108 protein-coding genes, 1 pseudogene and 1 riboswitch (2 of these 110 only partly in view) are annotated in these 110,679 nt (G+C 69.4%); of the genes and pseudogenes, 49 read left to right on the top strand and 60 right to left on the bottom strand.

The genetic code is table 11. The features are described from left to right. The 3 genes from pheS to rpmI form a co-directional block, all read right to left on the bottom strand. Positions 1-853 carry the 5' portion of a phenylalanine--tRNA ligase subunit alpha gene (pheS, locus tag F6X51_RS00795; protein WP_150961018.1) on the bottom strand. 230 nt of this gene lie to the left of the window's left edge, so the window shows 853 of its 1,083 coding nt (coding positions 1-853); it begins with the start codon at positions 851-853; the stop codon falls past the left edge of the window. 205 nt (positions 854-1,058) lie between these two features. Next, positions 1,059-1,430, bottom strand: coding sequence for a 50S ribosomal protein L20 (gene rplT, locus F6X51_RS00790; RefSeq protein WP_150961017.1), 372 nt, complete (start codon positions 1,428-1,430; stop codon positions 1,059-1,061). Between the two features lie 47 nt (positions 1,431-1,477). Further along, the gene (rpmI, locus tag F6X51_RS00785; protein WP_150961015.1) at positions 1,478-1,681 is read right to left on the bottom strand and encodes a 50S ribosomal protein L35; all 204 of its coding nucleotides are present in this window, start codon (positions 1,679-1,681) and stop codon (positions 1,478-1,480) included. Between the two features lie 433 nt (positions 1,682-2,114). On the opposite strand from rpmI, the gene F6X51_RS00780 reads away from it, so the two are divergent. Both F6X51_RS00780 and F6X51_RS00775 read left to right on the top strand, forming a co-directional pair. After that, the gene (locus F6X51_RS00780; protein ID WP_150961013.1) at positions 2,115-3,248 is read left to right on the top strand and encodes a glycosyltransferase family 4 protein; all 1,134 of its coding nucleotides are present in this window, start codon (positions 2,115-2,117) and stop codon (positions 3,246-3,248) included. A gap of 187 nt (positions 3,249-3,435) precedes the next feature. After that, complete coding sequence (locus tag F6X51_RS00775; RefSeq protein WP_150961011.1) at positions 3,436-5,769, top strand: amylo-alpha-1,6-glucosidase; 2,334 nt, start codon at positions 3,436-3,438, stop codon at positions 5,767-5,769. Positions 5,770-5,828: 59 nt separating this feature from the next. On the opposite strand, the gene F6X51_RS00770 is transcribed toward F6X51_RS00775, so the two are convergent. From F6X51_RS00770 to F6X51_RS00760, 3 genes are all read right to left on the bottom strand, one after another. After that, complete coding sequence (locus F6X51_RS00770) at positions 5,829-6,674, bottom strand: FkbM family methyltransferase (protein ID WP_191969970.1); 846 nt, start codon at positions 6,672-6,674, stop codon at positions 5,829-5,831. An 88-nt stretch (positions 6,675-6,762) separates the two neighbouring features. Next, positions 6,763-7,284 carry a translation initiation factor IF-3 gene (gene infC / locus F6X51_RS00765; RefSeq protein ID WP_246696561.1) on the bottom strand — a complete coding sequence of 174 codons (522 nt, stop codon included), beginning with the start codon at positions 7,282-7,284 and terminating at the stop codon, positions 6,763-6,765. Positions 7,285-7,529: 245 nt separating this feature from the next. After that, positions 7,530-8,747, bottom strand: a complete 1,218-nt coding sequence (locus F6X51_RS00760) for a glycosyltransferase family 4 protein (protein WP_150961008.1) — start codon at positions 8,745-8,747, stop codon at positions 7,530-7,532. 182 nt (positions 8,748-8,929) lie between these two features. On the opposite strand from F6X51_RS00760, the gene F6X51_RS00755 reads away from it, so the two are divergent. Then, on the top strand, positions 8,930-9,721 hold the full coding sequence (locus tag F6X51_RS00755; RefSeq protein WP_150961006.1) for an alpha/beta fold hydrolase: 792 nt from the start codon (positions 8,930-8,932) through the stop codon (positions 9,719-9,721). A 55-nt stretch (positions 9,722-9,776) separates the two neighbouring features. Here the strand turns inward: F6X51_RS00755 and F6X51_RS00750 are convergent, their stop codons facing one another. After that, on the bottom strand, positions 9,777-10,061 hold the full coding sequence (locus F6X51_RS00750; RefSeq protein WP_150961004.1) for a BQ00720 family protein: 285 nt from the start codon (positions 10,059-10,061) through the stop codon (positions 9,777-9,779). Positions 10,062-10,156: 95 nt separating this feature from the next. Then, positions 10,157-10,585 (bottom strand): Hsp20 family protein, encoded by a 429-nt coding sequence (locus F6X51_RS00745; protein WP_150961003.1) that lies wholly within the window; start codon positions 10,583-10,585, stop codon positions 10,157-10,159. A 444-nt stretch (positions 10,586-11,029) separates the two neighbouring features. Here F6X51_RS00745 and F6X51_RS00740 point away from each other — a divergent pair, with 444 nt between their 5' ends. From F6X51_RS00740 to F6X51_RS00685, 11 genes and pseudogenes are all read left to right on the top strand, one after another. Next, positions 11,030-11,521, top strand: coding sequence for a hypothetical protein (locus F6X51_RS00740; protein WP_150961001.1), 492 nt, complete (start codon positions 11,030-11,032; stop codon positions 11,519-11,521). 86 nt (positions 11,522-11,607) lie between these two features. Continuing rightward, a complete protein-coding gene (locus F6X51_RS00735) occupies positions 11,608-12,102 on the top strand; it encodes a Tat pathway signal protein (RefSeq protein WP_407658404.1) in 495 nt (164 codons plus the stop codon). 128 nt (positions 12,103-12,230) lie between these two features. Next, the gene (locus F6X51_RS00730; protein WP_150960999.1) at positions 12,231-12,923 is read left to right on the top strand and encodes a MotA/TolQ/ExbB proton channel family protein; all 693 of its coding nucleotides are present in this window, start codon (positions 12,231-12,233) and stop codon (positions 12,921-12,923) included. 161 nt (positions 12,924-13,084) lie between these two features. Continuing rightward, entirely contained in the window at positions 13,085-13,570 is a 486-nt protein-coding gene (gene tolR, locus F6X51_RS00725; protein ID WP_150960997.1) for a protein TolR, read from the top strand. Between the two features lie 4 nt (positions 13,571-13,574). Then, positions 13,575-14,624: a cell envelope integrity protein TolA gene (gene tolA / locus F6X51_RS00720; RefSeq protein WP_150960995.1), complete on the top strand. Its 1,050-nt coding sequence runs from the start codon at positions 13,575-13,577 to the stop codon at positions 14,622-14,624. A 170-nt stretch (positions 14,625-14,794) separates the two neighbouring features. Further along, positions 14,795-16,111: an MFS transporter gene (locus F6X51_RS00715; protein WP_150960993.1), complete on the top strand. Its 1,317-nt coding sequence runs from the start codon at positions 14,795-14,797 to the stop codon at positions 16,109-16,111. Positions 16,112-16,163: 52 nt separating this feature from the next. Beyond that, positions 16,164-17,423, top strand: a complete 1,260-nt coding sequence (locus F6X51_RS00710; protein WP_150960991.1) for a metallophosphoesterase family protein — start codon at positions 16,164-16,166, stop codon at positions 17,421-17,423. Positions 17,424-17,452: 29 nt separating this feature from the next. Then, positions 17,453-18,721, top strand: a complete 1,269-nt coding sequence (locus F6X51_RS00705) for an arsenic transporter (protein ID WP_150960989.1) — start codon at positions 17,453-17,455, stop codon at positions 18,719-18,721. Positions 18,722-18,777: 56 nt separating this feature from the next. Then, positions 18,778-19,718 (top strand): annotated as a pseudogene (locus F6X51_RS29000) (DMT family transporter). Between the two features lie 252 nt (positions 19,719-19,970). Next, entirely contained in the window at positions 19,971-20,198 is a 228-nt protein-coding gene (locus F6X51_RS00690; RefSeq protein WP_150960983.1) for a hypothetical protein, read from the top strand. 9 nt (positions 20,199-20,207) lie between these two features. Continuing rightward, positions 20,208-20,456 (top strand): BrnA antitoxin family protein, encoded by a 249-nt coding sequence (locus F6X51_RS00685; RefSeq protein ID WP_150960981.1) that lies wholly within the window; start codon positions 20,208-20,210, stop codon positions 20,454-20,456. Position 20,457: 1 nt separating this feature from the next. Here the strand turns inward: F6X51_RS00685 and F6X51_RS00680 are convergent, their stop codons facing one another. Genes F6X51_RS00680 through F6X51_RS00670 form a run of 3 tightly spaced genes read right to left on the bottom strand, consistent with a single transcriptional unit; the run spans position 20,458 to position 22,241 of the window. Next, entirely contained in the window at positions 20,458-20,916 is a 459-nt protein-coding gene (locus tag F6X51_RS00680) for a YaiI/YqxD family protein (RefSeq protein WP_150960979.1), read from the bottom strand. Beyond that, positions 20,917-21,156 carry a hypothetical protein gene (locus F6X51_RS00675; protein WP_150960977.1) on the bottom strand — a complete coding sequence of 80 codons (240 nt, stop codon included), beginning with the start codon at positions 21,154-21,156 and terminating at the stop codon, positions 20,917-20,919. After that, a complete protein-coding gene (locus F6X51_RS00670) occupies positions 21,156-22,241 on the bottom strand; it encodes an adenylate/guanylate cyclase domain-containing protein (RefSeq protein WP_150960975.1) in 1,086 nt (361 codons plus the stop codon). The genes F6X51_RS00675 and F6X51_RS00670 overlap by 1 nt, the downstream gene beginning before the upstream one ends. 259 nt (positions 22,242-22,500) lie before the next feature. Between F6X51_RS00670 and F6X51_RS00665 the strand changes: the two genes are divergently transcribed. Next, positions 22,501-23,340 (top strand): aldo/keto reductase, encoded by an 840-nt coding sequence (locus tag F6X51_RS00665; protein WP_150960973.1) that lies wholly within the window; start codon positions 22,501-22,503, stop codon positions 23,338-23,340. Positions 23,341-23,349: 9 nt separating this feature from the next. Here the strand turns inward: F6X51_RS00665 and F6X51_RS00660 are convergent, their stop codons facing one another. Together F6X51_RS00660 and F6X51_RS00655 are read right to left on the bottom strand one after the other, a co-directional pair. Next, positions 23,350-24,888: a GGDEF domain-containing protein gene (locus F6X51_RS00660; protein WP_150961440.1), complete on the bottom strand. Its 1,539-nt coding sequence runs from the start codon at positions 24,886-24,888 to the stop codon at positions 23,350-23,352. Between the two features lie 183 nt (positions 24,889-25,071). Beyond that, the gene (locus F6X51_RS00655; protein ID WP_150960971.1) at positions 25,072-27,291 is read right to left on the bottom strand and encodes a transglycosylase domain-containing protein; all 2,220 of its coding nucleotides are present in this window, start codon (positions 27,289-27,291) and stop codon (positions 25,072-25,074) included. A 1,299-nt stretch (positions 27,292-28,590) separates the two neighbouring features. On the opposite strand from F6X51_RS00655, the gene F6X51_RS00650 reads away from it, so the two are divergent. Continuing rightward, positions 28,591-29,442, top strand: a complete 852-nt coding sequence (locus F6X51_RS00650; protein WP_150960969.1) for a type 1 glutamine amidotransferase — start codon at positions 28,591-28,593, stop codon at positions 29,440-29,442. 2 nt (positions 29,443-29,444) lie between these two features. On the opposite strand, the gene F6X51_RS00645 is transcribed toward F6X51_RS00650, so the two are convergent. From F6X51_RS00645 to F6X51_RS00635, 3 genes are all read right to left on the bottom strand, one after another. Next, complete coding sequence (locus F6X51_RS00645; RefSeq protein ID WP_150960967.1) at positions 29,445-30,542, bottom strand: acyltransferase family protein; 1,098 nt, start codon at positions 30,540-30,542, stop codon at positions 29,445-29,447. A gap of 125 nt (positions 30,543-30,667) precedes the next feature. Beyond that, positions 30,668-31,027, bottom strand: coding sequence for an HNH endonuclease family protein (locus F6X51_RS00640; RefSeq protein WP_150960965.1), 360 nt, complete (start codon positions 31,025-31,027; stop codon positions 30,668-30,670). Positions 31,028-31,102: 75 nt separating this feature from the next. Beyond that, positions 31,103-31,948, bottom strand: a complete 846-nt coding sequence (locus tag F6X51_RS00635; RefSeq protein WP_150960963.1) for an alpha/beta hydrolase — start codon at positions 31,946-31,948, stop codon at positions 31,103-31,105. Between the two features lie 499 nt (positions 31,949-32,447). On the opposite strand from F6X51_RS00635, the gene F6X51_RS00630 reads away from it, so the two are divergent. The 3 genes from F6X51_RS00630 to F6X51_RS00620 all read left to right on the top strand — a co-directional run bounded on the left by F6X51_RS00630 (position 32,448) and on the right by F6X51_RS00620 (position 35,524). Further along, positions 32,448-32,750 carry a hypothetical protein gene (locus F6X51_RS00630; protein ID WP_150960961.1) on the top strand — a complete coding sequence of 101 codons (303 nt, stop codon included), beginning with the start codon at positions 32,448-32,450 and terminating at the stop codon, positions 32,748-32,750. Positions 32,751-32,866: 116 nt separating this feature from the next. Further along, positions 32,867-32,975: riboswitch (TPP riboswitch) on the top strand. Positions 32,976-33,045: 70 nt separating this feature from the next. Beyond that, entirely contained in the window at positions 33,046-34,938 is a 1,893-nt protein-coding gene (gene thiC, locus F6X51_RS00625) for a phosphomethylpyrimidine synthase ThiC (RefSeq protein ID WP_150960959.1), read from the top strand. Positions 34,939-35,131: 193 nt separating this feature from the next. After that, positions 35,132-35,524 carry a hypothetical protein gene (locus F6X51_RS00620; RefSeq protein WP_150960957.1) on the top strand — a complete coding sequence of 131 codons (393 nt, stop codon included), beginning with the start codon at positions 35,132-35,134 and terminating at the stop codon, positions 35,522-35,524. Positions 35,525-35,743: 219 nt separating this feature from the next. Here F6X51_RS00620 and F6X51_RS00615 read toward each other — a convergent pair whose 3' ends face one another. Both F6X51_RS00615 and F6X51_RS00610 read right to left on the bottom strand, forming a co-directional pair. Further along, positions 35,744-36,946, bottom strand: a complete 1,203-nt coding sequence (locus tag F6X51_RS00615) for a flagellin N-terminal helical domain-containing protein (RefSeq protein ID WP_150960955.1) — start codon at positions 36,944-36,946, stop codon at positions 35,744-35,746. 175 nt (positions 36,947-37,121) lie between these two features. Next, positions 37,122-38,315 (bottom strand): flagellin N-terminal helical domain-containing protein, encoded by a 1,194-nt coding sequence (locus F6X51_RS00610; RefSeq protein ID WP_150960953.1) that lies wholly within the window; start codon positions 38,313-38,315, stop codon positions 37,122-37,124. 209 nt (positions 38,316-38,524) lie between these two features. Here F6X51_RS00610 and F6X51_RS00605 point away from each other — a divergent pair, with 209 nt between their 5' ends. From F6X51_RS00605 to F6X51_RS00570, 8 genes are all read left to right on the top strand, one after another. Continuing rightward, positions 38,525-38,911 (top strand): flagellar biosynthesis repressor FlbT, encoded by a 387-nt coding sequence (locus F6X51_RS00605; protein ID WP_150960951.1) that lies wholly within the window; start codon positions 38,525-38,527, stop codon positions 38,909-38,911. Between the two features lie 326 nt (positions 38,912-39,237). Beyond that, positions 39,238-41,391: a tetratricopeptide repeat protein gene (locus tag F6X51_RS00600; RefSeq protein ID WP_150960949.1), complete on the top strand. Its 2,154-nt coding sequence runs from the start codon at positions 39,238-39,240 to the stop codon at positions 41,389-41,391. Beyond that, a complete protein-coding gene (locus F6X51_RS00595; protein WP_150960947.1) occupies positions 41,372-42,646 on the top strand; it encodes a DegT/DnrJ/EryC1/StrS family aminotransferase in 1,275 nt (424 codons plus the stop codon). Before F6X51_RS00600 ends, F6X51_RS00595 begins: the two co-directional genes overlap by 20 nt. Then, positions 42,643-43,422, top strand: coding sequence for a WbqC family protein (locus tag F6X51_RS00590; RefSeq protein ID WP_150960946.1), 780 nt, complete (start codon positions 42,643-42,645; stop codon positions 43,420-43,422). The genes F6X51_RS00595 and F6X51_RS00590 overlap by 4 nt, the downstream gene beginning before the upstream one ends. Beyond that, positions 43,356-44,318, top strand: a complete 963-nt coding sequence (locus F6X51_RS00585) for a glycoside hydrolase family protein (RefSeq protein WP_150960944.1) — start codon at positions 43,356-43,358, stop codon at positions 44,316-44,318. The genes F6X51_RS00590 and F6X51_RS00585 overlap by 67 nt, the downstream gene beginning before the upstream one ends. Before the next feature lie 5 nt (positions 44,319-44,323). Further along, complete coding sequence (locus F6X51_RS00580) at positions 44,324-45,280, top strand: glycoside hydrolase family protein (protein ID WP_150960942.1); 957 nt, start codon at positions 44,324-44,326, stop codon at positions 45,278-45,280. Further along, positions 45,280-45,735 carry a GNAT family N-acetyltransferase gene (locus tag F6X51_RS00575; protein WP_191969969.1) on the top strand — a complete coding sequence of 152 codons (456 nt, stop codon included), beginning with the start codon at positions 45,280-45,282 and terminating at the stop codon, positions 45,733-45,735. The genes F6X51_RS00580 and F6X51_RS00575 overlap by 1 nt, the downstream gene beginning before the upstream one ends. Further along, positions 45,732-46,487 (top strand): class I SAM-dependent methyltransferase, encoded by a 756-nt coding sequence (locus F6X51_RS00570; protein WP_150960938.1) that lies wholly within the window; start codon positions 45,732-45,734, stop codon positions 46,485-46,487. The genes F6X51_RS00575 and F6X51_RS00570 overlap by 4 nt, the downstream gene beginning before the upstream one ends. 91 nt (positions 46,488-46,578) lie before the next feature. Here F6X51_RS00570 and flaF read toward each other — a convergent pair whose 3' ends face one another. Next, positions 46,579-46,941, bottom strand: a complete 363-nt coding sequence (flaF, locus tag F6X51_RS00565) for a flagellar biosynthesis regulator FlaF (RefSeq protein WP_150960936.1) — start codon at positions 46,939-46,941, stop codon at positions 46,579-46,581. Between the two features lie 182 nt (positions 46,942-47,123). Between flaF and F6X51_RS00560 the strand changes: the two genes are divergently transcribed. Next, a complete protein-coding gene (locus F6X51_RS00560) occupies positions 47,124-47,369 on the top strand; it encodes a hypothetical protein (RefSeq protein WP_150960934.1) in 246 nt (81 codons plus the stop codon). 19 nt (positions 47,370-47,388) lie between these two features. Here F6X51_RS00560 and F6X51_RS28835 read toward each other — a convergent pair whose 3' ends face one another. From F6X51_RS28835 to F6X51_RS27640, 6 genes are all read right to left on the bottom strand, one after another. After that, the gene (locus F6X51_RS28835) at positions 47,389-47,517 is read right to left on the bottom strand and encodes a hypothetical protein (protein ID WP_281407611.1); all 129 of its coding nucleotides are present in this window, start codon (positions 47,515-47,517) and stop codon (positions 47,389-47,391) included. 89 nt (positions 47,518-47,606) lie between these two features. Next, positions 47,607-47,918 carry a hypothetical protein gene (locus tag F6X51_RS00555; RefSeq protein WP_150960932.1) on the bottom strand — a complete coding sequence of 104 codons (312 nt, stop codon included), beginning with the start codon at positions 47,916-47,918 and terminating at the stop codon, positions 47,607-47,609. A gap of 116 nt (positions 47,919-48,034) precedes the next feature. Continuing rightward, a complete protein-coding gene (locus tag F6X51_RS00550; protein WP_150960930.1) occupies positions 48,035-48,553 on the bottom strand; it encodes a metallophosphoesterase in 519 nt (172 codons plus the stop codon). A 54-nt stretch (positions 48,554-48,607) separates the two neighbouring features. Continuing rightward, positions 48,608-49,621 (bottom strand): M23 family metallopeptidase, encoded by a 1,014-nt coding sequence (locus F6X51_RS00545; protein ID WP_150960928.1) that lies wholly within the window; start codon positions 49,619-49,621, stop codon positions 48,608-48,610. A gap of 57 nt (positions 49,622-49,678) precedes the next feature. Then, positions 49,679-49,894 (bottom strand): hypothetical protein, encoded by a 216-nt coding sequence (locus F6X51_RS00540; protein WP_150960926.1) that lies wholly within the window; start codon positions 49,892-49,894, stop codon positions 49,679-49,681. Between the two features lie 24 nt (positions 49,895-49,918). Next, complete coding sequence (locus tag F6X51_RS27640) at positions 49,919-50,068, bottom strand: hypothetical protein (RefSeq protein ID WP_191969968.1); 150 nt, start codon at positions 50,066-50,068, stop codon at positions 49,919-49,921. A gap of 137 nt (positions 50,069-50,205) precedes the next feature. Here F6X51_RS27640 and F6X51_RS00535 point away from each other — a divergent pair, with 137 nt between their 5' ends. Beyond that, the gene (locus F6X51_RS00535) at positions 50,206-51,555 is read left to right on the top strand and encodes an HlyD family type I secretion periplasmic adaptor subunit (protein ID WP_150960924.1); all 1,350 of its coding nucleotides are present in this window, start codon (positions 50,206-50,208) and stop codon (positions 51,553-51,555) included. Positions 51,556-51,775: 220 nt separating this feature from the next. Here F6X51_RS00535 and F6X51_RS00530 read toward each other — a convergent pair whose 3' ends face one another. From F6X51_RS00530 to F6X51_RS00510, 5 genes are all read right to left on the bottom strand, one after another. Next, positions 51,776-52,567, bottom strand: a complete 792-nt coding sequence (locus F6X51_RS00530) for a hypothetical protein (RefSeq protein ID WP_150960922.1) — start codon at positions 52,565-52,567, stop codon at positions 51,776-51,778. 234 nt (positions 52,568-52,801) lie between these two features. Further along, on the bottom strand, positions 52,802-53,818 hold the full coding sequence (locus F6X51_RS00525; RefSeq protein ID WP_407658395.1) for an alpha/beta fold hydrolase: 1,017 nt from the start codon (positions 53,816-53,818) through the stop codon (positions 52,802-52,804). Positions 53,819-53,847: 29 nt separating this feature from the next. Then, positions 53,848-55,017 carry an adenylate/guanylate cyclase domain-containing protein gene (locus F6X51_RS00520; protein ID WP_246696547.1) on the bottom strand — a complete coding sequence of 390 codons (1,170 nt, stop codon included), beginning with the start codon at positions 55,015-55,017 and terminating at the stop codon, positions 53,848-53,850. Beyond that, the gene (locus tag F6X51_RS00515) at positions 55,010-55,381 is read right to left on the bottom strand and encodes a response regulator (protein WP_150960921.1); all 372 of its coding nucleotides are present in this window, start codon (positions 55,379-55,381) and stop codon (positions 55,010-55,012) included. Before F6X51_RS00515 ends, F6X51_RS00520 begins: the two co-directional genes overlap by 8 nt. After that, positions 55,378-57,720 (bottom strand): ATP-binding protein, encoded by a 2,343-nt coding sequence (locus F6X51_RS00510; protein WP_150960919.1) that lies wholly within the window; start codon positions 57,718-57,720, stop codon positions 55,378-55,380. Before F6X51_RS00510 ends, F6X51_RS00515 begins: the two co-directional genes overlap by 4 nt. A gap of 224 nt (positions 57,721-57,944) precedes the next feature. On the opposite strand from F6X51_RS00510, the gene F6X51_RS00505 reads away from it, so the two are divergent. Beyond that, positions 57,945-58,637: a Crp/Fnr family transcriptional regulator gene (locus F6X51_RS00505; RefSeq protein WP_150960916.1), complete on the top strand. Its 693-nt coding sequence runs from the start codon at positions 57,945-57,947 to the stop codon at positions 58,635-58,637. Between the two features lie 10 nt (positions 58,638-58,647). Here F6X51_RS00505 and F6X51_RS00500 read toward each other — a convergent pair whose 3' ends face one another. Continuing rightward, positions 58,648-60,504, bottom strand: coding sequence for an SUMF1/EgtB/PvdO family nonheme iron enzyme (locus F6X51_RS00500; RefSeq protein WP_150960914.1), 1,857 nt, complete (start codon positions 60,502-60,504; stop codon positions 58,648-58,650). 172 nt (positions 60,505-60,676) lie between these two features. Here F6X51_RS00500 and F6X51_RS00495 point away from each other — a divergent pair, with 172 nt between their 5' ends. Next, complete coding sequence (locus F6X51_RS00495) at positions 60,677-61,564, top strand: DUF4399 domain-containing protein (RefSeq protein ID WP_191969967.1); 888 nt, start codon at positions 60,677-60,679, stop codon at positions 61,562-61,564. A 32-nt stretch (positions 61,565-61,596) separates the two neighbouring features. Here F6X51_RS00495 and F6X51_RS27635 read toward each other — a convergent pair whose 3' ends face one another. Further along, a complete protein-coding gene (locus F6X51_RS27635; RefSeq protein WP_191969966.1) occupies positions 61,597-61,752 on the bottom strand; it encodes a hypothetical protein in 156 nt (51 codons plus the stop codon). A 410-nt stretch (positions 61,753-62,162) separates the two neighbouring features. Between F6X51_RS27635 and lexA the strand changes: the two genes are divergently transcribed. Beyond that, positions 62,163-62,888 carry a transcriptional repressor LexA gene (lexA, locus tag F6X51_RS00490; RefSeq protein ID WP_150960912.1) on the top strand — a complete coding sequence of 242 codons (726 nt, stop codon included), beginning with the start codon at positions 62,163-62,165 and terminating at the stop codon, positions 62,886-62,888. Here the strand turns inward: lexA and F6X51_RS00485 are convergent. Further along, entirely contained in the window at positions 62,882-65,155 is a 2,274-nt protein-coding gene (locus F6X51_RS00485; protein WP_150960910.1) for a ComEC/Rec2 family competence protein, read from the bottom strand. The genes lexA and F6X51_RS00485 overlap by 7 nt on opposite strands. Before the next feature lie 161 nt (positions 65,156-65,316). On the opposite strand from F6X51_RS00485, the gene gltX reads away from it, so the two are divergent. Next, positions 65,317-66,744 carry a glutamate--tRNA ligase gene (gltX, locus tag F6X51_RS00480; RefSeq protein WP_150960908.1) on the top strand — a complete coding sequence of 476 codons (1,428 nt, stop codon included), beginning with the start codon at positions 65,317-65,319 and terminating at the stop codon, positions 66,742-66,744. Between the two features lie 222 nt (positions 66,745-66,966). Next, positions 66,967-68,256, top strand: a complete 1,290-nt coding sequence (gene gltA, locus F6X51_RS00475) for a citrate synthase (protein WP_150960906.1) — start codon at positions 66,967-66,969, stop codon at positions 68,254-68,256. Positions 68,257-68,325: 69 nt separating this feature from the next. On the opposite strand, the gene lpxB is transcribed toward gltA, so the two are convergent. From lpxB to F6X51_RS00430, 9 genes are all read right to left on the bottom strand, one after another. Beyond that, positions 68,326-69,474: a lipid-A-disaccharide synthase gene (lpxB, locus tag F6X51_RS00470; protein WP_246696546.1), complete on the bottom strand. Its 1,149-nt coding sequence runs from the start codon at positions 69,472-69,474 to the stop codon at positions 68,326-68,328. Next, complete coding sequence (locus F6X51_RS00465) at positions 69,471-70,331, bottom strand: LpxI family protein (protein WP_150961431.1); 861 nt, start codon at positions 70,329-70,331, stop codon at positions 69,471-69,473. Before F6X51_RS00465 ends, lpxB begins: the two co-directional genes overlap by 4 nt. Before the next feature lie 26 nt (positions 70,332-70,357). Beyond that, positions 70,358-71,170 carry an acyl-ACP--UDP-N-acetylglucosamine O-acyltransferase gene (lpxA, locus tag F6X51_RS00460; RefSeq protein ID WP_191969965.1) on the bottom strand — a complete coding sequence of 271 codons (813 nt, stop codon included), beginning with the start codon at positions 71,168-71,170 and terminating at the stop codon, positions 70,358-70,360. Continuing rightward, complete coding sequence (fabZ, locus tag F6X51_RS00455; protein WP_150961429.1) at positions 71,167-71,631, bottom strand: 3-hydroxyacyl-ACP dehydratase FabZ; 465 nt, start codon at positions 71,629-71,631, stop codon at positions 71,167-71,169. The genes lpxA and fabZ overlap by 4 nt, the downstream gene beginning before the upstream one ends. 278 nt (positions 71,632-71,909) lie before the next feature. After that, the gene (gene lpxD, locus F6X51_RS00450; RefSeq protein ID WP_150960902.1) at positions 71,910-72,971 is read right to left on the bottom strand and encodes a UDP-3-O-(3-hydroxymyristoyl)glucosamine N-acyltransferase; all 1,062 of its coding nucleotides are present in this window, start codon (positions 72,969-72,971) and stop codon (positions 71,910-71,912) included. 51 nt (positions 72,972-73,022) lie between these two features. Further along, positions 73,023-75,569 (bottom strand): outer membrane protein assembly factor BamA, encoded by a 2,547-nt coding sequence (gene bamA, locus F6X51_RS00445; protein ID WP_150961427.1) that lies wholly within the window; start codon positions 75,567-75,569, stop codon positions 73,023-73,025. A 436-nt stretch (positions 75,570-76,005) separates the two neighbouring features. Then, positions 76,006-77,163 (bottom strand): RIP metalloprotease RseP, encoded by a 1,158-nt coding sequence (rseP, locus tag F6X51_RS00440; protein ID WP_150960900.1) that lies wholly within the window; start codon positions 77,161-77,163, stop codon positions 76,006-76,008. A gap of 169 nt (positions 77,164-77,332) precedes the next feature. After that, complete coding sequence (locus tag F6X51_RS00435) at positions 77,333-78,913, bottom strand: DHA2 family efflux MFS transporter permease subunit (protein ID WP_150960898.1); 1,581 nt, start codon at positions 78,911-78,913, stop codon at positions 77,333-77,335. A 10-nt stretch (positions 78,914-78,923) separates the two neighbouring features. Continuing rightward, entirely contained in the window at positions 78,924-80,144 is a 1,221-nt protein-coding gene (locus F6X51_RS00430) for an HlyD family secretion protein (RefSeq protein WP_150960897.1), read from the bottom strand. Positions 80,145-80,266: 122 nt separating this feature from the next. Between F6X51_RS00430 and F6X51_RS00425 the strand changes: the two genes are divergently transcribed. Further along, positions 80,267-80,914: a TetR/AcrR family transcriptional regulator gene (locus tag F6X51_RS00425; RefSeq protein ID WP_150960895.1), complete on the top strand. Its 648-nt coding sequence runs from the start codon at positions 80,267-80,269 to the stop codon at positions 80,912-80,914. Between the two features lie 10 nt (positions 80,915-80,924). Here the strand turns inward: F6X51_RS00425 and dxr are convergent, their stop codons facing one another. The 14 genes from dxr to F6X51_RS00355 form a co-directional block, all read right to left on the bottom strand. Next, on the bottom strand, positions 80,925-82,103 hold the full coding sequence (dxr, locus tag F6X51_RS00420; RefSeq protein WP_150960893.1) for a 1-deoxy-D-xylulose-5-phosphate reductoisomerase: 1,179 nt from the start codon (positions 82,101-82,103) through the stop codon (positions 80,925-80,927). A gap of 13 nt (positions 82,104-82,116) precedes the next feature. Beyond that, the gene (locus F6X51_RS00415; protein WP_246696545.1) at positions 82,117-82,956 is read right to left on the bottom strand and encodes a phosphatidate cytidylyltransferase; all 840 of its coding nucleotides are present in this window, start codon (positions 82,954-82,956) and stop codon (positions 82,117-82,119) included. 32 nt (positions 82,957-82,988) lie between these two features. After that, on the bottom strand, positions 82,989-83,774 hold the full coding sequence (locus F6X51_RS00410) for an isoprenyl transferase (protein WP_150960889.1): 786 nt from the start codon (positions 83,772-83,774) through the stop codon (positions 82,989-82,991). A 167-nt stretch (positions 83,775-83,941) separates the two neighbouring features. Next, positions 83,942-84,505, bottom strand: a complete 564-nt coding sequence (gene frr, locus F6X51_RS00405) for a ribosome recycling factor (protein WP_150960887.1) — start codon at positions 84,503-84,505, stop codon at positions 83,942-83,944. A gap of 144 nt (positions 84,506-84,649) precedes the next feature. Further along, a complete protein-coding gene (gene pyrH, locus F6X51_RS00400) occupies positions 84,650-85,372 on the bottom strand; it encodes a UMP kinase (RefSeq protein ID WP_150960885.1) in 723 nt (240 codons plus the stop codon). A gap of 272 nt (positions 85,373-85,644) precedes the next feature. Beyond that, complete coding sequence (gene tsf / locus F6X51_RS00395) at positions 85,645-86,571, bottom strand: translation elongation factor Ts (RefSeq protein WP_150960883.1); 927 nt, start codon at positions 86,569-86,571, stop codon at positions 85,645-85,647. A 140-nt stretch (positions 86,572-86,711) separates the two neighbouring features. Continuing rightward, the gene (locus F6X51_RS00390) at positions 86,712-87,779 is read right to left on the bottom strand and encodes a 30S ribosomal protein S2 (protein ID WP_150960881.1); all 1,068 of its coding nucleotides are present in this window, start codon (positions 87,777-87,779) and stop codon (positions 86,712-86,714) included. A 166-nt stretch (positions 87,780-87,945) separates the two neighbouring features. After that, positions 87,946-88,698, bottom strand: coding sequence for a pseudouridine synthase (locus F6X51_RS00385; protein WP_150960879.1), 753 nt, complete (start codon positions 88,696-88,698; stop codon positions 87,946-87,948). After that, complete coding sequence (locus F6X51_RS00380; RefSeq protein ID WP_150961426.1) at positions 88,695-89,600, bottom strand: class I SAM-dependent methyltransferase; 906 nt, start codon at positions 89,598-89,600, stop codon at positions 88,695-88,697. Before F6X51_RS00380 ends, F6X51_RS00385 begins: the two co-directional genes overlap by 4 nt. Before the next feature lie 124 nt (positions 89,601-89,724). Then, entirely contained in the window at positions 89,725-90,627 is a 903-nt protein-coding gene (gene era, locus F6X51_RS00375; RefSeq protein WP_150961424.1) for a GTPase Era, read from the bottom strand. A 205-nt stretch (positions 90,628-90,832) separates the two neighbouring features. Further along, positions 90,833-91,594, bottom strand: a complete 762-nt coding sequence (gene rnc, locus F6X51_RS00370; RefSeq protein WP_150960876.1) for a ribonuclease III — start codon at positions 91,592-91,594, stop codon at positions 90,833-90,835. Between the two features lie 10 nt (positions 91,595-91,604). After that, the gene (gene lepB / locus F6X51_RS00365; protein WP_150960874.1) at positions 91,605-92,414 is read right to left on the bottom strand and encodes a signal peptidase I; all 810 of its coding nucleotides are present in this window, start codon (positions 92,412-92,414) and stop codon (positions 91,605-91,607) included. Between the two features lie 139 nt (positions 92,415-92,553). After that, positions 92,554-92,967: a holo-ACP synthase gene (acpS, locus tag F6X51_RS00360; RefSeq protein ID WP_150960872.1), complete on the bottom strand. Its 414-nt coding sequence runs from the start codon at positions 92,965-92,967 to the stop codon at positions 92,554-92,556. Next, the gene (locus F6X51_RS00355; protein WP_150960871.1) at positions 92,964-93,725 is read right to left on the bottom strand and encodes a pyridoxine 5'-phosphate synthase; all 762 of its coding nucleotides are present in this window, start codon (positions 93,723-93,725) and stop codon (positions 92,964-92,966) included. The genes acpS and F6X51_RS00355 overlap by 4 nt, the downstream gene beginning before the upstream one ends. Positions 93,726-93,884: 159 nt before the next feature. Between F6X51_RS00355 and F6X51_RS00350 the strand changes: the two genes are divergently transcribed. Then, a complete protein-coding gene (locus tag F6X51_RS00350; RefSeq protein WP_150960869.1) occupies positions 93,885-94,259 on the top strand; it encodes a PH domain-containing protein in 375 nt (124 codons plus the stop codon). A gap of 24 nt (positions 94,260-94,283) precedes the next feature. Here the strand turns inward: F6X51_RS00350 and F6X51_RS00345 are convergent, their stop codons facing one another. Then, positions 94,284-94,544: a DUF6894 family protein gene (locus F6X51_RS00345; RefSeq protein ID WP_150960867.1), complete on the bottom strand. Its 261-nt coding sequence runs from the start codon at positions 94,542-94,544 to the stop codon at positions 94,284-94,286. Positions 94,545-95,051: 507 nt separating this feature from the next. Here F6X51_RS00345 and rpsF point away from each other — a divergent pair. The 12 genes from rpsF to F6X51_RS00285 all read left to right on the top strand — a co-directional run bounded on the left by rpsF (position 95,052) and on the right by F6X51_RS00285 (position 107,193). Further along, on the top strand, positions 95,052-95,516 hold the full coding sequence (rpsF, locus tag F6X51_RS00340) for a 30S ribosomal protein S6 (RefSeq protein ID WP_150960865.1): 465 nt from the start codon (positions 95,052-95,054) through the stop codon (positions 95,514-95,516). Positions 95,517-95,519: 3 nt separating this feature from the next. Further along, positions 95,520-95,774 carry a 30S ribosomal protein S18 gene (gene rpsR / locus F6X51_RS00335; protein WP_091948993.1) on the top strand — a complete coding sequence of 85 codons (255 nt, stop codon included), beginning with the start codon at positions 95,520-95,522 and terminating at the stop codon, positions 95,772-95,774. Positions 95,775-95,908: 134 nt separating this feature from the next. Continuing rightward, complete coding sequence (locus tag F6X51_RS00330) at positions 95,909-96,913, top strand: DUF2232 domain-containing protein (RefSeq protein ID WP_150960863.1); 1,005 nt, start codon at positions 95,909-95,911, stop codon at positions 96,911-96,913. 44 nt (positions 96,914-96,957) lie between these two features. Continuing rightward, entirely contained in the window at positions 96,958-97,524 is a 567-nt protein-coding gene (gene rplI / locus F6X51_RS00325) for a 50S ribosomal protein L9 (protein WP_150960861.1), read from the top strand. Between the two features lie 255 nt (positions 97,525-97,779). Continuing rightward, on the top strand, positions 97,780-99,267 hold the full coding sequence (locus tag F6X51_RS00320) for a replicative DNA helicase (protein ID WP_150960859.1): 1,488 nt from the start codon (positions 97,780-97,782) through the stop codon (positions 99,265-99,267). A gap of 253 nt (positions 99,268-99,520) precedes the next feature. Then, positions 99,521-100,672 carry an alanine racemase gene (gene alr / locus F6X51_RS00315; RefSeq protein ID WP_150960857.1) on the top strand — a complete coding sequence of 384 codons (1,152 nt, stop codon included), beginning with the start codon at positions 99,521-99,523 and terminating at the stop codon, positions 100,670-100,672. A gap of 155 nt (positions 100,673-100,827) precedes the next feature. Beyond that, the gene (radA, locus tag F6X51_RS00310; protein ID WP_150960856.1) at positions 100,828-102,261 is read left to right on the top strand and encodes a DNA repair protein RadA; all 1,434 of its coding nucleotides are present in this window, start codon (positions 100,828-100,830) and stop codon (positions 102,259-102,261) included. A 208-nt stretch (positions 102,262-102,469) separates the two neighbouring features. Next, complete coding sequence (locus F6X51_RS00305; protein WP_150960853.1) at positions 102,470-103,093, top strand: CvpA family protein; 624 nt, start codon at positions 102,470-102,472, stop codon at positions 103,091-103,093. 159 nt (positions 103,094-103,252) lie between these two features. After that, entirely contained in the window at positions 103,253-104,743 is a 1,491-nt protein-coding gene (purF, locus tag F6X51_RS00300; protein ID WP_150960851.1) for an amidophosphoribosyltransferase, read from the top strand. A 4-nt stretch (positions 104,744-104,747) separates the two neighbouring features. Then, complete coding sequence (locus F6X51_RS00295) at positions 104,748-105,500, top strand: SDR family NAD(P)-dependent oxidoreductase (protein ID WP_150960849.1); 753 nt, start codon at positions 104,748-104,750, stop codon at positions 105,498-105,500. A gap of 91 nt (positions 105,501-105,591) precedes the next feature. Then, positions 105,592-105,999: a dihydrofolate reductase gene (locus F6X51_RS00290; RefSeq protein ID WP_150960847.1), complete on the top strand. Its 408-nt coding sequence runs from the start codon at positions 105,592-105,594 to the stop codon at positions 105,997-105,999. Between the two features lie 54 nt (positions 106,000-106,053). After that, a complete protein-coding gene (locus F6X51_RS00285; protein WP_150960846.1) occupies positions 106,054-107,193 on the top strand; it encodes a carboxylate-amine ligase in 1,140 nt (379 codons plus the stop codon). Positions 107,194-107,215: 22 nt separating this feature from the next. On the opposite strand, the gene der is transcribed toward F6X51_RS00285, so the two are convergent. The 3 genes from der to F6X51_RS00270 form a co-directional block, all read right to left on the bottom strand. Further along, on the bottom strand, positions 107,216-108,559 hold the full coding sequence (gene der / locus F6X51_RS00280) for a ribosome biogenesis GTPase Der (RefSeq protein WP_150960844.1): 1,344 nt from the start codon (positions 108,557-108,559) through the stop codon (positions 107,216-107,218). A 117-nt stretch (positions 108,560-108,676) separates the two neighbouring features. Beyond that, entirely contained in the window at positions 108,677-109,387 is a 711-nt protein-coding gene (locus F6X51_RS00275) for a tetratricopeptide repeat protein (RefSeq protein WP_150960841.1), read from the bottom strand. A 168-nt stretch (positions 109,388-109,555) separates the two neighbouring features. After that, a complete protein-coding gene (locus F6X51_RS00270) occupies positions 109,556-110,164 on the bottom strand; it encodes an NnrU family protein (RefSeq protein ID WP_150960839.1) in 609 nt (202 codons plus the stop codon). A gap of 172 nt (positions 110,165-110,336) precedes the next feature. Here F6X51_RS00270 and F6X51_RS00265 point away from each other — a divergent pair, with 172 nt between their 5' ends. Then, positions 110,337-110,679: the 5' end (the start) of a hypothetical protein gene (locus tag F6X51_RS00265; RefSeq protein WP_150960837.1), read on the top strand. Its footprint extends 833 nt past the window's final position; 343 of the gene's 1,176 nt are visible here — the first part of the coding sequence; its start codon is at positions 110,337-110,339; its stop codon lies off the right edge, out of view.

Genomic DNA, 110,679 nt, shown 5'->3' with positions numbered 1-110,679 from the left:
GCCAGTCCTCGCCCTCGCCGAAGCGGATCTCGCCGCCCTTGCGCGAGCACTGGATGTCGACCTCGGCCGAGGGTTCGGTGAAGGGGAAGAACGAGGGCCGGAAGCGCATCTTCACGTTCTCCACCTCGAAGAACGCCTTGCAGAACTCCTCCAGCACCCATTTGAGGTTCGCGATGTTGGCCGAGCGGTCGATCACGAGACCCTCGACCTGGTGGAACATCGGCGTGTGGGTCTGGTCCGAATCGTGCCGGTAGGTCCGGCCCGGGATGATCACCCGGATCGGCGGCGCCTCGGCCCGCATGGTGCGGATCTGGACCGGCGAGGTGTGGGTGCGCAGGACCTTGCGCTGGCCGTTCCGGTCGGGGGCGAGGAAGAAAGTGTCGTGCATCTCGCGGGCCGGGTGGCCGGGCGGGAAGTTCAGCGCCGTGAAGTTCAGCTCGTCCGTCTCGATGTCCGGCCCCTCCGCCACCGAGAAGCCCATATCGGCGAAGATCGCCGTGATCTCGTCGATGACCTGGCTGATCGGGTGGATGCGCCCGCCGAGCTCCGGCGCCTCGCGCACGGGGAGCGTGACGTCGACCCGCTCGGCGGCGAGCCGCGCCTCGAGGCCCGCCTCGGCCAGGGCCTCGCGCCGGGCCCCGAGGGCGCCCTGGACGCGGTCGCGCAGGCCGTTGATGAGGGGGCCGCGCGCCTTGCGCTCCTCGGGCGTCATCGACCCGAGTGTCTTCAGCAGGTCCGAGACGCTGCCCTTCTTGCCGAGGGCTGCGACGCGCACGGCCTCGAGGGCCGGCTCGTCGGCCGCCGCCTCCACCTGGGCGATCAGGTCGCGTTCGAGAGTGTCGAGATCGGTCATCGCTATCCTCGGCGCCATCCTCGGCCGGATGCGGCGTCAGGTTGATCCGCGGGTGGTTCTTCCGGGTCGCGCCGCCGGTTGCAAGCGCGCCGCGGCCCGTGGACCGCGGAAATACCCCCGGAAATGACGAAGGCGCGGCGCTGTTCCGCGCCGCGCCTCTCGCCTGGACATCCGTGTGCTGCGGGCTGCGCGCAGGCAGTCTTCGTCAGGCGGCCTTGGCGGCCGGCAGGGCGGCCTTGGCCTGCTCCACGACGGCCGCGAAGCTCGCGGGGTGATGGATGGCGAGCTCGGACAGGGCCTTGCGGTCGACCTCGATACCGGCGATCGCCAGGCCGTTGATGAAGCGCGAATAGGTCAGGCCCTGCTCGCGGACCGCGGCGTTGAGGCGCTGGATCCAGAGGGAGCGGAACGTACGCTTCTTGTTCTTCCGGTCGCGATAGGCATACTGCATGCCCTTCTCGACCGCCTGCTTGGCGATGCGGATCGTATTCTTGCGCCGGCCATAATAGCCCTTGGCGGCCTTGAGGACTTTCTTGTGCTTCGCGTGACTGGTCACGCCGCGCTTGACGCGGGCCATGGGATCTCTCCTGGATTATCGAAAAAGCAGTGTCGGCGGGTGAAGATTTACCGGCTGTTGGGCAGGAAATACTTCTTCACGTTGGCAGCATCGCCCTCGAACAGGGTCGTCGTGCCGCGCAGGTTGCGGATCTGCTTCGTCGTCCGCTTGATCATCCCGTGGCGCTTGCCGGCCTGGGCGTACATGACCTTGCCGGTTCCGGTGATCTTGAAGCGCTTCTTCGCGCTCGACTTCGTCTTCAGCTTGGGCATTTCGCTCTCCTTCGCGCAAAACACGTCCGGCCGGTGAGGACCGGAGCTTTGCGCACATTGGATGCTTCTGATGGAGCAACACGAACCGCCACGGCAGCCCTATCCAGCCGGGCGGTTCGACGCGGGCGGGCTTATGACAGAAAAGAGACGCGGTTTCAATCGCCTTGGTGGCCGGCGCCCGTCCCTGCCCGCGGGGCGCGGGCGGCCGAAGGCTGCGCCGGGGTCCCGATCCTGGCCCTTTTCCTGCTTCGTGCTTCAGCACGATTGCGGCGGACAAGGAGGATACTGGGGACATCTCGGGTCAGGCCGGCCTCACTTGTATCGCGCGCGACCCGACCGGAACCATAACCTTGGCTGTCAGTTTCGTTCATGTCCCACTCAGGCCGGATCGGGTTAGCTCTCCGAAACGTTCGCCTTCACAGGAGACTTTTTCGTGCGCATTGCCCAGATCGCCCCGCTGTCGGAGGCCGTTCCTCCGAAGTTCTACGGCGGCACCGAGCGCGTCGTGTCCTGGATCACCGAGGAGCTCGTCCGTCAGGGACACGACGTCACCCTCTTCGCGAGCGGCGACTCGGAGACCTCGGCGAAGCTCGCGGCCTGCACGCCCGAGGGCCTGCGCCTGCTCGGCTACCGGGACCACACCGCGAGCCACCTCGCCATGCTGCATCAGATCCGCCGCCGGGCGCACGAGTTCGATATCCTCCACTTCCATATCGACCTGCTGCAGTACCCGCTGTTCGAGGACCTGAACCACAAGTGCCTCACGACGATGCACGGGCGCCTCGACGTGCCGGACTTCATGCCGGTCTACAAGACCTTCACGGGCATGCCGCTGGTCTCGATCTCCGACAACCAGCGCGAGCCGATGCCCCCGACCGTGAATTGGCTCTCGACGATCCATCACGGCCTCCCGGCCGAGAACTGCCCGTATTACCCCGAAGCCAAGGGCGGCTACCTCGCCTTCCTCGGCCGGATCTCGCCGGAGAAGCGCCCGGACCGCGCCATCGAGATGGCGATCCGCTCGGGCGTGCCGCTGAAGATCGCCGCCAAGGTCGACAAGGCGGACCAGGATTACTGGGATGAGGTCATCGAGCCGATGATCCATCACCCGCTCGTCGAGTTCATTGGCGAGATCAACGAGGAGCAGAAGAAGGACTTCCTTGGCAACGCCCTGGCGCTCGCCTTCCCGATCGACTGGCCGGAGCCCTTCGGCCTCGTCATGATCGAGGCGATGTCGGCGGGCACGCCCGTGATCGCCTTCCGCAACGGCTCCGTGCCCGAGGTGATCGCCGACGGCGTCAGCGGCGTCCTCTGCGAGAGCATGGACGACGCGGTCGCGGCGGTCGACAAGGTGAAGACCATGAGCCGTGCCGGCGTGCGCCGCCACTTCGAGGGGCAGTTCACCGCCGAGTGCATGGTCAAGAAGTACGTCGCCGCCTACCAGCAGCTCATCGCCGGCCAGCACGAGGTGATCAAGCTCCCGACCGCGGCGGCCTTCGCCCCGCATTACGGCGAGCTGAACGGCTCGGCCCGCCCCTCCCTCTCGGTCGCCGCCATGCCGGCCTGACGCGGGGACCGGTCCGGACCCCGGCAGGGCTCCGGACCGCACGGCACCGGGCTTGCAAGGGTTACCAAGTCCTGTCCGGCGTCGTAAGATCGCCTAACTGAGACGGTCCGAAGGGCCGCCGCTTCGCCCGTGAGCGATTCGGCGGCCCTTTCGATTCGCGTCCCTCGACATTCGGAGATGCCCAAGCATGGCGGCAGAAGACATGACGGCGAAGGCGCATCCCGCCGCGAGCCAGACGCCGCAGCGCGTCCACGGGTTTCAGGACGCCGACGAGGTTCTTCCGCAGTACCATATCGAGGCGCAGACCTCCCTGGTCGAGCGCCCGCTGCGCTCGCTCAAGTTCGGCGAGGCCTTCGCGGTGCTCGACAGCTACGGCGATGTCGGCGTCCTGCCGGGCCCCGAGGGCCTCTACTTCCAGGACACGCGCTATCTCTCGCGCCTGCACCTCACCGTCGAGGACCAGCGCCCGCTCCTGCTCTCCTCGGTGATGCAGGACGATAACGGGGCGCTCAGCGTCGACATGACGACCCCGGACATCCGCATCGACGCCCACGACGAATCGACGATCCCCCGCGAGGTGATCGCGATCGAGCGCACCAAGTTCCTGTTCCGCGGCGCCTGCTACGACCGCATCGGCCTGCGCTCCTTCGATACGCGCCACCGCAACTTCCGCATCGGCATCACCTTCGACGCCGATTTCCGCGACCTGTTCGAGGTGCGCGGCACCAACCGGACCCATCACGGCAAGCGCTCGGTGCTGGTGGCGAGCGACCACGAGGTCCAGTTCCGCTACGTCGGCCTCGACGACGTGGTGCGCACGACGAGCCTTCACTTCGGCCCGAAGCCCCGCCTCATCGAGCCCGGACGGGCCGAGTTCGAGGTCTCCCTCGCGCCGGGCGAGCGCGCCTCGATCTTCGTGCGGGTCGTCTGCGAATCGCACCGCGCCTTCACCAGCGCCCCCGCGGCCCAGAAGGTCGGCGAGGACGCGGCCGCGGGCCTCGCCTTCGCGGCGGGCAGCACGGCGGAACGTCCCCCGAAGGGCCTGTCGGAGGGCGTCATCTTCGCCCGCGCCTATCGCGACGCGCGCCGCGACCTGCGCCAGCTGACCGCGGGCATCACCACGATCATCTCCTCGAACGACCAGTTCAACGAGGCCGCCTGCCGGGCCACCGCCGACCTCTACATGCTGGCGAGCCGCACGCCGGAGGGGATCTACCCGTTCGCGGGCATCCCCTGGTACTCCACGGTGTTCGGGCGCGACGGCATCATTACGGCCATGATGGCGCTCTGGATCGACCCGAACTTCGCCAGGGGCGTGCTGCGCTACCTCGCCTCGACGCAGGCCAAGGCAGTCGATCCCGCCGCCGACGCGCAGCCCGGCAAGGTTCTGCACGAGACCCGGCGCGGCGAGATGGCGATGCTCGGCGAGGTGCCGTTCCGCCACTATTACGGGACGATCGACGGCACGCCGCTCTTCGTTATGCTGGCCTGGGAGTACTACGCCGTCACGGGCGACCGGGACACCATCGCCACGATCTGGCCGGCCCTCGAACTCGCCCTGACCTGGATGAACGAGTACGGCGACCGGGACGGCGACGGCTTCGTCGAGTACGCCCGCGACACCGACAAGGGCCTGGAGAACCAGGGCTGGAAGGACAGCCACGATTCGATCTTCCACGCCGACGGACAGCTCGCCAAGGGGCCGATCGCGCTCTGCGAGGTGCAGGGCTACGTCTACGCCGCCAAGAACGGCATGGCGAAGCTTTCCGCGATGCTCGGCCACGACGCCATGGCGGAGGCCCTGACGCACCAGGCCCGTGCCCTGCGGGAGGCCTTCGACAAGGCGTTCTGGAACGATGCGATCGGCACCTACGTGCTGGCGCTCGACGGCGAGAAGCGGCAATGCGCGGTGCGCTCCTCGAATGCGGGGCACGCCCTCTATACCGGGATCGCCCTGCCGGAACGCGCGGCGAGTGTCGCGACCCAGCTCTTGTCGAAGGACGGGTTCAACGGCTGGGGCGTGCGCACGATCGCCCGCGGCGAGGCGCGCTACAACCCGATGTCGTACCACAACGGCTCGATCTGGCCGCACGACAACGCCATCATCGCGCTGGGCCTCGCCCGCTACGACCTCAAGCCCGAGGCCAGCCGGATCTTCCAGGGCATGTTCGAGACGGCGCTGTATCAGGACCAGAAGCGCCTGCCGGAACTGTTCTGCGGCTTCATGCGCCGGCGCCAGCGCGGGCCGGTCTCCTACCCGGTCGCCTGCTCGCCGCAGGCCTGGGCGGCGGCGGCCCCCTTCGCCTTCCTGGCGGCGTGCCTCGGTCTCGAGATCGACCACAACCGCAACCGCGTCCGCTTCCGCAACCCGACGCTGCCGGCCTTCCTCGACGGGGTTTCGATCTTCAACCTGAAGCTCGGGAACTCGCGCATCGACATCCGCCTCGAGCGCCACCACGACGACGTCACCGTCAACGTGCTGCGCCGGACCGGCGATGCGCAGGTGGCGTTGCTGAAATAGTCTGACGGCGCGAGCGGGTGGGAGGCGCGACGCCGTCTACCCGCCGCGGGCGGCGCGGCTCAGAGACCGAGGCGCCGCCGAAGGCCCGCGAGGCCGCGCGCGGCTTGCATCGCCTTGAGACGGTCGAGACGCTCACCGGCGCGGCATCCGATCAGGTCGGTGTTGCAGTGGTGCTCGATCAGATGGGTGTGCAGGAACTGGTAGACGCCCATCCGGCGCACGTCGGTGAGGCGCCCGTATCGCCAGACATGCAATTCCGAAAAGGTGTCGAGCAGGCGCTCCAGGAAGCGGCGCGGGCTGCGGTCGTAGGACGCGATCTGGCACCACGAGTTGAACTCGAGCATCACGAGCGGGTCGAAGCGCGCGAGCGTCGCGGTGGCGCCGGCCAGTGCCTCCTCCTCGAACCCCTCGATGTCCATCTTGATGAAGTCGAGGCGCTCGAGGCCGCGCTCGGAGACGAGGTTGTCGAGGGTGCGCAGCGGGACCGGCGTGCCGCGGGAGGCCGCCATGTCGGCCTCGGCGACGACGTAGCCGAAGGTCGAGTTGTCGAAGAACGGGACGCTGCCCTCCTGAGCGCCGACGGCGCAGTGGATCGGGCGGATGATCGAGGCCCCGTGCTCGAAGACGTTCCGGGTCAGGGCCGCGAAGTTCCGCGGCGCGGCCTCGATGGCGTGGATGCGCCCGCGGGTGGTGATGTCGGCGGCGATGAGCGCGGTGAGGCCGATATTCGCCCCGACGTCGAAGGTCACGGAATCCGGCCGCAGAACGGCTTCGCAGAGGTGCCGGAAATGCCGGAAGCCGCGCCCGTTGGTGTAGCGGGAGAAGGCGTAATCGCCGGCCGGCGCGTGGATCCGCCGGATACGGCCGGCGAGCGGCACCCGCCGCGAGAGGAAAGCGTCGCTCAACAGGGGATCACGCGAAAACGAGGCGCCGCCCCGGGGAGAGGCGGCGCGAACAACGATCGGGATTCATCGATCCGGGCCGTGTCACGCCTCAGCGCGGCGCGAGGATCATGATCATCTGGCGGCCTTCGAGCATCGGCTCGCTCTCGACCTTGGCGATCTCGGCGGTCTCGGACTTCACGCGCTCGAGCAGGCGCAACCCGATATCCTGGTGCGCCATCTCGCGACCGCGGAACCGAAGCGTGACCTTGACCTTGTCGCCCTCCTCGAAGAAGCGATGCACGGCCTTCATCTTCACGTCGTAATCGTGCTTGTCGATGCCGGGTCGGAGCTTGATCTCCTTCACCTCGACCGTCTTCTGCCGCTTGCGGGCCTCATTCTGCTTCTTCTGTTCGTTGAAGCGGAAGCGCCCGTAATCGAGGAACTTGCAGACGGGTGGCGTGGAGTTCGGCGCGATCTCGACGAGATCGAGGCCCGCTTCTTCGGCCATCTGAAGGGCGTCAAAGAAGGGAACGACACCGCGATTCTGTCCGGTATCGTCGATGAGCTGGACTTCACGAACGCCGCGGATGTCCCGGTTGGCGCGCGGCCCGTCCTTCTGCGGGGCCGGCATGGCTCTCATAGGTCTACGAATGGCTGTAATCTCCTCAATCAACAACGAAACGGCCGCCTGCGGCATCACCCACCGGGCTGCCCTGACCGCCGATCGCTCCGGCCTTTCCCGGATGCGACACCTTGGCCGAACCGCGCGACAAGTCAACATCGGTCGATTGCTTTGGTTCATGTGTCGCGGCGCGATGTCACTCGCAAACCACGAAGTTTTACCAAAATGTCCGGGCCCGGACTGAGCCGCCGAACTCAGCCGTGCAGGAGCTTCGTGTAGACCGCGAGGGTGTCGCCGACCATGCGCTCCAGCGAGAAGTGGCTCTCCACATGCGCCCGGCCGCGGCGCACCAGGGCGTCGCGGGCGCTGGCGCCGAGGGACAGGGCCTCGGCCAATGCCCCCGCCAGCGCGTTCGGGTCGCCCGCCGGCACCCGCCATCCGGTCCGCTGCGCGGGCGGCACGTCGGGCGGGCTGAGCACGGTCTCCGGAACGGCCCCGAGATCCGAGACCACGACCGGGGTGCCGAGCGCCTGCGCCTCGACGGCCGAGCGGCCGAAGGCCTCCGGCTCGGTCGACGGCACCGCCACGACCGACGCGGCCCGGAAGGCCGCCGGCATGTCCGCGCAATGCCCGACGCGGCGCACGATGCCCTGCAGGCCTCGGGCGGCCACGAGGGCGTCGAGGTCGCGCTCGTAGGCGACCCGGCCCTGGGGATCGCCCGCGAGCACGATGGCGAGATCCCCGATGCCCCGGTCGCGCATCAGCGCCGCGGCCTCGATCAGGACGCGCTGGCCCTTCCAGGCGGTGAGTCGCGCCGCGAGGAGCACGACCCGCTCGTGCGGCGCCACACCCCAGGCCCGGCGCAGCGCCTCGACCCGGCCGGGCCCGATCGCCACGGGGTTGAAGGTCGCGAGGTCGGTGCCGCGATGGATCACCCGCACCCGGTCGCCCGCCTGATCGGCATGCAGGCTTCGGATCAGGTCCGCCGTGTAGTGGGAATTGGCGATGACGACGTCGCCGCGCGCCATCACGGAATTGTACAGCACCTTAACGCCGGTCCGGCCCGAATAGCTGCCGTGATAGGTCGTCACGAACGGGATCTTGAGACGCCGCGCCGCGCCGAGGGCGACCCAGGCCGGGGCGCGGGAGCGGGCGTGGATGATCTGCACGTTCTCGCGCCGGCACAGGCGCATCAGGCGGCCGACATTCAGCGCCATCGCGACCGGATTCTTCGCCGCTGCCGGAAACGGCAGCCAGACGCCGCCCTTGGCCTGGAGCTCGCCGACGAGCCGGCCGCCCTCTGTCGCCACGAGGGCCTTCGCGCCGGCCGCCGCGAGCGCGGCGGCGACATCGACGGTGGTGCGCTCGGCGCCCCCGGCATCGAGCTCGGGGATGATCTGGAGGATGCGGGCCCCGGCGAGGGGCGCGACCTCGGACGGGAAGCCGATCGTGGGACGGACGTGACCGTTCATAGCGGGAACGCTCCGCGCGGATCGCCTGCCGTCCGTGCCGTGACCCGGCCATCCGCTCTGGTTCCGCTCATGGTCGCAGGATCGTCGCGGCGCTTTACGGTTGGGTAAACGGAAGCCTTGCGCGGCGCGTTCAAGTTGAACGATTCGCAGGGTGCACCCTTCGAGCGGGATGAGGGATCGGTATGACGGATGACGGACACGAGAGTACGCAAGGGGACCTAACGTTCATCGAGGTCGGGACCGGCGGCGCGCGGCGGCGGATCGCCGTGAAGGTGCGGGAGGGCGCCGGCCCGCCCGTGGTCTGGCTCGGAGGATTCCGCTCCGACATGGGCGCCACCAAGGCGATGGCGGTGGATGGCTGGGCGGAGAGTGCCGGGCGCAGGTTCGTGCGCTTCGATTATTCCGGGCACGGTGCGTCCGGCGGCGACTTCGCGTCATGCACGATATCCACATGGCTCGCCGACGCGGAGGCCGTGCTCGCGGCCTTCGCGCCGGAGCGCCCGGTGCTGATCGGCTCGTCGATGGGGGGCTGGGTCGCCTGCCTGGCGGCCCGCGACCGCCTACGGCGGGGCGAGGCCGCGGCGGCGGGCCTGGTGCTGATCGCGCCGGCCCTCGACTTCACCGAGGACCTGATGTGGGCGCAGTTTCCGCCGGAGGTGCGCGCGACACTGGAGCGCGACGGGGTCTGGCTGCGGCAGAGCGCCTACGCGCCCGAGCCCGACCCGATCACCATGGCGCTGATCGAGGACGGCCGGGCGAACAGCCTCCTGGGCGGCCCGCTCGATCTCGGATGTCCGGTCCACATCCTCCAGGGAATGGAGGATCCGGACGTGCCGCACCCGCACGCCTTCAAGATCCTGGACAGATTGCCGAGGGCCGGAGCGGTCCTGACCCTGATCGCGGACGGCGACCACCGCCTGTCGCGGCCGCAGGACATCGCGCGGCTGATCGGGGCGGTGGCCGAGGTCCCCTGAGCGGAGATCGCCTGGGCGGAGGGCGCCCGCGCTCGCGCGGGCGCCGCGCCTGCCGCTAGTGCAGGCTCACGGTGTGGAGGTCGTGGGCCATGGCGTTCGCCACCACCACGTCGCGCGAATCGGCGACCAGGATCGGGGCACCGCTGGCGGAGAGGAGCGCGAACAGCTCGAGGCCGGGCGTCAGGTCCGGGGCCTGGGGAAAGAAGCGCTTCACCTCGTCCGAACGGATCGGGCGCACGTAGGCGATGTGCCCTTCGCCGAGCGCGGCGAGATCGGCGGGCTGGAAGTCGGCGGGATCGAGGTCCGCGGCCGTGATGGGATTCTGGCTCAGTTCGGTCATGTCATGCCCTCCTTTCGAGGCAGAGCGTTCGGCCGGTTGGCGTCCCGTAGCGACGACCCGGCCTGGCATGGAGATGGTGGCTCCCGGTCCCGGGTTCAATCGCGCGAGGCGATGGCGATCTTGCGCACGACCCGCTCGGGGTCGGGACGGACGAGGTCGATGGAGAGCAGACCGTTCGAGAGGTCGGCCCCCAACACCTTCATGCCGTCGGCGAGCAGGAAGGCCCGCTGGAACTGGCGCGCCGCGATGCCGCGATGGAGGAACTGGCGCTCGCGCTCCTCGATCTGACGGCCCCGGACGACGAGCTGGTTCTCCTCCAGCATCACGTCGAGCTGGTCGAGGGTGAACCCGGCCACCGCCAGGGTGATGCGGAGCCGCTCGGGCTCCTGCTCGGTGCGCGGCAGGCGCTCGATATTGTAGGGTGGATACCCGTCATTGGCGGCCTTCGACACGCGGTCGAGCGCTTGCTCGATCTCGTCGAAGCCGAGAAGGAACGGGTGTCCGAACGGAGAAACGCGCGTCATCGGCAGAAATCGGTCCCTTGCGAAGCCCTCAATGTCGGCAGACAGGCACTTCGTGGTTGGAGCCCGCGGCCGCAGCGCTCCGGCCGGCGCGCCGGCGCCGGTCCCGGAAAATATGGAGGGCCCGACCGAGGCCATCAAGGTTGCCATCCACAGGTTGAAGGCCGCCTCGAACGACCTTCGGGCGCTCCCGGTCGGACGCGACGCGCGCCGCGAGCCCCAAATCGGGAGCAAGTGGCAGGTTTGCACGGGATAATTCGGCAGCCTCCGGATGATACGTCTCAAAGGCCCAGAGTAACAGTTTGGAATTACTCTCAAATTCAGCGCAGACCTTGATCCCGGGGCCGCACCTCGGATACTTCCGGCCGCGAGCGTCATGCGGGTTCGGTGAGCGGGACCGTCCCGGCGGGTTCTGCCTGGCCGGTCTTGCGCTTGCTCGGAGGCCGAATGAGCGCGTCGTCGATCCCGTCCGTCCACGATCGGATGCTGAAGGTTGCCGAGGTGTGCGGCGACGACGCGGATGTCCTCGCCCTGTCGGTCGCCCGGTTCGTGGCCTCCGGCTACATGACGAGCGACGTGGCCTGCTGGGATGCGGCCTTCGACGGCGCCGAGCGGCTCCTCGGCCCCCGCGACGGCGGCCGCCTCGTCTCGGGGGTGGTCGGCATCATGCGGGCGCTGCGGGCCGAGCGGGAGGGAGACTGGCAGTTCATGCCGGCGACCTGCTGCCGGGTGACCGGCAACGAATGCGCCCTGGTCGCGCTGATCGGCCGCGGACGGCGGCGGCTCTGGGACGAGGTCGGTCGGGAGGCCGCCGCGATCACGGGCCGCCCCGAGGCGCCGAGGCTCGCCGCGGCGGTGCGCGACGCGGCCGAGGCGATCAACGCCGCGGCACGCCAGCTCGGCGGCGAGGCGCCTCCGAGCGGGGCGGTCCTGCACTGATGCGGGTGCCGTCCGGGCGGCGATCACGAATCGGGGGGCCGACGGAGCCGCCGAGACGAGGAACGGTTGGGAGTACGGGACTGGTGATGGAGAACGTGCAGGTGCTCATGCAGGCAACGCCCTGGAACCTCGGTCCGCTGGCCCGCGCGGCCGCGGCCTGCCTCGCGATGGCGCTGATCCCGTCCGCCGGGGCCCTGGCTCAGGAGACCGCACCGTCCGCTGCCCCGAAGGCCGCCCCGATCAAGCTGCAGCTCAACCGCCTGGAGCCGGCCGGCGAGTCCTGCCGCACCTATCTGCTCGTCGACAACAGCCAGGGCACCGCCCTGAAGTCCCTCAAGGTCGACCTCTTCGCGTTCGACCAGGAGGGTGTGGCGCAGAAGCGCATCGCCGTCGAGCTCGGCCCGCTGCCCGACAAGAAGACCAGCGTGAAGATCTTCGACTTCACCGGCATCTCCTGCCCCAAGATCGGCCGCGTCCTCCTCAACGACGTCCTCGCCTGCGAGGGCGGCGAGGCGAGCCGCGAGACATGCCTCGAGCGCACCGAGACCGAGACGAAGACCAGCGTTCCCCTCGATCGCTGAGGCCCGAGCATGCCCCGATCCGACCGGTGCCGCGAGGAGACTGGTCGGCCCGCGGTCTTCGGGCCGCACATGAGATTTGAGCCCGCGGCCGAGAGGCCGCTCCAGACTTGAGCATTGAGGAGTCCGTCATGGATCCGACAGCCGCGCCGGCAGACGTCGTTCACGATTTTTCGTTCCTCGGACTGTTCCTGCAGGCCGACCCGATCGTGAAGGGTGTGATGCTCCTGCTGGTCGTAGCCTCGGTCGCCTGCTGGACCGTCGTGTTCGAGAAGCTGGTGCGCCTCGCCGCCGCCAAGCGCCAGGCCAAGGCCTTCGAGGCGCTGGTGCGCTCCGGCGGTGCCCTCGAGACCGACCGCAAGGGCATTTCGGCCCACGTCGTCAACGCCGCCCTCGAGGCGTGGCGCGACCAGGATCCGACCGAGACCCGCGCCGAGCGCCGCGACCGGATCGAGCGCGCCATGCGGGCCGCCCTCGGCCTCGAGGTCAAGCGTCTCCAGGGCGGGCTGCCGCTCCTCGCGACGGCGGGCTCGACCGCCCCCTTCGTCGGCCTGTTCGGCACGGTCTGGGGCATCATGAACTCCTTCTCGTCCATCGCGAAGAGCCAGGACACCTCGCTCGCCGTGGTGGCGCCCGGCATCGCCGAGGCGCTGTTCGCCACGGCGATCGGCCTCGTCGTCGCGATCCCGGCCGTCATGGCCTACAACAAGCTGACGAACGACGTCGGGCGCATCCAGGGCGCCTTCGTCGCTTGCATCGGCGTGCTCGGCAACCGGCTGGCGCGGGACCGCACTGTCCACGGCCGCGCCGCGGCGGCGGAGTAGGCGCGCCGTCCGCGCGGGCGGCTCCGGGCGGGCCTCGCCGCGCGACCTGAACCTCGATGGACCAGTCCGCCGGCGGCCTCACCGAGGCCGCCCGGCGGCGTAGACAGCTTGCGGCGGACTGCTTGCCAGCGCCCGCCGCCCGGAGCCCCGGAGGGCGAACGATGGCTATGGGATCGATCCGCGCGAGCGGTGACGACGATGACGGCCTCGACACGACGCCGATGTCGGAGATCAACGTCACCCCGATGGTGGACGTGATGCTGGTGCTGCTGATCATCTTCATGGTGGCGGCGCCCCTGATGACGACCGGCGTGCCGGTGCAGCTGCCGAAGACCTCGGCCGCCAAGGTGGCGCAGGCCAAGAAGCCCCTGGAGGTCACGATCGACAAGGATGGGCATCCCTCGATCGCCAAGGAGATCTTCACCCTCGAGACCCTGATGCCGCGCCTGCGGGCGATGGCCGCCGAGGATCCGTCCCAGGTGATGCTGGTGCGCGGCGACCGGGATGTTCCCTACGGCAAGATCATGGAGGTGATGGGCCTCGTCGGTCAGGCGGGCTTCACCAAGGTCTCGCTGATCGCGCAGTCCCCGGGCGGCGCCCCCCCGAGCGCGCCCGCCGCAGCCCCCGGCAACGGAGCGGCGCAGTAATCCCATGAGTGCTCTCGTCTCGACCGGTGATTCCGGGCGCGGGCCGTCCGGCCTGTTCGCCGCTTTCCTGGTGGCCCTCGCACTGCACGTCGCGGCGCTGGTGGGCATCGCGTTCTACCGCCTGTCGCCGCCGAGCCCGCCCGGCGAGAACACGATCTCGATCGATCTCGCGCCGCAGATGACCGAGGCCGACACGCAGACGCCGAGCGAGCAGATGGAGAGCCAGGTCGCGCCGCCCGAGACCTCGACAGAGCCGCCGAACGAGGTGGCGGCGGTGAAGCCGCCCGAGGCGCCGCCGATCGTGCCCGAGGAGACGCTGACGGAGAAGCCGCCGGAGGCGACGCAGCCGCCGCCGGTGCAGGCCGTCACCGAGCCGCCGCCGGACGCGGTCCCGGTCGAGCCCGAGAGCCAGGTCATCACCTCGACGGCGCCCGAGGCCGAGCCCCTCGCGCCCCCGCCCCCCGTGGCGGCGCAGACGCCCGAGGCGAAGCCGATCGAGGACACCAAGCCCAAGCCGGATCTCGCCAAGATCGCGGCCGAGCGGGAGGCGCGCCTGAAGGCGATCCGCGAGGCCAAGCGCAAGGCCCAGGCCGAGGAGCGCCGCCAGGAACTTCTCGAGGAACGGCGCGAGGCCGCCCGCGAGGCGAAGGAGAAGGCGGCGCGCGAGGCGAAGGCCAAGGCCGCGGTCGCGAGCGCCGGCCGGGCCTCGCAGAACTCCGCCTCCGCCTCGCGCCAGAGCAGCGCGGGCGCGGCATCCGCCGGGAACGACCCGAACGCCCTGCGCCAATGGCAGGGGGCGCTCAGCTCCGCCATCCACGGGCGCATGAACCGCAACGCCGCGGCCGGAACCGCGGGCGGCGTCGCGACGGTGCGCTTCACCGTCTCGCGCTCGGGGCAGGTCCTCAGCGCCGGGCTCGCCGGCAGCAGCGGCGTCGGGCCGATCGACAGCGCGGCCCTGGCGGCCGTGCGCGGGACCCTGCCGGCGGCGCCGCCCGGCGTGACGGTCTCCAGCCTCTCGGTGACGGTGCCGATGCGGTTCAGCCCCGGGCGATAAGCTCCAATTGCAGCTTCTACTTGTACTCCCGCTTCGGGTTGCACTCTCGTCTTCACGCAACTGTCAATCCTCGGCAGGGAACCACGATCCGGCGCCGCAATTGCGCAAATGGGCAAAGGCTTGACCGTTCGGTCGAGCCCGATCCCGTATCGCCGGATTGGGAAAACGTCATGACCGGGGTGAATCTGACCGGGGCCACCGCGTCGTCGCGCGCGCCGTCCGACCGGACGCTGCGTGGCCTCGACGCCCTCAACTTCTTCCTGGCCGATGTCCGTGACGGGCTCGGCCCCTACCTGGCGATCTACCTGCTCGCGGTGCGCGGACCGGAGCAGGGCTGGAACGAGGCGACGATCGGCCTCGTGATCACGCTCTCGGGCATCGCCGGGCTAATCGCCCAGACCCCTGCGGGCGCCCTGATCGACCGGAGCAGCCACAAGCGCCTCGTCGTCATCGCGGCGGCGCTCGCCGTCACGGCGAGCTGCCTGATCCTGCCCTTCATCTCGAACTTCTACCTCGTGGCCGCGACCCAGTCGGTGGCCGGCATCGCGGGGGCGATCTTCCCGCCGGCGCTCGCCGCCATCACCCTCGGCGTCGTCGGGCCCAAGATGTTCTCGAAGCGGATCGGCCGGAACGAGGGCTTCAACCACGCCGGCAACGCGGTCTCGGCGGCGCTCGCCGGGTCCACTGCCTACTTCTTCGGGCCGATCGTGGTGTTCTGGCTGATGGCGATCCTGGCCGCCCTGTCGATCGGCGCCATGCTGATGATCCCCGCCGCGGCGATCGACGACGACCTCGCCCGCGGCCTCGATCACGGCGAGGCGGACGCGGGCGGCGAGCAGCCCTCCGGCTTCGCAGCGCTCCTGCAGAACCGCACCCTGATGGTCTTCGCGGTGCTCTGCGCCCTCTTCCACCTCGCCAACGCGGCGATGCTCCCCTCCGTCGGGCAGCTCCTGACGAAGCTCTCGGGCAAGGACCACGCGACCTCACTCATCGCAATCTGCATCGTGGCGGCGCAATGCGTGATGGTGCCGGTCGCGGTCTTCGTCGGCGCCAGGGCGGACGCCATCGGCCGCAAGCCGATCTTCCTCGTGGCCTTCGGCATCCTGGCCCTGCGCGGCGTGCTCTACACGTTCTCGGACAACTCGTTCTGGCTCGTGGGCGTGCAGCTCCTCGACGGCATCGGCGCGGGGGTCTACGGCGCGCTCTTCCCCGTGGTGGTCGCGGACCTGACCCGAGGCAGCGGCCGCTTCAACGTCGCGCAGGGGGCGGTCGCGACCGCGCAGGGGATCGGTGCCTCCTTCAGCGCCACCCTCGCGGGCGTCATCATCGTGGGGGCCGGCTTCACCGCGGCGTTCCTGGCCCTGGCGGCGATCGCGGCCGTCGGCTTCACCGGCTATCTGCTGCTGATGCCCGAGACCCGCGGCGGCGTCGCCCCCGACATGCAGGCCGGCGGACCCGGGCCGATGCCGCAGCCCGCAGCCGCCTGAGCCGAGCCCTTCGCCCCCACCCGTCCCGAGACGACGCCCGAGACCCCGTGCGATGTCCTACCTCGATCCGGAAACCCCGGCGGAAACGGCGCGGCCGTTCGCCTTCGTGCATGTCGGCGACCCGCATCTCGACGGATGCGGGGGCGCGAACCGGCGCGACCTGCGGGCGATCCTCGCGGATCTCGCGGGCCTGCGCCCCGCGCCCGCCGCCCTCCTGGACTTCATCTACCTGCCTGGCGATCTCGCGGAGGATGGGCGCGCGGCCCAGTACGATCTCCTGCGCGAGGTGCTGCCGGGGGCGCCGCTCCCCGTACGGATCATCGCGGGCGATCACGATCGGCAGCACGGCTGCATGGCGGATTTCGCGGACCTGTTCCGGGAGGTGATGGGCCCGGATCTGGTCGTCGGGCCGCGCACGGACCCGGCCCGGCGCCCGCTCCCCGAGCAGTACTACTACGCCGAGGACATCGCGGGGGTGCGCTGCCTCTTCCTCGACCTCTGCAGCGCCGGCTACGGCCAGAGGGGCCGGGGCCTCGATTTCCGCCTCGGCTGGGCGCAGGCGGAATGGCTGACGCGCGAAATCCTCGCCACCCTCGGCGCGGAGGGTGAGCCGAAGCGCCCCTGCGCGGTCTTCATGCACACCTATCCGGACGATCTCGCGCGCTTCGAGGAGCGCGCCGAGACGGCGGGCCTGTTCCGGGCCGCGCGGGTGCGCCTCGTCGAGATGGGCCACACCCATTACAACGAGCTCGCGCATGACGGGGTCACCCTCTACGCCGCGGCCCGCTCGGTCGGCCAGAACGAGGACGGCTCCGTCGGCTCCGCGATCGTGGCGATCGACGGGGACGTCACGAGCTGGCGCTTCAAGCCCCTCGACCAGCGCTGGCCCTTCGTCCTGATCACGAGCCCGGCCGACCGGCGCCTCGCCACCGCGGCCCGGACGTTGGACTCGCACCTGCCCGTGCGCGCCCTCGTCCTGTCCGACATGGACCCGGCGCGGGTGCGCTGCCGGGTCGATGACGGCCCCTGGACGGCCCTGGACCCGCCCGAAGGCGGCGACCGCTGCTGGACCGGAACGGTTCCCTGGCCCCCGGGCAGCCGGACCCTGAGCGTCCAGGCCGCCCTCTCGACCTGGGACGGCGAGCACCCGCCCGGCATGGATCTCGACGTGATCGAGCCCGTCGGCAGCGACTGGGTGCCGCCTCAACGGCTCGGCAGGCCCGGGAGCGACGCGTTCAGCCTGGGCTGCTGGCTCCAGAAGGGCCTGAGGGGCGATCAGCTCGGACCCAATCGCAACGGACGGCACTGGTAGGCGCCCTCAACACGGAAGACGGTCGCCCCATGGGCACATTCACCCTGACACCGAACCTCGCCACCTGGGGGATCGCCGGCCTCGCCACCCTCGGGGTGATCGTACGGCCCTTCTCATGGCCCGAGGCGATCTGGGCCGTGATCGGCGCCGCCTGCCTCGTCCTGTTCGGCCTGCTGCCGATGGGCGCCGCCCTCGACGGCGTGGCCAAGGGCACCGACGTCTACTTGTTCCTGATCGGCATGATGCTCCTCGCCGAGATCGCCCGGAAGGAGGGTCTGTTCGACTGGCTGGCGCAGGCCGCGGTGAGGCATGCCCAGGGATCGGCCACGCGGCTGTTCACCCTGATCTACCTCGTCGGCACCGTGGTGACGATCTTCCTCTCGAACGACGCCTGCGCGGTCGTGCTGACGCCCGCCGTCTACGCCGCCGCCAAGGCCGCGAAGGCCGAGCCCCTGCCCTACCTGTTCATCTGCGCCTTCATCGCGAACGCCGCGAGCTTCGTGCTGCCGATCTCGAACCCCGCGAACCTCGTGGTCTTCGCCGAGCACATGCCGCCGCTGTCGCGCTGGCTCGCCCATTTCGCCCTGCCCTCGCTCCTGGCGATCGTGGCGACCTACGCGGTCCTGCGCTGGACCCAGGCCGGGGCCCTGGCGGGCCAGGAGATCGCGACGGATGCAAAGGCCAGGGCGCTGTCCGGCACCGGCAGGATCGCCGGTCTCGGCATCGTGGCGACCGCCGGGGTGCTGATCGGCGCCTCGGCATTCGGGCTCGACCTCGGCCTGCCGACCTTCATCGCCGGCCTCGCCACGACCCTCGTGGTGCTGGCGATCAAGCGCGGCGGCCTCGTCGAGATCGTCCGCGACATCTCCTGGGGCGTCCTGCCCCTGGTGGCGGGCCTCTTCGTCCTCGTGGAATCCCTCGAGAAGACCGGCATCCTCACCATGCTGGCCGACGCCCTCAGGCGGGCGGCGCAGGGCGATCCCGGCACCACCGCCTGGGCCTCCGGCATCCTCGTCGCGGTGGCAACGAACCTCGTCAACAACCTGCCGGCCGGCCTCCTCGCGGGGGCGGCGGTGCAGGCGGCCGACGTCTCCGAGAAGGTCGCGGGGGCGATCCTGATCGGCGTCGACCTCGGCCCGAACCTGTCCGTGACGGGCTCGCTCGCCACCATCCTGTGGCTCACCGCCATCCGGCGGGAGGGCGAGGACGTGAGCGCCTGGCGCTTCCTGAAGCTCGGGCTCCTGGTGACGCCGCCGGCGCTGATCCTGGCGCTCGCCGGCCTTCTGCTTCTGCCCTGAGGGGCATTGCCCCTCGAACCCCGATCCACCTTGCACCCCTCCAGAGGCGCCCCGCCGTGAACCCGCTCCTGCTCTATCCCTTCATCCTCGTGGCCGGGGCGCTCCAGGCCGCCGGCAACTCGATGAACGCGCGCCTGCGCAACGCCCTGGTGAATCCCTGGCTCGCCGCGACCGTCTCGTTCTCCCTGATCGTCTTCGTCTTCACGACGCTGTTCCTCGTCATGCCGACCCCGCTGCCGAGCCTGGACAGCCTCGCCCGGATGCCCTGGTGGGCGCCCCTCGGCGGCCTCGCCGGAGCCGTCGCGGTGTTCGGCGGCCTCGCCCTCGTGGACAAGGTCGGAGCGGGCCCGTTCAACGGCCTTCTCATCACGGCCAACATCCTGACCTCGCTCGCCATCGACGCCTTCGGGCTGTTCGGCATGCAGTCCGGCGGCTTCAAGCCCCTGCCCTGGCTCGGGGGCGCCCTCATGGTCGGCGGCATCGTTCTGATCGCCCGTTCCAAGAACCCTGACGGCGACCGCTCGGCCGACGGCGCAGCGGAGACCGCGCGATGAACGGCCGCCTGCTCTATCCCTTCGTGCTCGGGGCCGGCGCGCTCCAGGCCATCGGCGTCGTCATGAACGCGCAGCTCCGCGGGGCGCTGGTCAATCCCTGGCTCGCCGCGACGGTCTCGTTCCTGCCGATCGTCTTCGTCTTCCTCACCATGCTGGCGATCCGCCCGACGCCGCTGCCGAGGACGGAGGATCTCGGCGGGATGCCCTGGTGGGCGCCCCTCGGCGGCCTCGCGGGCGCGGTCGCGGTGTTCGGCGGCCTCCTCTTCGTCGACAAGGTCGGGGCGGGCCCCTTCAACGGGCTCCTGATCACCGCCAACCTCCTGACCTCGCTGGCCCTCGATCATTTCGGCTGGCTCGGCATGCCGATGCACCGGGCGGGGCGGGAACGCCTCGCCGGAGCGGGGCTGATGGTGGCCGGAATCGTGCTGATCGCGGTGTTCTGACGCTGAGCCCGCACGTTCGGCTGAGGATGACGGGCGGGTCGCGTTGGCGTTGCGGTGCAGAGCCGTGCTACACCCGGAGCGATCCAGCCCGGAGCGATGCGCGTGACGGGTCATGGGACCCAAGCCGCCGGCCGCTCACCTTCCTCCCCCGAGCCGGCCGGGCCTGCCTCCGCCCCTCGCCTGGCCGCGACCGCCGCGTCGCGCCGTGCCGGCCGAGTTCGCCGCGGCGGGGCAGCGCGAGAAAGGACAGCGATGAGCCAGGACAGCGATACCCGGACCCGAGCCGAGGAACGCGCGGAGCGCGCCGAGCGGATGGCCAAGGAGGGCGCTGAGGCCATGGCCGAGCATCACGCGCAGGCCAAGGCGGTGGACGAGCGCACCGCGCGCCTGCGCGCCCTTCGCCTGGCAAAGGAGGCGGCCGAGGCCGAGGCGAAGGCTGCGGCCCCAGCGCCGGCACCGAAGAAGCGCAAGCGTTCCTGAGAGGGTCCGATGGCCTACGATCGAAGCCGCCGCACCAGCGATCCCCGCCAAGCCGCCGAGGCCGCCTTCAAGGCGGCGACCACGAAGTCGGCGGCGCCCGCGCCAGCCCCCCGCGAGCCCGCCCCGGCGGCGGTCCCGGGTTCCCGCGAATCCGTGACGCTGCGCCTCGACAGCGCCGTGCTGGAGCATTTCCAGAAGGACGGTCCGGGCTGGCAGGACCGCATCAACGCCGCGCTGAAGAAGCTCGCGGGCCTCTGAATCAGGCGCGACTCCGCCGGAGCCGGTTCACGGCCCGGTCGAGGGCGCCGAGGAAGGCGGAGCGGTCCCGGGCCGAGAACGGCTTCGGGCCGCCCGTGATCGTGCCCGCCTCGCGCAGGTCCTGCATCAGGTTCCGGGTCGCCAGCGCCATGCCGACCGAGGCGTCCGTGAAGGCTTTGCCGGTCGGCGCGAGGACGGCGGCGCCCGCCTTCACGCACCGGCTCGCCAGCGGCACGTCCGCGGTGATCACGATGGCATCCGCGCCGGCCCGCTCGGCGATCCAGTCGTCGGCCGCATCGAGGCCGTCCCCCACCACGACCCGCTCGATCCAGGATTCCCGCGGGACGTTGAGGAAGCTGTTGGCCACCACGTAGACATGCAGCCCGTAGCGGGCCGCGACCCGGTAGGTCTCGTCCTTCACCGGGCAGGCGTCGGCGTCGATGTAGATCGCGGGTCCCACTCAGCGCCCCGGCACGAGGCGCGAGGCGAAGCCGAGGACGATGAGGCCGAGCCCGAAGGCGAAGCGGGCACGGCTGATCTCGCCGCCGATCGAGGCCACGATGGCGCTCCCGATCACGACGATTCCGAGGATCGGCGGGCCGAAGCGCAGCACGAGGCGGAGCGGCGTGCGCCACGTGGTGGGCGCTGCGGGCGCCGCGCGGGCGGCGGCCGGGACCGGCTTGCCGGACCGCTCCGCCATCAGCGGACCCCGGCCGCGACGCGCGGGGCGCCGTCGGCGGCCGGAAGGTCCGGCTGCGCCCGCTCGGGGGCGGCCCGCTCAAGCGTCGCCACCGAGAGCGGCTGGCCGCGTCCCCGCACCGCATGGGCGCCGAGGGAGCGCGCCGCGATGCCGGGCGGCAGGGCGTCGAGCCGGGCCAGGAGATCCTCGGAGATCAGGATCTCGGTCTTGAGCGGGCGGCACAGGGCCTCGATCCGCGAGGTCACGTTCACGGCGTCGCCGAAATACGCGATCTTGTGGCGGTCGACGCCGACTTCCGCCGTCACCACCGAGCCGCCGTGGAGCGCCGCGCGCAGGCGCGGCACCGTGCCGAAGCGGGCGCGCCAGGCCTCGGCCTCGGCCTCGATCCGGTCGAGCACGTCGAACACGCAGGCGACGCAGCGCGCGTCCTTGAGACCGCGCGCCATCGGCCACGTGATCATCGCCATGTCGCCGATGTAGTCGTCCGTCGAGCCGGCGTTGCGGCGCACGGGCTCGGCGAGGGTGGCGAAGACGGCGCTGAGATAGGCCTGCGCGCGCAGGTCGCCGTGGGTCTCCGCGAACGCGGTCGAGCCGACCACGTCGAGGAACAGGAAGATGCGCTCCTCGCGCACGGGCTGATGGTAGCGCCCGACGAGGAAGTTCACGAAGACCTCCCCGCCGATGAGGTCGCGCATGCGCACCACGAAGACGAGGAGGGCCGAGACCGCCAGGGAATAGGCGAGCACCCGCGGGGTGATCTTCACCGCCGTCCGCAGGTCGTCGTTCGTGAGGCCGAGGGTCCAGACCACGAGCCCCCCGAAGGCGATGCCCAGCGCGATCATCAGCACGTAGGCGAGTTCGGCGGCCGGGACGTACAGCATGGCGGGCAGGCGCCGCATCCGCGTCTGCAGCCCGGCCAGGATCAGGCCGCGGTCGAAGGCGAGGCCCGCCGCGCCCACCGCGAGCCCGTAGACCAGCCCCGCGAGGGGCGTCGCGCCGCCGGCGAAGAGCACGTTGTAGAGGAGCCCCGCGCCGCCGCAGGCGACGATCATCAGGATCCAGAACCAGCGGTGCTGCGGCAGCATCAGCGCACCCCGCGGCGCGTGCGGCCGTCCGGCCGGTCCGCGCGTGGTAGGATCGGGGCGGCGGTGAACACGGCGCGTCCTTGGTCTCACGTTCGGGGGCGCCACGGGCGCCGCACCCATTGCTCATTCCCCCATGATGGCGCGAATAAGGCGTCGGGAGACACCGCGCCGTGATCGCGGGATCGACGCCGCCCATGCCGGGGCCGCATTCGGGCCGAGCCCCCGACGAACCCGGCCCAACCAGAAGCGGGAGAATGCCATGCGGGTGCGCAGCTTCGGTTCGATCGGCCATCGCGTGCCGGTGATCGGGCAGGGAACCTGGCGCATCGACGACGGCGCGCGCGCCGAGGCCATCGCCACCCTGCGCGCCGGGATCGATGCCGGCATGACCCATATCGACACCGCCGAGATGTACGGGGATGGCGAGGCCATCGTCGGCGAGGCCATGCAGGGCCTGCGCGAGGAGGTCTTCCTCGTCTCCAAGGTGGTGCCGAGCAACGCCAGCCGGCGGGGCGTCGCCCGGGCCTGCGAGGCCTCGCTGCGGCGACTGCGCACCGACCGGCTCGACTGCTACCTGCTGCACTGGCCGGGCCATCATCCCCTGGACGAGACCATCGCGGGGTTCGAGGACCTGCGGCGGGACGGCAAGATCCTGTCCTGGGGCCTGAGCAATTTCGACGTCGACGACCTTGATCAGGCCCTGCGGATCGCCGGCCCCTACCGGATCGCCTGCAACCAGGTCCTCTATCACCTCGGCGAGCGGGCGATCGAGCACGCGGTCATGCCCTGGTGCGCCCATCACGGGGTCGCCCTGGTCGGCTACTCGCCCTTCGGCAGCGGGGATTTCCCGCATCCGGCGAGCCCGGGCGGGGTGCTGCTGGCGCGCATCGCCGAGCGGCACGGCGTCACGCCCCACGCGGTCGCCCTCGCCTTCCTGACCCGGTTCCAGAACACCTTCACGGTCCCGAAGACGAGCCGGCCCGAGCGGGCGGCGCGGAATGCGCAGGCCGGCGACCTGGTGCTGGCCGAGGAGGAGGTCGCGGCGATCGAGGTCGAGTTCCCGCGCGGGCCGCGGCCCCGGACGCTGCCGATGCTGTAGCGGGATCGCTCAGGCGCGGCGTGCCGCCGGCTCGTCCGCGTTCGGCTGATCGAGCATGCGCACCCGGTTCCGTCCGCTGCGCTTGGCCTCGTAGAGGGCGGCGTCGGCCTCCGCGAACAGCGCCTCGGGGGTGTCCTGCGCGCCCGGGACCACGTGGGCGATCCCGATGCTGACGGTGACGACGCCCCCGACCTCCGGGGCGTGCGGGATCTGCAGCCCGACCACGGCGCGCCGGACCCGCTCGGCCACCGCGCGGGCCTCGGCGGCGGAGGCGCCGGGCAGGACGATGCCGAATTCCTCGCCGCCGATGCGGCACGCGATGGCGTCGAGGGGATTGAGGGTCTCGCCGAGGCAGCGCGCCACCGCCTTCAGCACCACGTCGCCGCTCTGATGGCCGAAGCGGTCGTTGTAGTGCTTGAAATGGTCCGTATCGAGCACGAGCAGGGAGAGCGGCGTCCAGGTCCGGCTGGCGCGTCGCCATTCGCGGGCGATCACCTCGTCGTAGCGCCGCCGGTTCGGCAGGCCGGTGAGGCTGTCGGTCAGCGCGAGCGCGGCGAGCTCGGCATTGGCCGCCCGCGAGTTGGCCTCGGCGGCTGCGCGCCGCACCACCTCGCGCTGCAGGAGCACCGTCAGCCCGAGGGTCGCGAGACAGAGCCCGAGGATCAGGGCGCCGACCGTCACGGCCTTGGGCAGCCACGCCGCCAGGATGCTCTCGGTGCCGAGGGCCACGTCGACGATGAGCGGAAGCCCCCCCACATGGGCGTAGGCGTAGAGGCGCTCGGCCCCGTCGATGGCGGAATTCTCCACGAAGGTGCCGCGCGGGCTCTCGTTGAAGCGCCGGAAGGTGGCGCCCCCCGCGATGCTGCGGCCGACATTGGCGGCCACGAAGGGCTGGCGCACCAGCAGGGTGCCGTCGGCCTGGAACAGGTTGACGGACCCGCCCTGGCCGATATGCAGCTTCGCGAACAGGTCCTGGAAGTAGGCGAGCTCGATCGTGCCCGTCACCATGCCGCCGAAGCCGCCGTCCGGCTTGGTGATCCGGTGGCTCAGCGTCATCACGGGCCGGCCCGTGACCCGGCACTGCACGGGACCCCCGATCACGAGGCCGGGCCCGGGATTGCTCCGCAGGATCGCGAGCGCGGGCAGGTCCTGCAGGGTGAGGTCGCGGGCGACCTCGGGCTCCGATGCGGTTAGCAGGCGCCCCCGCTCGTCGACCACCAGGATGGCGCCGAGGCCGGAGGCGTTCGCGGCGTTGTCGAACAGGGCGAGGTCGCGGATCTCGGGCAGGAGCGCCGCGATGTCGGGACGCGGCGCCCGCTCCGCGGTGGCCCGCAGCGAGAGATCGTACATCTCGACGTTGCGCGCGACGCTCTGCTCGATCAGGGTCAGCAGGTTCTGCGAGCTGCGCTCGGCCTGCCGCCAGGCGGCGTCGCGCATGTCGGTGACGAGGTAGACGCCGAGGGTGCAGAGCCCGACCGTGACGCCGAGCCCGAGGCAGGCGATCAGGCGCGAGGCGCGATCCTGCAAGTGCCTGGCGACAACACGCATCCACACCGAGCCCACGATCCCGCCCCCCGCCGAAGCCGACCGGGAACAGTTATTGCCCGACGGACTGTGCCGATACCTACCGGACAGGCCTAACGGGGGATTACCGCCCGTTATGCTCAACGGAAGGCAAAGAGGTCCGCGACATTCGCGCGGGAACCCGCGGACCCGACCGCGTCCCCTCGCTCACTCGCCGATGCCGAACAGCTTCTCGAGGAAGTTGCGGTCGTCCTGGCTCGGGCCGTTCCGGCGCTGGCCGACCTGCGGGCGCGGCTGCACCGGGACCTGCGCGGCGGGCTGCGGCGCCTCCCCGAGCAGCGTTCCGAGGATGCCGCCGGGGCTCGCGCTCGCCACCGAGGCCGTGGTCTCGGGGGCCTTGCGCCAGCGGTTCATCCCGGGCAGCGGCACCGGCGTCTGGCCCTTCAGGGCGACGCTCATGTAGGTCTTCCAGATCTCCACCGGCAGGTTGCCGCCCGAGGCCTTCTTGGTCGGCTCGCCGTCGTCGTTGCCGAGCCACACCCCGGTCACGAGGGTGCCCGAGTAGCCGATGAACCAGGCATCGCGGAAATCCTGGCTGGTGCCGGTCTTGCCGGCGAGGTCCCAGCCCGGGATGTCGCCCTTCTTGGCCGTGCCGATCACGAAGGTCTCGTGCATCATGGCGTTCATCATGCCGACCGCGTTGGCGTCGATGACGCGCCCGAGGCCGCCCTCGCCGCGCCTGTAGAGGAGCTTACCGTCCGCGGCCTTCACGGTGGTGACCACGTAGGGGATCACCCCGGTACCGCCGTTGGCGAAGGCCCCGTAGGCCCCGACCATCTCGAGGGGCGTCACCTCGGAGGTGCCGAGCGCGATCGAGCCGTTGGCCTGCAGCGGCGAGGTGATGCCGAGGCGCTGGGCCGTCTGCACCACGGCCTTGGGGCCGACCTCCTGCCCGAGGCGCACCGCCACGGTGTTGAGCGACAGGGCGAGTGCGGTGCGGAGCGTGACCGCCCCCTCGTACTGGTGCGAGTAGTTCTCGGGCTGCCAGTTGCCGATCCGGATCGGCGCGTCCTCCCGCACGGTGTCGGGGGTCGCGCCCTTCTCCACCGCCGCGAGGTAGACGAAGGGCTTGAACGAGGAGCCCGGCTGGCGCTTGGCGGTCGTCGCCCGGTTGAACTGGCTCTGCGCGTAATCGCGGCCGCCGATGAGGGCGCGGATCGCCCCGTCCGGCCGCATCGAGACGAGCGCCCCCTGGCCGACATTGTAGCGGCCGCCCTTGGCGTTCAGCTCGTCCACCAGGGCCTTCTCGGCACTGGCCTGGAGGGCGGTATCGACGGTGGTCTGCACCACGATGTCGCTGTCGAATTTCGGCACGAAGTCGTCGAGGACGTCCATGACGAGGTCGGCGACGTAATTCGCAGAGCCGCCGCCGCGGCTGCTCGCGGGCCGGGCCGGCTGGGCCAGCGCCACCTTGACGTCCTGCGGCTTGGCAAAGCCGAGCTCCTGCATGGCGGCGAGCACCTGGGCGGCGCGGGCCTGCGCGGCGGGCAGGTTGCGGTTCGGCGCGAGGCGCGAGGGCGCCTGGACGAGGCCGCCGAGCATCGCGGCCTCCGCGAGGCTGACGTTCTTGGCCGGCTTGCCGAAGTAGCGCTGGGCCGCCGCCTCGACGCCGTAGGCGCCAGCGCCGAAATAGACCCGGTTGAGGTAGAGTTCGAGAATCTCGTCCTTGGTGTACTTGTGCTCCAGCCAGAGCGCGAGGATCGCCTCCTGGATCTTGCGCGAGGCCGAGCGCTCGGGCGTCAGGAACAGGTTCTTGGCGAGCTGCTGCGTCAGGGTCGAGCCGCCCTGCGCCACCCCGCGCCGGGTCAGGTTCTGCCCGATGGCGCGGGCGATGCCGACCGGGTCGACGCCGAGATGGCCGTAGAAGCGCCGGTCCTCGATCGCCACGAAGGCGCGCGGCAGGTAGGGCGGCAGTTCCCTGATACTGACGACGCGCCCGCCCGTCTCGCCGCGGTTGGCGAGGAGCGAGCCGTCGCTCGCCAGGATCGCGATGTTCGGCGGCCGCTTCGGCACGCTCAGCTGGTCGATCGGCGGCAGTTGCGAGGCGTGGTAGGCGATCAGGCCCGCGAGGCCGATCACGCCCCAGAGGCCGAGCACCACGCATCCATACATCAGGCGCCCGAGGAACGAGCCCCGGCGCTTGCCCTTCCGGGGCGCCGGGGAATTCCGCCGCCCGTTGCCCCGGGGGGCCGGCGCGCTCGCGCGGCCGCGCTGGTCCTGTCCATTCGTCGCGCGCTTCGCCACACCGCCTCCCGGGCGATCGTCGCGCGACAGGCGCAGGTCGAGCGCGCCCGGAACCGCGGCGCGCCCTTCCGGCACGTCGAAGTTCGGCTCGCCTCGGCCGGCCCGTCCGCGTCCGTTCGCCATCAGCCCCGATCGTCCCCCTCGGCCCGCCGGGGCCTGCGCTGCCGCACCGCACCCGAGAGGGCCCGGTTCCGCACCGTAAATGCGGCGGGTTTAAGGGTTCTTAACCCGCACTTTTCAGGAAGCGTTAAGGCTCAGGCACTTAGCAGATGCGGCCCCAGGTCGTTCCCGGAGAGGGTCCCGAGGCGCTCAGGTGCCTGGAACGGAAACCCCGCGCCGGCTCGGCCGAGCGGTCGCGATCCGGCGATGGAAGCGGCCGGCATCCGCCGCGGCAACGCGTGCGAGCGCCACGAGCGTGTCCTCGATTGCCGAGAATTCGCACTCCAGCGCGTGAGACGGTGCTGACCTCTCGCAGATCGGACGGATTCCCGTGATGCCCTGGCCTGGAACCCGGCCGCCGAGGCACGCAGCCTTACGCGGTGACGACGCTCCGGTCACGGCCTCCGAGGGACGATCCGCATGCACTCAGCCCAGACCGGCCCGTCCGCCGCAGCGGATTTCTGAATGCCGGTCACGCCGACGTGACGCCTGACCACCGCGAATCTGTGTAAGTTGCAATGCGAGCGGACAGACAACCCCCCGTTCGCTCTTCGAGACAGCCCCACTCGCCCCGCAGCCTGCAGGCTCGCGGGGCTTTCTGTTGGCGCTAAGCCATTTGCTCCCTGGGACCACATCCTTTGGACCGGGAGGGCGGCTTGCGCAGGGACGCTGCCCCGGCGACGATGCGGCAACGGGGTCAATATTCTGGCTCCGGAGGCGGTGAGCAGCCTCGCGCCGGCTTCGTGCCCTGGCTTGCGGGGTCGCTCAGTCGCCAACCTTCGCCCCGCGGGCTCACGGCTCGCGGGGCGTTTCGTTTCAGCCCCCCGGCCCTTAGCGCGCGGGCTTCGTCACGTCTTGCGTTCACTCCGCGCTCCTGTCGCCTGAACCGTATCCTCCACTGAACCGTGTCCTCCGCTGAGCCAGCATCGCGCTCGCGCGAGACGACGGGGCTTGCGGACTTCATCACCACGCCGTCCAGGCCCGGGCTGACATCCCCGAAGGTCGGGGACAGGGATGCCCGCGTCGATATTGGCACGCCGATCGAGATCGCGATCTGGGGCCGGTCGGCGATCCGGTTTGACCGGACCGGCCGCTCGGTCCCGCAGGCACGGACGCCTGAAGGGCTCCTCGCCACCCGGGCCCGGCGGCCTGCGGCGTCCCGTCCGCGGGGAGCCTGGAACATCACCGGAACGGCGCCGTTGCGTCAGGCCTCCGGCCGCATCGAAACATCGCCTGCGGCGATCCCCCCACGGAACCCTCGCAATGCTGCAGATCCTCGTCGCGGACGGGAACGCCCGTGACGGACGCGCCCGGCATCTCGCCGCCACCGGCCGGACCTCGGCGGAGGCCTACGGCGACATCCTGCGGGCGCTGGCACCGGATGTCGGGGTGACGATCCTGAATCCCGCCGACGCCGATGCGGAACTGCCCCGGGGGACGGGGCTCGCCGGCTTCGACGGAATCATCGTGACGGGTTCGGTCCTGCACGTGACCGACGCGACGCCGGCGGTGCAGCGGCAGGTCGCGCTGATGCGCGACTGCCTCGCGGCGGCCCGGCCGGTCTTCGGCTCGTGCTGGGGCGTCCAGGTGGCCGCCGTGGTGGCGGGGGGCCGGGCCGGGAGGAACCCGCGCGGTCCCGAATACGGCTTCGCGCGCCGCATCGTGCCGACCCGGACCGGGCAGGCGCACCCGCTCCTCGCCGGGCGCCCCGCCGCCTTCGACGCGCCGGCGATGCATCTCGACGCGGTGATCGAGCCCCCGCCCGGGTGCCGGGTCCTCGCCGAGAACGGGCTGCTCGCCGTGCAGGCGATCGAGATCGTGCGGGGCGCGGGCGTGTTCTGGGGCACCCAGTACCATCCGGAGCTCGACCTCGACGCGCTCGCGGCGATGCTGCGCCTGAGCAGCGCCGCCGTGCTGGAGGCGGGCCTGTGCCGCACGCGCGAGGCGGTCGAGGCCTACGCGGCGGATCTCGACGCCCTGCACGCCGACCCGGATGGGCGCATCGACCTCGTCTGGCGCCACGGGCTCGGGCCCGCGGTGATCGAGCCGCGCCAGCGCCGGCGCGAGATCGCGAACTTCCTCGAATACCTCGTGCGGCCGCGCGCGCGGCGCTGACCTCAGGCCGGGCTGAGCGCGGAGCGGGCGGGCGGCGCGGCCGCGACGCCCGCGATGTGGAAGGCGCGTGGGCGCCGGAACAGGAAGGACAGGGCCGTGCCGCGGATCGCCCGCTCGACGGCGAGCGGCACCAGCACGGCGACCGCCATGACGATGAGGCTCGCCACGCCGATATCCGGGACCGCGCCGGTCTTGACGAGCAGGGTGCGGGTCGCGGCCATCGGCAGGAAGAAGGCGAGGTAGATCACGATCGAGCGAGTGCCGCAGAGCCGCAGGGCCGCGGTGACCGGGCCGCCGACCCGGGTCAGCAGGGCGGCCACCCCCACGATGGCGAGCGCCCCGGCGCCCCCGAGGACGAGGCTGATGCCGGGCAGGCTCGCGAGCGTCGGGAAGCCCGACAGACCGGAGGGCGTGAAGGCGAGCCAGCCCTCGACCAGTGCCCAGGCCGCGAGCCCCGCCAGCGCGGCCGCGGGCCGGCGCCGCACCACCCCGGCGAGGGCGAAGATCCGGGGGGCGAGCAGGTAGCCTCCCACGAAGTAGACGTAGCGCGCGCAGAATTCCTCGAGCAGGTAGGAGGAGGTCTCGACCGGCACGATCTGCAGCAGGGCCGCGCCAGCGAGCAGCACCGAGGCCGGCAGCCGCCGCAGCAGCTTCGTGACCACCGAGAACACGGCGAGCAGGTAGATGAACCACAGGGTCGAGTAGGGCTCGACCAGCGCGTGCGCGAGATGGGCGAGGAAGGCCGAGGGGCCGGCGCCGTCGACGATTTGCCCATACTTGGCAAGGGACTGGAGCACGACCCAGAGGCCGTAGAAATAGGCGAAGTGCACCACCCGCCGGTCGGCGAAGAGGCGCCAGTCCCGGTCGATCACCCGGCCGACGAAGAGGCCGGAGAGAAGGAAGAAGTCGGGGATGCGGAAGGGCTTGGCGAAGGCGACGACCCCGTGCAGGAACCCCTCCCCGCCCATCGCCTCGCCGGTGCCGAGGGTCGCGTGCATCATCACCACGAGGAGGATGCAGATGCCCTTGGCGACATCGACCCAGGCGAGGCGCATCGCCTCGTCCGGTCCGCGCACCGTGCTGCCCGCCCCTGCCGTCATGATGTCCGAGACCCGCGTGAGACCGGGCCGCAGGGTCGGCCGCACCCGTGAAGGCCCGGCTAACGCGCCCCCACGATCGCCCATCATGCCGAAGGACCGGTAAACGCGAGCCCAGCGATCGGCCGCTACTTCTGGCGCCGGTCGCGGGTCATGCGGGTCGCGGCGTGGAAGTCGTCCGGCTTCGTCCGCACCCAGGTGACGAAGCGACCGATCTCCGGGTCGGCCCGGAGGGCCTCGACATCGGCGAGGCGCCGGGCGATCTCGGCCTCGCTGTAGCGGGCGTGGATGGCCGAGTGGCAGATCTGGTGCAGGCGCACCGTACCCCGGTGCGTGCCGCCCTTCAGCTTCGGCGTGAGGTGGTGGAGGCTGGAGCGGGCCCGGGACGGGATCGTCCGCTCGCACAGGGGGCAGGTGACGGGCGCATCCGCCTCGGGGCCATGCGTCGTCGGATCATCGTCGCGCCAGCGGCGTGTGCGTCGTCCCAAGCTGCCGTCCTCTCCATCCGCGGCCGGTCGGATCCGGGATATGTGGCCGCGGCGGCCGCCCGGCGAGGCGGCGCGTCACCGTGCCAGGGCCGCGGCGCGGGCCTCGCAGCCCTCGCCGATCCGGGCGCGGAAGAACGGTTCGGCCGCGGCGTCGCGGGCGCCGAGGATCGAGACGTGGTCGCCCGCCAGCACCTCGAGCCGGGCGGACGGGCCCGCGGCGGCGGCAAGCCGGTGGGCGAGCTTGACCGGCACGATGGTGTCGGCGAGGCCGTGGACGATGAGGACGGGCTCGGCGGTCCGGGCGATGCGCAGGTCCGACCGGTAGGTGTCCCGCAAGAGGAGGCCGGGGGCCAGGGGGACGCGCAGGCGCACCAGCGCCGCCATCGAGTCGAAGGGCGCCTCGAGATAGAGCCCGAGATGGGGCGCCCGCTCCGCCACCGCGACCGCCACCGCCGCCCCGAGGGAGTGACCGTGCAGCAGGATCGGCGCGCCCGGCGCCCGGCGCCCCGCCTCGAGATAGGCCGCGATGCCGTCCGCGATCAGGCCCGCCTCGCTCGGGCTGCCGCTCGATCCGGCATAGCCCCGGTAGGCGATGGCGAGGACGCCCCAGCCGCCCGCCGCCCAGGCGCCGGACGCGAAGCGGGCCGCGTGCGGCTCCGGCCGCGAGCCGTTGCCGTGAAACGTCAGCACCACGCCGCAGCCCGGGCGGGGGGCACGCCAGAGGGCGAACAGGCTCTCGCCGTCGCGCGTCCGCACCGATGCGGCCGCGATCCCCGGCGACGCCGCCCGATCGGCGGGGCGCTGAGCCCGTGTCGCGTAGGCCCCCGGATAGATCAGGTGACGCTGGAACGCCGCGAGGGCGCCGAGGGCGAGGGCGTACAAGAGGGCGATGGCGAGGGCGCCGAGGGCCATGATGCGCATGGCGGCTTAACGCGACGGGCACCGGATTCGGCGGGGCGCTCACGCAGATATGCGCAACGCGGCCGTCGGCGTGGTCACCGGCGGCCTTCACTCCCCCGAGGAGGGGCCGACTGCGCCGGAACGCCGCGATGGTGTCTTCCAAGTCAAAGGTCGGGAACAGCTAGACTGATACTGCAAAAATGCAATTCATGAATTGCTTGTTTATTATAAATCTGGTGCGCAATTCCGTAATTGCGGACCTCAATTTCTGAAAATACAAATACAAAAAATATTTTTTGCCGCCGCTCCGGCCCCTAACTTTGGGAAGCACTCCGAAATCTTGGCGGAATGCCTGCCTTCGGGCGGGCCCCTGGCCAAGATCGAAACGACATCGACAGCGGCAAAATCCTCCTCGGCGGTTCAAACCTGAGGTTAATTTTTTCGCCATTGATTAACTTCGAGTTAACAAGATACTCCCGGGGCGGCCGAGGTACGGCGCATTCACCCCGGGAGGTCCACCATGCAGATCAAGGTCAACGCGAACGACTGGAACGGTATCTCCGACGAGGATCGCAAGGCGATCAAGGAGATCCTCTCGAAGACCTTCAAGAACGAAGCCGACATCGTCGCCGACCCGCAGACTCAGAGCGTGGCGCAATCCGGAGGCGCCGGCACCAACCTCGACGGCATCTGCACGTCGCTCTGCAACATGGCCCAGTCGGCGGCGGAATCCCTGTGCAACAAGATCGGCAATGCGACGGCCAAGCAGGTCTGCCTGATCGCCGCGGCGACCGCGGGCGACCTCTGCCGCAGCAAGTGCTGACGCGAGCCGTTCCCTGAACCCGTGCGCGGCCGCTGACATTCCGATGCGGATGCGCGCGGCCCGCACGCCCATTGGCCCCAGCCGATTGACAAAGCCGCCCGAGCCGTGAAGATTTGAACCGTTCCGAGGGGAGCCCCATGACAGGGGGCTGAGATTGGGCCTGAAGCCCTGACCCTTGAACCTGATCCGGCTCATACCGGCGGAGGGACGGGAACTTGCGGCTCGGGTCGTATCTGCCGCACCCATTCTGACCTGTGACGAGTTCGGATCGCTCCAACGCCAGGAGAGATCCCCCATGAACGCACCCGTCCTGCCCAAAGATCTTCCCAAGGGAAGCCCCCAGAGCGTCACGACCGGCCCGGTCACCGGCTCGCGCAAGGTCTATGCGAGCGTCGCCGACCGTCCCGACATCCGGGTTCCCTACCGCGAGATCGTGCTGACGGATGCGAACGAGGCGCCGGTGCGCGTCTACGACCCGTCCGGCCCCTACACCGAGACCGACGCCCGCATCGACCTGAACCAGGGCCTGTCCGGCGTGCGCGAGCCCTGGATCGCCACGCGCGGCTACGCGGTGGTCGAGCCCCGCGCGGTCAAGCCCGAGGACAACGGCTTCGTGGGCGCCGACAAGCTCGTGGCCCCCTGCCCGGCCGAGCGCCTGATCCGCAAGGCGGCGCCCGGCCAGATGGTGACGCAGTACGAGTTCGCCCGCGCCGGGATCATCACCGAGGAGATGATCTACGTCGCGCACCGGGAGAATCTCGGCCGCGAGCGGATGCTGGAGCAGGCCGAGGCGAAGCTCGCGGACGGCGAGAGCTTCGGCGCCGCGGTGCCGCCCTTCATCACGCCGGAATTCGTGCGCGACGAGGTGGCGCGCGGCCGGGCCATCATCCCGGCCAACATCAACCACACCGAGGTCGAGCCGATGGCGATCGGCCGGAACTTCCTCGTCAAGATCAACGCCAATATCGGCAATTCGGCGGTCACCTCCTCGGCGGCCGAGGAGGTCGAGAAGCTCGTCTGGTCGACGCGCTGGGGCGCCGACACCGTCATGGACCTGTCTACGGGCCGCAACATCCACAACATCCGCTCGTGGATCGTGCGCAATTCCCCCGTGCCGATCGGCACCGTGCCGATCTACCAGGCGCTCGAGAAGGTCGGCGGCGACCCGCTCAAGCTCGACTGGGAGGTCTTCAAGGACACCCTCATCGAGCAGGCCGAGCAGGGCATCGACTATTTCACGATCCACGCGGGCGTGCGCCTCGCGCACGTGCCGCTCACCGCGCGCCGCGTCACCGGCATCGTCTCGCGCGGCGGCTCGATCATGGCGCGCTGGTGCCTCGCCGGCCACCGCGAATCGTTCCTCTACGAGCGCTTCGACGAGATCTGCGACATCATGCGGGCCTACGACGTCTCGTTCTCCCTCGGCGACGGCCTGCGCCCCGGCTCGATCGCGGACGCGAACGACGCGGCGCAATTCGCGGAGCTCGAGACGCTCGGCGAATTGACCAAGATCGCCTGGGAGAAGGGCTGCCAGACCATGATCGAGGGCCCCGGCCACGTGCCGATGCACAAGATCAAGGTCAACATGGAGAAGCAGCTGCGCGAGTGCGGCGAGGCGCCGTTCTACACCCTCGGCCCGCTGACCACCGACATCGCCCCGGGCTACGACCACATCACCTCGGGCATCGGCGCCGCGATGATCGGCTGGTACGGCACCGCGATGCTCTGCTACGTCACCCCGAAGGAGCATCTCGGCCTGCCGAACCGCGACGACGTGAAGACCGGCGTGATCACCTACAAGATCGCCGCCCACGCCGCCGACCTCGCCAAGGGTCACCCGGCCGCGCAGGTGCGCGACGACGCCCTCTCGCGCGCGCGGTTCGATTTCCGCTGGGAGGACCAGTTCAACCTCAGCCTCGACCCGGACACGGCCCGCGCCTATCACGACGAGACCCTGCCCAAGGACGCCCACAAGGTCGCGCATTTCTGCTCGATGTGCGGGCCGAAATTCTGCTCGATGAAGATCACGCAGGACCTGCGGGCCGAGGTGCTGGCGATGGAGGAGGCCGGCGCGGTGATCCACACCGCCCCGATCCTCACGAGCGCCGAGCGCGAGGCCGGCATGAAGGCGAAGTCCGAGGAGTTCCTGGCCGAGGGCGGCAAGCTCTACGTCGACGCGGCGGAGTAGCGCCGGCCGGTTTCGCGGCGGCACGTCAAGCCGCCGCGAAACATCGGCAGGACCCGCGACATTAGCGGGCATGTGCGGGGTTTCCTTCACCCCATGTTTACACTCGGTCGATCTTTCCCACCCCTCTTAAGGCCCGCGTAAGCGTTTGGGCGTTGTGATCCCGTGCACGGACCTCATGCGCGGGAGTTGAGCGATGAGTGAGATTGCTGGAATGCGCCCGGTCGAGCGCCCTGTGGCGGCGCCCTCCCCGGTCGAGGCGGTGCCGACGACGCCGAACCCGCGCCGCGCGGCCGACGGAGCCCCCGACGGATCCAGGCTCGATCCGGCCGTCACGCTCGATATCGGCCGCGACGAGCGCGCGGGCGCGGTCGAGCGGGATACGCAGGGCGCGTATCGTGGCCGGTACGTGAAGGATGCCGAGTCGCGGCAGGTCGTGTTCCAGGTGATCGACCCCGGGACCGGCACCATCATGGTGCAGCTGCCGAGCCCTCAGGCGATCGAGGCGCGGACCTACGCGGAGGCTGCCGCGGCGGCCCGTTCGGCGGCCGCCGCCGAGCGCGACCGGGCGCTCGACCGGACCGCCTGAAGCTGGCCGGGCCGGATGCGGGCCGGGCCGGATGCGGGCCGGACTCGCTGCCGTCGGGGAACGCCGGCCGTTCGAGCGTACCTCGATCGTGGGACCCGCCCTGCCGGACGACATCGCCCGTGCGCGGCTCGCCCTGCGCTGGCCCGCGGCACCGTGCCTGTGGGGCTGCGCCGGGGCGTCGCGGCGACGGTTCGCGCCGCCTCCGATCCGTTCGTGCGCTCAGCGGAGCAACTGCAGGATTCCCTGCTGGGCCTGGTTGGCGAGCGACAGGGCCGAGATGCCGAGGGACTGCCGGGTGGTCAGCGCCTGGGAGTTCGCCGCCTCCTCGTTCAGGTCCGCATCGGTCAGGTTCGACGAACCGGTCTGCAGCACGTTGATGATGTTCTTGGTGAAGTCCTGGCGGTTCTGCACGACCGAGAGGTTCGAGCCGAAGGTCGAGGCGTTCGAACGCAGCGTCGAGGATGCGTTCGTAAGGCCCGTGAGCGTCGACTTGATGTTGGCGTCGAGCAGGAAGTTGCCCTTGCCATCCGGACTCGTTCCGCTGTCGGAGGTGATCGCGGCCAGGCTCAGCCCCGTCGAAGTCGCGTCGACGCCCTGGATGTCGAGGTTCGACGTGTCGCGCTCGTTGAAGGCGATGTGGAGCTTGTTGTTGACCGACGAGCTGTTGAGCAGATTGACACCGTTGAAGCTCGAGTCTTTGGCGAGCTGGTCGATCTGCGTGAGGAGGCTGTTGTACTGGGCCGCGAGCTTGGAGCGCTCGGCGACGCCCGACACCGTCAGATCACTGCTCTGACCTGCCGCGGAGGCGGTGCCGTACTTGGCGGCCACTGCCGTGCCGGTGGTGAAGCCGAGCGCGGTCTGGTCGGCGGTGGCGGCGAACTCGATATCGGCACTGGCGCTCACCGCGAGGTGGGTGCCGGCCGTGTCCTTGCTGAAGGCGTTGCCCGCCCCGAGGGCGCTCACGGCCGTGTTGAGGGACTTGATGACGGTGTCGATCGTGTCCGTGGTGGCGATGCTGGCCGTGGTCGAGGTGCCGTTGACGTAGAGCGTCACCGTGGTTGTGCCGGTGGTGGGAATGGCGACGCTGCCCTTGGCGGTGCCCGCGGTGGTGATCTGGGTCGAGAGGGCCTGGTTGGCGGTCGACTTGGCCGAGTCGACGAGCTTCTGGATCGAGGTGAGGCCCTGGTTGGCCGCCTGGATCGTCTGGACGCCGTTCGAGATGCTGTCGAGGAGCGTTCCGAGGTCGGAGGAGCGGTTCGACAGGGACTGGGCGGTGAAGAAGTTGACCGGGTTGTCGAGGGCCGAGGAGACCTTCTTGCCGGTCGAGAGCCGGTTCTGCGTGGTCGCCGTCAGCGCGGCCGTGTCCTGCAGCGAGAGCAGGTTCTGGCGCGTTGAAGCTGAAAGCGTGACCTGGGAGGACATGGCGGCAACTCACAATCCGGACTGAAGTTAACGTTAAGAAAGCATGGCCCTTCTTGCGATTTGGTTAATCACTCGTAGGAATTCGGCCGCGCGGATCGGTGTATCCGTTCGGCCGAAACGCAGAGCGGCCGGGCTGGTGAGCCCGGCCGCCGCGCCTTTGTCAATTTTGTCTTGATCAGCGGAGCAGCTGCAGGATGCTCTGCTGGGCCTGGTTGGCGAGCGACAGGGCCGAAACACCGAGCGACTGCCGGGTGGTCAGCGCCTGGGAGTTCGCCGCCTCCTCGTTCAGATCCGCATCCGTGAGCTTCGAGGCGCCCGTATCGAGGACGTTTTGCAGGTTCTTGGTGAAGTCCTGGCGGTTCTGCACGACCGAGAGGTTCGAGCCGAAGGTCGAAGCGTTCGTGCGCAGCGTCGAGGATGCGCCGGTCAGCTTCGTCAACGACTTGTTGACGTCGGCGTCGAGCAGGAAGTTGCCCTTGCCATCCGGACTCGTTCCGCTGTCGGAGGTGATCGCCGAGAGGTTGAGGCCGGAGGACGTCGCGTCGATGCCCTGGACGTCGAGGTTGGACGTGTCCTTCTCGTTGAAGGCGATGTGGAGCTTGCTCGACGACCCCGTCAGCAGGTTGGTGCCGTTGAAGCTCGAGTCCTTGGCGAGCTGGTCGATCTGCGTGAGGAGGCTGTTGTACTGGGCCGCGAGCTTGGAGCGCTCGGCGACGCCCGACACCGTCAGATCACTGCTCTGACCTGCCGCGGAGGCGGTGCCGTACTTGGCGGCCGCTGCCGTGCCGGTGGTGAAGCCGAGCGCGGTCTGGTCGGCGGTGGCGGCGAACTCGATATCGGCACTGGCGCTCACCGCGAGGTGGGTGCCGGCCGTATCCTTGCTGAAGGCGTTGCCCGCCCCGAGGGCGCTCACGGCCGTGTTGAGGGACTTGATGACGGTGTCGATCGTGTCCGTGGTGGCGATGCTGGCTGTGGTCGAGGTGCCGTTGACGTAGAGCGTCACCGTGGTCGTGCCGGTGGTGGGAATGGCGACGCTGCCCTTGGCGGTGCCCGCGGTGGTGATCTGGGTCGAGAGGGCCTGGTTGGCGGTCGACTTGGCCGAGTCGACGAGCTTCTGGATCGAGGTGAGGCCCTGGTTGGCCGCCTGGATCGCCTGGACGCCGTTCGAGATGCTGTCGAGGAGCGTTCCGAGGTCGGAGGAGCGGTTCGACAGGGACTGGGCGGTGAAGAAGTTGACCGGGTTGTCGAGGGCCGAGGAGACCTTCTTGCCGGTCGAGAGCCGGTTCTGCGTGGTCGCCGTCAGCGTGGCCGTGTCCTGCAGCGAGAGCAGGTTCTGGCGGACGGCGGAGGTCAGAGAGACAGAAGACATGGTGGATGATCCGTATTGATCAGAGAACCGTCGTTTTGACGGCCCGCAAGAGTGACCATGCCGGGATCTGCGGAGCGGTTAATCGAACCGGCGCAATGCGAGCTTTTCCCCAGTTCCGAGCCTCGAACGGGCGAAAGGCGGCGACTTCGTTCAATCGACGTTAACGGAATCTGACCATGCTCCAGCCGCGACCCGAGCCGGAGACTGCCATGCCTCTGAAGATCGAGCTGAAATCGTCCGAACGCCTGATCATCAACGGCGCCCTCATCCGGAACCTCGACCGCAAGGCGACGCTGCTCGTCGAGGGACGCTGCAAGTTCCTGCGCGAGAGCGAGATCATCCGGGAGAGCGAGGCGGACACGCCCTGCAAGAAGCTCTGCGTGACGCTGCAGGTGCTCTACCTCGCCGACGATCCGGCCGCGCCCGAGAACCTGTTCGTGCAGCAATCGACGGAGGTGCTCGCCCTGATGCCGAGCGCCGGCCCCTTCCTCCTGGCCATCCACGACGCGATCGCCGCGCAGGAGTACCACCGGGCGATCAAGCTCGCGAAGCAACTCGTGGCGCACGAAGCCGCGTTCGTTGCTGTGGCGCCCTGAACTCCCGTTCGCCCGAGGCGTGAAGCGGCCCGTCGAAGGCCTGACGCCCCTTGCCGCCGCAGGCGCGGCGCTGGCTCCCGGGGCGCCCCGTTTCAGCGGGCGCTCGGTGGACCACGCTGCTCGGGAGTTCGGGTGACCGTCCCGGCCCGGTCACCGGCTCGCAGACGACGGGCGGGCGGTCTCCAGGCACCGGCGCATCCGATCGTGCAGGCCGTCGATGCAGCTGCGGGCGGCCATCCGGCCTTCCTCCGCCGAGGCGGGGTCTGTCGGTTAACGTACCGTTAGGCATAATCCTCTCACTGTCCGGTTTATCCGGGAGGCGAGATGTGACCCAGCAGCGAAACCAGCGAGACATCGAGCGTTCGCGCACCGCACTCCCGGTTTCCCGTTCCCTCAAGAAGGCCGCCGGACAGAAGGCGGCGAACCGTCTCGAGAAGGCGCGCCGCCGTCTGCAGGCTCTCCTCGACCTGACCCCGGGCCATGTGAGCGCGCATTTCGAGCTCGCGACGCTCGCGCACAAGGCCGGTGACCTGGACGAGGCCGTGCCTCACTACGCTGCCGCCCTGCGCGGCGCGTCGGATCGGCCGGAATACTGGATCGCTTTGGCGACCGCACTCCTGCAGGCGAGACGGGTCGACGACGCACGTGCCATCATCGACCGGTTCATGAAGCGAGCCTTCGGCGGCGAGGCGCCGCAAGCGTTGCTCAAGAGTTTCGCCAATAGAGCCTTCGCGGAAGCGTGTCTGAGTTACGAAGAAAAGAACTACCCAGGCGCCGAATCCCTTCTCGACATGGTCATCGCGATCGACGAGACGCATGCCGACGCGACCTTTCTCGCAGGTGCCGTCGCGGCGCGCATGAACAAGCTCGATCTTGCCCAGAACCTGCTCAGCATCGCGATCTACCGCGAGCCGGAAAACGCTCAGTTCTTCAACGGTCTCGGCGCATTCCTGACCGACATCGGGGATTACGGCGCGGCTGTCTCGGCCCTCGAGAAGGCGATCGCACTCGATCCGGTCCAGGCGGTGGCCCATTCAAACCTCGCGGGCGCCCTGTGCAAGCGCGGCGATCACGACCTGGCCCTGCGCCATGCCAAACAAGCGATCGCCATCGATCCCGCCTCGCCCAGCGGCTACATCAACCTCGGCATCAACCTGAAAAGCCTGGGCCGTCTGGCCGAGGCGGTCGCTGCCTACGAACGCGCGATCGCGTGCGATCCCGACAACGTCATCGCCCAGTCGAACCGGCTCTTCGCCAAGCTCTATTCCGCGAGCGTCGCGCCCATCGAGTATTTCGAAGACGCCCGAGCGTTTGGGCGGCGGTTCGCCGATCCTCTCCTGAGGCGGCGTCCGTTCGCGAATGATCGCGATCCGGATCGCAGACTCCGGATCGGCTTCGTCTCGGCCGATCTGTGCGCGCACGCGGTCGCCCGCTTCCTCGAACCGGTCTTGAACCACCTGGACCGGACCGAGTTCGAGGTCACCGCGTACATGGCGCGCGGAGCCGAGGACGCGGTCTCCGGCCGCCTCCGCGGGGTCTTCGACGCCTGGCACAACATCGCAGGCCTCGCCGACGACGCGGCGGCCGACCTCGTCGAAGCCCACGCGATCGATGTCCTCGTCGATCTGTCGGGGCACAGCTCCGGACACAGATTGCTCCTCTTCGCCCGCAAGCCGGCACCGGTCCAGGCGACGTGGATCGGCCATCCCGCCACCACGGGCCTGACGGCGATCGATTACCGGATCACCGACGCCGTGCACGACGAGGTCGGCGTCTCCGACGCGTTCCACACGGAAACGGTCTGGCGTCTGCCCGGCGTCTCGGCCACCTACCAGGCACCGGACGACGTTCCGGAGGTTCGACACCGTCCGCCCTTCGAGGACAGAGGCTACGTCACCTTCGGTTTCCTCAACCGCTTCGAGAAGGCCGGCGATCGCTGTCTCGAGACCTTCGCGCAGATCTTGAGCCGGATACCCGACGCACGCTTGTTCATCGTCGTCGGCGGCGTCGACGCGCCGGAAGCCCGGGCCGATATCGAACGCCGCCTGTCGGCCGCGGGACTGCCTCTCGATCGCGTCATTCTCCGGCCGCGGGTGACGGCGGGCTATTTCGAGCTCTATCACGAGGTCGACATCGCGCTCGACTCGTTCCCCTACAACGGCGGCACGACGAGTTGCGAGACCCTCTGCATGGGCGTGCCCTTCATCGCCCTGAAGGGTGCTCATGCGGCGGCTCGAACGGGGATCGCGGTGCTGACGGCTGTCGGTCTGGCGGAACTCGCGGCAGAGACGCCTGACGATTACGCCGCGCGCGCGGTCGCCCTGGCCAGCGATCCGGATCGCCTCCGCGCCATCCGTTCGGGATTGCGGGAACGCCTCCTCGCGAGCGCCCTGATGGACCATTCACGGTTCGCGGCGGATGTCGGAGAAGCCTTCCGCGCCATGTGGAGGCGTTGGGTCGATGCAAGCTCGTCCTCTTGAGGCCTCGGCCGATCCCTTCGACGAGCCGTCGCGTTCTGCGGGCGACGCATCGAGCCTGCCCGTGCTCGCGACCCTGCGGAGGCTGGAGCAGGAATACGCCGAGGTCCTGGAAACGCGCGACCTCCCTGCCGGGCCGGCCGTCGCGGAGACGGACGAGCCGATCTTCGTCACGCGTCCGTTCCTGCCGCCGCTCGAGGAGTTCACGCCGCTCCTCGCGCGGATCTGGCAGACGCGGGTGCTGACGAACGGCGGTCCGTATCACCGCGAGCTGGAACGCCGGCTTCGGGACCACCTCGGCGTCCCGCAGATCGCTCTCTTCAACAACGCCACCACGGCGCTGATCGTGGCTCTCCGCGCGCTGCACCTATCGGGGGAAGTGATCACCACGCCCTACTCGTTCGTGGCAACCTCGCACGCGCTGCTGTGGAGCGGCCTCACGCCCGTCTTCGCGGATGTCGACCCGCACACGCTGAACCTCGATCCCGCGGCCATCGAGGCTGCGATCACGCCGCGGACCTCGGCGATCCTGCCGGTCCACTGCTACGGGCATCCCTGCGACGTCGAGGCGATCGAGGCGATCGCTCGGCGGCACGGCCTCAAGGTCATCTACGACGCGGCCCATGCCTTCGGCGTGCGGCATCATGGCCGCAGCCTGCTGACATACGGCGATCTGTCGGTGCTGAGCTTCCACGCGACCAAGGTGTTCAACACCTTCGAGGGCGGCGCCATCGTCTGTGCCGACGGTGCCCGCAAGGATCAGATCGACAAGCTCAAGAACTTCGGCCACGACGGCGAGACCTGTGTCGGAGACGTCGGGCTGAACGGCAAGATGAGCGAGCTCAATGCTGCGCTCGGCCTTGTCCAGCTCGACCACATCGATGCGGCGCTGGCTCGGCGGCGGGCGATCGATGCGGCCTACCGGGAGGGGTTGCGCGGCGTTCCCGGCCTACGCTGTCTCGACGATTGCAGCGAGGACGCCGCGAACTACGCCTATTTTCCGGTCCTGATCGAGGCCGATTATCCGCTCAGCCGCGATGCGCTCAACGAGGCGCTGAAGCGTGAGGGGATCCACCCGCGGCGCTACTTCTATCCGCTCATCTCCGAATTCCCGATGTATCGGTCGCTGCCGAGCGCTCGACGCGAATTGCTGCCGGTCGCCGCTGCGGCCGCCGACCGCGTGCTCTGCCTGCCGATCTATCCGGACCTCGACCACGCGGTCGTCTCCCGCATCATCCGCCGGATCGCCAACCCATGAGGGTCGCGATCATGCAGCCCTATCTGCTGCCCTATCTCGGCTATTTCCAGCTGATCGAGGCGGTCGATCAGTTCGTGATCTACGATACGGTCAAGTACACGAAAAAGGGCTGGATCAACCGCAACCGCTTCCTGCGCGACGGCGAGCCCGTCGTCTTCACCCTCCCGATCGAGCGGGGATCGGATCTCCTCGACATCTGCAATCGCCGCGTCGCGACGAGCTTCGCGGCGGATCAGCTCTGCCGTCAGGTCGCGCAAGCCTATCGGCGCGCGCCGCATTTCGACGAGACGATGCCCTTGGTCGAGGCCGTTCTGCGGTGCCGCGCGGACGACCTCTTCGGGCATCTGCACCACGCGCTCGTCCGGACCTGCGCGCATCTGGGGATCGGCACGCCGATCCGCGTCGCCTCGGAGATCGAGGACGAGACCGTCCTGCGCCGGCAAGATCGCGTCCTCGACATCTGCCTGCGTCTCGGTGCGACGCGCTACATCAATCCGATCGGGGGCATGGAACTCTATCACCCGGCCGCCTTCGCGCGGCACGGCATCGCCCTGCGCTTCCTCCGGCCGCGGCCCGTCGCCTACGCGCAGTTCGCACACCCCTTCGTCCCGTGGCTTTCCATCGTGGACGTGATGATGTTCAATTCCCGGCCGACCCTCTTGACGATGCTTCGCGAGGGCTACGATCTCATCGAGGGGGAGGATGCTGCGTGTCCCAGTGGCGCAAGCTCGGGCGGGTCTTCGATCCTGGAACGGTCGGCGACCGGCCCTGGCTGAAGGCCTTCGCGCAGGCGCCCGCCGCCCTGATCCGTGACGGCATCGTGCGGATGTATTTCTCCTGCAGGCCGGAACCGGACGCCGATGGCCAATACGTGAGCTACAGCGCCTTCGTCGACCTGGACCGGCGCGACCTGTTCAAGGTACGGGCACTCGCCGAGGAACCGATCCTGCCGCTCGGGCAACCCGGCACGTTCGACGAGTTCGGCGTCTATCCCGTCTCGGTGATCTCGACGGGCGCGGAGGTGCGCGCCTACTACGCGGGCTGGACGCGCTGCCGGTCGGTCCCCTTCAACACGGCGATCGGCTGCGCGGTGAGCCGGGACGGGGGCAGCCGCTTCGAGCGTTTGGGTCCTGGACCGATCATCGCCTACTCCCCGGATGAGCCCTTCGTGATGAGCGGCCCGAAGGTCCGGCGCTTCGGCGCAACCTGGTACCTGTTCTATATCGCCGGCCGGGTCTGGAAATCGGTCGAGGGCCGGCCCGAGCCGGTCTACCGGATCCGCATGGCGACCTCGGCCGACGGCCTGTCGTGGACGAAGGTCGGCCGCGACCTCATCCCGCCGCGCATCGAGGCGGACGAGGCTCAGGCCAGTCCGGACGTGTTCGAAGCGGACGGGCGCTTCCACATGCATTTCTGCTACCGCCACAGCGAGGGTTTCCGTGGCCGGGAGCGAGGCTACCGCATCGGCTACGCCTGGAGCACCGACCTCCTGCACTGGACACGCGACGACGAACGCTGCGGCATCGACGTGTCGGAAGAGGGCTGGGATTCCGAGATGATCAGCTACCCGCATGTCTTCGCGGTCGACGGTCAGGTCTATCTCGCCTATCTGGGCAATGGGGTCGGCCGAGCGGGGTTCGGCCTCGCCGCACGCGAAGGCGGCTTCGATTGAACACCATGCGCTGGGTCAAGCTCGGCCTCGTCTTCGACATCCGCGCACATCCGCTCCCCTTTGGCTGCGGCGCCTTCGCGCAATCCCCGCAGGCGCTCGTCTTCGACGACTTCATCCGGATCTATTTCTCCACGCGGAGCCAGGAGCCGGACGGGCAGTACCGGAGTCACGTCGCCTTCGTTGACATGCGCAAGGATCTCGGCGCTGTCCTGCGCGTGTCGGAACGACCGGTGATCGCGCAGGGCGCGCTCGGGACCTTCGACGAGCACGGCATCTTCCCGATGAATGTCCTGCGCTATGACGGGCTGATCTACGGCTACACGACGGGCTGGAGTCGCCGGGTCTCGGTTCCGGTCGAGACCGCGATCGGACTCGCGGTCAGTTCGGACGGCGGCTCGACCTTCGAGCGCCAGGGTCCCGGTCCCGTCCTCGCGGCCTCGCTGCGCGAGCCGTATCTCGTCGGCGACGGCTTCGTCCGCGTCGTCGATGGGCTGTTCCACATGTGGTACATCTTCGGCACCGCCTGGAGCCGGCCGAGCGCGGGCGCCGCGCCGGAGCGCGTCTACAAGATCGGCCACGCTTGGTCGCAGGACGGCATCGCTTGGACGAAGGAGGATGGCCGTCGGATCGTGCCCGACCGGCTCGGACCCGAGGAGTGCCAGGCGCTGCCGACCGTCTTCGATCTCGGTGGACGCCGGCACATGATATTCTGCTATCGCGAGCAGTTCGGCTTCCGCACCGATCGCGGCCGCGGCTACCGGCTCGGCCACGCTTGGTCGGACGATCTCGCGCACTGGAACCGCGACGACGACGCGTCGTCGTTGCCGATCACGTCGGGCGAATGGGATTCCGACATGCAATGCTATCCGCACGTCTTCACCTGCGACGGGGCGACCTACCTCCTCTACAACGGCAACGCATTCGGTCGTTGGGGCTTCGGGGCGGCCCGGCTCGAACCGTGATGGAGCCACGCTACGATCGGAACCGATCGCGTGTCGCGGACGTCCACGCTCACCTCCTCCTCTGCGAGGGCAGCTTCAGTCCGCCGCTTGGAGACCGCGTTTCGATCGACGACTACGCGGCGAAGCTCGTCGCTCGCGCCGGACGGTTCGAGGCTTGGGCAGGTTCAGACCTGATCGGGCTCGTGGCAATCTATTGCAACGCGCCCGACCGGCAGGACGCGTTCGTCACGAATGTCAGCGTCGTCCCGCATCGGGTCCGGGAGGGCATCGGCCTCCGGCTGCTCGGGGACGCCACCACCTATGTCCGGAGCCTCGCGTTCCGCCGGCTGGTGCTCTCGGTCGATCGCAGCGCCGGTGCGCTCGGCTTGTATCATCGCTCGGGATTCCAGGCCGAGGCGTCGGACGGCGAGACGATGCGAATGGTTCTCGGCCTTTCCAAGGATGCGGCTTCATGAGCGACGTGCGCGATTTCGACCAGGAAGCGAAGGACGTGCCCGGGCATCGCTATGCTTACGACTTCGACTTCGACGTCATGCACAAATACATGGTCCGCGCCTTCGAACCCTTCTTCCGACCGGGGCGGCTGCTCGAACTCGGCAGCTTCCGAGGCGATTTCACACGGCGCCTGACACCGTTCTTCCCCGACATCACCTGTGTGGAAGCCTCCGGCGAGGCGATCGCCGCAGCGCGGGAACAGGTCCACCCGGCCGTCACGTTCGTGCACGCGACCTTCGAGACCGCGGCGCTTCCGGGGCGCTACGACACGGTCGTGCTCACGCATGTGCTCGAACATCTCGACGACCCGGTCGGCCTGCTGTCACGGGTCAACGACACCTGGTTGGCGGATGGTGGCCGGCTGATGATCGCTTGCCCCAACGCCAACGCGCCGTCCCGGCAGATCGCAGTCAAGATGGGTCTGATCCCCCACAACGCGGCGGTCACCGACGCCGAGCGTCGCCATGGCCATCGGCGCACCTACAGCTTGGACACGCTGGAGCGGGACGCCTCCGCCGCCGGCCTGTCGGTGGTCCATCGCACGGGCGTGTTTTTCAAAGCGCTCGCGAACTTCCAGTGGGACGAACTGCTCAAGACCGACATCGTGTCGGCCGAGTATCTCGATGGCTGCTACGCACTCGGTCAGCACTACCCCGACTTGTGCGCAAGCATCGTGCTCATTTGCGAACGCGGGTGCGCGGCACGTCCGTGACCATCGGCGTTCCCCCGCGATGCGGCACCGGCGGACGTCGCTGAAGCCCGATCGTCCCCGAAGGTCCCGCGAGACCGAAGCGCTGTCTCCGTCAACGCGCGCTGAGACCGGCGGCGAGATGGTGGTTGACCGAGATCAGGGCCGAGAGCTTCTCCGCCTTCGGATCGGCCATCGTGTCGATGATGCGGTGGAACACGAAGGCCGAGAGGTTCGCCATGCCCTGCTTCACGTCGCTCGGCAGGGGGTTGTCGGTCTCGGTGGCGGCGGAGGCCAGGATCGTCCAGACCTTCTGGTTGAACACCAGGGCCTGATTCAAGGCGGAGGATTGATTCCCCCAATCGTCGCGCACGCTCTGCAATTGGCGCGCGGCCTTGATCAGCACCGCGGCCTCCGCCTCGCGCGGCGACATGGCCACCTGCGAGACTTTCGCGTAAGCGCCCGCTCCATACGACATCGACCTCTCCCCCCATCGGCGCGGCGCAATTCGAGACAAACCGCGGCCGCAGGCTAGGCGGGAGGGTCTTAAGACAAGGTAATGCGCAGCCTTGCCGCAATCGTGCCGAGAAGGGCGCTCAGGGACCGGACTGCGATCGTGCGGCCGTCGCGGTGGACGGCCCGAGCCGGGATTCCTTCGGGATGATGAATTTTCTGTTGGGGCTCGTCGCCGGTGGCCTGATCGCCTGCGTGGCGACGATCGCGGCCGCCCGGCATCCGGAGGTTCAGGCCCGCCTCGGCCTCAATCCGGCCCCCGTGCCGGCCGTCACGATGCCGGCGGCCCCGCCGCGCCCGGATGCCTGCCCGCCGCAGGCGGGGGAGCGGCCCGTGGTCGGCAACCCCGAGATGCTGTTCTCGAAGCGCCGGTTCTGGTCCGTGGCGCCGTGACGGGCATCCGCGTCCGTGCTCAGACGCTGCTGAGGAGGAACATCAGCATGGTCGTGGCGACCGTGGTGCTGAGGAAGCCGCAGAGCGCCGCGGCGAAGGACGGGCCGCTGACGGTCTCTGGGGCGATGGCGGTGTTCGGCGTGGTCATGACGTTCGGCCTTCATCGCGACTCGGGCGCCGCGGCTGGAGTGAAGATGTCGTGAAAGTGGACGGACGTGTGTGCGTGGCCGCACCCCCTCAGTCGCAGCGGTTGACCTTCTTGGCCATCCGGAGCGCGCGCAGCTCGCTGCGCAGGTCGATCGCGATGACGCCGGCGCCGCAATCGTCGAAGGCGTCGCGGGCGTCGTTGTAGCGGTCGCCGACCTCGTCGAGGGTGTCGCAGACCCGGTCGTGGTTGCCGATGCGGGCTTCCTGGCGGGCCTGGTAGCGCAGGGCGTTGGCCTCATCGACCTTCCGCTGCGCCTCGAGGCAGGACGGCAGGGCGTGTGCCGGCGCCGCGCAGGCGAACAGGCTCAACCCCGCGAGAGCTGAGAGCGTGGACTTCGACATGGGACACCGTGGACGCGGTCACTGTTCGTGAGCCAAGGGCACGACCGCAAGTATAGTTTGGCGCGGTCATCGCCCGTTCAGGTCCTTGAAACGGGACAGCGCCGGGGATGGTTCCGTCACCGCTCAAGCTTTATCCGGTGCCGCCGCGAGGCCAGGATCCCGGCGAGCGTCACGGGCACGAATCCCTGCGCGTCGACCCCGACATCGTACTGCTTGGGGATCGGCTTCAGCTGCCCGTGCGAGTGCCCGTGCAGGTTCAGGGCGCCGCGCCCGATGCCGTTCCAGGTCCGGAAGGCGTAGTGGCAGAGCACGAGCCGGCGCTCGTCGAGGCCGATCTCGGCGTAATGGCCGACGAAGGCCCAGTCCGGCGCCTGCCGGGTCGCCGGGCCGTCGTTGTTGCCGATGATCAGGCGCTTGACCCCGTTGAGGCCGGAGAGGATCGCCCGCACCCGTTCCTCCGGCGGCCCGAGGGCGAAGTCGCCGAGGTGCCAGACCTCGTCCTCGGGCGAGACGACGGCGTTCCAGTTGGCGATGAGGGCGGCATCGTGCGCGTCGAGGTCCGGGAAGGGCCGGCGGTCGAGGCGCAGGATGCGCGGATCGCCGAAATGCGTGTCGCTCGTGAAGTACACCGCCATCCGGGCCGCCTCGCTGCTCGCGCGGGGCAACGCCGCAGGCCCGGAAGGGATGCCTCAGGGCCGCCCCGCCGGGAGGTCGAGGGCGAAGCGGCGCTCGAGGGCCACGGCCCCGCCCCGGATCACCCGGAAGGTCGCCTTGTAGGTACCGGGCGGCCAGCCGCCGCCCGGCCGCTTGCGCCCGCCGAAGACGAGGGACTGCGCCCGCGGCCGGACGAGGGCCGGCTCGGCCGCCTCGGCGAGGACGCGCCCGTCCGGCCCCGTCAGGACGAGGCTCTGCGTGTCGCCGGCATCGAGGCCGATCGCCCGGGCCCAGGCCACGAGGGCGCCGGGATCGGCGCCGGGCGGCCGGGTCGCCTCGGCCTCGATCGCCGGGAGGGTGACGGCGCCGTCCGCGAAGCCGGCATCGAGGATCGTGCCGGCCCGGTAGCGCAGGCCCTCGTGCAGAGACGGGTCCCACAGGCTCGCGGCGAGGCCCGGGCCGCCGGGGGCGCAGGCCTCGGCCTCGGGGGCGAAGGGGTCGATCGTCCGGCCGTCCCGGCGGATCGTGAAGTGCAGGTGCGGGAACTCGGTGGCGCCGGAGAGGCCGGCCCGTCCGATCGGCTGGCCCGCCGCCACCGGCGTGCCGGGCCGCAGCGTGATGCTGCCCTTGGCGAGGTGGCAATACTGCGTCTCGTAGCCGCCCGGGTGGGCGATCACGAGGCCGTTGCCGCACTCGACGCCCGCGACCTGCGCGAGGCCGGTCTCGCGCACGGAGACGTCGGGCGCATCGTTGCGGGCGCGCAGGATCGTGCCCGCCGCCGCCGCCCGCACCACGCCGAGGGGGCCGGTCTCCGCGGCCCGCGACGGCAGCCGGATGTCGGTGCCGTCATGCCCCTCGTAGGCGCGGCTGCCGCAGGTGTAGTCGCGGATGCCGGCCCCCGGATCGCGGTCGACGTAGTACTGGATGAAGCAGGTGCGCCCGGGATCGCAGGCCAGGGGGAATTGCAGGCGCAACGGCTCGGCGAGGGCCGGGCTCGCGAGGCCGGCGGACCCGACGAGCAGGCGGGCGAGACGTCGAGACGGCTTCATGCGCGGATCTCCACCGGTCGGGATTCAGGTCGGGCGCTGGCCCGCATTCGGCGAGGCTCAGTTCAGGTAGGTCCGGATCCAGACCGGCGGGAGCAGGTCGCCCTCCTCGGTGGTGATCCAGGGTTGCAGGGCCGGATCGGCCAGGAACGCGCCCGCCGCCGCGATCGCCTCGCGCAGGCTGGGGAAGCGGGCCGGATGCTCCGGCGAGAAGCGGGCCGGCAGCGCGTGCCAGACCTTGAGGGCGGCCGGGCGTTCGAGGGCTTCGATGTCCATGGCGCGGATCCTTGCCGCCCGCTCTCAGCGGGTCTGCGGGAGGGTCTGGACGGGCACCCGGATCTCCACCAGGCGGCCCGTGATCGGATCGAGAATCGTGAGGGTCATGGCGACCTCCTGTTCGATGCTCCGATCCTCGCCGATCGCGCCGCCCAGGACTGTGACGCCCCTCACGCCGGGGCGCCGCCGGGGCCTCTGTGACGGGGATCACCGACCGGGGCCGCAGCCTCCCTACAACGGGCTCTTCCCCTTGGGACCGGCGTCCTCCGCCCCGACGCCCCGGTCCCGATCAGCCGCGAGGAACGCGTCCGATGCCCACCGCCCTTCCGCTCCGCGCCGACGCCCTCCCCCGCCATCGCAGCGCCGAGGCCGCCCGCAGCGCGATCCGGCGCCAGGTCCGCCTCGCCGTCCTGATGGTGCTGGCCCTCGTCGTCGGCGTCGGCGGCTGGGCGAGCCTCACGGTGATCGGCGGCGCCGTCATCACCTCGGGGCAGCTCGTGGTCGAGAGCGACGTCAAGAAGGTTCAGCACCCCGTCGGCGGCATCGTCGGCGAGTTGCGGGTCCGCGAGGGCGACCGGGTCAAGGCCGGCGACATCCTGGTGCGCCTCGACGAGACCCAGCCCCGCGCCAGCCTCGACATCGTGCTGCGGGCCCTCGACGCGCTGAGCGCGCGCCGCACCCGGGAAGAGGCCGAGCGCGACGGCGACATCGCCCTGAACTTCCCCTCCGACCTGCAGGCGCGGGCCGCCTCCGACACCGCGGTGGCGAGCCTCATCGACAGCGAGACGCGCCTGTTCCTCGCCCGCACCAAGACCCGCAACGGCCAGAAGGCGCAGCTGCGCGAGCGCGTCGCCCAGTTCGAGCAGGAGATCGCCGGGCTGAACGAGCAGATGGGCGCCAAGGCCAAGGAGGCCGCCGCCGTCAACCTCGAGTTGAAGGGCATCCGCGAGCTCTGGCAGAAGAACCTCGTCCAGCTGCCCCGCCTCACCGGCCTCGAGCGCGAGGCGGCGCGGCTCGAGGGCGACCGGGGCAAGATCCTGGCGGCGGTGGCGCAGGCGCGCGGCAAGATCAACGAGGTCTCGCTGCAGGTCCTGCAGGTCGACCAGGACATGCGGAACGAGGTCTCGAAGGACCTCACCGAGATCCGGGCGCGCTGGTCCGAGTTCGAGGAGAAGCAGACCGCGGCCCTCGACCAGCTCCGCCGCACCGACCTGCGGGCGCCGCAGGACGGGATCGTCCACCAGATGACGGTGCATACGGTGGGCGGCCTCGTCACCCCGAGCGAGCCCGCCATGCTGATCGTGCCGGAATCCGACGAGCTCGCGGTCGAGGTCCGGATCCAGCCGAAGGACATCGACCATGTCCGCATCGACCAGCAAGCGGCCCTGCGCTTCTCCGCCTTCAGCCAGCGCACCACGCCCCAGGTTCGCGGCACCGTCGAGCGGGTCGCGGCCGACGTCACCCAGGACCTGAAATCGGGCAGGAGCTACTACAAGGCCCGCATCCGGGTGTCGCAGGCCGAGCGTGCCCGCCTGGGCACCGTGCAGCTCGTGCCCGGCATGCCGGTCGACGCCTTCCTGGAGACCGGCGAGCACACGGTGATCGCCTACCTGACGAAGCCCCTGACCGACCAGATCGCCAAGGCGTGGCGCGAGCATTGAGGGGGCGGCCGGGGCCCCAGCCGCGGATTGCCGCTCCGGCCGACGCGACGCCGCGACGATGACCCGGAGCCGGCGTCACGCGACGCCGCCGGGGACGAGGCCGGTCGAGGTCCGATGCCCGGCCCCGCGATCGCGCAGACCCGCGATTCCGGTGCGTGACGGGGCCGTCGTTCGTCCGGGGACGCGGTGACGATCCCTCCCAATTGTGCCGAGGGCAGTTCTATCGGGGCTTGCAGAAATCCGAACGGCCCTTCGCGTCGAACGTCACGCAGACCGTCGTGCGATGGACGCTGCCGTCCGACGGATCGTAGCAGATGGCAGCCCAGGTGGTGTAGACGAGGCGCGCGTCCCGGTACTTCTTCAGGGTGCCCGCATCGAGGGACCACGGGGTCCGCGCGTAGAAGTTGCCCTGACCGAATGCGGAGATGCGATCGAAGCGGTAGACCGACGTGTCGCAATCCGGGAATTCGGGCAAGGGCGGATCGGTCTCCGAGAAGAACGAGTGGGATGCCATCCGGATCTGGTGCGGCTCTTCCTTGCCGGTGTTCTCGGCTTTGAAGTCCTGTCGGATGGCCTGTCCCACGATCATGTCGCCGAGACTGACGCTCCGGATCGAGATGCGAGGCCGCCAGGTTCGCGCCGATTCCTCCTTCAGAGCGCCGACCTGTGCTTCCGCCGCCCGGGACGCCCGCTCCAGCGCCGCTCGCTGCTGGTCGGCCGTCTCGATCAGCCGCCGCAGGTGGTCGGCCTGCTCCTGATAGGCGTTGGCGGAGGATCGCGCGCTCCCCGCGATATCCTCCGTCGCACGTCGCGCCAGTCGGGCCTCGCCGAGCTGGACCCTGACATCCTCGGCGTCCTGCGAAGCGCCATAAGCCTCGTAGAAGGCGATGGCGGCCGCCGCGCAGGCCGCGATGGCGCTGATGACCTCGGCCCGAGCCAGCCACCCCAGCCGGCTCAGGATCGCCCGATACCAACCGGCCGATGGCTTCGCCCCGGATTCGTGCAAGATCAAGATCGGGCTCCGGCGAATCGTCGACCGCAGCCGATCATAGGATCGATGACCGAGAATTGAAGTTTTTCCGATATCTCCGTCGACGAGATACGAAAAATTTCATGAAGACATCCGAAAACTGACTATTTGGACGGAATTGATCAAATATCCAGGCCGCGACCGTTTCGCCAATCGCCTCGGGGCTGATCCCGTCCGCGTGGAAAGCGCCGAGGCTTGAGCGACCTGCCGCGCCCCTCACTCTTTCCGGGGCGCCGCGCCGGCCCGGCGCGGCAGGAACGCGCCGACGAGGGCGGCGATCTCGCGGGCCTTCACGTCGAGGGCGAAGTGGCCGGCATCGAGGATGTGGACCTCCGCGTCGGGCACGTCGCGGCGGTAGGCCTCGGCCTCGGCGGCCTGGAACGAGGGATCGTAGCGTCCCCAGAGGACGAGGAGCGGCGGCTTGTGCCGGCGCAGCCAAGCCTGCCAGGCCGGATAGCTCGCCACGTTCGTCCGGTAATCGTAGAACAGCTCGGTCTGGATCCGGTCCTGGCCGGGCCGGCTCAGGAACGCGAACTCGTCGGTCCAGAGGTCGGGGTCGTAGGCGGTGGGGTCGGGATCGCTCCCGAGGTGGCGCTGCCGGGTCGCCGCGAGCGACAGGAAGTTCTCCCGCAGGGCGGCCTCGTGGGTCTTGCGGTCGGCCCAGAAGGCGCGCCGCTTGTCCCACAGCGGCCCGAGCCCGTCCTCGTGGGCGACGGCGTTCTGGATCACCAGGGCCTCGACCCGCTCGGGATGCGCCAGCGCCAGCCGGAACCCGAGCGGACCCCCGTAATCCTGCAGGAACAGGCTGTAGCGCCTCAATCCGAGCGTCGCGGTGAAGCCGTCGAGCACCTCGGCCAGATGATCGAAGGTGTAGGCGAAGGCCTCGGGGTCGGGGGCCGCGCTGTGGCCGAAGCCGATGAAATCCGGCGCGATCAGGCGGTAGGAGCCCGCCATCCGCCGCAGCAGGGGCTCGTACATGCGCGACGACGAGGGGAACCCGTGGAGGAGCAGCAGGACCGGGGCGTCGCGCGGGCCGGCCTCGCGATAGAAGACCGCGTGGCCGCCGACCTCGACCGTCCGATAGCTGACCTCGGGCATCGCAGCATCCCTCTCCTCCGGTGGGCTCGGCTCGGATCCGGGGGCGGCGCGCGCCCCGGCGAGGCCGGCCGGCGCCCCCGTGAGGCAGGCCGGCGCCCCCGCGAGGCAGGCCAGCGCCCCGGCGAGGTGGGCCAAGGCCAGGATCCGGCGGCGGGCCGGCCGCATCACGGCGCGGGCTCTCGCCAGCCGACGAGCTCGTAGGCCGTGACCGGCCGGTGGAAGCCCTTGAGCGTGAGCGGACCGAGGGCGCGGACCTCCGCCCACGGCTCGGTCAGATGCTGGGCGCGCTGGCTCACCACGATCTGGCCCGCCGCCGCCTCGTCGCAGAGGCGCGAGGCGAGGTTGGTGACGCTGCCCAGCGCCCCGTATTCGAGGCGGCCCTCGAAGCCGAACTGGCCGAGGGTGGCGTAGCCGACCGCCATGCCGATGCCGAAGCCGATGTGATGGCCGCGTCCCTCCCAGGCCCGCGAGAGCGCGCCGACCGCCTCCCGCATCTCCAGCGCCATGCGCAGGGCCCGCTGCGGGTGGTCCGGGCAGGGCAGCGGGTCGTTGAAATAGACCATGATGCCGTCGCCCGCGAAGTGCTCCAGGGTGCCCTCGAAGCGCGCGATCACGGCCCCCATCGCGGCGTGGTACTCGCGCAGCACCTGCAGGGCGTCCTCGGGGGCGGCGGTGTCGGTGAAGGCCGTGAAGCCGCGCAGGTCCGCGAACACCACGGAGATCTCGCGGCGGTGGCTCTCGAGGAGCGCGCTCTCCGCCCCCTCCGCCGCCACGAGGTCGGCGATCTGCGGCGACAGGAAGCGCCGGAGGCGGCCGATGCGCGCAATCTCGTCGACCTGCTCGGCGACCCGGGCGGCGAGCTCGGCATTGCCGCGGGCGAGTTCCGCGGCCTGCGCCTCGAGGCGCTCGGCCTGAGCCCGCACGGTGTCGGTGAGCGTCTTGATGCGCAGCATCGAGCGCACCCGCGCCATCAGGGCGGCGTGCTCGTAGGGCTTCGTCAGGTAATCGTCGCCGCCCGCGTCGAGCCCCGCGACGATGTCCCGGGTCTCCGCGCGCGCGGTGAGGAGGATCACGGGGACGAAGGGCCGCGTCTCGTCCTGCTTGAGGAGGCGCAGGACGTCGATCCCGCTGAGCTTCGGCATCATGATGTCGAGGAGGATGAGGTCGAAGCCGCCCTCGCGCGCCCGCGCCAGTCCCTCCTCGCCGTCGCTCGCCGTGACGACGCCGTAGCCGCTCGCCTCCAGGCGGATCCTCAGGATCTCCAGGTTCTCCGGGGCGTCGTCGACGGCCAGGATGCGGGGGGGCATGGTCGCGGGTCCCTGCGGCTCAGCCATCCTGCAGGATCTGGCGCACCAGCCCCAGGATCTTGCGCGGGCTGAAGGGCTTGGCGACGTAGCCGTCGCAGCCGGCCGCCAGCGCCTTGTCCTCGTCGCCGGAGAGCGCGTAGGAGGTCACGGCGACGACCGGGATGTGCCGGGTCGCCGGGTCGGCCTTGATGTGGCGCGTCGCCTCGTAGCCGTCCATCACCGGCAGCTGGATGTCCATCAGGACGAGATCGGGGATCTCCTGGCGCGCGAGCCGCACGCCGGCGCCCCCGTCCGTGGCCTCGATCAGGGCGTAGCCCGCGCAGGTCAGGAGATCGCGCAGGATGCGGCGATTGTCCTCGGTATCCTCCACCACCAGGATTCGCTTCGTCACGCGGCCTGCCTTTCCTCACTCGCCCGTATCGGCAGGATCACCCGGAAGGCGGCCCCCTGGCCGAGCTCGGATTCGACCTCGATGCGCCCGCCATGCAGCAGCACGAGCTTGCGGGCGATCGACAGGCCGAGCCCGGTGCCGCCCTGCTTGCGCGTGCTGGAACTGTCGATCTGCTGGAATTCCTCGAAGATCCGGGCCTGGTCCTCGAGCGCGATGCCGGGGCCGCTGTCCCGCACCGTGACGGTGTACCAGCCGCCCTCCGCCTCGGCCTCGACCCGGACCGTGCCCGCCTCGGTGAACTTGATGGCGTTGCCCACGAGGTTCATCAGCACCTGCGTCAGGCGCCGCTCGTCGCCCTGGCCGAGCGGCAGGTCGTCCGCGACCGCCACCGTGAGGGCGAGGTTCTTGTTCTGCGCGAGGGAGGCGGCCGCGGCGGCGACCGATTCGATCACCGCCCGCATCGAGTAGTCCTGGAAGCTCAGGCTCAGGGAGCCAGCCTCGATCTTGGTGAAGTCGAGGACGTCGTTGATCAGGCTGAGGAGGTGGCGGCCGTTGATCTGGACCCGCTCCAGGGCGTCGAGGGCCCGGTCGCTGAGGGGGCCGTAGAGGCCGTCCACCAGGAGCTCGGAATAGCCCAGCACCGCATTCAGGGGCGTGCGCAGTTCGTGGCTCATGTTGGCGAAGAACTGGGTCTTGTGCAGGTCGGCCACCGCGAGCGCCCGGCCCTTCTCGTCGACCTGATGGAACAGGCGCGCGTTGCGGATCGCTAGGACGGCCTGGTGCGCGAAGGTCTGGACCACCTTGGCGGAGGCCTCCGCGAAGGTGCCCTCGGCGGCGCGCAGCAGCAGGACGAGGCCCAGCGGGCCCTCCTTGTCGGCGAGGGGCACCACGAGGCCGGACCCGAAGCCCGCCGCCTTCAGATCCGGGCCCGGCAGCCACGCCGCCTCGGCGAGGTCCGGGATCCGCTGGGTGTTCTGGTCGGGTGCCGCGCCGAACAGTGCCAGCGCGCCCTGCGTCAGATTGGGGGGAAACGCGCCCGGGCCCGGCCGCGCCCCGGCGAGCGCGAGGGTTCCGACGAGGTCCGTCATCAGGTAGACGGCCCCGGCCTCCGCCCCCGTCAGCGCCACGGCCCGGTCCGCCACCGCCGCCGCCACCTCGTCGAGGTTGAGGGAGGACACGATGGCCCGGCCCGCCGCCTCGAGGCTCTTCAGCTCCTCGACCGAGCGGGCGAGCGCCCGCGTGCGCTTCTCGATCTCGTCCTCCAGCTTCGCGTAGGAGCCCGAGAGCTGGTCGGCCATGTGGTTGAAGCGGTCGGCGAGGTGCTCGAACTCGTCGCCGGTCTTCAGATCGATGCGGTGGTCGAACCGGTTCGCCGCGAGGTGCTCCGCGCCGGCATGAAGCGCGCGGATCGGCACGATCAGCCGGCGCGCCAGGACGAGGCTCGCGCAGATCGCCACCACGAGGCCGAAGGCCAGGAGCGAGGCGAGGCGGAACAGGAGGTCGCGGATCGGCGCCATCGCCTCGAGGAGCGGCTGCTCGACCACGACGCTCGCCGGCAGGGTCGGGATCGCGGCCGGCGAGGCGAGGACGAGGCCCCCCGCCGGATCGCGCCCGATCATGCCGGCCTCGCCGCCGCCCTCGACGACCGCCGCGACCTGCGGCAGCCGCGTCATCTCGGCGCCGATCTCCTCCGGCGCCTTCGGGGTGCGGGCGAGGATCCGCCCGCTGCCATCGACGACGTAGGCGGCCCCGCTCAGGCCCGGCGGCCCCGGCGGCAACGCCCCCGACAGGCCCTGCAGGCTGACCTGCGCCACCGTCATCCCGGCATTCGCCCCCGAATGCCGGATGGCGAGCGGCGCATAGGGCTCGGTCCCGACGAAGTAGGGCTTGCCGAAACCGGCCGGTCCGCCGGCCGCACCGGTCTCCGGCGCCGGATCCGGCGCCGCGGCATTGCTGCGCCGGGCGCGCACCTGCTCGCGCCCCGCCCCGTCCAGGAAGGCGACCGCCAGCACGCCCGGCACCTGCCGCAGCAGCAGGTCGTAATCGTCCCGGTGCTGCGCCAGCGTCACGGCGCTGGCGCGGGTGACCCAGCTCACCTCCCGCTCGATCTCTGCGAGGGCGTTCTGGACCGCCGTCACCGCGGCGGCGGCGTAGTCGGTCTGGGCATGCGTGACCTGCGCCCGCGTCTGGCGATACAGGATCCAGGTCTCGACGCCGGCATTGATCGACAGGACCAGCGCCACGAGGCTCACCAGGGTCAGGACGTATTTGCGAAAGAGGCTGCCGCGCCAGGAGGACCTGTACAGGACCTGCTTCGCGACGCGGGCGCGCAGGCTCACGGGGCCGTCCGGCGACGGGGCCGCGGCCGCTCCGATGCGCGGGACACCATGATCCCCTCCTCCGCGCGACGCCGGCCCGCTTCAGGCCGGCCTGAGCCGAACCACCAGTGTCGGCTTGGCTGAAGGTTCGCGATATAACATTCGTGAATGAGGGCCCCTGTCGTCCCCCCTACGAATGGAACAAATCCGCACGGTGGCGTTGGGCGGAAGTTGCGAGTCCGTTCATGAAAAGTTCCGACTTCAGCGTGCTGCTCCGCCTCAACCCGCTCTTCTCCGACCTCGGTCCGGAGGTGGTGGAGACGCTGTCCGCGATGAGCACCACCCGGTCCCTGCGCGCTGGCGAAGTTCTGTTTCGCGAGAACGACTTAGGCGACGCCCTCTACGGCATCCGCCGGGGCGAGATCCTGATCGAGACCGGTAGCGAGGCGGGCAAGCGCGTCGTTCTCAACACCCTCGGGGCGGGCGACATCTTCGGCGAGATCGCCCTTCTCGACGGCCAGCCGCGCACCGCCGACGCCCTCGCGATGGAGCCGACGGACCTATTCGTGCTGCGGCGCTCCGACCTTCTCAGCTATTTGTCGCGCGAACCCGCCATCGCCATCAAGTTGATCGAGCTTCTCTGCGCGCGTGTCCGCTACATTGCCGGCCAGATGAACGAGATGACCGTGCTGCCCCTCTCGACGCGTCTTGCGCGCCGCCTAACTGTGCTTGCTGAGGACTTCGGCAGCGAGATCCAGATCTCGCAGGAACAGCTCGGCGCCTATGTCGGCAGCACCCGCGAGAGCGTCAACCGCCAGCTCCAGGCCTGGCGCAAGGCCGGGCACCTCGACCTCAAGCGCGGCTGCATCATGCTGCGCAACAAGGAAGCCCTCTCCAAACACGCCGGCCGCCACGACGCCCGCGACAGCGACTGGTGAGCGGCCCGGCTCAGGGCATCGCCCGCACCACCCGGAACCCGTTGGCGTAGTAGCGGACGTCCGCATCGTAGCGGAAGCGTGCCGACGGTTTTATGTAAGCCGCTGAACTATCGAAGGAACCTCCGCGCAGGACGCGCTGGCCGCAGGACCCGCGGAGCGACGCCGAGCCGTCCTGCGGGGCATTGCGGTAATCGTCGGACCAGCAATCCTCGACCCATTCGGCGGCGTTGCCGGCGAGGTCGAACAGGCCGAACCCGTTCGGCGGGAAGTGCCCCGCCTCGACGATCTGCGGGCTCGTCCCCGAGCGGCAATCCCGGCAATTGGCCTTGCCGGCGCCGACCTGCTGCCCCCAGGCAAACGCAGAGGTCGCGCCGCCATGTGCCGCGTATTCCCACTCGGCCTCGGTCGGCAGTCGATAGGTCTGGTGCGTCTTGGCCGAGAGGAAGGCGACGTAATCCTTGGCGTCGTACCAACTCACATTCGTGATCGGCTGGTTGCCAACTGCTCCCGCAGGCGGTCGAAACTTGCAGGCACCGGCCTCGACACAGCGATTCCATTCGTCAACCGTGGTCTCGTAGCGGGCGATCGCGAAGGGTTTCGCGAAGGTGACGCGACGCACAGGCCGGTCGAACGGCGTGCTGGCCGAGCCCATCTCGAACGACCCGGCCGGCAGCACGACCATCTCGGGGCAGTCGTCGCAATCACGGATGGTCTCGGCGGACTTCTGCTTCGGCGGCGCCACAGGAACCGGCGGAATCGCCGCGACGACGGTCGGGGGCTGTGGCGGCGCCGCCGGTTGCACCTGCGGAGGAGCCGCTGCCGGCGTGGGCGGCCGCTGTCGGGGGGGCCGTGGAGGAGCCGGTTCGCTGTCGGGGAGCCGCACGCTCTGAGCGCTCGGCGCCTGGGCCATGCCGCTCCCGGGCTTCGCGAACTGGAAGTCCTCGATCAGCGACGAGGCTACCCAGGGAACCTGCTCGGCATTCGAGGCGCGCGACACGCCCATGCGGGTGTGGGCGAAGGCTTCCTCAGCGGTGAGGTTCGGGGTCCGCAACTCCTTCAGCAGTTCCCCCATGAACAGGCTGACATCGCTGGTGCCCTCGCGCAGAACCCTCCCGGGCGCCGCCGCGAAGAGGACGAGGGTGCCCTCGGGCGCGTCGACCGGTGCGAGACCGGCTGACGAGGCGCGGAAGCGCCGCTCGTAAGGATTCGCGCGCGCCGCATCGACGATTCCGATCTTCACCTTGGCGCCCCGGCGGTTCATCTCCGTGAGCACGGCATCCAGGTTGATACCGTCGCGGCGCGTCTCGGTCTCCGACCAGATCTGGGCATTGACTGGAAGAAGGTAGCTCTGACGGCCGACCTGTATGCCGAGACCGCCGAAGTAAAACAGGGCCGCGGAGCCGGCATTGATCTTGGAGTAGAACCCGTCGAGGACGATTTGCGTGTCCTCGCGGGTCAGATTCTCCCGGATTTCGACGTCGAAATCGTTTCGCCGAAGTTCATCCGCGAGAAGGCGCGCATCCTTTCCAATGCTCGGCAACGGCGCATTCGCGTCCGGATACCGGACATTCGCGATCAGGAGGGCAAATCGCCGGCCCGCACCTATGGTCCCCTCGGCGCGCACTCCATCGAGTATCGACAGGAGGATGAACGCGACCGTGAACACGGTCGCAAGCGCGCGCATCGCGGGGATTGTCATCCGCGGAGGCTGACGTCGCCTATTTGATCCATTCGCCGCCGAAACGCGTACCCGTGCGGCACCATCGATCAGACGAGTCGATTTTCCTAACATCGAGGGAGGCCCGGAAGTCGCAAAACTCAGCGCCGTGGTTCCGAATCGGGCACCAGCGATGATGCATTGTTTCATACGAAGCGTATTTAGATGCAAATCATACGCTTACCTTAGATCGATATCTCTTTCTGAGTACCGCTTTCGCCCGAAAGAGTACCGACGTAGCACCTTTTCGTTTGGCTACCGGCAGTGCGATCATGCGCCTATTGATCGGTATGGATGCTTTGCTTGGCACGGGAGGCGTGGGATGCTGGCAAGGACACAGTGGACCTCCCGGCTTCTCCTCGTCCCGCTGATGCTCACCGCCGGCACCAGTCTCGCGCAGGACAACAAGGTCAACCGGACTCCATCGGCTCCCGGGGCCGCCGTCTACTTCATCGACATCAAGGACGGCGCGACGCTGCCTCGCAAAGCGATGATCCGATTCGGTTTGCGCAACATGGGCGTTGCGCCTGCCGGCTCCGACCGGATCAATTCCGGCCACCATCACCTGCTGATCGACGTCGCCGCCCCCCCCGTCGACCGGCCGATCCCGAATGACTTCAATCATTTGCACTTCGGCGCCGGTCAAACCGAGGCGGAGGTGGATCTGCCTCCGGGCGAGCACACGCTGCAATTGCTCCTCGCCGACAAAGATCACGTACCGCACAATCCGCCCGTCGCATCCGAAATCGTCAAAATTCGCGTTGCTGATACCACGGCACCGAGTACCTCTCCGGCAGCCAGCGCTCCTCAGGCGCGCAAGTCGTCGCCCCCGGGCGCTCGGGTCTACTTCGTGCAACCTCGAAACGGCGCCGTCATTTCGCGCAAGACAACCATCCGGTTCGGACTGGTGGGGATGGGCGTTGCACCGGCGGGCTTCGACAAGGCGAATACCGGCCATCATCATCTCCTGATCGATACACCGTTGCGGTCGCCCGACGAGCGCATTCCGAATGACTTCAATCATCTCCATTTCGGTTTGGGGCAAACCGAAGCGCAAGTGACGCTACCACTCGGCACGCACACCCTTCAGCTTGTTCTCGCCGACGCCGATCACATCCCGCACTCACCGGTGGTCATGTCGGAGCCGATCAAAGTCCTGGTGACACGCTCCGGGCGTCGATCCCGCGCAAAACATGCGCGTTCCCGGTGACGATCGGTGCGCCCTGAGCAGGCCGCTCCTCTTCAGAACGCATCGTAGGCCTGACCCGGTTGAACGCGGATGCTCTTCATCATTTCGGCGATGTTGATGCCGGCCGACGCGTGAACCTGCATCCCCGGCTCTCGCGGTGAGACCGCAAACCACGCTGTTGCCATCGCGGCGATGAGAATCACGGTCATGGCGCTGATCCTTTGCATCGGAGACCTCGACAATCGGCATCGGCCTCGAAGGAACATCACTTCGCGGAAGAGCGACGGCTCTTCAGACCGCGATACGCCGGGTCGAGCATCCGGACTGTGATCCGCATCACACTGACCGGCGCCGCTTCGACGCAGGTCGGGCGCGAATGCCGTTGATCGACTGGCTGGGCAGCCTCATCTCGACCCGGTCGTCCCAAACTCGTTGTGTGATCTGAGCCGCCCCTCTGCCGGAGGGCGTGAATTCGGCTCAGGTGGTACGTTGCCGGGTGACGCGCCGCTTCGATGCGCGCCGGCCACCCTTGCAGAACACTTGCGGAACGTTTAACGTGTTCGTGGTTTGTTTCTTCGGCTGCCTGTCACGGGGCAGCATTGATAAATGAGTTTGCCGGATGCTGACGCGTAAACAGCTGGATCTGCTCCGCTTCATCCAGCAGAGGATGCGCGAGAGCGGTGTTCCTCCGTCCTTCGACGAGATGAAGGACGCCCTCGACTTAAAGTCAAAGTCCGGCATTCACCGGCTCATCACGGCCTTGGAGGAGCGCGGGTTCCTGCGGCGCCTGCCCAACCGGGCGAGAGCGATCGAGGTGATCCGGATGCCGGAGAGCCTTGCGGCGTCCGCAACGGGTCAGCAGGGCGAGGTCCGGCGCTTCACGCCAAGCGTCGTCGAGGGCGGTCGTGCCAAGACCGCGGGGCCGAAGGCGCCGGTCACGCAGGCTACCGACGAGAACGGGCGTGCGATGACGATCCCGGTGATGGGCCGTATCGCGGCGGGCACGCCGATCGCAGCGATCCAGAATCAGAGTCACTCCATCACGATGTCGCCGGACTTCCTGGCGGGCGGAGAACACTACGCTCTGGAAGTCCGCGGAGATTCGATGATCGAGGCCGGTATCCTCGACGGCGATCTGGTGGTGATCCGCAAGCAGGAGACGGCCAATACCGGGGACATCATCGTGGCATTGATCGACGACGAGGAGGCCACTCTGAAGCGGTTGCGCCGTCGCGGTTCGTCGATTGCCCTCGAGGCCGCCAACCCCGCTTATGAGACGCGTGTACTCGGGCCGGATCGGGTCAGGATCCAGGGACGCCTCGTGAGCTTGGTGCGTCGTTACTGAAGGTTCTGCGGGCGCGTCTCCCGCGCAGGATCCGTGTCTTCGGATACCTCCGCATCGGGTTGCGGAGCTTCCTGTATCAGGGGAACGGAACTACTTGGCACGTTGATGTCCGTATGGGCTTTGGCGCGCCACGGGGGAACCCGCTGTTCCGATCGTGCATGACTCAGGACAGCACCGTCTGCGGTCAGGCGTAACGCGGTTGCGCCGTGGCGGCCAAGATGGGCTCTGTCGATGACCAGAGCGGCGGGACATCCGGCTGGAGCAATCCGTGCGGTGATCAGCACGTCGGCACGAGCACAATCCTCGCTGAAAGCACGTTTGTCCCGGACCCAGGAGACCTTGCGCCCGTCGAACGCCTCGACGGTGCAGCCGAGCCGGTCACACGACGCACCATCCGCGAGGGCAGCAGGTTTTCGATTGTCGCCGTCTGCTTTGAGCCATTGCTCAAGCACGAAATCGGATGGTTTGCCGAGCGCCACGAGGCGGCCCGACCTGCTCCGGACGGCCGCCCCCTGTCCGTCGCGGTCAACGAAGATGTCGTGACGTTCGGGGATCGCGGCAAACCCAAGGCCGAGAAAGGTTGGAGGCACTGCGAGCCAGCGCAGTCGTGAGATCGGCAGCGTCGCAAGAAGCAGCCCGCAGGCCAGCAGCCCCATCGCGCCGGCGCCGAAGGCGGGCACCACGATGTTGGCCTGCCCGAACCCCGCGATCCAGCCCGAAATCGACAGCATGCCGCGCACGGCAAGGCCCATCATCCACCAGATCGGCAGATCCAGGGCGAAGGGATAGGCCAGTATGCCGATGACCGCCGCGGGCATCACCGCGAGAGAGACCAGCGGCAGCGTCAGGGCGTTCCCCACGAGGCCGAAGGGTTGGATCGTCTGGAAGTGATAGGTCGCGAACGGCGCCGTCGCGACCTGCGCGACGAGCGTCGTCAGGAGGGTTGCGATGACAGCCGAAGTGACGAAGGCGACGCCGCGCACCAGCCATCCGGATCCCTCGCGACGGAGAAGCCGTCCATCGAGCCAACGTGCGCAGGCGATGAGCCCGGCGACAGCCCCAAACGACATCTGGAAACTCGGTCCGAGCACGCCCTCCGGCTCTCGCGCGAGGGCCACGAGGGCAGCGAGCGCGAGGTTCCGCATGCTCAGGGCGGGCCGATCCACCAGGATCGCTCCGAGCATGATCAACGTCATGATGAGCGAACGTTCCGCCGCGATGTCCCAGCCCGAGAAGGCGCAATAGGCCGTCACCCCAATCATCGCGACGCCGGCCGCGAGTTTCTTGATCGGCAGGTGCAGCGCGAAGGATGGCAAGAGCGCCAGAAGCGCGCGCAGCAGCCAGAATACGACCCCGGCGGCCAGCACCATGTGAAGGCCCGAGATTGAGACCACGTGGTAGATGCCTGCGGCGCGAAGGATATCGTTGGTCTCCTGCGCGATGAGGCCGCGTTTGCCGGTGACGAGCGCGGCCGCGACCGCACCGGCTTGGCCGCCATTCGCATCCGTAATGCGACGCGTCAGGCCATTGCGCGCGTCGTCGATCGCGGCAGCGAGGCGGAGGCTCAAGGGGATTGGCCCGGGTGGGGGCCGGACCTCAATCTTGCCGGTCAATGATCCGACCGCGCCGATGCCACGGAAAAATGCGTCGCGGGCGAAATCATAACCGCCGGGTCGCGCCGCTTCCGGCGGCGGTAGAAGGCGCGCAGTCGCGGCGATGAAATCACCGGGTCTGAGCGTCTGGGGCTTGCGGTACGAGACCCTGACGCGGCTTGGCCGTTCTGACTCGCCGAGCGTACCGAAGCGGGTGACACGCACGATGAGGCGTGCCCCCTCGTCCCGTTCGTCGAGCGCTTCGATGAAACCCGTGAGCGGTGCGATGCTCGTGCGACTCAGGATCGGACCCGCCATCTGCGCGACCCGCCAGGTTCCAGCGGCGAAGCCGAGGCACGCGGCGGCAAGGACCAGAAGGACGGCACGATTGACCGGGTAGGCTCCGAGATAGGCCGCCAGTGTCAGGCCGATGCCGGCACCGGCGACCGGCGCCCAGAGGTTCGGCATACCGTCGGTCACGGTGAAGAACACGAGAATTCCGCCCCCGAACGCGACGGCGAGCCAGGGGAAGAGGCGTCGCTGCTCGGCCTCCAGCGCCAATTCCCGTTTGATGAACGCGCCAGTGGCCGGAATCCACGCGTGAAGCGCGGGCCCGCGAACGGGTGCGAAGACGGCGAGAGCCCGTTCTGTCAAACCTGTGCGCAGCTCGTTCATCGGCCGCCATGTCGAGGTCGGGTCGAGCCGCTGAACAAATCGGCTGCCGCGACGATTCCTTAACGCATCCGCTCGCGCATGCTACAGGCGCGCGGTTGGGCTGGTCGATCTCCCCCCGCCATCATTCGCACGCCCTTTCACTCGAACGTTCAACTGGATCGATGTCGTCAGCCGTCGTCACGCGCTTCGCGCCCTCCCCCACGGGTTACCTGCATATCGGCGGTGCCCGCACGGCCCTGTTCAATTGGCTCTATGCGCGCCACTTCGACGGCCGCATGCTGCTGCGTATCGAGGATACCGACCGGGAGCGTTCCACGCAGGGGGCGATCGACGCCATCCTGGATGGAATGCGCTGGCTCGGCCTCGATTGGGATGGCGACGTCGTCTACCAGTTCGCGCGAGCCGAGCGTCATCGCGAGGTCGCCGAGAACCTCCTCGTGGCCGGCCACGCTTATCATTGCTACGCAACGCCGGAGGAACTCGCCGCCATGCGCGAGACCGCCCGCGCCGAGGGGCGGCCGATCCGTTATGACGGGCGGTGGCGCGATCGTGATTCCTCCGACGCACCCGCGGGGGTGAAGCCGGTGATCCGCCTGCGCGCTCCGATCGACGGCGAGACCGTGGTCGAGGATGGGGTCCAGGGTCGGGTCACCTGGCAGAACCGGGACCTCGACGACCTGGTGCTGCTGCGCTCTGACGGCAATCCAACCTACATGCTCGCCGTCGTGGTGGACGATCACGACATGGGCGTCACCCAGGTCATCCGCGGTGACGATCATCTGACAAACGCCGCGCGGCAGGGGCAGATCTACCAGGCCCTCGGTTGGGACGTGCCGGCGATGGCGCATATCCCGCTGATCCACGGATCGGATGGGGCGAAGCTGTCGAAGCGGCATGGTGCCCTCGGCGTCGATGCCTACCGGGACCTCGGTTACCTTCCGGCCGCCCTGCGCAACTATCTGGTTCGCCTCGGGTGGAGCCACGGAGATCAGGAGGTCTTCTCGACGGCCGAGATGGTGGGAGCCTTCGACTTGAAATCCATCGGGCGGTCCCCTGCGCGCTTCGACTTCGCGAAGCTCGAGAACCTGAACGGGCTCTACATCAGGACTTCGGAGGATGCGGCGCTGGTCGATGCCATCGAGACGATCGTCCCGGCACTCGGGCCAGAGCATGCGCTCACCGCGCCGATCGGTCCGGACCTTCGCGCGAAACTGATTGCCGCGATGCCGGGACTGAAAGAGAGAGCGAAGACCCTCGTCGAACTGATCGACAGCGCGTACTACCTCTATGCGCCGCGTCCGCTTGCCCTCGACGAGAAGGCGAAGGGGCTGCTCGGCAACGACGCGCGCGCCCGCCTCGCTGCCGTGCTGCCCACCCTCGAAATCCTTTCGGATTGGTCCGCGACCACGACGGAGGCCGCGGTGCGGCATTTCGCGGAGGGGGCTGGGTTGAAGCTGGGACAGATTGCTCAACCACTGCGTGCCGCTCTGACCGGCCGTACCACCTCGCCGCCCCTCTTCGACGTGATGGCGGTGCTTGGCCGGGAGGAGAGCCTTGCGCGCCTGCGCGATCAGGCGCAGAGCGCGTAGACGTCATGGCGCAGCCCGGCCGGGTGGATCTCGGCCTGGATTTCGCTTGGTGTTCAGAAGCGGATGTCACCCGGCCCGTTGATGGCGGGGAGTTGATCCGCTAACCCGATGGTCCTGTGAGCAACTGCAGCAATGCTGCCGTTCCGCCCCGGACCCGGGCCAAGGCTCACGTCGCCGCCCGGGCCGGCGCCGTCCTGTTGCTAGGAAAGGGTCCACGTCTCCATGAGCGCATCCAGCACCATCACCGTGGACGACAAGCAGATCGACCTTCCGGTGAAGACCGGGACGATCGGCCCGCACGTCATCGACATCGGCAAGCTGCACGCGAAGACCGGCGTCTTCACTTTCGACCCCGGATTCACCTCGACGGCATCCTGCGAATCCAAGATCACCTATATCGACGGTGACGAGGGCGTCCTGCTCTACCGCGGCTACCCGATCGAGCAGCTCGCCGAGCAGGGCGACTTCCTCGAGACCTGCTACCTCATGCTCTTCGGCGAGTTGCCGACACCGGCCCAGAAGGCGGATTTCGACTACCGCGTCACGCGCCACACGATGGTGCATGATCAGATGAACCGCTTCTTCCAGGGCTTTCGGCGCGACGCGCACCCGATGGCCGTGATGGTTGCCTGCGTGGGCGCGCTCTCGGCCTTCTATCACGACTCGACGGACATCTCCGACGAGAAGCAGCGGATGATCGCCTCACTGCGGATGATCGCCAAGATGCCGACGCTGGCAGCGATGGCATACAAGTACTCGATCGGTCAGCCCTTCGTTTATCCCAAGAACGAGCTGGATTACACCTCAAATTTTCTGAGGATGTGCTTCGCCGTTCCCTGTGAAGAGTATCAGGTCAACCCTATCTTTGCTCGCGCGCTCGATCGGATTTTCATCCTTCACGCCGATCACGAGCAGAACGCGTCGACCTCGACAGTTCGGCTCGCCGGATCATCGGGCGCCAACCCCTTCGCCTGCATCGCAGCCGGCATCGCGTGCCTGTGGGGGCCCGCGCATGGCGGCGCGAACGAGGCCGCACTGAAGATGCTCATGGAGATCGGCACGCCCGATCGTGTGAAGCAGTATGTCGACAAGGCCAAGGACAAGAACGATCCCTTCCGCCTGATGGGCTTCGGCCATCGCGTTTACAAGAACTACGATCCCCGTGCGCGGATCATGCAGAAGACCACCCACGAGGTGCTCGGAGAACTCGGCATCAAGGATGATCCACTGCTCGAGGTTGCGATGCAACTTGAGCAGATTGCTTTGAAAGATGAGTACTTCATCGAGAAAAAGCTCTATCCGAACATCGATTTCTACTCGGGCATCACCCTGAAGGCGATGGGCTTCCCGACCGATATGTTCACGGTGCTCTTCGCCCTGGCACGCACCGTCGGCTGGATCGCCCAGTGGGCCGAGATGATCGAGGATCCGTCCCAGAAGATCGGCCGTCCGCGCCAACTCTACATCGGACCCGACAAGCGGGAATACGTGCCGATCAGCCAGCGCGGCTGAGGAACGATGCGAGAAGGGAGCGTTGCGCTCCCTTCTCGCATGACGAACCACCGATTGCTGATGGCCGGCTCAGGGCTCGATCGAAGCCAGGACGATCCGGGCGGCGCTCAAACTGGGCTGGTCGCCGTCCGACAAGCGCATGAGCCCATCGATTCGCTCAAGTGCCTGCACCTGAGCCGAGCGTGCCTCGCCACCCTCGACGAGGGGCACGAGGGCGTCTGCGAGCGCTTCGGCCGTACATTCGGCCTGGATGAACTCCGGCATGGCGTTCTCGCCGAGAATCAGGTTCGGCAGCACGATGGTCGGGACTTGGATCAGGCGCCGGGCGACGGCTTCCTCAATGCGCGAGACCTTGTAGGCAACGACCATCGGAACGCCCGACAGGGCGAGTTCCAGCGTGACGGTCCCGGACGCCGCGAGCGCGGCGCGCGCCCGCCGAAAGGCCTCGAGCTTGGCCTGCTCGCCGTGCACGACGTCCACCGGGCTGTCCCAAGCCGCTGAGAGCCGCTCGATCAATGAGCGATGCCGCGATACGGCCGGAAGCACAGCCTCAACGGGGCCGAGGTGGGCTCGCACGCGCTTGAGCGCCTCGCCGAAGACGGGCATCAGCCGCTCGATTTCAGAGCGGCGGGAGCCCGGAAGAATCACGAGCTGCCACGGCCGCCGTTCTCGGAGCGTGATCTCTCCGGGATCGGGCCTCAGCTCGCTGAGACGTTCGATCAGCGGGTGGCCGACATAGGTACAGGCTGGCCCGTTCAGGCGACGGTGCGCCTCCGGTTCGAAAGGCAGGAGTGCCATCACGTGGTCGATGAACGGCCGCATCCCGGCCGCCCGCCAGGGCCGCCATGCCCAGACGCTCGGCGAGACGTAATCGACGATGGGGATTCCGGGTGCCGCCTTCCGGACCCGTTTGGCGACCGCATGGGTGAAGCCCGGGCTGTCGATGATCACGAGAACGTCGGGCCGCGCCGCCACGATGTCGGCCACCGTCTGCCGGATGCGCCGCAGAAGTGTCCGCAGGCGTGCGAGCACGGGCAGGTAGCCCATCACCGCGACATCATCGAGCGGGAACAGCGAGTGGAACCCCTCCGCCGCCATGGCGTCGCCGCCCACCCCGCCGAACTCGATCGGCCTGGGCGCCAATTCCCGAAGGCTGCGGATCAGTTTGGCGCCGAGTTGATCACCGGAATCTTCGCCGGCCACGAGCCAGACTTTCACGTGTCAGCTCCCAATCCGAAGAGGAACAGACCGTGGCGGTCCGCGGCGGCGATGGTCGCCGCCCGGTCGATCACCAGCGTATGGTTCGCCTGGACGGCGATCCCGGCACAGCCGGCTGCGCCGGCCGCCCGGATCGTTTGGGGGCCGATCGTCGGAAGGTCGATCCGGAGATCCTGCCCGATCTTGGAGACCTTCACCAGGACAGCGCCCGGAAGCGGGCGTCCGAATCCGAAGGGCTTTCGGGTGATCGCACGCGCCCGCGCGAGCATCCGATCGGTGCCTTCCGGACCTTCGACCGCCACGATCCGGTCGGCCGCAATGATAGCGGCCTGACCGACATCGAAGGGGGAGAGTGCGGCGAGAACAGCGCGCCCGGTGGCAATCGAAGCCTGCGCGGCCTCGTCCGGATCGTGAAGGCCGAGGCGTCCCTCGGGGCTCAGGAGGTCGGGAGCGACCTCGTGGATGCCGAGCACACTGTGGCCGTTCGCCTCGAGGAGTGCGAGTACGGCGCGGAGCAGCCGGTCGTCTCCACCGCTGGTGATGGCCCGCAGCGCATCGCGGTTGCGCATCGCAGCCGCCGCGTTGAAGATCGCCGCTGGGCTCGGACGCGCCACACCGCCGGCCGCCACCACCGCGGCCGGTCCCCAGTCTCGCAGAACGCGCAAGGTGCCGGCGACGTCGAGAAGATCGACGACCGCGTCCGAGCGTCGGCGCATCGCGCGATCCGTGAAGCCGCGCACGCCGAGAACCTTGAATGGACGGCCCGCCCGTTCGAGGGATGCCGCGACGAGTTCCGGCAGCCGCCCTGCGCCCGCGACGAGGACGAGCGTCCGGTCTGCCGGTAAGTGCGCCTCCATTCGCGGGGTGAGCGGCATAGCTCCGTTCAGGCCGCGCTCGCGGGTGTCTCGCGCGGCGTGCAGATCGAGCGCTTGCCGCCCGCACGGATGAAGTCGAGGATTTCCGTCACGGCCGGATGCTTCTGGAATTCGGCCGCGACGTCCTCGACACGCTCCAGAAGCGTACCCTCAAGGGCAAACAACGCGCGGTAGGCGCGCCGGAGCGCGTGGATGTCCTCCCGCGCGAATCCCCGCCGCTGAAGGCCGATGATGTTCAGGCCCGAGAGGTAGGCCCGGTTGCCCAGGACCATGCCGTAGGGAATGCAGTCGTTCTCGAGCCCCGACAGACCACCGACGAATGCGTGCGCGCCGACGCGCGCGAACTGGATCACCGCGGCACCACCGCCGAGGATCGCGTAGTCACCGACGCTGCAATGCCCGGCGAGCATGACGTTGTTCGAGAAGATGACGCCGCTCCCGACGCGGCAATCATGGCCCACATGAGCGTTCGCCAGAAAGGTGCACTGATCGCCCACCACCGTCTCGAGGCCGCCACCGGCGGTACCCGGATTCATGGTGACGCCCTCGCGGATCACGCAGTCCGACCCGATGCTCAGCGTCGAAGCCTCGCCGCGGTATTTCAGGTCCTGCGGTGGATGACCGATCGACGCGAACGGATAGATGCGGGTGCGCGGCCCGATGCGGGTGTCTCCGGCGAGCACCACGTGGCTGACGAGTTCGCAGCCCTCCGCGAGATCGACGCCGCGACCGACATGGCAGAACGGCCCGATGCGAACGCCGTCGCCGATGGTTGCGCCGTCTTCGATCACGGCGCTCGGATGGATCATCCCGGCGCTCACTCGGTCACCAGCATGGCACCGATCTCGGCCTCGGCCACCAGGGCATCACCGACACGGGCCTCGCCGCGGAACCACCACATGGTCCGCCGCTGGTTGAGCTTCTTCATATGATAATGAACCGTGTCCCCCGGAACGACCGGCTTGCGGAACTTGCACTTGTCGATCGTCATGAAGAAGACCTGCTTCGTCCGCAGATCGTCCGACATGATGTGACGGCAGCAGATCGCGCCCGCGGTCTGCGCCATGCCCTCGATAAGCAGCACACCCGGAAACACCGGCAGATCCGGGAAATGCCCGGTGAATTGCGGTTCGTTGATGGTGACGTTCTTGATACCGATGCAGCTCTCGTCACGGTCGATGTCGATGATCCGGTCGATCATCAGGAAGGGATAGCGGTGGGGGAGGAGCTCGAGCACCTTCTGTATGTCGGCCGAGCCGAGCTCACGCGCCATCTCACTCATCGATTCTCGCACCTCTTCCGTCCGCCGCCCTGGCTCGCTCGCCAGACGCTGCTTGCTCGATCATCCGATTGATCTGTCCTCTTCGGCAGAAAAGTGGGCGGAAGCAAGCCCTGATGGATCGGTGACAGCGGCGGCCTATTTCAAAGGCCCGGCGAGACTTTCAGAGCATTCCGGCTGAGCTTCAGGACTCAGAACAGCGTTCGTCGAGTTTCGCGCCGCTGCCGACCTTCCGTCATCGATGGTCGCAGGGCGTTGAAAGTCCGACGATCACCGCCGGATCAATCCTTGCCGTCGCCCGGCTCATCCCGCCCGGCTCGCTCCGCCAATCGCGCGAGCGTAGTCAATTCGCGGAACCAAGCGCGAACAGGCTTCGCGGGCGTTCCACCCCAGCGGCTGCCCGGCGGCACATCGCGATTGACATTGGAGGATCCCGCGATCTGCGAGCCCTTGCCGATCCGCAGGTGGCCGACGACCCCGACCTGTCCGCCGAGGACGACATAATCCTCCAGAGTGGTGGAGCCCGAGATGCCCACCCCCGAGACGATGATGCAGTGGCGGCCGATCACGACGTTATGGGCGATCTGCACCAGGTTATCGATCTTGGTGCCCTCCCCGATCACCGTGTCGCGGCTCGCGCCCCGATCGATCGTCGTGTTGGCTCCGATCTCGACATCGTCCTGGATCACCACGCGGCCGATCTGAGGCACCTTCAGGTGGCTTATGCCCATCGCAAAGCCGAAGCCGTCCTGCCCGATCCGGGCCCCCGGATGGACGATGACACGATTGCCCACGAGCGCGTGGATCAGCGTCGTGTTAGATCCGATGGAGCAATCGCGCCCGATCCGTACATTCGGGCCGATCGCGGCGTTCGCGCCGATGACCGTGCCCGATCCGATCTCGGCACCCGACCCGATCACGGCGCCCGGATCGACCTGCACGCCGTCCTCAAGCCTCGCTTCCGGGTGGACATGGGCGCCCGGCGCGACACCGTCGGCGCCGAAGAGGGCCGCCGGGCGCACCGCGTCGGGGTGCATTCGGGCGAGAAGCGCCGCGTAGGCTCGGTAGGGATCGCGCGTGACCAAGGCGATCGTCGCCGCCGGTACGCGGCCGGCGAAACGCGGCGAGACGAGGCAGGCCCCTGCCCCGGTCGCCGCGAGCGCGTCGCCGTAGCGCGCATTGTCCATGTAGGCGAGTTCGCTCGGCCCGGCGCTCTCCAGGGGGGCTGCGCCGGAGAAGCGTGCTGCCGGGTCGGTGTCGATCGGCAATGAAACGCCGGCAGCCTCGGCGATCTCGCCGAGGCTGAGGCTGATGCGGCCAGTGAAGAAGACGGGATCGGACATGCCGGACAACGCGCCGGCCGGAATTCCGGCTCGGCGCGCGACCCTCTTTTCTTAGAAGCGCGAGCCGCCGGAGAACCGGAACGCCTGCGTCTGGTCCTTGCCGACCCGGAAGTTGGTACCGGGCACCCGAACACCCTCGTCCTTCGAGATGGCGTAGGCATAGTCGAAGCGGATCGGGCCGAGCGGCGAGTTCCACAGGATCGAGGCACCGATCGAGGAGCGGATCTTGGCCGAGTCGTGGACGTTCACGCACTCGGGTTCGACGCCGATGGTGAAGGCGTTGAAGCTGCAGGCTCCGCCCGGTGCCACGCCGTTGATGAACGAGTCGCCGTTGACGTTGAAGGTGCGCCGACCGTGATACCCGAACAGGGTACCGGCGTCGGCGAACACCGCGCCTTTCAGGCCGAGGTCGCGCGGAATGCCCCAGATCGGGAACTGCACTTCGACGGTACCACCGACGTAGGTCGAGCCACCGATCGCGTTCGAGCGGCTGTCGGCGATGCCGACGTCGCGCGGGCCGATGCCGTTCGGCGCGAAGCCGCGGACGAGCGACGGGCCGAGGAAGAACTGGTCGGTGATGCGGAGCGGGTTCCCATCGAGCGACTGGACGTTGCCGCCCTGAATGCGGACGAAGCCGACCACGTCCTCCCAGAGCTCCTTGTAGTAGCGGGCATCTCCCGTCACGCGGAAGAACTTGGAGTCGCCGCCGAGACCAGCCACGTCCGGCTTCAGCTCGGCGTAGAGGCCGTTGCGCGGGGAGCCGATGTTATCGAGCGTCGAGTAAGCGAGCGTGAGGCCGGCCAGCGAGGTCAGCGTGTTGCCCTGCGAGCCCTTGAGCGCGATCGAGGCCTCACCGTCATAGGCGCAGAGCGGGTAGGCCGCGAGCTCGCCCGGCGCACCGGTCGCGATCTGACCGTTGGTGAGGCGGGTGTAACCCGGGATCGGCACGGAGCAGTCGTTGTACGGCTTCTTGAGGGTGTTCGGGACCTTCAGCTCGGTGTTGTAGAGCGAGTAGCGCATCGTGATGCCGAACTCTTCCGTGATCGGAAGGCCGACGCGCAGCTGCCCGCCATAGACGGTCGTCTCGTAACGCGAGTAGCGGGTCAGATCGCTGTACTTGTAGAAGGCGTCGAAGCCCGCAGCCAGGCGATAGCCGAGGAAGTACGGCTCGGTGAACGAGAAATCGAACCCGCGCGAATACTGTCCGCCCGTGCCCGCCACGCGGACATACTGGCCACGGCCGAGGAAGTTCGACTCGGACACCGAGACTTCACCGATGATGCCGTCCTGGGTGGAGTAGCCGCCCGCCACCGAGAACGACCCCGTGGGCTGATCCTCGACATCGATGTTGATGACCACGCGGTCCGGCGACGAGCCCGGCTCGTTGGAGAACCGCACTTTCTTGAAGAACCCGAGGCCGTTCAGGCGTCGCTCAGCCCGGTCCGTCAGGACCCGATTGTAGGCGTCGCCTTCTGTGATATCGAGCTCACGCCGGATGACGTAGTCGCGCGTGCGGGTGTTGCCCCGGATGTTGATGCGCTCGACGTAAACGCGCGGGCCATCTTCCACCACGAAGCCGAGCGCCACCTGATGGGTCGCGCGGTCGCGCTGGCCCGTCGGCCGCACCTGCGCGAAGGGGTAGCCCTGGCGCGCGACCTGCGTGGTCACGCCGGTCAGCGTCTTCTCCACGTCCTCGGCGTTGTAGACGTCGCCCACAGCCGCGCGAACCTCGCCATCAAGGCTCTGGGTGTTGAGGCCCGGCAGGCGCGAGTCGATCGCCACTGCACCCACCCGGTACTGCTCACCCTCTTCCACCGTGACGGTGATGATCCAGCCGTTCTGCTCGCCTTCGACGTAGCGCGCATCGGCGTTGACCACCCGGAAATCGGCGTAGCCGTTCTTCAGGTAGAAGCGGCGCACGAGGTCAAGATCGTTGGTGATTCTGTCCGGATCGTAGACGTCCGAGGTCTTGACGAAGCTGAGGAAGTTCATCTCGGAGGAGCTCATCAGATCCTTGAGCTTCGACTCCGAGTAGGCTTGGTTGCCTACGAAGTTGATCGCGACGATACCGGTCTTGTCGCCCTCATCGATCGTGTAGATCACATCGACGCGGCCGTTGGGCAGATCGACGGTGCGGTAGCTCACCTTGGCGGTGCCACGGCCGGCGCGGCGGTAGATCTCGCGGATGCGCTGGAGATCGGCGTTGACGATCGCCGTGCTGAAGGAGCCGCGGGCCTTGGCTTCGACTTCAGCCTCGAGGGTGGCCTTTTCGACCTTCTTGTTGCCCTCGAAGACGACGCGGTTGATCAGGTTGTTCTCGCGCACGGTCACGAGGGTCCGGCCGCCGGACTGAGAGACCTTGACGTCCGAGAACATCCCGCTCGCCAGGAGGTTGCGCCGCGCCTCCTCACTCGAGCCCGACGCCGTGCCCGTCACGTAGGACCGGATCGTATCCGAATCCACGCGCTTGTTGCCCTGGACGACGATCTGCTGCGCCTGCGCGGCACCGCCCAGCACGACACCGGCGGCTGCGGCGGCGACTAGGACGATGGTCCGTTCCACCGACTTACGCCGGCGCTTCCCCGTCATCGACATCATGTAATCGCCCGTCTGTTTTATTGTCGGCACGGGTTCTCACCCGCAGGAAGGCGGCCGTTAACCGACCGTCCTACCCCTGGTCCCAGCCCAGCTTCTAGCGGGATTCCCCCTGGAAGCAAACGCTCCGAGGGGGCCGCGCCTGGGGATTTTGAGGGGACGTGGCCTTCGCGCCACTTAACGCTGTCGGCGATTTCAACAGGATCGCCCGACAGGGTGAATTTCCCGTAAATCCCCGCAAATGCGAGGATTTCCAGAGCTGATGACGACCCCGTTGAGGAACCGTCAACACTCCCTTGCGTCGCGGTGTGGCGCCGGAACCATCGGCCGGCCTGAGATCATGGTCACATTACGGCCGAGGTCAGGCGAACATGGAGCCGGGACTTGCAAGGAAACAATTCTGCGGGTCCGGCTCGATCATGGCCTCAGCTCAGCGGCCTCATGTCCCACGGCCCCAGGACGCGCCGAGGTTAAGGATGTCGTTCCAGGCGGCAAACAGCATCAGCATCAACACGAGGGCGAGGCCGATCCGGAATCCGATCTCCTGAGCACGCTCGCTCAGCGGCCGGCCGCGGATCACCTCGAAGGCGTAGAACAGGAGGTGGCCGCCATCCAGGAGGGGAACCGGGAACAGGTTCAGGAGGCCGATCGAGACCGACAGGAGCGCGACGAGGCCGACGAGGCCCCCGACACCGCCGACCTTGGCGACCTCGCCGGAGACGCGCGCGATCCCGATCGGACCGGAGAGCTGGTCGGCGGATTCGCGTCCCGTGATCAGCTTGCCGAGATACGAGAAGGTGCGATCGACCACGAAATAGGTCTCGTAGACGCCGAGCGAAAGCGACTGGACCGGCCCGTACTGGACGAGCTTCGCCTCCGTCCCCTTGGGACCCTGAATGCCGAGGCGGCCGAGACGGTGCCGGCCGAAGGGCGTGCGCTCCTCGTAGACTTCCGGCGTCGCCGTGAGCGTCTTCTCCTCGCCGGCGCGCTCGATCGTGAAGGCCAGCGTCGAGTCCGCGCTCGACGAGACCGTACGCTGCATCGCGATGAAATTGGTGATCGGGCTGCCGTCGATCGCCTTGATGATGTCGCCGGGCTCGAAACCGGCGCGCGCGGCCGCGCTGTTCGGCATGACGGCCTCGACGCGCGGCGGCAGCTCGTAGCGCCCCCCGAGCCAGATGGCGCCGCTGAAGAGGGCGATTGCCAGGATGAAGTTGGCGATCGGTCCGGCCGCAACGATGGCCGCGCGTTTACCCACGGGTTGCGTCGGGAAGCTGATCGCCCGTTCCTGCGGGGTCATGCGGGCCACGACCTCGGGGGCCGGCACGCTCGCCCCGTTCGCATCGCCGAAGAATTTGACATACCCGCCGAGGGGGATCGCGCAGAGCTTCCAGCGCGTGCCGTGGCGATCGTTGAAGCCGAAGATCTCCGGCCCGAAACCGATCGAGAAGGCGTTCACGCCGACGCCGCACCATCGGCCGACGAGAAAGTGTCCCATCTCGTGCACGAACACCACGATGGTGAGCACGATGAGGAACGGAATCACGGCGCCGAAGAAGCCGGCAGCGGTGCCGCCCATGGCGTTGAGAAAGTCCATGCGTCGATCCTTGGGGCCGCTCGAGCGACCATCGCAACCGTCCTAGCAGATCGGGAGGCTGCCAAGCCAACGCAAACCCGCGCGTGGGGCAGGATGGTCGCATGCCGGGGAGCCTGAACGCGACATGCCCGCCCCGCACGCACCCGCTATCCCCGCTTTCCAATCCCCGTCAGTGGCCACCGCCGGCTGGCGCGGCGGCACGAGGGCGCCGGATCAGAGGCGTCGCACAGGCCATCGCGAGAAACAGCACGGTCAGGATCAGGAACACATCCGAGAAGCTCATGAGCAAGGCCTGCACCCGGACGGTGTTCGCCATCGCCTTCAGGCTCATGCCGGAGGCATCGCCTCCCAACACCTCGAACTGACGACGCATCGCATCGAGACGCTCGAGGACGGCTGTGTTGGTCCAGGTGAAGCGCTCGTGCATGCGGGCGAGATGCAGATCCCAGCGGTCGTTCAACAGGGTGTTGATCAGCGCGAGCCCGACTGCCCCACCGAGATTGCGCGTGAGGTTGTAGAGGCCGGATGCATTCTTCATGCGGGACGGCGGCAGGGTGCCGAGCGCGATGTTGTTGATCGGGATCATGCACAGCATGAGTGAGCAGCCCCGCAGCACCTGCGGCAGCAGGAGTTCCCAGAAGTCCCAGTCCTTGGTCAGACCCGTCACGATCCAGGTCCCGGCGGCGAAGCCCGCGAAGCCGATGGCCATCAGGATGCGGGGGTCCACCTTGCCCGAGAAGCGCCCGGCGATCGGGGCGGTGGCGAACATGCAGAGGCCGGAGACGAACATCGTCTCGCCGATCTGCAGGGCGGAATAACCCCGCACGCGGCCGAGATAGACCGGGTAGAGGTAGGTCAGGCCGTAGAGCCCGATTCCCATCACGAAGCTGAAGACGCAGCCGCCCGCGAAGTTGCGATCGGAGAAGGCGCGCAGATCGACGATGGGCTCGCGCGCCGTGAACGCGCGCCAGAAGAAGGCGACGCCCGAGGCGGCGCAGACGATCGCGCAGGCGAAGACGGCCTCGTCGGAGAGCCAATCGTGGTTGGGCCCCTCCTCGAGCACGTATTCGAGGCAGCCCAGGAAGCCCGCCATGAAGGCGAGGCCGAACCAGTCGAAATGCTTGAACAGGTCGAGGTTCGGCTTGTCGAAATCGACGAGGAGATAGGTCGAGATCGTCACGAAGATGCCGGGCACGATATTGATGAGGAACAGCCAGTGCCAGCTGAACATGTCGGTCAGATATCCGCCGACCGTGGGTCCGATCGTCGGGGCGAGCGTCGCCACGAGCCCGATCATCGGGGACACGATCGAGCGCTTCGAGGGCGGGAAGATCGTGAAAGCCGATGCGAAGACGGTGGGGATCATGCCGCCGCCGATGAAGCCCTGAAGCGCCCGCCAGAGGATCATCTCGTTGATCGAGGTGGAGGTCGCGCACATCAGGCTCATCAGCGTGAAGCCGCCCGCCGCGATGCAGAACATCCACCGGGTCGAGATCACCCGCGACAGGAAGCCCGACAGGGGGATCATGATCACTTCGGCGATCAGATAGCTCGTCTGAACCCACGGGATCTCGTCGGCGGATGCCGAGAGACCGGCCTGAATCTCGGCGAGCGAGGCCGACACGATCTGGATGTCCAGGATCGCCATGAACATACCGAACACCATGCAGAGGAACGCCACCATGCGGCGGCGATCGAGCGGCGGCTCCGCCGGAACTGCGATGGCGGGACTGACGGCCGTCTGAGGCATAGCGACGGTCCTACGGGTGACCGGCCGTGCGCAGCCGCGCCTCCGCGCCGGATCCGGAAGCCCGGGTGTCGACGCGCACGGTCACGGACAAACCCGGACGCAGCAGGCCCTCCTGGGCGACCTCCTCGGGGACGCGGACGCGCACGGGCAGGCGCTGCACGATCTTGGTGAAGTTGCCGGTGGCGTTGTCGGGGGGCAGCAGGCTGAAGACCGAGCCCGAGGCGGGGGACAGGAACTCCACTTCGCCGACGATGTCGCGGTCGGGATAGGCGTCGACCGCGATGTGCACGGGCTGGCCCGGCCGCATGCGGGCGAGCTGCGTCTCCTTGAAATTCGCATCGATGCGCACGCTCTCGAGCGGCACGAGCGCGGCGACGCGCGAGCCCGGCGACACGTAAGCGCCTGCCTCCACAGCCTTATTCCCGACGACACCATCGAACGGAGCGCGGATCGTCGTGAAGGCCAGATCGCGGGCGGCGCGGTCCTCGGCGTTCTTCAGCTCGACGGCGAGGCCTTCCGCCTCGCGCTGCTGGGCGCGCAGGACATCGACATTGGCGCGGGTCGCGATGAGCGACGCTTCCGCGCCCTTGACGGCGGCATCCGAGCGGTCGCGATCAGCGCGCGCCTGCTCGATGCGGGATTTCGCAACGAAATCAGACTTTTCGAGCTGTTGCTGGCGCTGGTAATCCGCCGCGGCCCGAACCGCGTCGGCCTTGTTCGCCTCGATCTGCGCCGCACCCTGGGCGATCTGGGCCCGCGCCGCCTCGATCTGATGGCCGATCCGGGCGATCGTGGCCTGCTGGGTCTGGAACTTATCATGAGCGGCCTCCAACGCGAGGCGGTAATCGCCGTCGTCGAGGCGGGCGATCACGTCACCCTTCCGCACCGATTGCCCGTTCCGCACCGGCACCTCGGCGAGGTAGCCCGGGACCTTGGCGGCGAGGACCGAGATGTCGGCCTGCACGTAGGCGTCGTCCGTCGAGACGAAGAAGCGCCCGACCGTCCACCATTCCTGCGCCTTGTGGGCGCCGCCCGCGAGACCGGCCGCGAGGAGGCCGAGCAGGAGGAGCCTGCGCAGGGGCTTGCGCCGCTGTGCCGAGGCCGGACCGCCCGCCTCCGCCGGCGAGGCCGTGGCGGGTGCGCGCGCGGCGGGCGAAATGCGGGCGGCCGCCGGAATGTCGGCCGCGTCGGCAAGGCCTTCGGCGATCGCGCCGTCTTCACGAAGTGCCATCGCGAAAATCTCAACTACCGGTTGACTGAACGGTTCGGTCAATGAGCCGCGCCCGTTGACGGGCAGGGTGTTCGGCGAATATGTAAAATGACTGAACGGTTCGGTCAATCGGGAAGCGAGCGATGACAGACGAGGCGCAGACCCTCGAGCGCAACCCGGTGCGCGGCCCGGCGGAGACGGACAAGCGCCGCCAGATCCTCGACGGCGCGCGGGCGGTCTTCCTCGCCTCGGGCTTCGACGGGGCCAGCATGGGCGAGATCGCCAGGACGGCCGGGGTCTCGAAGGGAACGCTCTACGTCTATTTCGACAGCAAGGAGGCGCTGTTCGAAGCCCTCACCCTGGAGGAGAAGCGCGGCCTCGCCGAGTCCCTGTTCCGCCTCGACGTCGACGATCCAGACGTCCGAGCGGTGCTCACGCGTCTCGGCCAGACCTATCTGGCGGAGATGATGCGGCCCGAGCACGTGGCGGTGATCCGCATGGTGATCGGCGCGACCGAGAAGTTTCCGCGCTTCGGGCAAGCCTTCTACGAGGCCGGCCCGGCGCAGGGCGCCGCGCGGCTGACCCGGTATCTCACGGCGCAGATCGCGGCGGGGCGGTTGCGCGACTGCGATGCGCCCCTGGCCGCGAGGCACTTCCTGCACCTGTGCCAGGCGGGGCTCCTGACGCGCCTGCTCTTCGCCGCCGGCGAGGCCGGAACGGCGGCCGAGACCGGTCATCAGGTCCGGGAGGCCGTGCGGGTGTTCTTCGCCGCCTACGGCCCAGAGGCCTGACGGGCCGCCTCTACTCTGCGGCGCGGGCGAGGGGCAGCGCCTCGAGGCTCCAGGCCCGCACCTCGGCATCGATCGCCAGGGCCTCGTCGACGTCGGCGGGCGCGCCACGGTACCGGGGCGCGAAATGCGCGCAGGCCCGCTCCACCAGTTCGGCGATGGCGTAGAATCCGATCGCGCCGCGGATGAAGGCCGCGACCGCGATCTCGTTGGCGGCGTTCATCACGGTCGGCGCCGCGCCGCCAGCGGCCAAGGCCGCGCGGGCGATGGCGAGGCAGGGAAAGCGGGCCTCGTCGGCGGGTTCGAAGGTGAGGCTGCCGGCGGCGGCGAGGTCGAGATTGCGGCCCCGCTCGATGGTGAGGCGGTCGCCGAGGCCGAGGCAATGGGCGATCGGCACCCGCATGTCCGGCATGGCGAGGCCCGCGGTCACCGCCCCGTCGCGCCAGTAGACCAGCCCATGCACGATCGATTGCGGGTGCACGATGACGTCCAGGCGCTCGGGCTCGATCGCGAACAGGTGATGCGCCTCGATCAGCTCCAGCCCCTTGTTCATCAGGGAGGCGGAATCGATGTTGATCTTCATGCCCATCGACCAGGTCGGATGGGCCGCGGCCTCGGTCGGGCTCGCGGCCGCGATGCGTTCGCGGGTCCAGGTCCGGAACGGGCCGCCCGAGGCCGTGATCGTCATCTTGGCCACGTCCGAGACGCGTCCATCGCCGAGGGCCTGGGCCAGGGCGTTGTGCTCGGAATCGACGGGAAGCAGGCGCGCCTTGTAGCGGGCCGCGTCGCGCATGAAGGCGTCGCCGGCGCAGACGAGGCTCTCCTTGTTGGCGAGCGCCACCGTGCGGCCGAGGCGCAGGGCCGCGTGCGTCGGCTTGAGGCCCGCGGCCCCGCTGACCGCCGCGACCACGATGTCGGCGTCGCGCTCCACCGCCTCGAGCACGGCGGATTCGCCGGCCCCGTTCGGGATGCCGGATCCGGAGAGCGCCTCGCGCAGGGCCGGCCCCGCGCCCGCGTCGGCGAGGGCGGCGAAGCCGGCCTTCATCTCGCGGGCGAGCTTCGCCAGCGCCGCCACGTCCTTGCCCCCCACGAGGGACCCGGCGCGGAAGCGCCCGGCATGCTGGGCCAGGAGGTCGGTGGTCGAGCGGCCGATCGAGCCGGTGGCGCCGAGAACGGTGACGGTCAGGGTCACGGAATTCGCTCCGTCAGGCCGCGATCAGGCGGCGGAGAATCAGGTAGAGGCCGGCCAGGAGGGCGACGGCGAAGAAGCCGTCGAGCCGGTCCATGACGCCGCCATGGCCGGGGATCGAGCGGCCGGAATCCTTGACGCCGTGGATACGCTTCAGGGCGGATTCCACAAGGTCGCCGCCCTGGCTGAGGATCGACGCGGTGGCGCTCGCCAGGGCGACGAGGCCGAGATGGGTCGCCGCGAGGCTGCTCCAGCCGTATTGGCGCGCCAGCGCCACGGCGCCGACGCCCATCAGGGTGCCGGCGGCGAGCCCCCCGAGGGCGCCCGACCATGTCTTCTTGGGCGAGACCTTGGGCATCAGCTTCGGACCGCCGAAGGTCCGGCCGGTGAAGTAGGCGACGATGTCCGTCGACCAGACCACGGCGAACATCCAGGCGGGCCCGAGGATGCCGATCCCGGGATCGTCGCGCAGGGCGGTCGGCACGAGGGCGATCACCACGGCGCCGAGCAGCCCGCAGATGGCGCGCAGCCGCCCGCGCCAACCGCGCGCGACGAGCGCGAGCGCGAGGATCCCGAGCCCGAGGAGCCCGAGCGGCAAGGCGGGCGCGATATCGCCCTCCAGGCAGACGACGAGGCCGAGGAGGGTCGCGGCGATGATGCCGGCCGCGGGCTTTGCCGGCAGGACCCGGCTCATGCCGATCCACTCGGCCGACCCGACGATGCCGGCCGCGAGCCAGATCAGCGCGAAGGGCCAGCCGCCGAGGACGAGGGCCGAGACCACGATGACGGCGAGGACGAGGCCGGAGAAGACGCGCAGCCCGAACTCGCGACCGCCGAAGGGATTTCGACTCGGCATCGGCGAAGGCGCGGCCTCGCCGCGGACCAACATCAGCCGGCCTTCTCGCTGAGGCCGCCGAAGCGGCGGTCGCGCCGGTGATACTCATCGATCGCCGCCGCGAAGGCGCGGTGATCGAAATCGGGCCAGAAATCGGGCACGATCACGTATTCGGAATAGGCCGTCTGCCAGGTCAGGAAGTTCGACAGGCGCTGCTCGCCCGATGTCCGGATGACGAGGTCCGGGTCCGGGATGCCGCCGGTGTCGAGGGCGCGCGTCACGGCCTCCGCGTCGATCTGGTCCGGCCGCAGGCGCCCCTCGGCCACCGCCTCGGCGAGGTGGCGCACCGCCCGCAGGATCTCCTGCCGGCCGCCGTAATTGAAGGCGACCACGAGCGTCAGGCCGGTATTCGCGTCGGTCTTCTCCTCGGCCTCGCGAAGGACGCCCGCGATGTCCGGGCTCAGGCCCTCGCGCTCGCCGATGATGCGGATGCGCACGTTGTTGCCGTGGAGCTCCGCGAGGTCGCGGCGGACGAAGAGCTTGAGGAGCCCCATCAGGTCGGCCACCTCGGCCGGCGGGCGGCGCCAGTTCTCGGAGGAGAAGCTGTAGATCGTCAGGTAGCGGATCCCGAGATCGATCGCGGCGCGGACCGCCCGGCGCACCGCCTCGAGGCCGCGGCGATGGCCCTCGACCCGCGGCAGGCCGCGATGGGCGGCCCAGCGGCCGTTGCCGTCCATGATGATGGCGACGTGCTGAGGCGCGACCGGCTGCGGCGCAAGCCCGCGCGGCGCGGCTGGCGCCGCACCCGATCGGGCGGCCGTCTGGCTCTCGCTCGTCATGCCTGCCTCGTGACGCGGGCGCTCACGATGCCCCACGCGTCTCTCCCGAACTTCGTGCCGATATCGTAGCGGCGCGGACCCTCGTGCCAGATCGCGCCTTGCGCCGCCAGGAACCGGCGGGATCGCGGTGCGCCGGGCCCGGACAGGACCGGCGCCATGCAGGATGCTCACACCTGCATGATCTCCTTCTCCTTGGAAGCGAGCACCCCATCGATCTCGGCGATGTGCTGGTCGGTCACCTTCTGCACCTCGGTGGCCTGGCGCTTCTCGTCATCCTCCGAGATGGCGCTGTCCTTGAGGAGCTTCTTGAGGTGGTCGAGCCCGTCGCGGCGCACGTGGCGGACGGCGACGCGCGCCTCCTCCGTGTACTTGTGCGCGACCTTGACCATCTCCTTGCGGCGCTGCTCGTTCATCTCGGGGATGCGCAGGCGGATGGTCTGTCCCTCGGTCTGCGGGTTGAGGCCGAGGTCGGACTCGCGGATCGCCTTCTCGACGGCCGAGATCATGCCCCGGTCCCAGACGGAGATGCTGAGCAGGCGCGGCTCCGGCACGCTCACGGTCGCGACCTGCGCCATCGGCATCGAGGCCCCGTAGGCATCGACCTGGATCGGATCGAGGAGGCTCGGCGTGGCCCGGCCGGTGCGCAGCGAACCGAGGTCCTTGGAGAGCGAACTGACGGCGCCCTGCATGCGGCGCTTGATGTCGTTCAAGTCGAAGTCCGGTGTGGCCATTCTCTGCGCTTTCCGACACGTCCCGATTGATGCGTGCGCCGGGGCGAGGCGGCCCGGCGTGTTGCGGTTTCAATGAACGAAAAACCCCATCGCCGCAAATGCCGTTCCGGCCCGCCGGGACCGGTCCGCGCCGCGCTCCCGCGATTAGGGGACCACGTGCGTCGACGCCGCCGCGCCGGTGAGGATCGCGGTGATCGAGCTCGGGGCGTGGACGGACCCGACCACGATGGAGAGGCGGCTCTCGCGGGCGAGCGCGAAGGCGGCCGTGTCCATCACCTTGAGGTCGCGGGCGATGGCCTCGTCATGGGTGATGCGGTCGTAGCGGATCGCCGAGGGATCGTGCTTCGGATCCGCCGAGTAGACGCCGTCGACCTGCGTCGCCTTGAGAACGGCATCGCAGCGCAGCTCCGCCGCGCGCAGGACGGCCGCCGTATCGGTGGTGAAGTAGGGGTTGCCAGTGCCCCCCGCGAGCACGACGACCTGCCCCTTGTCGAGGTGATGCAGGGCGGGCTGGCGGGCGTAGGTCTCGCAGATCGTCGGCATCGAGACCGCCGACATGGTCCGGGCCGTGACGCCGGCGGCGTTGAGCGCGGTCTCAAGCGCCAGCGAATTCATCACCGTCGCCATCATGCCGAGGGAATCGCCGGTGGCGCGGTCGATGAAGCCGGCGGACGAGATGCGGGCGCCGCGGATCATGTTGCCGCCGCCGACCACGAGGGCGACCTCGATCCCGGCCTGCATGGTGCGGGCGATGTCCTCGGCGAGGCCCGCGAGGGTCGGGGGATGGAGCCAGTAGCCGTCCGGTGCGGCCAGCGCCTCCCCGGAGAGCTTCACGAGCACGCGGCGAAACGGCGTCGTTTCCGGCATCCGGCTATCCCCTCGTTGCCGGCCGCGACGAACCCGGCCTGCATTGCAACCGAGGCGCTTCTACTTAAGCGTTCGGGAGCCGTCGAGGGGCGATCGCCGCTCCCCGCGGGTCTGGCTTGGCCCCTGAGGCCCGATCCTTCGGACAAGCGGGCGCGGCACCACTCCGACCCGGCACGTTTCGTCGTTCCGGGCTCGCCGGCCGGCGGGTGCCGGAGCCCGGATCCGCCGGCACCGGCGAGGCCCCTCCCCGCGCGGGAGGGGCCCGAGCGGCCTCAGCTGCGGCCGGCCTGCTGGGCGACTTCCGTGGCGAAGTCCGGGCCCTCTTCCTTCTCGATGCCCTCGCCGAGGGCGTAGCGCACGAAGCCGGTGAGCGTCACCGGCGCGCCGACCTTCGACTCGGCCTCCTTGAGGACCTGCGTCACGGTCTTGGAGCCGTCATGCACGAAGGACTGCTCTAGGAGGGTGACCTCCTTGTAGTAGGTCTTCAGGCCGCTCTCGACGATCTTCTGCAGGACATGGTCCGGCTTGCCGGCGTTCTTCTCGCGCAGGATGTTGCTCTCGCGCTCGAGGGTCGCCTGATCGACGCCGGAGGCGTCGAGCGCCACCGGGTTCGTGGCGGCGACGTGCATGGCGATCTGGCGGCCGAGGGTCGAGAGGCCGGTGACATCGCCCTCGGACTCGAGCGCCACGAGCACGCCGATCTTGCCGAGGCCGTCGGCGATCTGGTTGTGCACGTAGGAGGCGATCACGCCCTTGCGCACGTCGAGCTTGGCGACCCGGCGCAGGTTCATGTTCTCGCCGATGGTGGCGATGAGCGTCTGCAGCTTCTCGGACACGGTGGTCGACTCGCCAGGAAATTTGGCGGCCTGCAGGCCCTCGACGGTGCCGTCCGTGTTGAGGGCGATCTTGGCGGCCTCGCGCACGAACGCCTGGAAGTTGTCGTTGCGGGCGACGAAGTCCGTCTCGGAATTCACCTCGAGGATGGCGGCGTGGTGGCCGGAGGACTCGACGGCGACGAGACCCTCGGCGGCGACGCGGCCGGCCTTCTTGGCGGCCTTGGCGAGACCCTTCTTGCGCAGCCAGTCGACGGCGGCCTCGATGTCGCCGCCCGTCTCGTTCAGGGCGCCCTTGCAATCCATCATGCCCGCGCCGGTCGTCTCGCGGAGCTCCTTCACCATCGCGGCGGTGATGTTGGCCATGGCCGGTCCTTCCTTCAGGTCGTTCAGAGAGGGGTCGTTCAGATGATAAGGAGCCCGGCGCTCAGGGTCAGAGCACCGGGCCCGAAGGGTCTTTCAGATCCGTCCGGGGCGGCCCGGTCTCAAGCCGCCGGACCGGGGGCTCACGCGGCGGCGGCGGCCTCGACGAAGCCGCGGGCCTGGTCGACCCAGCCGTCCCGGCCGAAGCGGCCGTTGAGCTTGAGGTCGGCGTCGACCCGGGTGACGTCCTCGGGGCTCATCGCGGCGATCTGCCAGTAATGGTAGATGCCGGCATCGTTGAGCTTCTGCACGATCTGGGGACCGGCGCCGTTGAGCTTGGTCAGATCGTCGGGCGCGCCGCGGGGGGCGGCGAGCAGCTCGAAATGCTCGGTCGACTCGGCGAGCGCCGCGACGTCGGCGGCGTTGAAGTCGCCCGACCCGACGGAGGCCGCGAGGTCGTCGTTCGCCGGCAGCTCCTCGGCGATCGGCTCCTCGGAGGCGCCGAGATCGACCCCGGACGAGCCCTGGCCGCGCGAGATGCCGTCGATGGCGGCCCGGGCGATCAGGTCGCAGTAGAGGGCGATGGCGCGGCCGGCATCGTCGTTGGCGGGCACCACGTAGGTGATGCCGTCCGGATCGCAGTTCGTGTCCACGATGGCGGCGACCGGGATGCCGAGGCGCCGGGCCTCCTTGATGGCGAGCTGCTCCTTGTTCGTGTCGATCACGAACAGGAGGTCGGGCACGCCGCCCATGTCCTTGATGCCGCCGAGCGCCTTCTCGAGCTTCTCCTTCTCGCGGGAGAGCATCAGGCGCTCCTTCTTGGTGAGGCCCTGGCCGCCGCCCTCGAGGGTCTCGTCGACCTTGCGCAGGCGCGAGATCGAGCCCGAGATGGTCTTCCAGTTGGTCAGCATGCCGCCGAGCCAGCGGGAGTTGACGTAGTACTGGGCCGAGCGCTTCGCCGCCTCCGCGATGGTGTCGGCCGCCTGGCGCTTGGTGCCCACGAACAGCACGCGGCCGCCCTTGGCGACGGTGTCGCTCACCGCCTGCAGCGCCTGGTGCAGCGCCGGAACGGTCTGGGCGAGGTCGATGATGTGGATGTTGTTGCGGGTGCCGAAGATGTAGGGCTGCATCTTCGGGTTCCAGCGGTGCGACTGGTGTCCGAAATGGGCGCCCGCCTCGAGGAGCTGACGCATAGAGAAATCGACGGCCATGATCTGGGTTCTCTCCGGTTGATACCGCCGCGGAGGAAGCGACCGGCTCGCGCGAGCCGGTCACCGGAAACGCCTCATTCAGGCATGAGGCCGGCTCCGCGTGTGGGATGGGCGGGGCCTTAGCAGAGCGGCCCCGGGAAGGCAAGGCGCCTGCCGCGCGCTCGCGTCAGGCGCCGGCGAAGACGCGGGCGATCTCGTCCTGCCTCATCACCCGGTAGCCGCCGGGCTCCAGATCCTGCGGCAGGTCGAGGCCGCCGACCCGGTCCCGGTGCAGCGCCGTCACGTGGTTGCCGACCGCGGCGAACATCCGGCGCACCTGATGGTAGCGCCCCTCCGTCAGCGTCACGGCGGCGCGGGTCGGCTCGTGGACCGTGAGCGCGACCGGCAGGAGCGGCCGCTCCTCGCCCTTGAGCATCAGGGTGCCGGAGGCGAAGATCGCGGCCTCGTCGCCCCGGAGCGGCCGGTCGAGATAGACCTGGTAGCGCTTCGAGACGCTGGCCTTCGGCGAGATGATCCGGTGCAGGAGCGCGCCGTCGTCGGTGAGGAGCAGGAGGCCGGAAGTCTCCTTGTCGAGGCGCCCCACGGTGGAGATCGCGGGGTCGCGCCGGCGCCAGCGCGCCGGGAACAGGCCGTAGACCAGCGGGCCCGCCTCCTTGTGCGAGCAGGTGACGCCGCGGGGCTTGTGCAGCATCAGGGCGAGGCCGGGCGGCGGGTCGAGGGGCTCGCCGTCGACGACCATCCGTCCGGCGAGATCCGGCGTGACCGGGATGCGCTGGTCGGCGTCCCGCAGGGGGTGCCCGTCGAGGACGACGCGCCCGGCCCTGGCGAGGGCGCCGATCTCGCGCCGGGAGCCGTACCCCAGATTCGCGAGCAGCCGATCGAGCCGGAGGTTCGCGACCCTGCTCGCCCCCTGGCTCATGCCCTGGCCTCGTAGACCTTGTAGCCGTTCGCCGAGGCCTTCAGGGTCACGGCCTTGAACGTCCCCTTGAGCACGGCCTCGTAGGGCAGATGGGCGTTGGCGGTGAGCCAGAGCAGGCCGCCCGGGCGCAGGCTCTCGGCGGCGCGCCGGATGAAGGTCTGCCCGAGCGCCTGGTCCTCGGCCCCCCCGTCGTGGAAGGGCGGGTTCATCACCACGAAGTCGAGGCGCGTCAGCACCGGGTCCGGATCGCGGATATCCGCCCAGCGGAAGGCCGCGCGGGGGTCGGCGACGTTGCGCTCGGCCATCTCGACGGCGCGCCGGTCGATGTCGATCAGCGTCAGGGCGGTCACCGTCGGGGAGGCCAGGAGGGCGCGGGCGAGGATGCCGAGGCCGCAGCCGAAATCGGCGCCCCGCCCGGCCTGCGGCGTGAGGTTCGCGAGCAGCAGCGCCGTGCCGGGGTCGAGCCTGTCCCAGGAGAAGATGCCGGGCTGGGTGCAGAGGGCGAGGTTCTCGATGTGGCGCGGCCCGCCGGCGGCGATCGATTCGGCGAGATCGAGGGCGCCCTCGGGTCGCGTCAGCGTGCAGATGCGGTGGTGCCGGCGCGGCTCCTCGGCGAAGCTGCAGCCGAATTCGCGCAGCTCGCGGCCGAGACGCGCGCCGCCGCGGTCCTTCGGGGCGAGCACCACCATGCGGCCCCCGGGCCGCACGGCGCGCAGGGCGTGCGCCAGGGCGAAGCGCCGCTCGACCGTCCCGGGCGGGGCCAGCATCACGAGGTCCGCGAGGCTGCGAACATTGGCATCCTCGAGGCGGCGCGATCCGGGGATCAGGGGCGAGACCTGGGCGGCGCCCTCGGTGATCTCGGCAAGCTCGGCCGGCGGCAGGCCGTAGACGGCGGCGGACATCATGGAATCCGACATGGGGGGATCGAGCGGGCGAGCCGCGTCCTGACAATCATCGAGGAAGGAAAAAGTGCGAGGGAGGTCCCGAGCCTCACGGCGGAGCAGGGGCGGGTCCCGTCCGCGCGGCTCAGCCCCGCGGGAATTCGAGCCCCATCTCGCGGTAGCGGGCCGGATCATCCGCCCAGTTCTCGCGCACCTTCACGTGCAGGAACAGGTGGACGCGGGTCTCGGCCACCTCGGCGATCTCGGTCCGGGCCGCCTGGCCGATCGCCTTGATGGTCTGGCCGCCCTTGCCGAGCACGATCGAGCGCTGGCTCTCGCGCTCGACGAAGATGGTCTGCTCGATGCGCACGGAGCCGTCGGCGCGGACCTGCCACTGGTCGGTCTCGACGGTCGAGCGGTAGGGCAGTTCCTCGTGGAGGCGATCGTAGATCTTCTCGCGGGTGATCTCGGCCGCGAGCATCCGGATCGGCGCATCGGAGACCTGATCCTCCGGGTAGAGCCAGGGCCCCTCCGGCATCATCTCGGCGAGGGTGCGCTTCAGGTCCTCGACGCCGTCGCCGTTGAGGGCCGAGATCATGAAGGTGTGGGCGAAGGGCATCCGGGCGTTCAGCCCGGAGGCAAGGTCGAGGAGCTTCTCGCGGGGGATGAGATCGATCTTGTTCAGGATCAGCACGCGCTTGCGCTTCACCTCCGGGAGCCTCTGCAGGATCGCCTCGACCTCCTCGTCGACGCCCTTGCGCGCATCGACGAGGAGGCAGATCGCGTCGGCGTCCGCCGCGCCGCTCCAGGCGGAATGCACCATGGCCCGGTCGAGCCGGCGCTTGGGCGCGAAGATGCCGGGGGTGTCGACGAGGATGATCTGCGCCTTGTCCTCCATGACGATGCCGCGCACGAGGGCGCGGGTCGTCTGGACCTTGCGCGAGACGATCGAGACCTTCGTGCCCACGAGGCTGTTGAGCAGGGTGGACTTGCCCGCGTTCGGCACGCCGATCAGCGCCACGAAGCCCGCCCTGGTGCCGGCCGGCATCGGCGCGAGCGGCGGGATCGCCGGAAGCCTGTCCTGCGCGGGCTCCGGCGTGTGATCGGTCTCGTCCTGAGGCTCTCGGGCCATCACGTCACTTTCCTCAGGCCGGTCGCCGGCCCCCAATTCTGACTGTCGTTCCGCCGGACGGATACGGGCGCCCTGCCCGGCCGGATCCGGATCCGGCGCCGCTGTGCGGCGGGCACCCGAATCAACCGGGATCGCCCGCGTTCGGTTCGACGCCGTTCTCCAGGATGCCCTCGCGCAGGAGCACGGCGCGGGCGGCCTCCTGCTCGGCGAGGCGCTTCGAGGCGCCCTCGCCGAGACCGGGCTCGACGCCCGCGACCCGGGCGGCGATGCGAAAGAGCGGCGCGTGGTCCGGCCCCGAGCGCTCCACCACCTCGTAGAGGGGGATCGGCAGCCCGCGGCCCATCGCCCATTCCTGCAGGGCGGATTTCGCGTCGCGCCCCCGCGGAGCGCCGGTGTTCTGCGCCGGCCGGAAGGCGGCCTCGACGAGATCCTTGGCCTTGGCGTAGCCGGCATCGAGGAAGACGGCGCCCAGGATCGCCTCGCAGACATCGGCGAGGATCGTCTGGTTGCGTCGTCCGCCCCCCATCACTTCGCCGGGACCGAGGACGAGGTGCGGGCCGACCTCCCAGGCCGTCGCCACCGCCGCGCAGGTCTCGCGCCGGACGAGCCCCGCGAGGCGCCGGGAGAGATCGCCCTCGTCCGCGTCCGGGAAGGACGCGTAGAGGAGATCCGCGATGGCGAGGCCGAGCACCCGGTCGCCGAGGAACTCGAGACGCTGGTAGCTGCCGACCCGTCCGGCCGCCTTGCTGACATGGGTCAGCGCACGCACGAGCAGGTCCGGATCGGCGAAGCTGTGGCCGATCCGCTCCTCGAGGATCCCGAGGGCGGGCTTGGGACGATGCGCGCGCCGCGCGCGGCTGGAAGGACGCGCGGCGTCGTTCAACGGACGGACCTCAGTGGATGGTGTTGAAGATCCGGTTCCACCGGACCTTGGCGGGCCAGTTCCAGATCTGCCAGGCCGGCGTCCCCTCGTCGATCGAGAAGAAGATCATCTCGGCGCGGCCGACGAAGTTCTCGAAAGGCACGTAGCCGACATTGGCGAGGTCGCGCGAATCCGTGGAATTGTCGCGGTTGTCGCCCATCATGAAGAAGTGGCCCGGCGGCACGGTGTAGAGTTCGGTCTTGTCCCAGAACCCGTTGTCGCCGTCGCGCTCGATCACCCGGTGCGCGACGCCGTTCGGCAGCGTCTCGAGGTACTGGGGCACCTTCGTGGCCTGACCGTAGGGATCGATCGTCTCGTAATCGGCGATGCGCTCGCGCTTGACCGCCTTGCCGTTGATGTTGAGCACGCCGTCGACCACCTGGATCTTGTCGCCGGGGAGGCCGATGACGCGCTTGATGTAGTCGGTGGCGTTGTCCTTCGGGAGCTTGAACACCGCGATGTCGCCGCGCTTCGGCTCGGCCGCCCAGACCCGCCCCTCGGACTTGATGGGAATGTATTCGCTCAGCGGGAGCGAGTACTTCGAATATCCGTAGGAGTATTTCGAGACGAAAAGGTAATCCCCGATCAGAAGCGTCGGCACCAGCGATCCCGAGGGAATGTTGAAGGGCTGGAACAAAAGCGTCCGCACCACGAGCGCGATGAGCAGCGCCTGGATGCCGACCTTCAGGGTCTCGCGGATGCTGGCCCAGGTGCCCGTGGCACCACCGTCGGCCGTCCGCATCTCGTGCTTGGTGTCGTGATCCACGCGTGCGCGTTCCATGGTTCGTGACGTCCTCGGCTCGGTGCCCCCCGGCCCCGGTCCATCGGCACCCACCTCCGGGAGCGTGCCGCAATCCTGTCCGCTGTGAGCGGCGGTCTAGACTAAGCCGGCACCGCCCGCAACGCGCGAGCGGTGCCGGCTAATCCGGGAATGTGCCGAGCGGCACCGCCTCGATGATCACAAAGGCCTGCGCCATGGGGGGATCGTCGGTGAGCGTGACATGGAGCCTCGGCCCGTGCCCGGCGGGCATCATGGCGTCGAGGCGTGCGCGAGCCCCCCCCGTCAGGTGCAGCGTCGGCTGGCCGCCCGGCAGGTTCACCACCTCCATGTCGCGCCAGAAGACGCCGTGGCTGAGCCCGGTTCCGAGCGCCTTGGCGCAGGCCTCCTTGGCGGCGAATCGCCGGGCGTAGGAGGGCGCGCGGGCGGCCCGCCGATCGCATGTCATCCGCTCGCCGTCCGTGAACACCCGATGGGTGAAGCGGTCCCCGAAGCGGGCGAGCGAGCGCTCGATCCGGCGGATGTCGCAGAGATCGGAGCCGATGCCGAGGATCATGCGTCGGCGGATCCCGCGCGGGCCGCATCCATGGCGGACCGCATGTCGCGCACCGCCTGCGGCAGGCCGACGAAGATCGCCTCGCCGATGAGGGCGTGGCCGATATTGAGCTCGACGATCTGCGGCAGGCGCGCCACCGGCCCGACCGACTCGAGGGTGAGTCCGTGGCCGGCATGGATCTCGAGGCCGATCTCCGCGCCGTAGGCGGCGGCCCGCCGGATGCGCGCGTATTCGTGATCGAGGCGCGCGCCGTCGCCCTGAACGGCGGCCTCGCAGTAGCTTCCGGTATGCAGCTCGACCACGGGGGCATTGAGCCTGCGGGCCATCTCCATCACGGCCTCGTCCGGCTCGACGAAGAGCGAGACCCGGATCCCGGCCGCCGAGAGGCGCGCGATGCGGGGGGCGAGGTGGTCGCGGGCGCCGACGATGTCGAGCCCGCCCTCGGTGGTGCGCTCCTCGCGCTTCTCGGGGACGAGACAGGCCGCGTGCGGGCGCAGGCGCTCGGCGAGCGCGACCATCGCGTCCGTCGCCGCCATCTCGAAATTCAGCGGAACCGTCAGGACCTCCCTCAGCGCCACCATGTCGGCATCACGGATGTGGCGCCGGTCCTCGCGCAGATGCGCGGTGATCCCGTCCGCCCCCGCCTCGGCGGCGAGCCGGGCGGCCCGGACCGGATCCGGATAGGCGCCGTCGCGGGCGTTCCGGACGGTCGCGACGTGATCGATGTTGACGCCCAGGCGCAGGCGGGAAGCGGACATGGAGCGGGTTTCCGGCGGCCGATGGGCGCGGGTCTAATCGAGCCGGGCACGGGTGGGAAGCGCGCCGGCGCGGGCGGGACCTGCCCCGGACGCGAGCATGACCGCTGGCACGGCGGGTTCGGGTCCCCACATCAGCGCGGAGGGCGGAGGAGCGCGACCATGGGAATTCTGGATGGCCTGTTCGGGCACGGCAGCGACCTGAGCCAGGCGGAGCTCGGCGACCAGCTCGCGGGCGTCCTCACCGAGGGCGAGCCGGTGCGCGTCGCCTTCAAGGTGATCCGCGACCTCTTCGTCTTCACCGACCGGCGCCTGATCCTGGTCGACCGCCAGGGCCTGACCGGGCGGAAGGTCGAGTACCTGACCGTGCCCTACCGGGCGATCACCTCCTTCTCGGTGGAGACGGCCGGAAGCTTCGACTTCGATTCGGAGCTCAAGATCTGGGTCTCGGGCCGGCCCGACCCGATCCAGCGGACCCTGAAGCGGGGCGCCGACATCCTCGGCATCCAGCAGGCGATCGCGGCCTCGCTGAAATGACGGGCGCGGGCTCGCGCCCCCCGCTCAATGCTCGATCGCGCTGCCCGGGTCCTCCGAGGCGGCCTCCGAGACGATGAGGAGCGTGGCGGTCAGGACGCGCTCCCCGTCCCCGTCCCGGACGTCGGCGCGGATCTGGACGGCACTGCGCTGCGGCGATTGGTGGCTGACGAGTTCGGCCAGGGCCCGATGGGCCTCCGCGCGAACCGCCGCCATGTCCGGCAGCTCGACCCCCTGATCATCGCGCACATCGATGCAGTCCTGGATGTCGAAGTAGTAACGCGGCATGAGACCCGTTCAGATGACCCGGCAACCCGACCGCGCGCGGGCCAAGCTTCGACCGTCAAGAAAGTCGCAGACCGGTAGACGCGACACGCGGGGATTTGATCCAAGCTAATTATCACGGCTTCGTGAACAGCGTCACCGGATAGAGAATTCATGATGGCGTCCGAGGATTTCGATCCGCCGGGACCGGAATCCGTTCCCCGGGACCGGTCTGGTCCGACGCCCGTTGTTCTTCGCGGCCCGCCCCGATCCGCTCTTGCGGTCGGCTCCGAAAACGGTTATGCGCCGCCCTCGCGTTCGCTCCGGCCGGGGGCTGAACGGACGGTGCCGCTCGCGGCACAGGATGGGTTCCGACCCGATATCCGTCGTCCGGTGTCTCCGCCTTCGATCAACCGCTCGGGCCTGAATACGGCTCGAAGGGCTTGGCGCCGGGTGACGCGGAACCGAACCGGCCCGACCCCTGCGCACCTCCGCGTGCCGTCGGGCCCCATTCAAGCTGAAGGGCCCGCAATGCCTTTATACGAGCACGTCTTCCTGGCGCGCCAGGACGTGACGTCCCAACAGGTCGAGACCATGGTCGAGGCCTACAAGGGCGTCATCGAGCAGAACGGCGGCAAGATCGAGAAGATCGAGATGTGGGGCGTGAAGTCCCTCGCCTACCGCATCAAGAAGAACCGCAAGGCGCATTTCACGCTCCTCAACATCGAGGCTCCTCCGGCGGCCCTCGCCGAGATGGAGCGCCAGATGCAGATCTCGGAAGACGTCCTGCGCTTCATGACGATCCGCGTCGAGGAGCTCGAGGCCGAGCCGTCCGCGATGATGCAGAAGCGCGACCGCGACGACCGCAAGGATCGCGACCGCGGCCGTCGCCGTGACGACGAGGGCTTCGGTGGCGGCTTCGGCGGCGACCGTGATCGTGGCGACCGCGGTGATCGCGGTGACCGCCCTGAGCGCAGCTTCGGCGGGGAGAACTAAGTCATGGCATTTGGTGCTGGTGGTGGCGGCGGTGGCCGTCGTCCGTTCTTCCGTCGTCGCAAGACCTGCCCCTTCTCGGGCGCGAACGCCCCGAAGATCGACTACAAGGACGTGAAGCTCCTGTCCCGCTACGTCTCGGAGCGCGGCAAGATCGTGCCGAGCCGCATCACGGCGGTCTCGGCCAAGAAGCAGCGCGAGCTCGCCCAGGCGATCAAGCGCTCGCGCTTCCTCGGCCTGCTTCCCTACGTCATCAAGTAGGACATCGGCGCCCCGGCCCTCGCGGACGGGGCGCCGCTCAGGACCGGGTGCCCGCTCAGGGTCCCCGGGATCGTTGGGGCATTCCTCGCCTCTAACCCTGCTCCCATCGCGGGACAGCGGGACAGCGGATTGTGATGGTTCAGTCTCTCGGCATCGGTATCGGCGCGGGCCTCGTCTCGGCACTCCTCTTCGGCGTGCTCCTGAAGGCGACGCCCCTCGCGATCGTTCTCTACCTGCTCGCCCCCCTGCCGATCCTGATCGTCGGGCTCGGCTGGAGCCACAAGGCGGCGCTGACGGCCGCCGCGACCGGAACGGCCGCGCTCGCGATCTTCGTCTCCCCCTTCCTCGGGCTCGGGTTCAGCGCCTACCTGGCGGTTCCCGCCTGGTGGCTCGCCTATCTGGCGCTGCTCGGACGCCCCGGCGCCGACGGCAGCCTCGAATGGTACCCGACCGGCCGCCTGCTCGGCTGGACCGCCGCCACCGCCGCCCTCGCCTTCGTGGCCATCGCGGTGATCGCCTCCCCGAACTACGACACCTTCCAGTCGCAGCTGCGCGAGATGAGCGGCTCCCTCGTCCAGCTCCAGACCCGCGGCGCGTCAGCTCCCGAGAATCCGGCGACGCCGGACCAGGCCCCCCCTTCCTCCCCGGGCGCCGGAGCGTCCGCGCCGCCGGCGGGCGACCAGAAGGCGGAGGTCGCCGACGCGCTCGCGCGCATCGCGCCCGCCCTCGCGACCCAGGGGCTCGCGCTCCTGCTGACCCTGTATCTCTGGGCGGCGGCGCGGATCGTGCAGATCTCCGGGCGCCTGCCGCGTCCCTGGCCGGACCTGCCCTCCACGATGATGCCCCGGACCGTGCTGGTCCTGCTGGCGGCCTCGGTGATCCTCGGCTTCCTGCCGGGCTACGCCGGCGTGCTCGGCATGGCGCTCGCGGGCTCCCTCAGCGCCGCCTTCGCCCTGCAGGGGCTCTGCGCCTTCCACGACCGCAGCCGCGGCCGGCCCGCGCGCGGGGCGCTGCTGTTCGGCCTCTACCTCATCCTGTTCGTGACGCAGGGCATCGCCCTGTTCGCGCTGACCCTGTTCGGCATCGCCGACACCGCCCTCAACCTGCGCCGTCCCAAAGAGGGCGCCGGCAGACCCTGAGAGACCCGCCGCCCCGGCGGCACCCCTAACGAAGGAAGACCACCATGGAAGTGATCCTGCTCGAACGCGTCGCCAAGCTCGGCCAGATGGGCGAGACCGTGAACGTGAAGCCGGGCTTTGCCCGCAACTTCCTCCTCGCCCGCGGCAAGGCCCTGCGCGCGACGGACGCCAACAAGAAGCGCTTCGAGGGCCAGCGCGCCCAGCTCGAGGCCCGCAACCTCGAGCGCCGCAACGAGGCCCAGGCCGTCGCCGACAAGCTCAACGGGCAGAGCTTCATCCTGATTCGCCAGTCCGGCGAGACGGGCGTGCTCTACGGCTCGGTCTCGACCCGTGATCTCGCCGAGGTCGTCACCCAGGAAGGCTTCAGCGTCGGCCGCGACCAGTTCGCCCTGAACCAGCCGATCAAGACCCTCGGCCTGCACACCGTCCCGGTGGTGCTGCACCCCGAGGTCGAGGTCACCGTCACGGTCAACGTGGCGCGCAGCCCCGAGGAGGCCGAGCGTCAGGCCCGCGGTGAGTCGGTCACCGAGCGCGAGGCGTTCAACCTCGACGACCTCGGCCTCGAGGTCGGTGCGGCGCTCGCCGAATCCGGCGAGGGCGACGAGGGCTGAGGATCCGAAATCCCCGTTCTCCACCGGTGGAGAACGGGGATCCCGGCCCGCAAGGGTTGACACGTTCCACATTTGTTCCAGCATGGACGCCCGCCGCTTCCGGAGCGGCGGGCGTCTTGCGTCTCGGGCGGCCGCCCCTCCGGCGCTCGAAGCCGGCCGCGGCTAAGCATCGGCTAACCATGCCGATGCCATGGTCGTCGGGTGTTTTTGGACAGCGGCCGCCGCGGCCGCGCGAGACTCGGAGCGATCCTGCCGATGGCCCTGCCCAATGCCCTGACGGCGAAGCTCGAAGCGGTTCAGGCCGAATACCGTGTCGCGCCCCACAACATCGACGCGGAGCAGGCGCTGCTCGGCGCCATCCTGGTCAACAACGATGCCTATTACAGGGTCTCGGACTTCCTCCTGCCCGAGCATTTCATGGAGGAGGCGCACCAGCAGATCTTCCAGGTGGCCACCAGCCTGATCAAGGCCGGCAAGCTCGCGACCCCCATCACCCTGAAGACCTACCTGGGCGACGCCGATTTCGGCGGCCAGACCGTGATGCAGTACCTCGCCCGGCTCGCCGCCGACGCGACGACCGTCATCAACGCGGGCGATTACGGCCGGGCGATCTACGACCTCGCGATCCGGCGCCGCCTCATCACCATCGGGGAGGATCTGGTCAACGGTGCCTACGAGGCCCCCGTCGAGGCGGCCCCCCGCGACCAGATCGAGGCCACCGAGCGGCGCCTCTACGAACTCGCCGAATCCGGCAAGTACGACGGCGGCTTCCAGAAATTCTCGGACGCGCTCACCGCCGCCGTCGACATGGCCGCCAAGGCCTACCAGCGCGACGGCAAGCTCTCGGGCATCGCCACGGGCCTGTCCGACCTCGATGCCAAGATGGGCGGCCTGCAGCCCTCCGACCTGATCATCCTCGCGGGGCGCCCGGCCATGGGCAAGACCTCGCTCGTCACCAACATCGCCTTCAACATCGCCAAGGCCTACCAGGGCGAGAGGAAGCCGGACGGCACCATCGAGACCAAGAACGGCGGCATCGTCGGGTTCTTCTCCCTCGAGATGTCGGCCGAGCAATTGGCGACCCGCATCATCGCCGAGCAATCCGGCGTCCCCTCCTACAAGATCCGTCGCGGCGACATCCGGCCCGAGGATTTCTACAAGATCACTGACGCCGCCCGGGACATGCAGACGATCCCGTTCTACATCGACCAGACCGGCGGCATCTCGATCGCGCAGCTCGCCGCCCGCGCCCGCCGGCTCAAGCGCCAGAAGGGGCTCGATCTCCTCATCGTCGATTACCTGCAGCTTCTCTCGGGCTCGTCCAAGAAGGGCGACAACCGCGTGCAGGAGATGACCGAGATCACCACCGGCATGAAGGCGCTCGCCAAGGAATTGAGCGTGCCGATCATCGCCCTGTCCCAGCTCTCGCGTCAGGTCGAGAACCGCGACGACAAGCGCCCGCAGCTCTCGGACCTGCGCGAATCGGGCTCGATCGAGCAGGACGCCGACGTGGTGATGTTCGTGTTCCGCGAGGAATACTACGTCAACAACAAGAAGCCCCGCGAGGGCACCGAGGAGTTCTTCGCCTGGGAGGCGGAGATGAACCGCGTCCACGGCAAGGCCGAGGTCATCCTCGGCAAGCAGCGCCACGGCCCCACCGGCACCGTCGAGCTTCAGTTCGACGCCAACATCACCCGGTTCTCGAATCTCGCGCAGTCGGATCGGATCCCGGATCAGATGTGAGCGGGGGCCGGCGCACGAGGCGCCGGCTCACCCGGTTGCTGGCCGCCGCTCCAGGCTCGCGATCGCGCGCGGCACTTCGGCCCACGATCCGGCCGCGTGGACGCCCGCCGCCGGGGATGAGCCGGATTCTTGCAGCGGCCCCATCCCCGGCTCGCCCCGCGAACGCGTCCGAAGCCTATCCGGGCCACCTCGGTTGCGGCTAGGAGGGGCGGACGACGCAGGACACCGAGCCATCTCGCGCGCGACACATCCGATGGAACAGCAACCCACGCCGGACGACGCCCTCGCCTTCCATGGCGGCCGCCTCACCGTCGATCTCGCGGGGATCGCGGAGAACTGGCGCCGGCTCGGGGCCGAGGCGCCCGGCATCCCCTGCGCCGCCGTGGTGAAGGCCGACGCCTACGGGTGCGGGCTCGCGGCTGTGGCGGCGGCACTCTGGGCGGCGGGGTGCCGAACCTTCTTCGTGGCGCATTTGAGCGAGGCGGTGGAGGCCCGGACGGCGATACCCGAGGCCACGGTCTACGTGCTGAACGGGCTGCTGCCCGGCAGCGGGACGGCCCTCGTCGCGCATGGCCTGCGTCCGGTGCTCGGCGCGCGCGAGGAACTCGTCGAGTGGGCCGCGCTCGCAGCCGAGGCCGGGCGGATCCTGCCCGCCGCACTCCACGTCGATACCGGCATGAACCGTCTCGGGCTCTCGGTGCCGGACGCGCTCTCCTGCGCGGGCGATCCGCTGCTGCCCCGGGCCGGCATCGTCCTCCTGATGAGCCATCTCGTCAGCGCGGAACTCCCCGACGATTCGGTCAATGCCCGTCAGATCGCCGATTTCGCCCGCGTCCGGGCGGCGCTGCCAGGCATCCCGGCCTCCCTGGCGAATTCCTCCGGCGTCTATCTCGGTTCGGGGGCGCATCACGACCTGCTGCGCCCGGGCTACGCCATGTTCGGCGGCAATCCGACGCCGGGCCGCCCGAATCCGATGCGCCCGGTCGTCCGCCTCGAGGCCCGGATCGCGCAGATCCGCCACGTCGAGGCCGGTGACCGTGTCGGCTACAATGGCCGCTGGACGGCCCCGGGGCCGCGGCGTCTGGCGACCCTGTCCCTCGGTTACGCGGACGGCTATCCCCGTGCCGCGAGCGGGCGCGGCCATGCGCTGGTCGGCGGCGCCGCCTGCCCGATCCTCGGCTTGATCTCCATGGACCTGATCATCCTCGACGTCACCGAGGCGCCCGGCGCCCGGCGCGGCGACACGGCGATCCTGATCGGCGACAGCCTCGATCTCGACCGGGTCGGCCGGGCGGCGGGCACCATCGGATACGAGATCCTGACGGGGCTGGGTTCCCGTTATGTTCGCCACTATGTAGGAGGGACGGCGACGCCTGCGGCGGCCGATCCCATCCGCGCCCGATGAGCGGGACGCCGGTGATTCGCGGATCGCGAGCGAGTCTCGAAGAGTGGCCTGGGCGAATCGTGTCTCGCGAGCCCTCCGGGCCTGCGATCCGCGATCACCGGCGCCGCGAAACGAGGCCCCGGGATGGACGGCCGATCGACGGATGACCTGAGGCCATGGCCAAGATCCACCAGACCTTCATCTGCCAGTCCTGCGGGGCGGTCTACAATCGCTGGCGCGGGCGCTGCGAGGCCTGCAACGGCTGGAACACGATCGTGGAGGAGACCCCGGGCGGCTCCGGTCCGCAGGCCGGGCCCGCGTCGACGCGGGCGTCCCGGGCACGCGGGCGGGTGTTCCCGCTGGAGGGCCTGACCGGCGAGGCCAAGCAGGCGCCGCGCATTCCGTCGGGGATCGCCGAGCTCGACCGCGTCACCGGCGGCGGCTTCGTCCGCGGGTCCGTCATCCTCCTCGGGGGCGATCCCGGAATCGGGAAATCCACCCTCCTGATGCAGGCCTCGGCCGCGATGGCGGGCACGGGCGAGCGCGTCGCCTACATCTCGGGCGAGGAGGCGGTGGGGCAGGTGCGCCTGCGGGCCGAGCGCCTCGGGCTCGCCGACAAGCCCGTGGAACTCGCCGCCGAGACCAATGTCGAGGACATCGTCGAGACCCTGTCGCAGGGGCGCCCGCCCGCCCTCGCGATCATCGATTCGATCCAGACCATGTGGACCGAGACGGTCGAATCGGCGCCCGGAACGGTCACGCAGGTGCGCTCCTCGGCCCAGAGCCTGATCCGGTTCGCCAAGACCACCGGCACCGCCGTGATCCTGGTCGGCCACGTCACCAAGGACGGGCAGATCGCGGGGCCCCGCGTCGTCGAGCACATGGTGGACGCGGTCGCGTCCTTCGAGGGCGACCAGGGCCACCATTTCCGCATCCTGCGCGCCGTGAAGAACCGCTTCGGGCCGACCGACGAGATCGGCGTCTTCGAGATGACGGATGGCGGCTTGGCCGAGGTGCCGAACCCGTCCGCCCTCTTCCTCGCCGGCCGTGACCACGCCGCCCCGGGAACCGCGGTCTTCGCCGGGATGGAGGGGACGCGCCCCCTCCTCGTCGAGATCCAGGCACTGGTCGCACCGTCCTCCCTCGGCATGCCGCGCCGCGCCGTCGTCGGCTGGGACCCCAACCGCCTCTCGATGGTGCTGGCGGTGCTGGAAGCCCATGGGGGGATCCGGCTCGGGACGCACGACGTCTACCTCAACGTCGCGGGCGGCCTGCGCATCGGCGAGCCCGCGGCCGACCTCGCCGTGGCAGCCGCCCTGGTCTCGTCCCTGTCGGGCGCCGTCCTGCCGAGCGAGAGCGTCTATTTCGGCGAGATCGGGCTCTCGGGCGCGATCCGGCCGGTTGCGCAGGCCAATGCCCGCCTGAAGGAGGCGCAGAAGCTCGGCTTCGCGCGGGCCCTGACGCCGCAGAGCCGCGGCGAGAGCGGCGCGACGCCGCTCCCCACGGAGGCGCTCCGCCACATCGCCGACCTCGTCTCGGGCATCGCCGCCAACGCGCCCCGGCGGGCGGGCTCGGGCCGCGGTTCGAGCCGCTACGACGAGGAGGAATGACGCGTTCCGGGCCTGCGCGACGCGGCGGGACCCCGTTCGGACGTTGTATTTTCGGGCACCCGCCCGGGTTTTCACCGGGTGGCGCCATCATCCGGTCGGCCCGAGGGTGACGGCCGAGGTTCGGCGGAGTATACAGGGGCCGCGGTCCGGGGGAGCCGCACGACACCCGTGATGCCATCGCATCTCCCCGTGTAGCTTACAGGACGCGATGCCGTTCTCCATTCTCGATCTCGTGGTGCTCGGTATCGTCGTGATCTCCGCGCTGCTCGCAGCCGTGCGCGGCGTCACCCGCGAAGTCCTCGCCATCATCGCCTGGGTCGCGGCCGCCGCCGTCGCCTGGTCGTTCCACCCGCTCCTCTTGCCGACCGTGAAGCAGCACGTCACCAGCGATACGGTGGCGCTCGTGGCGTCGATCGCGGCGATCTTCCTCGGCACGCTGATCGTCGTCTCGATCATCACGGTGAAGATCTCGGACGTGGTGCTCGATTCCCGCATCGGCGCCGTCGACCGCTCCCTCGGCTTCCTGTTCGGCGCCGGGCGCGGGTTCCTGATCTGCGTGATCGGCTGGGTGTTCCTCGCCTGGCTCGTGCAGGGCAAGATGCCCGAATGGGCCGCGCAGGCCCGCTCCCGTCCGATGCTCGAGAAGTCCGGCGACGCCCTGGTGGCGCAGCTGCCGGAGAATCCCGAAGGGTTCCTGAAGCAGTTCAAGAAGCCGAAGATCGAGACGCCCCCGAACGAGCCGGTCGACGCCCCCGCCGAGACCGATGCGCCGGCGCAGCGCCGGAGCGATGTCGGCGGACAACCGGCAGTCGTGCCCGCACCGCGACGCTGATCTGCTCGCGGCGCCGCTTGGTTGTCGCCTCGACACCACCTAGATACCGGTCACTCGACGATGCCGGGGAGAGCTTCCAGAGGCGTGTCGGGCGCAGGCGACTGCCCCGCCGCGCCGCGCGTGACGTTGAGCCGACGGCGACCAGGGATCACCATCAGCATGTCAGAGAGCTCCGCGCCCGTTCAGCCGCTGCCCGGCTTCGCCGATGGGCTCGACCGCGATGGGGATACGCTGCGCGAGGAGTGCGGCGTCTTCGGGATCTTCGGCCACCCGGACGCCTCGGCGGTCGTGGCACTCGGCCTCCACGCCCTGCAGCACCGCGGTCAGGAGGCGGCGGGCATCGTCTCCTTCGATGGCGAGATCTTCCATTCCGAGCGCCGACCGGGCCTCGTCGGCGATTCCTTCTCGGACCGCGCCACGATCGAGCGGCTTCGGGGCCGCTCCGCGATCGGGCACGTGCGCTACTCGACGACCGGCGGCACCATCCTGCGCAACGTGCAGCCGCTCTTCGCGGAACTCGCCGGCGGCGGCCTCGCGGTCGCCCATAACGGCAACCTGACGAATGCCCTCTCGATCCGCCGCGACCTCGTGCGGGACGGGGCCATCACCCAGTCCACGTCGGACACGGAGGTCATCCTCCACCTCGCCGCCCGCAGCCGGTCGCCGCGGATCATCGAGCGCTTCATCGACGCGCTGCGCCAGATCGAGGGGGCTTACGCCCTCGTCGCCCTGACGAACAAGAAGCTGATCGGCGCGCGCGACCCGATGGGCATCCGCCCCCTCGTGCTCGGCGAACTCGACGGCCGCTACATCCTGGCGTCGGAGACCTGCGCCCTCGACATCATCGGCGCGAAATTCGTGCGCGACGTCGAGAACGGGGAAATCGTGGTGATCTCGGACGAAGGCGTGCAATCGATCCGCTTCGCCGAGAAGCAGCCGATCCGCCCCTGCATCTTCGAGTATATCTACTTCGCCCGGCCCGATTCGATCGTGAACGGCAAGAGTGTCTACACGGTTCGCAAGAACATCGGCTCCGAGCTGGCGCGCGAGGCGCCCGCCCCGGCCGACATCGTGGTGCCGGTGCCGGATTCCGGCGTCCCCGCCGCCCTGGGCTTCTCGCAGCAGACCGGGATCCCCTTCGAGATGGGGATCATCCGCAACCACTACGTCGGTCGCACCTTCATCCAGCCGACGCAATCGGTGCGCGAGCTCGGCGTGCGCATGAAGCACTCGGCGAACCGCGCGGCGGTCGAGGGCAAGAGCATCGTCCTCGTGGACGACAGCCTGGTCCGGGGCACCACCTCCGTGAAGATCGTCCGGATGATGCGCGAGGCCGGCGCTAAGGCCGTGCATTTCCGCATCGCGTCGCCGCCGATCACCTATCCGGACTTCTACGGGATCGACACGCCGGAGCGCGAGAAGCTCCTCGCGGCCACGCACGATCTCGAGGGGATGCGCCAGTATATCGGCGCCGATTCCCTGGCCTTCCTGTCGATCGATGGCCTCTACCGGGCGATGGGCGAGGCGGGGCGCAACGAGGCCTGCCCGCAATACACCGACCATTGCTTCACGGGCGACTATCCGACCGGCCTGACGGATCTCGCCATCGCGGGCCCGCGCCGGCTCGCGATGCTGGCCGAGGCCGACTGAGCCCATGACGATCTCCCCCGACAAGCCCCTCGACGGCCGCGTGGCCGTCGTCACCGGTGCCTCGCGCGGCATCGGCCGCGCCGCCGCCCTCGCCCTGGCGCGCGCGGGCGCCCACGTCGTCGCGGTGGCGCGCACGCAGGGCGCCCTCGAGGAACTCGACGATGCGATCCGGCAGGCCGGCTCCGGTGCGACGCTGGTGCCCCTGAACCTGACCGATTACGACGCGATCGACCGCCTCGGGCAAGCGATCCACGACCGCTGGAAGAAGCTCGACATCGTGGTCGGCAATGCCGGCATCCTCGGCAACCTGATGCCGATCGGGCACGTGACCCCGAAGGTCTGGCAGCAGGTGATGGACATCAACGTCACGGCGAACTGGCGACTGATCCGCTCGTTCGACCCGCTGCTGCGGATGTCCGATGCCGGCCGGGCGATCTTCGTGACCTCCGGGGCCTCGACGAAGTGCCGGGCCTATTGGGGGCCGTACTCGGTCTCGAAGGCAGCCCTCGACGCGCTGGTGCGCACCTATGCGGCCGAGACGGAAACCACCGCGATCAAGGCCATGCTGCTGAACCCGGGGCCCCTGCGCACGGCCATGCGCCACGCCGCCATGCCGGGCGAGGATCCCGAGACCCTGAAGACGCCGGAGGATCTGGCACCGCATTTCGTGCGCCTGGCGAGCCCGGACTGGACGGAGACGGGCAAGATCTATGACTTCCCGCAGGACCGGGTGCTGGCGCCGCAGGCGCCGGCCTGAACGCCGCGCGGGAGCGGGATCCGCGCGCGCGCCGGCCGGTTTCCGCGAGCATCGCCCACGAGACAGCGCCCATCGGGAGGGACGGACCGGGATGATCGACGTTCGCTGCATCTGCGCCATCGGGCAGCGCGGGCAACTCGGCCTCAACGGGCACCTGCCCTGGGAGGGCAACACCGATCCGCTCTTCGTCGAGGACGTCACCCGCTTCTTCGCGCTGACGATGGGACACGTCCTGATTGCAGGTCCGAAGACCGTGGCCTCGGTGCCGGACTTCGCCTTCAAGGATCGGACGATCGACGTGATCCGCTCGCACGAGGCCCCCGAGGAAGTCCTGACGCGCTATCCGGGGCGGCGCATCTTCGTCGGCGGCGGCATCGCGGTGTGGAACGTCTACGCCCCCTACATCCAGAACTGGGACGTCACCCGCCTGCCCTATGACGGGGAGGCCGACCGCTGGTTCGATCCGGCTTGGCTGGTGGGGGGGGCCTTGCGGAGCTGAGGGCACAGAAACGGTGCCGGCGAGTTGACGCGGACGTGTCCTCGCGGGGTGATCATGAGCGGCCACAACTATCGGTTCGGGATCGAGGAGGAGTACTTTCTGGCCGATGCCGAGACCCGGGGGACGCCGCGGCGCTCGGTGAAGCCCTTCCACGCCGAGGTCGGCGAGCGCCTGCCCGAGGCGGGCCGCGAACTCCTGCAATGCCAGGTTGAGGTCTGCACCCCGCCCTCGACGGATTTCGCGCAGGCGCGCGGCGTGCTGGCGCGCCAGCGCGCCACCCTGGCGGAGATCGGCGCCCGGCACGAACTCCTTGTTTTCGCGGCAGGAACCCATCCGATCGCGGATTGGTCGCGGCAATTGCCGACGAAGGGCGACCGCTACCGCGGCATCCTGCGCGATGTCGGCCTCGCCGGGCGCCGCAGCCTGATCTGCGGCATGCACGTCCACGTTGAGGTCCCGGACCCGGCGGCGCGGGTCGACCTGATGCGGCGGCTGCTGCCGTTCCAGCCCGTGCTGTTCGCCCTCTCGGTGTCCTCGCCGTTCTGGCAGGGCAAGCCCACGGGCCTGACCGCCTACAGGTTGAGCGCCTTCGGGGAGCTGCCGCGCACCGGTCTACCGGAACTTTTCATGAACAATTCCGCGTATGAGCGCTACGTCCGCATCATGACGCGGGCCGGCTCGATCCAGGATGCGAGCTTCCTGTGGTGGTCGCTGCGGCCCTCGATCAAGTTCCCCACCCTGGAGTTGCGCATCGCCGATTCCTGCACCCGGCTGGCGGATGCGCTGACCATCGCGGCGGTGTTCCGCTGCCTCGTCCGGCTGGCGGTGCGGCGGCCGGAGCTGAATGCCGGCCTCGACGGGGTGTCGCGGGCGCTCGCCGCGGAGAACCTGTGGCGGGCCCAGCGCAGCGGCACCGGCGCCGAGATGATCGACGAGGCCCGGGAGGAGGCTCTGGCCTACGCGGAGGCGCTCGACGGGATGCTGGCGCTGATCGCGGAGGACGCGGAGGCGCTCGGCTGCGTCGCCGAGGTCGCGAATGCCCGCCGGATCGTCCGGGAGGGCACCAGCGCCGACCGGCAGATCGCGGCCTTCGAGGCCGCGCGGGATTCGGGGCTGACCAACCGGCAGGCCCTCGACGCGGTGGTGGACTGGCTCGCCGCGACCTCGCGCGGGGCGCAGGCCGGGCCGGGTTGAATCCGGCCGGCCGGGCTGCCGCTCAGCCCTTGTCGAAGGGGTTCTTCGAGGTCCGCAGCGACAGCCGGATCGGCGTGCCGGGCAGGTCGAAGGCCTCGCGCAGGGCGTTCACGAGGTAGCGGGTGTAGGATTTCGGCAGGGCGTCGAGCTGGTTGCCGAACAGCGCGAAATGCGGCGGGCGGCTCTTCACCTGCGTGGCGTAGCGGATCTTGATGCGGCGGCCCGAGACGGCGGGCGGCGGGTTGCGGCTGGTGGCCTCGCTCAGCCAGTCGTTGATGCGCGAGGTGGAGATGCGCCGGTCCCAGACGTCGGCCGCGTCGACCACCGCCTTCATGAGCTTGTCGACGCCCTCCCCGGCGAGCCCCGACAGGGGCACCACCGCGACGCCGCGGACCTGCGGCAGCAGGCGGGTGCAATCCTCCCGCAGTGTCTTCAGGAGCCCCGGCTGGTCCGCCACGAGGTCCCACTTGTTGAGGCCGATGACGACGGCGCGGCCCTCGCTCTCGACGAGGTCGACGATGGTCAGATCCTGCTTCTCGAACGGGATCGTGGCGTCGAGGAGCACCACCACGACCTCGGCGAAGCGCACCGCCCGCAGGCCGTCCGAGACCGCGAGCTTCTCGAGCTTGTCGTCGATGCGGGCGCGGCGGCGCATGCCCGCGGTGTCGTGCAGCTTGATCCGGCGCCCGCGCCACACCCAGTCGAGGGAGATCGAATCGCGGGTGATGCCGGCCTCGGGGCCGACGAGCAGGCGCTCCTCGCCGAGCATCCGGTTGATCAGGGTCGACTTGCCGGCGTTCGGGCGGCCCACGATGGCGACCTTGAGGGCGCGGCCCGCCGGGTTGTCGGCGTCCTCGTCCTCCTCGAACGCGGGCAGGGTGGCCTGGAGCGCGCTGTGCAGCTCGCCCACGCCCTCGCCGTGCTCGGCCGAGAACGGGATCGGGTCGCCGAGGCCGAGGGAGAAGGCCTCGTAGGCGCCGCTCATGCCGGCGCCGCCCTCGGCCTTGTTGGCGATCAGGATGACGGGGCAGCCGGCCCGGCGCACCAGCTCGGCGAAGGGCTTGTCGGCGGGCAGGACGCCTGCGCGGGCGTCGATGACGAAGAGCACGACGTCGGCCTCGAGGATCGCGGCCTCGGTCTGGGCGCGCATCCGGCCGAGGAGCGAATCGGAATCCGCCTCCTCGAGCCCCGCCGTGTCGATGACCCGGAAGGTCAGGCCGCCGAACTGGACGTCGCCCTCGCGCCGGTCGCGGGTGACGCCGGGGCGGTCGTCGACGAGGGCGAGCTTCTTGCCCACGAGGCGGTTGAACAGGGTCGACTTGCCGACATTCGGCCGTCCGACGATGGCGACGGTCGGCATATCCATGGGAGTCTCGTCCGGTCGGCCGGCGCAAGGCCGGCGAGTGCCGCTCCCGCCGCGCGGGAACGGTTCCAAGCTGTTGATCGATCGCGGTCCTTCAACCGGCCGCGGCGGCCGGTGCGGCTAGCGCGTGATCGGCGGGGGCGGCGCGGCGGGCTCGGGCTTCGCCTCGGTGACGGTGACCGGGCCGCCGGCCACGAGGGCGGCGTAGACCTCGATGCGCTGGCGCAGGTTCTGCGGCGTCTCGGGGTCGGTGGTGAGCTGGTCGAACCAGCGCCCCGCCTCCTCGTACTGGCCGCGCTTCAGGGCGGCGAGGCCGAGCATCTCGCGGGCGGTGTGGCGGAACGGGCTGCCGGCCGCGAGGCCCTGCAGGCTCGCCAGCGCCGGGGCCGGGTCGGCGGCGTCGACGCGCAGGAGCGCGGCGCGCAGGCGCGCGAGGTCGCGCAGGCCGCCCATCAGGCCGGTATCGGCCGCGATCGCGTCGTAGGCCTTGGCGCCCGCCGCGGGGTCGCGCTTGGCCGTCTCGGCAGCCGAGCGGAACTGCGCCAGCAGGCGGTAGCCGGCGGGGCCCTCGGCCTCCAGGGTCGTGAAGGCCTTCTCGGCCTCGTCGGTCTTGCCCTCGCGCACGAGGCGGTTGGCCGCGTCGAAGCGCTCGGAGGCCGTCTCGGCGGCGACGCGCTGCGCGTTCTGCCAGTAGCGCCAGCCGCCGACGCCCGCCACCATCAGGATCGCGAGCGCGATGATCACGCCGCTGTAGCGCCGCCAGATCTGCGCGACCTGATCCCGGCGATAATCCTCGTTGACCTCGCGGAAGAACTCGTTGTTTTCAGCCATCGTCTCTCTGGCCTGTCCCGACCGGGAGGGCCGCCTCGCGGTGTTGGAGCGCCCGCGCCTAGCACGAACCTCGCGGCTTGGCGACCACCGGCTTCCGGCGACCACCGGCTTCCGGCGACCGGCGGGTTCGGCTCGGGCCCGGGCAGGACCCGGCTCGTTCCCGCCCGATCAGGCCATGCCGGGCCAGGCATACACGCCGATCACCGGGTAATGCAGGTAGCGGCCGAACACGAACCACATCGCGACCCCGATCACCACGGCCAGGATGTCGTTGCGGTAGCCCGACGGGCGGGCCGCCTCGCCGCCGTGCTGCGACACCACCTCGCCGGCGGTCAGGGCCCGGCGCTTGGCGCTGATGCGGGCCGCGACCGCCCAGGCCAGGAAGCCGCCGAACAGCAGGATCGAGCCGAGGTCGCCGTTGGCGAGAAGGTGCGCGGTCGCCCAGATCTTCACGGCGAGGAGCATCGGGTGCTTGGCCCGGGCCCGGATGTGGCCCGGCAGGTAGGCGGAGGCCAGGGCGATGAAGGCGAACAGGTTGAGGAGGACGGCGAGGTGGCGCGTGAAGACCGGCGGGTCCCAGACCGCGATGTAGCCCGCGGCGCGATACTGGTGGAAGCCGTAGGCGATGAGGACGAGCCCCGCGATGGAGAGGAGGGTGTAGACGAGCTTGAAGCGCGTCTCGCCGAGTTGCCCGATCGCCTCCGCGCGCTTGGCCCGGGCCATCGAGAAGGCATGCGTGCCGAGGAACAGCACGAGCCCGAGGATCAGGATCAGCATGGAGGGCCCTTGGGGACGAGACGCGGTGGGGAATGGCGGGGAGCGACCGGGCCGAGGCCGGACCGGGCAAGCACTTTTGGCGGCACTCGTGGCAGTACGCTCGGCATGACGCTTGGCAAGCACTCTGTAACGGTTCTGAGGCGAATCTGACGGCCTTGTCCAGGCTCACCCGATGACGCGCCCGCTCCGGTTCACCGCTCTCGTGCTGCTCGGGCTGGCCGCGCCCGCCCGCGCCGCGCCCGAGCCGCCCCTCTCCAGCCTCACCCTGGTGGGCCCGCCGACGCCGATCTTCCGGGCGAGCCGCGACGCCTGCGACGGGGCCGACGTGCCCGACGCCTCGGCCCGCGCCTTCCGGGAGCCGGGCGGCGCCGTGGCGCTCTTCGGCATGCATTACCGCAACCGGGCCCTGCGCGGGCCCGACCTCGATCACCTGAGGCTCGATTGCGCAATCGTGCTCGAATCCGGCGAGAAGTCCGACCCGGCCCTCTACGACGACCGGTCCTGGATCACCGCGA

Origin of the sequence: Methylobacterium planeticum, assembly GCF_008806345.1 — a bacterium.
Taxonomy (GTDB): Bacteria; Pseudomonadota; Alphaproteobacteria; order Rhizobiales; family Beijerinckiaceae; genus Methylobacterium; species Methylobacterium planeticum.
Note: the sequence above shows the minus strand (reverse complement) of the source record. Positions and strands in the feature narration are given on the sequence as shown.

Excerpts from the sequence above, each read along its gene's own strand:
- rplT (WP_150961017.1), bottom strand. The coding sequence starts at position 1,430 with ATGGCCCGCGTCAAGCGCGGCGTGACCAGTCACGCGAAGCACAAGAAA.
- rpmI (WP_150961015.1), bottom strand. The coding sequence starts at position 1,681 with ATGCCCAAGCTGAAGACGAAGTCGAGCGCGAAGAAGCGCTTCAAGATC.
- F6X51_RS00775 (WP_150961011.1), top strand. The coding sequence starts at position 3,436 with ATGGCGGCAGAAGACATGACGGCGAAGGCGCATCCCGCCGCGAGCCAG.
- infC (WP_246696561.1), bottom strand. The coding sequence starts at position 7,284 with ATGCCGGCCCCGCAGAAGGACGGGCCGCGCGCCAACCGGGACATCCGC.
- F6X51_RS00760 (WP_150961008.1), bottom strand. The coding sequence starts at position 8,747 with ATGAACGGTCACGTCCGTCCCACGATCGGCTTCCCGTCCGAGGTCGCG.
- F6X51_RS00755 (WP_150961006.1), top strand. The coding sequence starts at position 8,930 with ATGACGGATGACGGACACGAGAGTACGCAAGGGGACCTAACGTTCATC.
- F6X51_RS00750 (WP_150961004.1), bottom strand. The coding sequence starts at position 10,061 with ATGACCGAACTGAGCCAGAATCCCATCACGGCCGCGGACCTCGATCCC.
- F6X51_RS00745 (WP_150961003.1), bottom strand. The coding sequence starts at position 10,585 with ATGACGCGCGTTTCTCCGTTCGGACACCCGTTCCTTCTCGGCTTCGAC.
- F6X51_RS00740 (WP_150961001.1), top strand. The coding sequence starts at position 11,030 with ATGAGCGCGTCGTCGATCCCGTCCGTCCACGATCGGATGCTGAAGGTT.
- F6X51_RS00735 (WP_407658404.1), top strand. The coding sequence starts at position 11,608 with ATGGAGAACGTGCAGGTGCTCATGCAGGCAACGCCCTGGAACCTCGGT.
- F6X51_RS00730 (WP_150960999.1), top strand. The coding sequence starts at position 12,231 with ATGGATCCGACAGCCGCGCCGGCAGACGTCGTTCACGATTTTTCGTTC.
- tolR (WP_150960997.1), top strand. The coding sequence starts at position 13,085 with ATGGCTATGGGATCGATCCGCGCGAGCGGTGACGACGATGACGGCCTC.
- tolA (WP_150960995.1), top strand. The coding sequence starts at position 13,575 with ATGAGTGCTCTCGTCTCGACCGGTGATTCCGGGCGCGGGCCGTCCGGC.
- F6X51_RS00715 (WP_150960993.1), top strand. The coding sequence starts at position 14,795 with ATGACCGGGGTGAATCTGACCGGGGCCACCGCGTCGTCGCGCGCGCCG.
- F6X51_RS00710 (WP_150960991.1), top strand. The coding sequence starts at position 16,164 with ATGTCCTACCTCGATCCGGAAACCCCGGCGGAAACGGCGCGGCCGTTC.
- F6X51_RS00705 (WP_150960989.1), top strand. The coding sequence starts at position 17,453 with ATGGGCACATTCACCCTGACACCGAACCTCGCCACCTGGGGGATCGCC.
- F6X51_RS00690 (WP_150960983.1), top strand. The coding sequence starts at position 19,971 with ATGAGCCAGGACAGCGATACCCGGACCCGAGCCGAGGAACGCGCGGAG.
- F6X51_RS00685 (WP_150960981.1), top strand. The coding sequence starts at position 20,208 with ATGGCCTACGATCGAAGCCGCCGCACCAGCGATCCCCGCCAAGCCGCC.
- F6X51_RS00675 (WP_150960977.1), bottom strand. The coding sequence starts at position 21,156 with ATGGCGGAGCGGTCCGGCAAGCCGGTCCCGGCCGCCGCCCGCGCGGCG.
- F6X51_RS00670 (WP_150960975.1), bottom strand. The coding sequence starts at position 22,241 with ATGCTGCCGCAGCACCGCTGGTTCTGGATCCTGATGATCGTCGCCTGC.
- F6X51_RS00665 (WP_150960973.1), top strand. The coding sequence starts at position 22,501 with ATGCGGGTGCGCAGCTTCGGTTCGATCGGCCATCGCGTGCCGGTGATC.
- F6X51_RS00660 (WP_150961440.1), bottom strand. The coding sequence starts at position 24,888 with ATGCGTGTTGTCGCCAGGCACTTGCAGGATCGCGCCTCGCGCCTGATC.
- F6X51_RS00655 (WP_150960971.1), bottom strand. The coding sequence starts at position 27,291 with ATGGCGAACGGACGCGGACGGGCCGGCCGAGGCGAGCCGAACTTCGAC.
- F6X51_RS00650 (WP_150960969.1), top strand. The coding sequence starts at position 28,591 with ATGCTGCAGATCCTCGTCGCGGACGGGAACGCCCGTGACGGACGCGCC.
- F6X51_RS00645 (WP_150960967.1), bottom strand. The coding sequence starts at position 30,542 with ATGACGGCAGGGGCGGGCAGCACGGTGCGCGGACCGGACGAGGCGATG.
- F6X51_RS00635 (WP_150960963.1), bottom strand. The coding sequence starts at position 31,948 with ATGCGCATCATGGCCCTCGGCGCCCTCGCCATCGCCCTCTTGTACGCC.
- F6X51_RS00630 (WP_150960961.1), top strand. The coding sequence starts at position 32,448 with ATGCAGATCAAGGTCAACGCGAACGACTGGAACGGTATCTCCGACGAG.
- thiC (WP_150960959.1), top strand. The coding sequence starts at position 33,046 with ATGAACGCACCCGTCCTGCCCAAAGATCTTCCCAAGGGAAGCCCCCAG.
- F6X51_RS00620 (WP_150960957.1), top strand. The coding sequence starts at position 35,132 with ATGAGTGAGATTGCTGGAATGCGCCCGGTCGAGCGCCCTGTGGCGGCG.
- F6X51_RS00615 (WP_150960955.1), bottom strand. The coding sequence starts at position 36,946 with ATGTCCTCCCAGGTCACGCTTTCAGCTTCAACGCGCCAGAACCTGCTC.
- F6X51_RS00610 (WP_150960953.1), bottom strand. The coding sequence starts at position 38,315 with ATGTCTTCTGTCTCTCTGACCTCCGCCGTCCGCCAGAACCTGCTCTCG.
- F6X51_RS00605 (WP_150960951.1), top strand. The coding sequence starts at position 38,525 with ATGCCTCTGAAGATCGAGCTGAAATCGTCCGAACGCCTGATCATCAAC.
- F6X51_RS00595 (WP_150960947.1), top strand. The coding sequence starts at position 41,372 with ATGCAAGCTCGTCCTCTTGAGGCCTCGGCCGATCCCTTCGACGAGCCG.
- F6X51_RS00590 (WP_150960946.1), top strand. The coding sequence starts at position 42,643 with ATGAGGGTCGCGATCATGCAGCCCTATCTGCTGCCCTATCTCGGCTAT.
- F6X51_RS00580 (WP_150960942.1), top strand. The coding sequence starts at position 44,324 with ATGCGCTGGGTCAAGCTCGGCCTCGTCTTCGACATCCGCGCACATCCG.
- F6X51_RS00575 (WP_191969969.1), top strand. The coding sequence starts at position 45,280 with ATGGAGCCACGCTACGATCGGAACCGATCGCGTGTCGCGGACGTCCAC.
- F6X51_RS00570 (WP_150960938.1), top strand. The coding sequence starts at position 45,732 with ATGAGCGACGTGCGCGATTTCGACCAGGAAGCGAAGGACGTGCCCGGG.
- flaF (WP_150960936.1), bottom strand. The coding sequence starts at position 46,941 with ATGTCGTATGGAGCGGGCGCTTACGCGAAAGTCTCGCAGGTGGCCATG.
- F6X51_RS00560 (WP_150960934.1), top strand. The coding sequence starts at position 47,124 with ATGATGAATTTTCTGTTGGGGCTCGTCGCCGGTGGCCTGATCGCCTGC.
- F6X51_RS28835 (WP_281407611.1), bottom strand. The coding sequence starts at position 47,517 with ATGACCACGCCGAACACCGCCATCGCCCCAGAGACCGTCAGCGGCCCG.
- F6X51_RS00555 (WP_150960932.1), bottom strand. The coding sequence starts at position 47,918 with ATGTCGAAGTCCACGCTCTCAGCTCTCGCGGGGTTGAGCCTGTTCGCC.
- F6X51_RS00550 (WP_150960930.1), bottom strand. The coding sequence starts at position 48,553 with ATGGCGGTGTACTTCACGAGCGACACGCATTTCGGCGATCCGCGCATC.
- F6X51_RS00545 (WP_150960928.1), bottom strand. The coding sequence starts at position 49,621 with ATGAAGCCGTCTCGACGTCTCGCCCGCCTGCTCGTCGGGTCCGCCGGC.
- F6X51_RS00540 (WP_150960926.1), bottom strand. The coding sequence starts at position 49,894 with ATGGACATCGAAGCCCTCGAACGCCCGGCCGCCCTCAAGGTCTGGCAC.
- F6X51_RS00535 (WP_150960924.1), top strand. The coding sequence starts at position 50,206 with ATGCCCACCGCCCTTCCGCTCCGCGCCGACGCCCTCCCCCGCCATCGC.
- F6X51_RS00520 (WP_246696547.1), bottom strand. The coding sequence starts at position 55,017 with ATGGCTGAGCCGCAGGGACCCGCGACCATGCCCCCCCGCATCCTGGCC.
- F6X51_RS00505 (WP_150960916.1), top strand. The coding sequence starts at position 57,945 with ATGAAAAGTTCCGACTTCAGCGTGCTGCTCCGCCTCAACCCGCTCTTC.
- F6X51_RS00500 (WP_150960914.1), bottom strand. The coding sequence starts at position 60,504 with ATGAAACAATGCATCATCGCTGGTGCCCGATTCGGAACCACGGCGCTG.
- F6X51_RS00495 (WP_191969967.1), top strand. The coding sequence starts at position 60,677 with ATGCTGGCAAGGACACAGTGGACCTCCCGGCTTCTCCTCGTCCCGCTG.
- F6X51_RS27635 (WP_191969966.1), bottom strand. The coding sequence starts at position 61,752 with ATGACCGTGATTCTCATCGCCGCGATGGCAACAGCGTGGTTTGCGGTC.
- lexA (WP_150960912.1), top strand. The coding sequence starts at position 62,163 with ATGCTGACGCGTAAACAGCTGGATCTGCTCCGCTTCATCCAGCAGAGG.
- F6X51_RS00485 (WP_150960910.1), bottom strand. The coding sequence starts at position 65,155 with ATGAACGAGCTGCGCACAGGTTTGACAGAACGGGCTCTCGCCGTCTTC.
- gltX (WP_150960908.1), top strand. The coding sequence starts at position 65,317 with ATGTCGTCAGCCGTCGTCACGCGCTTCGCGCCCTCCCCCACGGGTTAC.
- gltA (WP_150960906.1), top strand. The coding sequence starts at position 66,967 with ATGAGCGCATCCAGCACCATCACCGTGGACGACAAGCAGATCGACCTT.
- F6X51_RS00465 (WP_150961431.1), bottom strand. The coding sequence starts at position 70,331 with ATGGAGGCGCACTTACCGGCAGACCGGACGCTCGTCCTCGTCGCGGGC.
- fabZ (WP_150961429.1), bottom strand. The coding sequence starts at position 71,631 with ATGAGTGAGATGGCGCGTGAGCTCGGCTCGGCCGACATACAGAAGGTG.
- lpxD (WP_150960902.1), bottom strand. The coding sequence starts at position 72,971 with ATGTCCGATCCCGTCTTCTTCACTGGCCGCATCAGCCTCAGCCTCGGC.
- bamA (WP_150961427.1), bottom strand. The coding sequence starts at position 75,569 with ATGATGTCGATGACGGGGAAGCGCCGGCGTAAGTCGGTGGAACGGACC.
- rseP (WP_150960900.1), bottom strand. The coding sequence starts at position 77,163 with ATGGACTTTCTCAACGCCATGGGCGGCACCGCTGCCGGCTTCTTCGGC.
- F6X51_RS00435 (WP_150960898.1), bottom strand. The coding sequence starts at position 78,913 with ATGCCTCAGACGGCCGTCAGTCCCGCCATCGCAGTTCCGGCGGAGCCG.
- F6X51_RS00430 (WP_150960897.1), bottom strand. The coding sequence starts at position 80,144 with ATGGCACTTCGTGAAGACGGCGCGATCGCCGAAGGCCTTGCCGACGCG.
- F6X51_RS00425 (WP_150960895.1), top strand. The coding sequence starts at position 80,267 with ATGACAGACGAGGCGCAGACCCTCGAGCGCAACCCGGTGCGCGGCCCG.
- F6X51_RS00415 (WP_246696545.1), bottom strand. The coding sequence starts at position 82,956 with ATGCCGAGTCGAAATCCCTTCGGCGGTCGCGAGTTCGGGCTGCGCGTC.
- F6X51_RS00410 (WP_150960889.1), bottom strand. The coding sequence starts at position 83,774 with ATGACGAGCGAGAGCCAGACGGCCGCCCGATCGGGTGCGGCGCCAGCC.
- frr (WP_150960887.1), bottom strand. The coding sequence starts at position 84,505 with ATGGCCACACCGGACTTCGACTTGAACGACATCAAGCGCCGCATGCAG.
- pyrH (WP_150960885.1), bottom strand. The coding sequence starts at position 85,372 with ATGCCGGAAACGACGCCGTTTCGCCGCGTGCTCGTGAAGCTCTCCGGG.
- tsf (WP_150960883.1), bottom strand. The coding sequence starts at position 86,571 with ATGGCCAACATCACCGCCGCGATGGTGAAGGAGCTCCGCGAGACGACC.
- F6X51_RS00390 (WP_150960881.1), bottom strand. The coding sequence starts at position 87,779 with ATGGCCGTCGATTTCTCTATGCGTCAGCTCCTCGAGGCGGGCGCCCAT.
- F6X51_RS00385 (WP_150960879.1), bottom strand. The coding sequence starts at position 88,698 with ATGAGCCAGGGGGCGAGCAGGGTCGCGAACCTCCGGCTCGATCGGCTG.
- F6X51_RS00380 (WP_150961426.1), bottom strand. The coding sequence starts at position 89,600 with ATGTCCGCCGCCGTCTACGGCCTGCCGCCGGCCGAGCTTGCCGAGATC.
- era (WP_150961424.1), bottom strand. The coding sequence starts at position 90,627 with ATGCCGGCCGGCACCAGGGCGGGCTTCGTGGCGCTGATCGGCGTGCCG.
- lepB (WP_150960874.1), bottom strand. The coding sequence starts at position 92,414 with ATGGAACGCGCACGCGTGGATCACGACACCAAGCACGAGATGCGGACG.
- acpS (WP_150960872.1), bottom strand. The coding sequence starts at position 92,967 with ATGATCCTCGGCATCGGCTCCGATCTCTGCGACATCCGCCGGATCGAG.
- F6X51_RS00355 (WP_150960871.1), bottom strand. The coding sequence starts at position 93,725 with ATGTCCGCTTCCCGCCTGCGCCTGGGCGTCAACATCGATCACGTCGCG.
- F6X51_RS00350 (WP_150960869.1), top strand. The coding sequence starts at position 93,885 with ATGGGAATTCTGGATGGCCTGTTCGGGCACGGCAGCGACCTGAGCCAG.
- F6X51_RS00345 (WP_150960867.1), bottom strand. The coding sequence starts at position 94,544 with ATGCCGCGTTACTACTTCGACATCCAGGACTGCATCGATGTGCGCGAT.
- rpsF (WP_150960865.1), top strand. The coding sequence starts at position 95,052 with ATGCCTTTATACGAGCACGTCTTCCTGGCGCGCCAGGACGTGACGTCC.
- rpsR (WP_091948993.1), top strand. The coding sequence starts at position 95,520 with ATGGCATTTGGTGCTGGTGGTGGCGGCGGTGGCCGTCGTCCGTTCTTC.
- F6X51_RS00330 (WP_150960863.1), top strand. The coding sequence starts at position 95,909 with ATGGTTCAGTCTCTCGGCATCGGTATCGGCGCGGGCCTCGTCTCGGCA.
- rplI (WP_150960861.1), top strand. The coding sequence starts at position 96,958 with ATGGAAGTGATCCTGCTCGAACGCGTCGCCAAGCTCGGCCAGATGGGC.
- F6X51_RS00320 (WP_150960859.1), top strand. The coding sequence starts at position 97,780 with ATGGCCCTGCCCAATGCCCTGACGGCGAAGCTCGAAGCGGTTCAGGCC.
- alr (WP_150960857.1), top strand. The coding sequence starts at position 99,521 with ATGGAACAGCAACCCACGCCGGACGACGCCCTCGCCTTCCATGGCGGC.
- radA (WP_150960856.1), top strand. The coding sequence starts at position 100,828 with ATGGCCAAGATCCACCAGACCTTCATCTGCCAGTCCTGCGGGGCGGTC.
- F6X51_RS00305 (WP_150960853.1), top strand. The coding sequence starts at position 102,470 with ATGCCGTTCTCCATTCTCGATCTCGTGGTGCTCGGTATCGTCGTGATC.
- purF (WP_150960851.1), top strand. The coding sequence starts at position 103,253 with ATGTCAGAGAGCTCCGCGCCCGTTCAGCCGCTGCCCGGCTTCGCCGAT.
- F6X51_RS00295 (WP_150960849.1), top strand. The coding sequence starts at position 104,748 with ATGACGATCTCCCCCGACAAGCCCCTCGACGGCCGCGTGGCCGTCGTC.
- F6X51_RS00290 (WP_150960847.1), top strand. The coding sequence starts at position 105,592 with ATGATCGACGTTCGCTGCATCTGCGCCATCGGGCAGCGCGGGCAACTC.
- F6X51_RS00285 (WP_150960846.1), top strand. The coding sequence starts at position 106,054 with ATGAGCGGCCACAACTATCGGTTCGGGATCGAGGAGGAGTACTTTCTG.
- der (WP_150960844.1), bottom strand. The coding sequence starts at position 108,559 with ATGGATATGCCGACCGTCGCCATCGTCGGACGGCCGAATGTCGGCAAG.
- F6X51_RS00275 (WP_150960841.1), bottom strand. The coding sequence starts at position 109,387 with ATGGCTGAAAACAACGAGTTCTTCCGCGAGGTCAACGAGGATTATCGC.
- F6X51_RS00270 (WP_150960839.1), bottom strand. The coding sequence starts at position 110,164 with ATGCTGATCCTGATCCTCGGGCTCGTGCTGTTCCTCGGCACGCATGCC.